This window comes from Sulfurospirillum barnesii SES-3, assembly GCF_000265295.1.
GTDB classification, from domain to species: Bacteria; Campylobacterota; Campylobacteria; order Campylobacterales; family Sulfurospirillaceae; genus Sulfurospirillum; species Sulfurospirillum barnesii.
Genome location: NC_018002.1, coordinates 1,670,478 through 1,785,820, shown reverse-complemented (window position 1 = coordinate 1,785,820; position 115,343 = coordinate 1,670,478). Strand labels below are relative to the sequence as shown.

The window sequence follows — 115,343 nt, the reverse complement described above, 5'->3', positions numbered from 1 at the left end:
ATATCTTTTTTATCCATCGCATACCATGCATAGGTGATATAGGCAAGGACAAAGGGAATGATAAGGGCAACATAACTCATGGCGGTGAGGGTGTAGTGACTCCCGCTTGAATTCTCGATAGTGAGTGAGCTTTGAAGTGCACTCAAAGAGGGGTAAAATGCTGTGTTGTTCAATCCTAAGAGCAAAAAGATACCCATCACCGCAAGGACAATTCCCACGCCCATTACTTTAATCCCATGAACATTGGCTCTAAAAATCCCTAGATAAAGCGCTACAAGCACCAACACCACGCCTAGCAGAATCATCACGGCGACTAAAGGCAAGGCGAGAAGGTTGCTTAGGTATTTGTAGGCTTCGATATGCACGACACCTGAGGCATCGTACGCAAAGCCATCTTTGAGAAAAATCCACGCCAAAAAGCCCAAAAAGAACGGCAAAAAGAGCAAGGTATTTTTCAAAAGCATCTTTTGAATTCTTACATGTAAAGAAGCGTGGTTGATGTTGCTGAGAAAATAAAGCCCAGCACTCAGACGTGCTAAAAAGAAAAGAGAGAAGGCTAAAAGGTAGTTTTGAGGGATAAAAAGCGCTTCAAGCCCTCGAAGATTTGTATCCCATTGCACAAAGAAATTTTCATCTAAATGAAAAGAAGCGCCACTAAAAAGCGTACTTAGCGCAACACCGAGTAAAATCACACCCAATGAGCCGTTAATGTACAAGAACATTTCATAGGTTTTTTGACCCAAAAAGTTGTTCTCTTTTTTGCGGTACTCATAACTCACCGCTTGAATGATAAAACAAAATAAAATGGCAAGCCATACCCAATAGGCTCCCCCAAAACTGGTCGCATAAAAAAGAGGAAATGCCGCAAAAAGCGCTCCACCAAAGAGCACAAGCGTGGTAAAGCCAAGCTCCCATTTGCGTCCTAAGGAGTTAATGAGCATACTTTTTTCTACTTCATTTTCAGGCAGACTAAAAAGCAGTGTTTGTCCGCCTTGAATGAACATTAAAAAGACAAAGAGACCTGCTAAAAGACTGACTATCATCCACCACAACTGTTGCAGTTGTAAAAAAGAGAGTAATTCAAACATCAATGACCTCCCTCAAAGCCTTTGGAAATTTGCCTGAGCATAATTTTTATCTCCGCAATGAGGAGCACGGTAAATAAAATGGCAAAGAGTGTAAATGAGAGGGCGACATTGCCTCCACCTAAATGGGTTGCGGCGATGTGTGTTGGCATCAAATCTTGAATCGCCCACGGTTGTCTGCCCACTTCTGCCACAATCCATCCTGCTTCTGCTGCAATGTAGCCTAAGGGAATGCTCCACAATGCCGCATAAAGGACTAAAGGATAGCGTGTAATATCACGTTTAAATATAAAAAAGAGAACCAGTGCAAAGAGAGCGATAAACCACATGCCCAAAGAGACCATGATATGAAAACTGTAAAAGGAAAGGGCAATGGGTGGGATAATTTGTTCAGGTTTTTCAAAATAACCATAGCCAAAATCTTTCATATGCGTTTGTAAAATCGCCTCATTTTCTTTCATCTTTGGGGCATCTCCCATTTTTTTTGCCTCTCTAAAATCACTGAGCGCTTGTAAGGCAATTTTTCCATTGGCGATGCGCTCACTAGCAGAGGGAATATTGTGTAAAGGATTGCCATAGACCAAATCTTCTAGTCCAGCCACAAAGGCATCGACATGACGGTGACCTAATAAGGAGAGCATATAAGGAATTTCAATGTCACCTAAAAACTCAGGTTCATTATCGCCGAGTTGTTTGTTAGGATTTAAAATACCAAAAGCAATGAGCCCTGCTCTGGATTCTCCTTTGTAGAGTCCTTCCATGGCAGCGAGTTTTGCGGGTTGGTGTTGGGTGACCTGATAGGCACTTTCATCGCCACTGAAGGCTAAGAAAAGTGAGGTGATAAGCCCAAAGGTTGCTCCTACCACCATACTGCGTTTGGCAAAAAGTAGCTCTTTCTTTTTGAGCAAAAACCATGCCGAAATACCCACCACAAATAAAGCTCCAATGACATAGCCACTGGCAACAGTGTGTAAAAATTTTATAACCGCTACAGGGGAGAGGGCAACATCAAAGAAATTTTCCATTTCGTTACGAGCTGTGGCGGGGTTGAAATGCATGCCTACAGGGTATTGCATCCAACCATTGGCGACTAAAATCCAAAAGGCGGAAAGGTTTGAGCCAATGGCAACCAACCACGTAGAGAGCAGGTGGAATTTGGGGCTGACCTTATTCCAGCCAAAGAACATGACCGCAAAAAAGGTGGATTCCATAAAAAAGGCTAAAATACCCTCAATGGCTAAAGGTGCGCCGAAAATATCGCCGACAAACCACGAATAATTTGCCCAGTTGGTTCCAAATTCAAACTCCATAATAAGCCCTGTTGCGACACCAATTGCAAAATTGATCGCAAAAAGGCTCATCCAAAATTGGGTGATTTTTTTCCAATGCTTATCGCCAGTTTTGAGATAAAGTGTCTCCATAATAGCAATGATAAAACTAAGTCCTAATGTTAGGGGTACAAATAAAAAATGGTAGATGGCAGTAAGCGCAAATTGGGCTCTGCTCCAATCGACCGAAGAGAGTTCACTCATGGTGTCTCCTTAATAAGATTGTCTAAAACGTAATTGCTACGAGCGGTGTCGTCTAAAAAGTGGGTATGAAGGGTCGTGCTAAAGAAGAAAAATTTAAACACGACCAACATAATAAGCAGTTTTAAAAGAACAATTTTCCACAAGGTTTTTCCCAACCTAAGGTTTGCAAATCCCTCTTTGTAGAGGATGAAAAACGTGCGGAAAAAATGCATTTTTTATTCCTTGATGCAGGCGTTTACAAGTGATTTTGCCCATGTTTCCATAAGCGCATGGAGCTCTTCTTTTGGGGCTTCTAAAAAGTCAATAACGAACTGATCTTTGGTTTCACATAAACCAATAGAACGAGGGCGAACGGCTAAAATTTTTGAGTTTGGAATGGCTGCGCCAAAACAGAAAACGATATTTTTTGCATCTAAAATTTCAGGGGCAATTTCGCCATTAATATTTTTAGTATGCGCATAATGGTCAAAAATAGCAATAAATTTTGCGATAGGATGTGCTTCAATTTTAGCGCATAAATCTTCTATGATGGCTTGCATTGTTGTATATTTACATTCACTTTTATCAATGGTAAGATTGAAAACAGGGTATTTATCCATTAAGATGGTTTTTTTCATGTGAGTCCTTTTTATAGTTAAAATTTATGTGAATGATAATTTATTTTAATTAATAAAACAAGACAAAAACTATCTAGTATGGAAAATTAAGAGTTAATTTATCCTTTATAGAGTGTTGAGAAAAGCTCGTTTTGCAAGAGTAATGGCGTAATATCAGTCAGGACAATGACATCAAATGGCTCTTCATCATTTTCAAGTGCAATACTAAATTTGGTTGGAATAAAAATTTTTTGTGTTTCTTGATGAGCATATACATAGTGTAAATGAAACGATTTTCCATGATTTAAAGAGCCAAAATGAGCCTCTTTTTGAAGGTTTTCAAATAAATCTTCAATATTCCATACGTGCATCATTTCAGGAATAGTGCGTTGTTTTATTTCAAAAAGTTCTATGATATTTTTATTGTAAAAGAGTATTTTTTCATTGGCATTGTAGGCAAAAATGGGGGAGGGAATCTCTTCAATAATTCTTCGAATGGTGTAGAATGCCAAACTTTGAATTTTTCGACGTTCTTTTAAGTCTTGAAAAATTTTGCTCTCTTTTTTGAGATAAATTTTATGCATCAAATCGTGCAATTCAAAATTTATAATTTTTGGGTTGAGGGGTTTGAAAAAATGGGATGTTACATCTGCTAATATAAAGCTATCGGTATCATTACATGTAAGCATATCGACGATTAAAGCAATGGATATATCATATACTTTCAAACGAAATTGATGTACCAGAGTTAACCAATGATAGCGACTAGCTTGGGTGTCAATAATCACCAAATCAATAGGATGTGTATCAAAAAGTTCCAGACTTTCTGCTTGAGTGCTTGCAATAAAAATATTGGAAAAAAGGTTTTCAAGTAAGGGCAAGAATGTTGAACCATCTTGCGCAACTAAAAGGACGAAAAAAGTATCTATTTTTTTAGTTTTTAAAAGGGCTTCACTTGTCTCAATCATTTTCATTTCCTAGCAGAAAAGTCACACTTCATTATACTCTCTTTTAGGGTTTCCTAGCGTATAATCGTGGAAGAATGTTCAAGCATGTATTAAAAAATTGTTAAAAAAAAGAGATTAAAATAGAAGGTATTCTAATGACAAAGGATAAAGAGTGATTCCAAAAAAGTATGAGTTTGTTTTGTTTGCATTTTTGATGTCTTTATTTATGACAACGTTAATGTCGTGTGTGATTACACTGATTAATGTTGGATGGGTGGAGAATTTTTTCACTCTATGGTTTCGTGCTTTTTGGAGGACTTACTTTATAGCATTTCCTACGATTTTAGTGGTTGTTCCTATGGTGCGTAAGCTGGTTCATAAGCTGGTTAAAACGCATTAATGGTTGAAAAATTCAATCAGCCCCATAACAATTTCAACACCAATTAAAATAATAATAATCCACTCGAGTACTTCGCTGTGTTTATGATTAAACAAATCCAGTGCCATTGCGATATTCTCTTTGAGATGGTTGAGCTTATGTTCAATAATCTCAAAACGGTCTTTAAGCTCAAGGGTAGAAGAGAGGGTATTGTAAATCTTTTCTGCCTCTTCATTGTCCCATAAAATATTGGGTTTGTCGAGTAAAAAAAGCTCACTGACCATGCCGTGTTGGATGGAGATGAGATTGCGTGTAAACTCAACCAATTTGGAGCGTTTGAAAAAGGTATAACTTTTGGTGAGATCAAGCAAGGCTTGACTTTTACCAAAATGCACTTCTAAATCTTGTTCGTATTTTTCTAAACCGACGCTTTGTGAGATAACTAATGCAATGATGATGAGATATAAGGGTAGGGCTTCTTTAAGAAGAATGTGTTCATTGCTGATCTTACATGTAAACTCTAAAGTGGGGTCAATAAGAATGGGATAGTCTTGATAAAGACAGTGTTGCTCAAAACTAGAGGCTTCTTTGATTCCTAGTTTTTCCAGCGCTTTGATGATGTCCGCTTTCTCCCAGTGAATAAAGCTTAGGACATTAAATTGGGTATACACAAGGTAGCGATTATGATCTTGTGTATAGAATGCTTTTTCAATTCCTTTTTTTAACACACACTCCAACCTTGTTTCTATCTCGTGACGTGCAAAAGGTTGCGGCAGTGAAATTGAAATAATAGAAAATGATAATGCCATAAAATATCCTTTACATGTAAAAGTGTTAAGAAGAGACGAATCTCTTCTTTATGCGTTGGAATGCGAAGGCTGAAACAAGGCTTTAATATCTTCTAACATAATATAAAGTGCGGGTACAAAAATCAAGGAAATGAGTGTTGAAAATAAAATACCATATCCTAGCGAAATTGCCATAGGAATCATAAATTTAGCTTGGATAGAGGTTTCATAAATCATCGGTGCAAGACCACCAAATGTGGTGGCGGTGGTGAGAAAAATAGGCCTAAAGCGTCTTGTAGCTGCAAGAATAATGGCTTCAAATGCTTTATGCCCCTCTTTTCTCATGGTATTAGCGTAATCAACCATGACCAAAGTATCATTAACGACCACACCACACAGCGCTACCACCCCTAAAATACTGACCATACTTAGGCTATATCCTAAGAGCATATGCCCTAAAAAAGCTCCGATAATTCCAAAGGGAATAGCAATCATAATAATTAAAGGCTGTGTGTAACTTGCAAAAGGAATGGCAAGCATAATGTAAAGAACGGCTAAGACCAACAGAAAACTTGAGATTAAACTTCGGCTACTCTCTTTGGTTTCTGCTTGACGTCCCTGATAGGAAATTTGAAGTTCGGGGTATTTTTGTTGAAGCTTTGGAATAAAATCAGTATCTAAAGAGCTAATAAGTTGAGGGGTATCACGTTCAGGCTCCACATTGGCGGTGACATTGATAATGCGTTTACCCTCACGTCTTGAAATTTTGGTATAAGCATTGCCTTCAATGCGCTTGGCAACATCACCTAGTCTTACAAAGCCACCGCTGGGTGTTTTGATTTTAATATCATCAATAATGGCTTCACTGTTACGTTCATTTTCTGTTTGACGTACCATGATTTTGACTTCATTGCGTCCTTGTTGTTCACGAATAGCCTCTTTGCCATAGGTCGTGTAGCGTACTTGACGTGCGATTTCATAAGCAGTAAGCCCTAGCTTTTGCCCCAGAGGTAAAAGTTCAAAGTCAATTTGGCGCTTTCCTGTAGAAATACCATCATCCACATCTTTGGTAATGGAAAAGCTTTTGAGTACATCGGCGAGTTCTTGTGCCGCCGCTTCTAAAAGAGCGGTATCTCGGTGACTTAGCTCAAGGGTCAACGCTGCTTTTCCCCCACCAGGTCCTCCAATATCTTTTTTAAAGACTAAAGATTCTATGCCCGCAATTTTTCCCAATGTTTTTCGCCACAAATCATTAAAATCACTGGTCGATATGTTTCGAATTTCTCCCTCCAGCAGATAAAAAGTCACTTGAATTTCGTTTTCGTTGATTTTACTTTTATAACCTTGATTGAGCCCTTCTTCATTAAGGGTCTCTATGGTTTTTAAGCCTGAGGCAATTATTTGTTGATTGACCATTTGCATAACACTTTGGGGTGTTCCAATGGGCATCGTGGCATAGACAACCGCACGGTTGGATTCAATGCGTGGCATCATCTCAAAGCCGAGTCTTCCACTTTTTGCATAGGCTAAAACAACGATTAAGATGGCAAATCCCATCACAAGCGTGGGGTAGCGATTGCGCATACAAAAGAGTAAAAAAGGCTGATACACCTTCTCTACAAAACGATCAAAAGAGCGTGCTACTTTTTGCTGTTGTATCTCAATGGTATGAAGAATGGAGCCTTTTTTTGTTGTTTGTTTAAACGCAAGGTGTGCTGGCAAAATGAGAATGGCCTCAATCCACGAAATAGCAAAAACGGTTGCGACAACAATAGCAATAGGAAAAAATGTTTTTCCAAAAATACCAGGAATAAACATCAGCGGTAGAAAAGCAACAATATTGGTTAAAATACTAAACGTGACAGGGATGGCAACATCTTTGGTTCCTTGAATAGCCGCTTCTATGTAGTTCATGCCCCGTTGTTTGTATTCGTAAATGTTTTCTCCGACAATAATCGCATCATCCACCACAATACCTAAGGCTAAAATAAACGCAAACATGGAAATCATATTGATGGAAACACCAAAATACTCTAAGAAAAGCAGTGAACCCAAAAAGGAAGTTGGAACACCCAGTGCTACCCAAAACGCAAGTTTAAACTCTAAAAAAGCACCCAAAATGAGTAGAACTAAAACCAGTCCAATCATGCCATTTTTCAGTAAGAGCTCAAGCCGTGCGTTGTATACCTCTGAGTTGTCATCATTGATTTGAAGTGCGTAAGCAGAGGGTAATTCTTGCGTTATCTCTTCTACGACCTTTTTGGTCGCTTGTGAGACGCTTTTAGGTGTTTCATCTCCTAAGCGGTAAACCTCAATTTCAATAGCAGGCTTGTTATTGTACGTAAAAAAGATAGAATCATCCACAAAGGTGTCTTTTATGGTCGCAATTTCACCTAAACGTACCGTTGCTCCTAGAGGTGTTGTTAAAATAGGGAGTGTCTCAAAATCAGCTGCTTTTATTTTTCGTGTTTTGACACGAAGGAGTATATCGCCTGCATTGCTTTTGATGTTGCCACCTGAGAGCTCAACAGACTCTTTGGCAATAATATCTGAAACATTTTGCATGGAAAGTCCATAGCGTTCCAGTACCACTCTATCCAGTGCTATTTCAACCTCATAATTACGAGCACCCACAAGCTCCACTTGTGAAATACCTGAGCTTTGAAGCAGACGTTCTCGCACGATTTCTGCAAGCTCTCGAAGCACCAATGGCTCACCCTCACCCATAATTGCCAAAGAAACCACCCGACGCTTACGAGAGCTCATGGAAATAACAGGCTTTTCGGCATCTTCAGGAAAGGTGGTAATGCTGTCGATGGCTTGTTGAATGTCTTGATAGGTTCTGTTTTTATTCCCTTTTTCGTGTAATTCTGCAATAACCGAAGCGACACCCTCTTTTGCCGTAGCCGTCACTTCTTTAACGCCCTCAATGCTTCGAATCTCTTCTTCAATGGAGAGCACAATGCCTTGTTCCACCTCTTCAGGACTGGCACCAGGATAAGCAACACTGATGGTGACCATGTCCAGATCAAATTCGGGGAAAACCTCTTTTTTAATATAAAGTGACATATACACGCCACCGACTAAAAAGATAAGCATTAAAATATTGGCAGTGACCTTATTTTTCACCAGCCAAGCAATGAATGAATTGGGCTCTTTTTGCATTATTTCCCTTTTTCCTTAAGCGCTGAAAGTTCAAGGAGTTTCATGCCTGCAACAGGTGCACTAAGATAGGTAGAAATAATGCGATCTTGTGCTTCAATCCCCTCAGAAATAAGCACTTCATTGGGATTTTTAAAGAGAACATTCACAGGTTTAATCTGTAAAGTATTATTTTTATCCATGACCCATACGGTATTGTTAGAGCGTAGCATCGAAGCGGGTAGGCTGATAATATTCTCATAGGCTTTGGCTTGAAGGGTTGCTTCAAGGGTAGCGCCTAAGAGCAGTGCACGTTTTTCTTTATTTTGAGTATGCAGTCCTAGGGGATCATCAATGGCAATGAGTAATTTGGCTTGTTTGGTGGTGCTATCCAGTTCTGGTAAAAGCTTCAAGATACGTGCTTTTACATGTAAAGGTTTTTTCTCTGCAAAGAGTGTGACTTTGGTGTTTAGGAGTGCTTCTGTGTTGTGGGTGTCAAAAAACTTTAAATAGGCTAAAGGAAGGGTTGTACTCATCCAAAACGTATCGGTAGAAACAAGCTCCACAATGCTGCTTTGTGCACTCACATAGGCTCCAAGTTCAGCAGATTTGCTCACAATAACCCCATCATAAGGTGCTTTAATGGTGGTTTCTTTAAGGTTATTAAGTGCGGTTATATAGGAGGCTTCTAATTGCGCAATGGAGGCTCTTACTTGTGCCAATTGTGGTTCTCGTAGCATTAAAGAGCGACTGAGTGCGGTGGGGCTTTCTCCTGAGAGTTCTAACTCTTTTTTAGCACTCTCTTGCTGTCCCATCTCTATGGTTTCACTCGCTTTGGCGGAGAGGAGCTGTGCTTTGATTTGATCGAGTGCGGCTTGATAATCGATGGGGTCAATTTGCGCTAAAAGTTCACCTTTTTTGACGATGCTTCCTAGCATAAAATTAGGATGCGTCTGAATAATCTTGCCAGAAACCTTACTGCTCAGTGTTGTTTTTTGAGCAGCCTCAAGGGTACCAATAAGCGGAATGCTCACCGCTTTAGATGTGGGTGTTAATTGCACGGTTTCAACGATAGTTCCCGTTTGAGGGCGGGCTTGTTTTTGTGCTTGTGGGGCAGAGTTTAAAAGGTATTTGGTGATAAGTACCCCTATGATAATAATCAGCACAGAAGCGCTGAGGTTAAGGATGGTTTTTTTAGCGATCATAATTTCTCCATTCGTTGATAACATCGTACTCCATCATGCCTCCTGCTAAAGAACGGTGCAGGGCAATGCGGTATTTGAGTAGGTCGAGTTGTTTTGAAAGGCGGGTTTGTTCTAATTCTTGTAAGCTCTCTTGCGCATTGAGTACGCTTAAGTATCCTACCATTCCAAAACGGTATTTGGCTTGTTGGCGTTCTAAAATAACCTTCGCTAAGGCAATGCGTTCATCTAAGTGGTGAAGGTAAATGGTTTGGGTTTTTTCATTTTCAAGGGCATCTTGCACCTCTTTAAACGCTTCAAGCAGAGTTTGTTTGTAAGAAAGTGAGGACTCTTTGGAGAGGAAAAGGGCTTTTTTGACCAAATCTTCTTTCGCTCCTGCATCAAACAGTGTGCCCCCAAGCGTTGCCGTTGCTGTGGCGATAATCGTATCTAAAAGGTTGGCAAAATGCGTGGCACTTGCAACCGTGTTGAGTGAGAGATTAAGGCTAGGGTATTGGTTTTTAATCGCTTCTGAGAGGGAATAGTTAGAGGATTCCAGTGTAAAAAAGGCTTGCCTTACATCGGGACGTGCCAGTAATTTGCTCGCAGGAATGCCCACATCAGGTTGCGGTGGAAGCGCAATGAGTTTTGCCTCTTTTGCGACGTCCAACGTATCAAGCGCGGAGCGTCCTAGCAAGAGGTTAATGGCACGTTTTTGCGTTTCAATATCACCCATGAGTGTGATTTTTTGTGCTTCTAAATTTTTAATGTATTGTTCTTGTTGCCAGACATCGGTGATGGAATTGGTTCCGTTTTGACGGCTCAGTTTTGTGAGCGTTAAAATGGTGTTTGCCACCTTAAATTGCTCTTCTAAAAGGGCTAGACTCTCTTGTTTGTACCCTAGCGTGTACCAGGCATTAGCCAGTTCTGCCACAAGGCTAATGCCCGTTACATGTAAAGCTTCTTGACTTGATCGAAACGAGGCATTTTGGGCTTCAATCGCATCGCTTCTTTTGCCAAACAAATCAACCTCATACGAAGCGCTGAGGGTTGCTGTGTAACTCTCTTTTTTGGATTCAACGCCTTTTAGTTCATCTTGATGCGCTTTTGCCCCTGAGAGTGAGGCGCTAGGAAAGTTACTGGCTTTTTTGTTTTCAAGGGTTGCATAGGCTTGAAGCACACGTTGTTGTGCCATTTGAAGGCTTAAATTTTCTGTGATAACCGTGTTTACAAGAGTGTTTAAATGGGTATCATTTAACTCTTGCCACCACGGGTCTAAGTGCGCCTCTAAGGGTTTTTGTGTCGGTGGCACGGGGGGCGTTGGAGCAATACAGCCTTGAAAAAGCAATGCCATACTACAACAGGCTAAGAGCTTACAGGGTAGGTTCATTCATTCTCCAAAAGATAAAGTGGTGTTAATTATACAACGCCCTTTATTAACAAAGTGTAACGCTACTTTGGTTATAATTTTTAAAAACAAGGATTATCTCATGAAATTACTTCTCATTGGTGCTGGCAATATGGGTGGAGCGATGCTTCAAGGCTTACATGTAAACGATATTACCGTTGTTGAAGCCTATCCCACACGAGCACACGAGCTTCAAACACTTTATCCTACGATTAAAATAGTAAGCGAGATTCCTCCTTTGGAGGGGTATTTGGTGATTTTAGCGATTAAACCTCAGTCTTTTGCTACCCTTAAAACCAAAGGAATAGCGGAGGGTGTGATTTCCATTATGGCAGGGGTGAGTTTGGAAAAACTCAAATCGGGTATTATGGCAAAGCACTACATTCGCTCTATGCCCAACATGGCAGCGCTTGTACGTAAATCAGCCACCTCTTTGTGCGGTGATATAGCATTAAAAGATGAAGCCATAGACGTTTTAAGCTCCATTGGACGATGTTTTTGGTTAGAGAGTGAAAAAGAGCTTGACATTGCCATGGGCATTGCCAGTTGCGCTCCTGCATGGATTGCTTTGGTGGCTGAAGCCCTAAGCGATGGTGCTGTCAATCTAGGAATGAAGCGAGAGATTACCTACCAATACATCGCAACACTCTTTGAAGGTGTGGGCGAAGTGCTCAAAAGTGAACATCCTGCCATCTTAAAAGATAAAGTGATGTCCCCTGCTGGTACAACAGCGGCAGGTTATGCCAAACTTGAAGAGGGCAAAGTGCGAGACAGCTTCATCAAAGCGATGGAAGCCTCGTATGAGAGAGCAAAAGGGATGAGTAAGTAAAGAGTAAAAGCGTGCTTGTTTGGGCAAGCACGCTTTTACATGTAAAGAGATTATTTGAATCTAATTTGTAGATTGAGTTTGAAAAAGTATCTTCCGTTTTCTTTATAAATATCAAACATACCATAATGGCTTGAACTTGGACTGTCTAGTTTAATATTATCAATCAAATATTTATCGACACAGTTTTTAAAATAGATTAAATCAAGCAAATAGACATCCCCTGTTTTGGTAACAAGGATTATGCCTCCATTGACTTCATTGGTACCATTCCATTTTTCACTTGCCCTCATACCAAATGTCACAGCATTTGCAAAATCACCCACTTTCTTTTCATAAAAGGAGTATTCATCTTGATTTTTTGAGATGAAATTTATTAGTTTTTTAATGTTTTTTTCATTTTTTAGATAGGATAAATAAAGCATTTCTGCTAAGAAGATTCCTAAATTAGAATCTACTAATTTCAAATTATAATCCAAAGTAGTACTTTCTACTTTTACAAAGTTAATCGTGACATTATTTTGATTTAAAAAGATGCATCTGTCTAATAATTTGTTGTGTGTATGAATGGCATTATTAGCATCCATAATATTATCATTAATATTGGTGAGTTCGTAGATGAAATTTGTATGGTTAGAAGCATTGAGCAGTGTTGCTGAAGCGCCTAAACTTGATTTGATATTATATTTCAAATTGACACATACATTGAGGCGATTATCTGCCACATTCGCTTCCAAATCTCCTTTGACATTGGAGGCTCCTTTTGGTTTTTTCCCATCAAAAAAATCATTGATAAAAGAGGAAATTTCATCAATTTCAAAAGAGCCATTTGCACTTTTATGGGCTACTATTTTTGATAGTAGGATTTTACTTTGCTTTGATAAATCACTAATAGTATAGTTTTTTCCTTCTCGATTGTTGCATAACTTTATTATTTGATTTGGTTGAATTTCATACTTTTTATCAGCTAAAATGATTTCTAATATCTTAAATAATTTATTATTTATAACTTGCAAGTTCTCATCAACTATAACTAAATTAGAATTTTCTAGTAAATACAAAAATGTATATAACTCTGACCATTCTCCTTTATTAAAGCCCACTTTTCACTTCCTCTAATGTGTGGTAAATATAGCGAGCTAATTCTTCAATCACAGGAATGGAAACACTGTTGCCTAGTTGCTTGTATTGCTGGGTTTCGCTTACTTCTTTTGGAAAGGAGAAAGTATCCATTCCATTTTTTATAAAAGCGTAATCTTTAAACCCTTGAAGCCTTGCCCATTCTGTGGGTGTCATAACTCTTATACCTTGATTATTGATGGGGGATTGTTTACTTCCAAACATTTGCCCGTAATATTCAGGCTTTTCTTGTACGACCAAATTTCTTTCTTTCCCACTACCCCCTGTTGCCAGAAGTGTATTTGCTATTGGGTTGTCTCCATTGTTAACAATTTTGAAACCAAAGCCATTTCCTTTTGATTTATGATTTTCTTTGTGTTTTTCAAGCGTCTTAATGTATTGTTCAGATAAATAATATTTAGCTGAGACATCTTTTTCTAATACGTCATAGAGGTTTTTAAAAATCACTTTTTTTGATTTTAGAGGCAAAGGTTGTAATTGATAGTTATGAGGAATAGTCTTATTAGAAAAGCCGACAATATACGTTCTAATTCTTTTTTGAGGTAAGCCAAAATCAATGGTTTTTCTCAAAAACGATTCAGAGTTATAGTTTAGTTCGCCATTATCAAGCTCATTGACTCCAACAAGTTTATAATTTAGCTCTTTAGCCAGAGTATCAATAATTATTTTAAATGTCTTGCCTTTGTCATGTCTATAAAGACCTTCTACATTTTCAAGTAAAAAGGCTTTGGGTTTTGTTTCTTTGATGATGTTTGCTACATGAAAAAAGAGTGTCCCTCTGGTTGTATCTTGAAATCCTTTTTTATCTCCAGCGATTGAAAAGGATTGGCAGGGGAAACCAGCTAATAAAATATCATAAGCAGATTGTTTTACTCTCTCTTTAAATGACTCACTTGTGACATCATTTTTTGGATTTTCACCGTACAAATGTTCATAAGTCTTGCAAGCATAGGGATCAATTTCAGCAGAAAGGATATTTTTAAAGCCATGAGCTAATTCAAACCCTTTTCTAATTCCACCAATCCCACAAAATAAATCAATGGTTTTATAGATGGATTGGCATTGCATGATACGTGTCATAAACACCCTTTGCTTATAGTATAAATTTTATTTTCTCTCATTATAACCAAAGAAAATTTTGATGTAAAAAATATTTCAATATGAAATTTGAGATCTGTTTTCTGTGGCAGCGTATCATAATGATCTACCCAGTCTCTTTTACATGTAAAGAGACTAAGCGTTTTGTGTTTTCTTTTTTTGTGTTTTTTTAGGGGCTTTTTGCTTAGGTGTTACAATTTTTTTTGTGGGTGCTACGGCTCTATTTTCTGTGATTTGAGGTAGGACGTCTTCAAAAATAGTGCGAATATCTTTCCATCGCTGTTCGGAGTTTAGCATAACGACTAAAACATCTTTGTTACCGTTTTTAGCTCTTGCTATTAAACAAGGACCTGCTTTTTGGGTATAGCCTGTTTTGATGCCAACAGCGTATTTGTAGTTATTAAGAAGTTTATTGTGTGTGTATGCGGCATAGGCACGTTTGGTGTTTATAGCAGTAAAATCGTGACGTTTGAGTTTCGCCATTTCATTAAATTGGTTATTTTTAATAGCATATTCACTCATTTTTAAAAGGTCTAGTGCGGTGGAGTAGTGGTTTCCAATGTCAAAGCCACAGGGATTGGTAAAATTAGTGTTTTTCATGCCCATGGCTTTGGCTTTTTTATTCATTTTTACAACAAAGTTTTCAACATTACCATCACCCAAATAGACACCAATGCTCATCGCTGCATCATTGGCTGACATGACCATCGCTGCTTTGACCAAATCTCTTAAGTAAAATTTTTCTCCAATTCTAAGGCCTGCTTTGGTAGGTTCTACTTGAATCATCTCTCGTGTGATAGTTACAATATCGTTCATCCTGCCACTTTCTATCGCCAATATAGCGGTCATAATTTTTGTAAGGCTAGCAGGTTGGTTTATTTTTTGCTCATCTTTGGAAAAAATTAATTCTTTGGTATTTAAATCTTTGGCAATAATAGCGTCGGTATTTTTGCGGATTCTATCGGCTGTCTCTTTATCAAGATAATTTGCGCTTAGGCTACTACTGATTAAGCATGCACCCCATAAGAGTGATAAAAATTTTTTAGGCATACGACTCTTTTGAAATAAATTTGGCTTATTTTAGTTAAATTCTCTTAAAATTTCCCTTTGAAAATGGCTAAAATAGCCACTTTGCCGTTTATGATGAAAAATGAAGCATAAAGCGATATAACACTTAAGGTAATAACGATATACTTTCAAAAAGCGTTGACGTCAATTTTCTAAACGCTAGCGTTATGTATCTTTACTATATAAGGAGTGTAGATGTTGAAAATTTTGATGGCGAGTGTGGTTTTGGTTGCAAGTTTGCTTGCAGGGGAAGTTAAGATAACGGCTGCGGCGAATTTGGTGTATGCGTTTAAAGAGATGCAAGCCTTATTTGAAAAAGAAAATCCAGGTGATAAAGTCTCCATTGCATTTGGTTCAACGGGTAAAGCTTACACGCAAATCGTGAATGGTGCGCCTTATAATCTCTATTTTGCTGCCGACATGGGCTATGTGCAAAAACTAGAAGCTCAAGGTTTAACCGCAACACAACCAAAACCTTACGCCTATGGTCGCATAGGACTTTGGGCTCGTAAAGATAGTGGTATTGATGTTAGTAAAGGGATGCAAGCACTTTTGGATGCTAAGGTTAAAAAAGTGGCAATAGCTGATCCTTCTCATGCCCCTTATGGCGTAGCAGCAGTCAATGCACTTAAATCTCAAGCGTATTACGATGCGTTCAAAGATAGGCTTGTTCTTGGCGAAAATGTTTCACAAGCGGCGCAATTTATCCATAGTGGTGCAGCGGAAATTGGTATTTTACCGCTTTCACTGGGTATTGCAGATGCGATGACCAAAGAGGGTAATTTTTATCTCATGCCTGGCAATTGGCATAATGACATCATTCAAGGTTATGCTCTACTTCACAAAGGTAAAGATAATCCTGTTGCACAAAAATTTGAAATATTTGTCGCAACACCTCAGGCACGCGCTATTTTTAAAAAATACGGTTTTGTATTGCCCAATGAATAGCATTGAAGCAACCATCCAATCCATTGAAAGCGTTGAGGGCATCGCTCGCATCGTTTTGGATAAAGAGGGAAAAAAGCTCACCGCCATTACGCTGGAGCTTCCCTCTTCTTTACATGTAGGAAGTGTCTGTCGAGTTTTATTTAAAGAGACAGAGGTAGGACTTGCTAAAAATCTTTGCGGAGCAATTAGTTTTTCCAACCGTTTCAAAGGGTGTGTAAAAGAGCTGAAAAAAGGGGCACTGCTTTCACGCATACTCGTAGGTGTGGAGAGTGATGTCATTGCCTCCATCGTTACCACACACGCCATAGCGCAATTAGCCCTTGAAGTAGGGGATGAGGTTGAAGTCCTCATTAAAGCCACGGAAGTTTCGCTGGAGGTTATTGCATGAGCATCGAAGCACTGTTAAGTCCCGTTTTTTGGGAACCCTTTATCTTGACCTTAAAGTTGGCATTTTTGACAACGGTGTGTCTGTTTCTTGTGGGTATTCCTGTTGCGTACGCACTGGTCTTTGCTAAAATGCGTTACAAACCCCTTTATGAGGCGGCTATCGCCATGCCTTTGGTGCTTCCGCCTTCCGTTTTAGGATTTTATTTTCTTTTGGCGTTTAGTAAAAATGGCTTTTTAGGTTCATTTTGGAACGATATTTTCGGGCATCAATTAGCCTTTCATTTTGATGGTTTGGTCATTGGCTCGATTATTTTTAGTTTTCCTTTTATGGTGCACCCTTTGATGAATGGTTTTAAAAACATAGACACCTTTCAAATCGAAGCGGCTTACACGATGGGAAAAAGTAAACTTCAAACGCTTTTTGCCGTGATGTTACCTGCTATGAAGCCCTCACTTATTACAGGTGGGATTATCTCTTTTGCCCATACAGTCGGTGAATTTGGGGTTGTTTTGATGATTGGGGGTAATATTGATGGGGAGACAAAAGTGGCTTCGATTGCCATTTACAATGAAGTTGAAGCGCTTAATTATTCGGCCGCTCACGCTTATTCGCTTATCTTATTTGCTTTTTCTTTTTTTGTATTGTGGCTGGTGTATCAAAAGTTAGGACAAGAGGTCAAAGGAAGTTTCAATGCTTGAAGTATCGGTGCAAAAAAAGCTTCAAGGCGCTTATGGTGTGATTGATTTTGATGTTACATGTAAAGTCTCAAAAGGGGAATTTTGGACGGTTTTTGGAGAATCAGGCATCGGTAAAACAACGCTTCTTCGCATGATTGCAGGGCTTGAAGTGCCAGATAGTGGTACGATTGTGATGGATGGAGAAACATGGTTTGATGCAAGTGCACACATCAATCTACCCCCTCAAAAACGCCGTGTTGGATTTGTGTTTCAAAACTATGCTTTGTTTGAGCATATGAGTGTTTTGGATAACCTTTTGTTTGCCCAAAGCTCTAAAGATAAAATCAAAGCACAGTCTATCTTGGAGGTGATGGGTATTTTAGTCCTTCAAGATAGAATGCCAAGTACGCTCTCAGGAGGGCAGCGGCAACGCATCGCATTGGCGCGTGCCATTGCACAAGAGCCTCGTGTTTTACTGCTCGATGAGCCTCTCTCTGCGCTTGATGCGCTCACCCGTTCACGCTTGCAAGATGAGCTTCGTAAAACCCATGAACTTTTCAACCTTGCTTCTTTGATGGTGTCGCATGACCGTAGTGAGGTGTTTAAGCTCTCCGATAAGGTGTTATGGATAAAAGAGGGAAAGAGTTTTGCGCAAGGTAGCCCTAAAGAGGTTTTTATGCCCCACAGTAGCTCGAGTAAATTCTCCTTTGAGGGCGAGATACTTTTGATTGAAAAACGCGATGTGATTTATGTAGCGACGATTGGGATTGGGCATAGCATCGTCGAAGTGGTGGTTGATGAGGATGAGGTAGAGGGCTTACATGTAGGCGATGTGATTAGTGTCAGCACCAAAGCGTTTGCGCCTATCATTAAAAAAGGTCGATAACATGCAAACGTACGCCCAAAAAAAATTATCACTTTCCTTTTTGGGAGGACTTTTGGTTGGAAGTTTAGGCGGGTTGATAGGGCTAGGCGGTGCTGAGTTTCGACTTCCTTTGTTGGTGGGTTTTTTTGGTTTTAGCACCGTTGTTGCCATTATTATCAATAAAATAACCTCTTTATCGGTTGTTCTAAGTTCGTTTATTGCACGCTCTAATGTGATAGGGCTAGAGAGTGTGGTGATGCATTATGATGTTATTATCAATGTTTTAGCAGGAAGTCTTGTGGGAGCCTATGCTGGGGCGCATTATGTATGCACTATCAACGACAAAGTGTTGCATCGAATTATTTTGGTTGTATTGGTGGCATTGGCTATGGGTATGCTGTTACTAGGTGGGGGCATGGAAGCTTGTCTCATCCCCCTCTTTTTGCTTCTTCTTTGGTATTGTATGTGAGTGGCAGTGTTGCAGGATTTTTTATAGGTGCGATTGCTGCCATTTTAGGTGTGGCAGGAGGGGAGTTTATCATTCCAACCATCATGATTTTGTATGGTTTGGACGCCAAAGTAGCAGGTAATCTCTCTTTGTGCATTAGCTTACCAACGATGCTTGTAGCCTTTTTCCGTTATTCCCAAAGTGATCAATTTAGGCAAATGTTAATGCATAAATCCTTTGTGATATGGATGATTTTGGGATCATTGGTAGGCTCCATTATGGGTGCAATTTTACTGAAATGGGTCAATTCTGAGGTGTTGGTGTTTCTCTTGGGTATCATTTTGAGCATTTCCGCATTTAAAGTTTTTTATCATACAAAGAGTGTTATGTAAGCATAAGGTTTGAGATTTTTTTTGGTGAAATTTGTATTAGGTTATACAAGAAGTTTAATATCTTAGGAGAAGAAAAAAATGAAAAGAGTGCTTTTTTTGCTTGTTTTTATAGCGTCAATGGTGATGGCAAATGAGGGAGAAAAAACAGATTTACGCTTTGCGGTAGAATATACCAGTCATGCTACTTCATACTATTACGGTGAGGCAAAAGGTTTATTTGAGGAAAATGGTATTCATATCACAGATGTCAAAGTTTATGTCAGTGGTGCTGGAGTTGCTACTGCTTTTGCCAAAGAGCATTTTGATGTGGCGTATATGTGTCTTGTTCCAGCCATCAGTACCTATGCGAATGGTGGCGTGCCAATAAAGATTATTGCAGGCACACATAAAGATGGTTACGGAGTGGTTGTCAATGCGTCTAAAATCAAAACACTTCAAGATCTTGAAAAGGACGGCGTAAAGATAGCCGTAGGTCCTAAGGGCACTGTAACAAGTTTTATTCAGGAAGTATTGATTGAAAAAGGGAATTTTGATAAAACAAAGGTGCAAAAAAACTTTGTAACCATGAATGCCTCTAAGCAAATAATGTCGCTCCAAGCAGGTCTTGTTGATGCCATCATTGTTCCAGAACACTTTGTCACGCTTGCGGCAAGTTTACCAGGGATGAAGATGCTGGTGAAGAGCCAAGAACTTTGGAAAGATCTTCAAGGAAGTGTTATCGTTGTTTCGGATAGCATGGTAAAGCAGTATCCTAAAACGATAGAAAAAATCAAAAAAATCAATCAACAAGCGATTGATGAAATCAATCAAGATAACAATGAAGCCTCAAAAATCGTAGCTAAAAATTTGAATGTGTATCAAGATAGAATCAAGGCAGAAACAAAGTCTCCAAGCATTGACTTGAGCGTCACTCCCCAAATCGCTAAAGGTTCTATAGAAAATTTGATTCTCACCTCCGATATTTCCGTCGAGGCAGTGCAGGAAGTGATTGATAAAATGGCGCAATATGGTTTTATTAGAGAATCATTTGACGCAAAAGAGATTCTCGTTTTAGACAAATAAATGATGAAAATAGCACACTATCTTTTACTAAAAAGTCCTATCGTTATTTGCATTATTATTTGGGAGATTGCAGGAAGATTGGCTCATTCTCCCATGCTTCCTTCCTTTTCTCAAGTGCTCATGGAAGCGTACCATCTTATTAAAGGTGGGATTTTGGTACCTAATCTTATGGATTCTTTCATGAGGGTTGTTGTGGGGTATTTTATCGGAGGGTTGTTGGGAATTATCGTAGGTTCTTTAATGGGGCTATATAAAACGATTGAAATTTCCCTAAAACCACTTATAAGTATGTTGCTTCCTATACCAACGCTAGGATGGTTGCCTTTGATGATGCTTTGGATTGGCATTAGTGAAATGCTACCCATAGTGCTCATTTTTATCTGTGCTTTTTTCCCCGTCGCTTATGCAACGCTACTGGGGATTAAAGAAACTCCACAAGCGTTCATTAATACTGCAAAATCCTTAGGCGCTTCAAAATTTTACATTTTTTTTAAAATCATTCTTCCTCTTGCATCTCCTTCTATTTTTACAGGATTGCGACTTGAGGCGGGTATGGTTTGGAAGACAGTTTTAGCGGCTGAAATGTTTGCAATACCAACAGGCATAGGCGCATTGATGATTAATGCTGAGAGTTTAATTCGGATTGATATTATCATGGTTGGATTAATAACATTGGCGATTATGAGTTTTGGTTTTGAGCGATTGATTTACAAGATAGAAGCGGTTACAACGGCACAGTGGAGATGAGTATGGGCTATGTACAATTAGAGAATGTTGAAACAGACTTTTGTTTAAAAGATGTGAACCTTAGCATTAAAAGAGGTGAATTTGTTGTCATCATGGGACATTCAGGGGCTGGGAAAAGTACAATCCTAAATGTTTTGGCTGGATTTATAGAACATCATGGCAAGCTCTACATTGATGGCAAGCTTTTTAATGGTGTGCCGACTCAAAAGAGGGAGATGGGTTACTTGCATCAAGACATTCATCTTTTCCCCAATTTGAATGTTTTTGAGAATATCGCTTTTGGATTAAGGGCAAAAAAGTATCGTAAGGAAAATATCCATAACGAAGTGAATCAAATGCTACAGATGCTTAAAATCTCTCATTTAGCAACACGGTATCCTAAAAACCTTAGTGGCGGAGAGAGACAAAGGGTTGGAATTGCTCGGGCAATTATTACAAAGCCAAAAGTATTGCTACTAGACGAGCCACTTTCCAGTTTGGATTCTAAGACAGCAGAAGAGATTAGGAATGAGCTAAAAATGTTGCATCAAAAGCTAGAGCTGACAATCGTTTATGTAACACATAACATAATGGATACCCAGATGTTGGCTCAAAAAGTTGTAGCAATTGAAAATGGTAGAATTATTGATAGTAAAATTTAGCGTTATAAGAGACTCTATGCAGAACTCTCCAAAGTAAATTGGGAGCACTTAGGGGCTAAAATAAATGAAAAACTTTTTATAGCCATTCCTTTCATCGCCATTAAAGTGTTATAATCTTGATTAAATTTTTTTAGTGAAGATAAAAGATATTTTTCTGTGTAAAGTTTATTGTATTTAATTGAGATGGGGTATTTTGAGTGCAAACGGTTCATCAGCTTTTTTTTACAACAATAGAGGAAAAAAAATCAACATTTCATGCTTTTTTGTGCCCTATAGATGCGATGGAATCTTTACATGTAACGCTTAAAAATGAGCACCCCAAAGCCGCACATATTGTCTGGGCAAAGCGCTATTTTAATGAGTTTCGCCAAATTGTTGAGAACAACTCCGATGATGGTGAACCCAAAGGCACTTCTGGTCCTCCTGTTTTAAATGTCATGCGTGGGGTTGAATTGGTTGAAGTGGGCTTATTGATTGTGCGTTATTTTGGGGGAATTAAATTAGGAACAGGTGGGTTGGTTAGAGCGTATGGAAGCAGTGCCAAAGAGGTGATTGCCGCTGCAACCCTGACTCCTTTTGTCTTTAAAGAAATCCTTACATGTAAAACAGCTTATCCTTTGGTTCCTCGTTTTGAGCATTATGCATTACAGCATACGTTACATGTAAAAGAGCGTTTGTTTGAAAGCGATGGAGTGGTGTGGAAACTTGAGATAAGCGAAGCCCAAAAAAAAGAGTTTTTGGATTTCGCTTCTTTGTTTGAAAGAGAGGGGTTTAGCGTTTTATAAAGCGATGGCTTCAATTTCTATGGAAAGGTTTACCATATCATCAACGGTAAGCCCACCACCTTCTAAAATTTTATTCCATGTAAGACCAAAATCTTTGCGATTTAGTTTGCCTTCTAAGCTAAAGCCGATTCTTTGGTTACCTTGAAAATCTTTTACAAGACCGTGGATTTGTGAGCTTAAGACAATATCTTTTGTGACACCGTGCATGGTCAACTTGCCATAGATTTTATTCTCTTTCATGGCTGTCATAACAAACTCAATGGTTTTAAATTTTTCAACATCAAAAAAGTCGGCACTTCGAAGATGCTCATCGCGTTTAGTAACCCCTGTATCAATGGAAGAAGCATCAATTTTGGCATTGAGTTTTGTAAAAACTTTTTTTTCTGCGTCAAACTCAATTTCACTGGTATAGGCGTTGAAATTCCCTTTGACATTTGAGATCATCATATGTTTGACAGAAAAGCCGACATGCGAATGGGTAACATCGGTAACAAACTCTTTAGCATGCGCAAAAGAGAGACTAAGGAAGAAGGCAAGCGTGAGCTTAAGAAAAGATTTCATCGGCGTATCCTTTTTTAATAAATCTAAGTTCTTCCGCATATTGACGAAAGAACTTTAATAAAAAAGTATAGTTTCTTATCACTTATGGCTTATCTGTGATAAAAAAGTAATTTTTTAATTTAAGAGAGCGTTTTGAGCGATACCCATAAGTTGAAAAACACCAGCACTACAAATTCCAGCAAGAACACCTGCTACCATATCATCTCCCATGACCCCAAGTCCCCCTTGAATATTACGATCAATTCTTCCAATAACCGAGGGTTTCCAAATATCAAAAAGACGAAAAAATATAAAACTTAGAGCAATTTGAATGGGTGTAGACGAGCTTAAAATCAGCGCAATCCACATTCCAACCACTTCATCAATTACAATGCGTTTGTCATCGTGATTGCCACTTTTTGCTTCATAAGTATTGATTTCTTTAATACCAACCAAACTAAAGAGAATCGTAAGTAAGACAAGGGTTTCCATGGAAATATAATTAATAATACCAACACCCATGCCCAAAGCCAGTAGAGAACCTGCTGTACCTGATGCTTTGGGAGAGAGTCCAGAGTAGAAAAAGGTTAAAAAAATATTTGGGCGCATACGGTTCCTATGTAAGTGATGTGGTTTGGTGCAAACGCATGAGCTCAAGGTAAAAATCTTTTTCATCATGGTTTTCAAGAAGTCCATTGTTAGGGAAAATGGCATCGTAAATTCTGCTGATATTGTCAAAACGGTGTTTAAACAATTCACTCAAAAGCATCGCCGAAATATCTTTTCGCATAAAAATAGCAGGAGGAAGCATGCCTAGTTTTAAAATTTCTAGCAAGGATTTTGAATGGTATTTAATGTGATGGTGTGCACCATGTGGGCAGGTATTTGTGCTGACCAAGGTTTTACACTCATCGCAATAGACAAATTCAGCAATAATTTCAATTTCAATGGCAAGGTCACTGTATTGATCCAACAAGGATTTCATCTCATTTTTGTCATAATAGGCGCCAATACCACTGTGGTGTTGTCCTAAAATCAGCTTATTGCATCCATAATTTGAAGCACAGATACTGTCTAAAATAGCATTTTTATAGCTTGAAAAGAGGTAGGTATTTTCAAAAGGAACAATCACTACTCTATTTTTTGGAAGATAATTTTCTACAAAATATTGTAATGTCCTAAGGCGTAAATCATAAGAGAGTATATCTTGTTTATAAGGTTTTAGTAAGAAAATAACCAATAAATCATACTTCTCAAGTGTCATACGAATAACCCTTTCGTGGGCACGGTGAAAGGGGTTGGCATTGATCATAATTGCAGCAACATTTTTAGCATCAAGCTCTTGTTTTGCTGCTTCAATTTTATTTTTTATTTGTTTAATATCATCAAACCATACTTCATATTCGCCGCATATGGCATAATCACCCAAGCGCTTAAGAAAGATTTGCGTTTCAGGGTTAGAGAGGTCATACGTTCCAAAAAGCTGTTCAATCCGTCGCTTCTTATCAATTTTAAACACTTCTTCTACAATGATAAAACCTCTGTTTTTACCATCAACAAATAAGTCTAAAGTTTCCCCTTTTTGAGCCTTTTCAAGGGTTTCTCTGTTTTTTTCACCCGCTGGTGCAATAATAAAAGGAAAAGGAAAGGGCTTACCTTTGTAATAGCCACTCTCTTCAACTTCCTGTGCTTCGGCTTGATTCATAAGCTTGTCTACAGGGTATAAAATACCCTCTTTGGCAAGGGCAAGTGTGGCTAAAAATTCATTATCAAGATAGAGTTGATTATTTTTTCTTGTTGATTCCATATTTTTTCCTTTTTTCCCATAAGCTTTTACGAGAAATTCCTAATTTTTTTGAGAGTTCTGTATCGGGAAATTTATTTTGAAAATGATAAATAACGTATTTGACATATTCATCAATACTTAACACATCACCTTGATCTAAAACTTTACTTTCAGTATTGATTTCAAGGACAGAAAATGTACTCTCTTCATTAGGGTCTGTACTGCAAATAATCGCACGTTTACCTTCTAATACAGTGTATGCTTTTATTTTTTCACTGCGTTTTAAGTTTTGTAAATCAATCACATATAAGAGTTCATCGTTGTTTGCACGTGTGATTTTTTCGAAGGCATTGCCTTGTGTAAGCGAAATAAAGGTAAAGGTTTCATTGCTCATTTGTGCGTAGTGAAAGACCAATGCATCGGCATGTTTTTGAAAATTTGTTTTAATTAAAAGAGGGAATTTTGTTTTTTTGTCAATGGGTTCTAATTGGGCACTGGCAAAGAGGTTTGTGACATACTCTTTATAGGTTTCATTCTCTTTTTTAAGATTTTTAAAATCATTGAGATGTCTTAGTTTGCGCATAAGCTCTTCAATCATAAAAGGCTTTTGAATGTAATCACACGCCCCTGCTTTAATAGGGTTTGTCACTGTGTCATTGCTAATGTAAGAAATCATTAAAATAATAATAGAGTTACGGTGCTTTTCAATGACAGGGTAAAAATTTTGACCTGAAATATTCGTCGAAAGAAGTACGGCATCGTATTTTTCATCTTTTAAGGCATCTTTAATACTGGTACTAATTTCACATAAATGTCCGATTTCCATTAGTTTGGAGGCAATACTTTGGGCAAGATAAATTTCATTTTCGACAATTAAAATCTTCATACATGTGTCCAATCATAATAATGTAATGTAGCAGTCGCACTGACGGCGACACCTTCTTTTCGACCGACAAAACCTAATTTTTCTGTCGTGGTTGCTTTAACATTGACATGAATCGGGGAGAGCTCCATAATGTCAGCAAGGCAAAAACGTATGGCATCCTTAAAAGGGCTAAGCCTTGGGAATTCCGCCATGATGGCAATATCACAATGGCTAATGTCAAAGCCTACTTTATGAATAAAGGCACACACCTCCTTGAGTAATGTTTTAGAATCAATATTTTTATAGCGTGGATCATTGTCTGGGAAAAGCTCACCAATATCGCCTGCTCCTGCTGCCCCTAAAAGCGCATCAATAAGTGCATGAATGGCAACATCACCATCGGAGTGTGCCTTAAAGCCAATTGTGTCATGGACGCAAATGCCTCCTAGCATCATGGCTTTGCCCTCTTCGTAGGCGTGAACATCAAATCCATAACCTACAAAAGCATGCGTGCTAGGTGCTTTAAGGCAAGCCATGTCGTGAAGATCTTCTTTACATGTAAGTTTTTTTGCTCGTTCACTGCCTAAGACATACGCAACCTTGCCCCCTAATGCTTTAATGGCACTGCTATCATCCGTGTATGTGATCTTTGTTTCTAGTGCTTTTCTTAAAGATTCTGTACGGGAGAGTTGAGGGGTTTGAATACGCTTTACAGCATCTCTATCAATGGTTGCCTCTTCAAAAACCACGGTGTCAACGACGGGGACATAAGGCACAACGATGTCAGCATTTTCCATTTCAGCTAAGAGGCGTACAAGCATCGCTTGATCGATACACGGACGTGCACTGTCGCTGACTAAGACGTAGGGTGTGTTTACATGTAAAAGGGCATTGTGTAAAGATTCTTGTCTACTTTTACCGCCTTCTACAAAGTGAATAGTATTACTAAATTTTTGTGCGTAAAAGGTTTCATCTGGGCTTGTTGTCACAATGACTTGAGTAAAAGGGAAAAGATGTTGAAGGTTTTGGGTTGCAAAAAGCCACAATGGCGTCTCTTCAATGCGTAACCACTGCTTTTTAACACGTTGGTTAAAGCGTGATGAACTTCCAGCTCCCAACACAATAAGGGTTAATTCGGGCAAACTTTGTCCTTTTTCTGAAGTGTTGCGATATTATACATTTTGAAAGCTTTTTTTTATCTTTTTTGTGTTAAATTCCGCCACTACTTAAAGCAAGTGAGGTTAAAAATGTTAAATAAAGAGAGAGTTCAAGAAGCGCTTTGTAGGGTCAAGTACCCAGGTTTTGAAAAAGATATTGTGACTTTTGGATTTGTAAAAGCCATTGAAGTATCAGAGAATAATGTTTATGTTGAGACCGAAATTGTCTCTTCAAGTAAAGAAGTGGCTGAGGAATTAAAAGCTTCGATTGAAAAAGCTATTAAAGATTTAGGGGCAGGGCGCATAGATGTTGTTGTCAAACAACCAAAACCTCCTGTTGAAAAAAGCAACTCACAATCGGGTAAAAATATGGCTCCACACATTAAAAATTTTGTGATGGTAAGCTCAGGAAAAGGAGGTGTTGGTAAAACCACCACCACCGTTAACTTAGCCATTGCGCTTGCAAGTCAGGGCAAAAAAGTAGGTTTATTGGATGCTGATATTTATGGACCTAATGTGCCTCGTATGATGGGCGTGGTTGATACACATCCTGAGATTGTGGGTCAAAAAGTAAAGCCAATTGTTGCATACGGGGTTGAGATGATGAGTATGGGCTCTTTAATGGAGGGTGGTCAGTCACTCATCTGGAGAGGAGCAATGATTATGAAAGCCATTGAGCAGCTCTTGCGTGATATTTTATGGAGCGATTTGGATGTTCTTTTTATCGATATGCCTCCAGGAACAGGTGATGCACAGCTGACTTTAGCACAAAGTGTGCCTGTTACAACGGGTATTTGTGTAACAACGCCTCAGCAAGTTGCGCTTGATGATACCGAGCGAAGCTTAGACATGTTCCAAAAATTACACATTCCTATTGCAGGAATCATGGAAAATATGAGTGGATTTATCTGCCCTGAGACGAATAAAGAGTATGATATCTTCGGTAAGGGAACCACAAAGCCTTTGGCGGAGAAGTTTAATACAATTGTTATAGGTGAAATTCCAATAGAGCCAGCCGTACGTGAGGGTGGTGATGCAGGAAAACCTGTGACGTTTTTCCATCCAAGCAGTGAAACCGCTAAGCGCTACCAAGAATCAGCACGTAAACTTTGGGAGTGCATTGAAAAAGTCAATGAAGAGGGTGGGGTAAGCAACGAGGCAATTCAGCCAACCATGGGTGTGAATGGTAGCCCCAGTGCGTGTTCAAGCAAATAAGTCATATGGTTTATAAATTGTCATTAAAGGAGGGGTCATGGCAGTACGTGTGAGTATTGATGAAGCTGATTTTGCAGCATTGGTAAGTGAAATTGAATCACAAGAGGGGTATAGAAGACCGATTGCATTTGGTATTGCACGGGTGGATAGAGGGCAACTAAACCCTGAAAAGATTCTTCAAGCCAGTTTTCCTGTTGTTAACTGGAATGAAAATTTTGGAAGTGCGGCTATTTTTATTGCAGCATTGCAAGCCAGCGGTGTGGATGTTGATTTTACGAGCAGTGAGTTTGTTTATGATGTGAAAAAAAAGTTTGTGAGAAATGCTATGAATGCCTTTACTCCCTACTTAAATCTTGCCTTTGGCGATGCGCATAAAAATGTTCAAGTGATTAAAACACTTGATTGGATTGCTCAGACTGAAAAATTGAAAAAAGAGTATCGCATTGTCTTTTTATTTGAAGATGATAAGCCTTTAAGTCCTGAGGCGGTCTATTTGAAACTCTATGCACTCTCTACAGGTAAGGCAGCGCTTCGAACAGTTGATTTAACGGGTGCGTTTGGTGTGTTGGAAAATGTGGCATGGTCTTTTGGTCAGCCTATTGAGCTTGCATGGCTTAGAGAGCATGAGATTGAGATGAAACTGATGGGTGAATATCCACTGATTGAGTCTGTTGATAAATTTCCACGCTTTTTATCGCATATTATTCCAGCGGATAATACACGTATTTTAGATACTAGCAAAGTAAGAATGGGTGCGCAGTTACATGCGGGTACTACCATTATGCCAGGTGCGAGTTACGTGAACTTCAATGCAGGCACCACAGGTGCTGTAATGGTTGAAGGACGTATTAGTTCTTCAGTTGTCGTAGGTCGGGGCAGTGATGTTGGTGGTGGTGCAAGTATTTTAGGCGTACTCAGTGGTACCAATGGCAATCCTGTGAGCATTGGTGAGAACACGCTTTTAGGTGCAAATTCAGTCACAGGTATTCCTTTAGGAGATGGCTGTATTGTGGATGCGGGTATTGCAATTTTAGAGGGAACAAAAATTGGCGTAAGTGCCAGTGAGCTTGCCAAAATTGTCGAAGCCAATCCAAAAGTAAAGCTTAAAAAAGCAGGCAAAGAAGAGATGGTGTTTTTTAAAGGCTTAGAACTTTCAGGTCTTCATGGCATTCATTTCCGCCAAAACAGTGTTAATGGGATGATTATTGCAACACGTAGCAAACGAGAAATAAAACTTAACAGTGAGTTGCACTGATTTATTTTGAAAGGAGTTTGTAAAAGCTCCTTTCACGTTTAGTTATGTGTCCAATAAAGATTGATTAAATTTTTCAGCCCATTTTGTTGAAATTTTAAGATAGGTTTGATTAGCAATAGCATGGTCTTTTAAAATCCAATTGCCACACGTAGCACAACGGGTTGCATACTCTTCTAATTCTTCTAAACTCATTTTGTCAACGTCACGTAAGCGTGCTTTACATTCCATAAGTGAGCATTTAAGTGAGTTCGTGTCCATGTGACGCTCCTTAGAAGACTTTTTTCGTCACATTGTAGCACAATTGAGAGTGTATTTGTGCATAAATTATGCACAAATTAGGCAGTTTCTTCCACTCTCCTTTGCTTTGTAAAGGGCTGCATCAGCTTCTTTAATACTATCATAAGGTGTCTTTCCTTTTTGAGAAAGTGCCACACCAATACTGACAGAAAGGCGCTCTTTTTTAAGCGGTGCTTGTTTTTGTCCTGTTTTTGGAGGTTTTAGAGGGCGATTTTTATCACGAATGACAAAGCCTCTGCGGAAGATGGCTTCTCGCACCTCTTCTAATGCCATAATACACTCTTCTTTTTTCTTCCCACTAAACAAAATAGTAAATTCTTCGCCACCATAACGAAAGGCTTTTCCTCCATTTTTAACGTGTGTTAACTCTTTTGCAACTAATTTTAAGACATCATCGCCAATATCATGTCCAAACGTATCGTTAAATTTTTTAAAAAAATCAATGTCAACCATAGCAATAAGATACGAAGAACCTAAACGTAAAAAACGCTCTTCTAAAGCTCTTCTTGAAGGAATTCCTGTGAGTGTGTCAATGTATGCCATGCGATACGCATCGTGAATCAGTGCGGTAATAGCAATGAGTGTACTAACAAGGGCGAAGAGTACAAAAGCATTACTGTCTTGTAAAAAAAGGTAGGGCATCATTTGTGCAAGGAGCATCCAAAAAGGAGCTTTTTGGCTTTGTGTTTCAAAAAGAAGGGAAATTAAAAAAATAAAAAGCAGAGCAATAAACGACATGATAAGAATAAAATCACTGGCTTTGCTTAATCCTTGAAGGCTTACATGTAAAATGGGCGTATCCAGTGCTTGTTCTAGTGAAGGTGAAAAAGCATTGAGCCCCATATAGCCAAGGATAAGCATGAAAACACCCACGCTTGTGCGAAGGGCTCCAAAACTGCTAAAAAGTCCACGCTCTTGCAAGGCATAAATCAGTAAATAGCCAAAGGCGCTTATTAGTGGAGCAATATGCCAAAAAGCAGAGACACTGAGTTTTGAAAATAAGGTATTGGGAAATGCCAAACAAAGTGTAAAAAAAAGAGGAAAAAGCAGTAAAACGAAAAGTTTACTCTTGTTAAAATAAAGACTCAATGCAAGGGAAATAAACAAAAAGAGAAAGGTGCTTTGCCAAACAAAGTAGTAGAGATAATTGGGCAAGAGATGAAAGTAGCTGATCAATACAGCCGCTAAAATCATCCCAAAGCAAAGTGTATGAAAGGTGAAAAAAGCCTCTTTAAATCGTTGCATGCACTTCCTCGTTTTTGTGCGATTATAGCGAAATTAGCTCATATTCCCATAAATCTCCCATCAAAGGGGCTTGTAAGTGAGGTTTCCCTAAGAGTAGTTTGATGACTTCAGTGCTTTGAATAGCAGCGGCAAAGCAAACAGTAAAGGAGGGATTGCCTGATTTTTTTTCAACACCATCTCCTTTCTCTTTGTAGAGATGATGAAGCGGCGTACAACTCGCAAACTGACTGTAATACCCTGCAATAGCTCCATGCACAAATGCTTTATGCTCTTCTTGAGTCAGGTCGGCAAGGGCGCATTTTAGATCTGGATTATCCAGTGCATCAACAACAACATCGGCATCTTTGAGTAAAACAGTATCGCTATGTGGATCAAAAAAACGGCTGATAGCCTTTACATGTAAGGCAGGATTAATGGCTTCAAGATTCTCTTTTACAACTTCTGCTTTAAAGCGTCCAAGTGTTTTTGTGGTTGAAAAATTTTGACGATTGAGATTATGCTCCTCAAAAACATCACCATCAATGAGGGTTAATCTTCCAATACCAATACGTGTGAGCATCTCACTCACAAATCCGCCTAAGCCGCCACAGCCAATAATTACCACATGCGATTGAAATAATGTGTATTGTTCTTGTGTGGAAATGGTCTTTTGGTTGCGTTTGTAGCGCAGGGGTAAAATACCTGCCTTAAGTGCTTCCTCTTCGATGTCACGAAAGTTACATGTAAAGCGTTTCATGGCTTCAAAACTTGTTTTTAAAGGTAAAAAACCTTCTTCTAAATGTGTACGTAAAAAATCTAAACGCTCCATAATGTTTCCTTTCTAAGCTATAATATGGACAAGACTTTATCTTGATAGTAGCGGAGAATGACGATGTATATTATACTCAATGCTTTTTCCTTTTTACGTGAAAAATTGGCACAAAAAGGGATCCCTTATTTGGATGCACAATGGATGATTGATGATAAAACACGCGTGGTTGATTTGATTGATTCATTGGGCTTGAAACAAAGTGATGTTGAAGCAGTCTTTTTAAACCATACGGTTAGTTCGAAAGAAACCCTTTTAAAGGAAGGGGATAGGGTAGCTCTTTTGCCTCCAGGAACGCCTGGTTCGTACAGACTTCTCTCAGGCTTAAAAGAAGAGCATTAACCTCCACCCACTTTTGGAAAGAGAGCGATTTCATCGCCCTCTTGTAGCACATACGATACATCAACATGTCTCCCATTTGCCATTAACACACCCAAAGGCGATACACTCTCAAGATCAAGTGTATCTATGACCGTTTGTGCGGTTGTACCTTCGGGATATTCTTTTTGCTCTGCTTTAAAGCGACCTTCTCGGTATTGAGCAAAAAGTTTAACAAAAACGTGCATCAAAAATTCCAGAACGCATCAATTTCTTCTCCTGTGAAGTCCCAAACCACATTGTGTGGAGGTAGTACTTCATATTTCATAAATTCAGGTAGTCTATCGTCCGCACTGTTAAGACCCGCTTTGATGTTAAATTCATGTTCAGTTTTAAGAATAGTTTTACCTAAATTGACCACATCATCGATTGTAAGAGTACATCCAAAGCGTGCATTGATCATATCAACTAAGGCAGGTAAACATTTTGGATCATCAAGGGCTGGGAAGGCAACAAAGATACACATACCTGTACTATCAACCGCTGCAGTTGCAATTTGAAGATTTCGTGCAAGATCAACTTGTCCTTCTTTTTTGAGTGGATCAACATGACCACCGCTGTTAAGGATGTTGGTGGCAACAGCGTACCCTGAAGTATGATCTGCGCCCATGGTTGAGGTCGCATAGGTGATACCTTGACCTTTTACCGCACGTGGCTCATACGCTGGAATACCTTGACCTTTAACGGTTGGAACACGCACTAAACCATAAATTTTTCCTAAAATATGGGTGCCACTACCAATAATACGACCCATTGCTGTACCATTTGGTAAATCTTTTGATAAAAGCTCATACGCTTTTTCGCCATCACCGTACGCTAAAATACCCGCATCCACTGCAAGTCCTAATGTGACGCTTGTTTCGATAGAATCTACACCCAAATCATCCATTAATCCATCCATTTTGGCGATTAAATCTAAATCTTTAATACCAAAGTTTGCACCAAGTGCCCAAATGGTCTCGTATTCAAAGCCTGATGTGAGGTAATTGCCATCTTTGTCGTTATAAACTTGTGAACATTGGATAACACAACCTGCGTGACAACCATGGGTTGTTTTTCCACCTCTTGCTTTAATATTTTCTGCCATGGTTTCACCACAAATATTCTCAGCAAATTCCCAATTTCCAGCTCTAAAGTTACGGGTTGGAAGACCACCTGCTTCGTTAAGGATGTTAACTAGAACGTTGGTACCAAATGCAGGTAACCCCTCTCCACTGATAGGATTTTCTTGAAGCGCTTTGGTGAAAACTTTACTGGCTTCTTTGAATTTTTCAGGATCAGCAATGGTGACTTCTTTATAGTTTTCAGCATCCACCGTGATACATTTAATTTTTTTAGAACCCATAACAGCACCCAGACCGCCACGGCCATGACTTCTGAGTTTTCCGCCAGGATCTTTAACAGAGATATTCGCAAGGTTCATACGCATTTCACCTACACGACCAATGGTCATAACGGCTACTTTTTTGTCATATTTTGCAGCGATTGCATCTAAAACAGCGTAGTTATCAAGCCCTACAAGCTCAGGCACTTCAATAAACTCAACTTTATTTTTGGTTACATGTAATTGATAAAAAACATTCTCATTTTTAGGCATACCCTCAATAATCAATGCTTTAACACCAAGTTTTGACATAATACCCGCACTCGTACCACCAACGTTTGATTCTTTAATACCACCTGTCAAAGGGCTTTTAGCGCCACAGGAGTTACGACCTGAATTAGATGCAGATGTTCCTGAAAGAAGTCCAGGGGCAAAAACAAGTTTATTATTGGGGCCTAGAGGATGACACTCTGGATCGACCTCTTGTGCAACAATAGTTGAGGTGAGCGCACGGCCACCAAGCCCTAACCACTGAGCAGGAACCTCTTCAATTTTAAAACTAAGATTGGTCATGTTGACACGATAAATTAGATCAGCCATATTAACTCCTTTGTTAAAGTTTTGTTTTATGTTGTAATAGTATTCTAAAAAAATAGCGCCAAAATAGCCTAACTATTCTGAGCGTTTTACCATATAACCTATTCCCCTTATGTTTACTATAAAATCTTCCTTTAATAGGTGTTTTAAACGGTTTATTTCAGCTCTAATCGTTGGAATATCCACATCTACATCATCCCATACATGTTCCATAAACATTTCATAACTACACACAAAACCTTTGTTGTGCGCTAAAAAATCAATAATTTTTAGTTGTCGTTTAGAGAGCACTTCAGGAGTATCATTAAAATAAAGCGCCATTGTCTCTGAATTATAGCTATAGCATTTTGAGAGTCTTTTGTGACAGAGCGTTATAGGTTTACTTTGTGCGATTTTATTGATTCTAAGTCCCAACTCTTTAAGATGAAAAGGTTTTTTTAAATAATCGAAACAACCCAGTTCAAAAGCTCTTGTAATATCTTCAATATCAATCAGTGTTGAAATAAAGATAACAGGAACCATTTTTTTCATAGCATGGAGTTTTTCAATAATGCTAAGCCCATCAATATTGGGAACATTAATGTCAAAGATTAAAAGGTCAAATGTTTTGGTTTGAAGTACATTTAAACAAACATTTCCATCACGTACCGATGTTATGGCATGTCCAATAGAGCTTAGATAATGTGTAATGGCAGTATTCAGTAATATATCATCTTCGAGTAGTAGCATTTTCATCGTAACCCATCTCACTTAGATTCATAAAATAATAGTTAGTTTCGTATGTTAAAGCACAAAGCTACATCTATTATAAGCTTACTCTCTAAGGGTGTCAAACAAAACGTGAAAAACAAAAATATGCTTTTTAGGCATATCTTTTTTTACACACTTGTGCTAAAAAGTGGTGGCAAAAGCCACTACTTTTTAGGTTTTAGGGATTGAAGTTCGATAATGCGTAGAACAATAGCAGAGTAATAAGGGATACTTTGAATTAAAAGCGTAAAGGAAAAAACATAAATTTCAGTAATGCGTGTATAGTTTGTAAAATAAAGAGCAAAAAAGGAGATAGTAAGCAGGGTTGCTAAAATCATCTCATGACGGATAGGATTGGTATTGGTTTTTTTTGTATTTCCACCTTTTTCGGTGCGTTTAAAAGGAAGACCATCTTTAACAAAACCATCGTACACCGCTTTAAAAATAACCAATTGCAGACTCATAGACGCAATAGCGCTTAATACCGTCTCTTTTATGCCCATTTTGACCCGCGTTCGATACAAAATAGAAGCGTGTAAAATATTGACCAAAAAGGCTACAACAATGGGCAGTGTTAATGGAAGGGTAGGAATGGTGACTCCTACAAAGATGATAAATGGAACCCAGAAAATATTTAAAAAAGCAGTCATCGCACCAAAGGCATCGGAAAGCCAAAAGAACCACCCCGCTACAAAATGGTATTTTTGGTAAGGCGTTAATGTTTTAGAAGAGGGTAGAAAACGTCTCCAATGATGTTTTAAAATTTGAATGGCACCATACGCCCATCGGTGGCGCTGCGTTCGAAAGGCTTCTACCGTATCAGGGAGTAATCCCCATCCATAACGTCTGTTGGTATAATGTGCGGTATAGCCTGCTTCAAAAAGGCGAAGTCCTAGTTCTGAATCTTCCACAATAGTATACGTTGTCCAATCCCCCACTTCATGCATGGCTGAAAGGCGTGCCATCAGCATCGTGCCATGTGCGACAATTGCATTTTCTTCATTTCTCTCAACCATACCAATGTCAAAGAATCCCGCATATTCTGCGTTCATTGCTTGTTTAATAAGCGATTCATTGCCATCACGGTGGTCTTGCGGTGCTTGAACAAGGGCTACTTTTGGGTCATCAAAAAGAGGAACTAAATCAATAAGCCAGTTTTCACCCACCACATAATCAGCATCAATAACTGCTAGAATCTCTGCTTTTTCATTGGTGTATTTAAGGGCTTCATTGAGTGCTCCTGCTTTAAATCCTTTACATGTAATGTTTAAAAAGACAAATTTTTCACCCAATTTGGCACAATGCTCTTCAATGGGTTTCCAATAAAACTCTTCTGTTGTGTTATTGATAACAACCAATACTTCATAGTTTGTGTACGTAAGTTTTGCAAGCGAATCAAGTGTTTCAATCAGTACATGGGGTTGTTCTTTGTAGGCAGGAACATGAATAGAAACAAATGGAACATGTTCGGATTTAAGATTAAGAGGAGCCAGACGTTTTGGTGCGATTCCTAAGGTGCATTTAAAAAGCTCATTAATTTTAGCTAGGGTGATAATCACCAATGGAATCATCAGAAAAATACCCATGGTCCACATGACCCACATACCAAAGTTCATGTAATAAATAAACGGATAGGTTGCTGCCATAGCTATACCAAAGCCCATAGCTTGTGCCGCAAAGCTATACGTAATGGCATGTGCAAAATTAACCCTTTGATTACGAAGACCAAAAAAAGTGAGGAGTAAACCAAAGAAGACAGCGCCTGCCATTTGATAACGCCAAAGAGGATTCAGAACAGTTTGCTTAATAAAATGAAATTTAGGTTGTTTGTTAATATCAAAAAGTCCCCAATAAGGTCCAACACTTCCCTCATGCACACCTTTCCATGGCTGATCGAACGCTTCAACAATGTTGTAGCTCCATTTCTCAGCATTTGCCATCTCTAAAAAGCCAGTGATGGCTGCAATTTGATTGGTCAGTGTGGCTTCTGCTTTTTCATTATTGTATCCACTGCTTGGCCATCCAAACTCTCCGATGGTAATAGGCTTTTTAGGATACATTGCTGCAATCGCATCGTATTTTTCTTTGGCAAAAGCTAAGGTCTGTTCGATAGGAATTTTTTCCCAATAGGGTAAGATATGGACATTAATGAAATCGACGTGACGTGCTAGCTCTTTGTTGGTGAGCCAAACATGTTGTACTTCTGCCGTTGTCACAGGAATACGGGTGCGTTTTGAAACACGGTCAATATAGGCTATGAGTTCTTCAGGGCTCAAGTCAGCACGAAGCAAAACCTCATTACCTACAATAATAGAAGCGATTTTAGGGTAATACAGTTTGGTTAGTTCAAATAAAGTTTCAATTTCATACTCATTGGCACCCTTATCGCCTGAGAGCCAAAGACCTATATCGACTTTGAGTTTGTTGTCTGCTAAATTACTTAAAACCCTTTTCGCATCATCAATGGCGTAGGTTCGCACTTTTCGTGCAGTTTGCTCGATAATTTTCATATCCTTAGCAATCTCTTCATCGCTTTTAGGTGCTTTTTCAAATCCTCGATAAGGCGTGTAGGAGAGGGATTCTATTTTATCACCAATTTGCGGTGACGTGACAATTTTATCACCACCTCTTGTCCATAAGAAAACGTGTACAAGGGATGTGATAACCATAGAAAGTAGGACATATTTGAAATATTTCAATCGATGCTCCGAAAAAAAAATGGTAGAGTTTAAGTATAAAACTGTTGTAAAAATGGTGACAATTTTACAACAAGTTTGTTTAAAAATGAGGTCTTATTCTTTACATGTAAAGGGGTGTTTTGAAAAAAAGTGAAAAAGCTCCTCTTTTGGGAGTGGCTTTGAAAAATAATACCCTTGAAAGCGATCACAGCCAAAGGTCGTAAGAATATCTTTTTGTTCTTTTGTCTCAACCCCTTCTGCTAAGAGATGCATATTAAGATTTTTACCAATCGTGATGATGTTTTGAATCATTTTTGCAGAGGCAACATCATGGGCAATGGTATCAACAAAACTTTTATCAATTTTAAGCTCATTAATCGGTAATTGACGTAGCATACTTAACGAAGAGTAGCCTGTGCCAAAATCGTCCATAGAAATCTCAATTCCCATATCTCGGATTTGATGCAACAAAGGCAAAATATAGTGCAAATCTTCAATAAAAAGATTCTCGGTTACCTCAAGGGTGATATTGAGATACTGTGTTTGTGTTTTCTTGAAAACATGAAGCATATGTTCTAAAAAATGAGGATCCATAAATTGGCGTACAGAGATATTAATCGAAACATGAAAAGGGTGTTGGAGTTTTTGATGCAATTCATTGACATCGTTGCAGACCATTTCAACGATAAGCCGACCAATTTTTAGCATAAGACCTGAAGCTTCTGCTAGAGGAATAAAATGATCGGGAGGAACATTTCCTAGCAGCGGGCTATTCCATCGAATAAGAGCTTCAGCTCCATAATAAAAACCCTCTGCGGTAATTTGCGGTTGATAAACCATAAAAAGTTCATGGTTGCTAATTGCTTTTCGTAATTCTTGTTCAATGGTAATGTTTTTTAAAAACCCCTCTTGCATTTCACTGGCAAAAATGTGCGCACTGTTCTTAATTTTTTTTGATTCATACATTGCAATATCAGAAGCTCGAAGGAGCATGTCAATCGTATGACCGTGCTCAGGATAACAAGCGATTCCCACGCTTGCACCAAGGTTAAAATGCAGTTGCGTAATGACGTATGGTTCAGAAAGTGTCTCAATAAGTTTTGAGGCAAAATGCATAAGTTCTTCATGTTTGGTAATCAAGACAAGCAGAACGAACTCATCACCGCCATAGCGAACAATAAGAGAGTGCGGTGGCATAATGGCATTTAGACGTTTAGCAATTTGTATCAGAACATAATCACCATAATGATGCCCAAAACTATCATTCACCGTTTTAAAATGATCCATATCAACATAAATCATGCTAAAAGCAGGGCCATCTTTATGAATCCATTGTTGAACACACTGTTTAAGGTAGTAGCGATTAGGCAGTAGGGTGAGCTGATCGTGAGTGGCTTGTTCAAAAAGCTCTTTTCTGCGCTCCTCTTCTGCTTTAGCGATGATACGAAAAAGGTAGAAGAAAATACTTCCTATCCCTAAAAAAATAAGTAAGTAAAGAGAAGATTTTTGGACAAACTCTTTGACTATAAGACTCAGGGGTGTTTGCGAAAGTATCCAAAGGTGATAGGTATTGTTATATTTTAAAGAAGCGAGGTAATAGCCTTTTTCACCTTGTTGATATAACGTAGAAACAAGCAGTTGATTGCTTTTTAGTTCCTTAGGTGTGATGCCATGGGTATCAAAAACAGTTGTAAAGAGTTTTTCCATGGTTTCTTTAGAAAAGGGAGCATTATAAACACGTTCGTAATCTTGATGACCATTTGAATGGTATTGGTAATAAAGGTCATGGTCTCGAATCACAGAGAGGTTGAGATAGTGACGATGCTTTAAGGCACTTAAAAGTGCATCAAAAGTACTGGTATGTTTGAGAACGGTGGTAATAACAAACTGTGCTTCACCTGCTTCATTGCGAATCGTTTTTCGAATAGGCATCCCCCATTTTTGTAAAGGAGGTGAAAAATAGACACGTCCAAAAACCATTCCATCAGAAGCCAGAGCTTGTAAAAAAGAGTCACGGGTTTGTGGAAGTTCAAGAAGATTGGGAATATTTGTTGGGTCTTTATCTGAAGTAGCATAAATAAATTTGCCTTTTGGGGTGGTAATACCAAGGGCAATCATTTCAGGATTATCAATAAGTGGTTGAACATGATTTTGAATGTTGTGTAAATTGTTTTCTAAAAGCCCAATACCCAAAATATCGGTAAGGCGTTCGTACGTGTTGAAGAGCGAATGCGTTGCATTTGCCATAAGTTCCACGATATTTTCTTGTGCAGTTTGATGTTTGAGGTAAGCATTATTCCATGTCGCATAACATACTGTAGCAAATAAGAGAGTAGCAATCAAAGATAAAACATAAAAGATAAACCAAATATTTTTCTTAATAATTGCCATACGTACAATTCCTTGCTTAGAAAAGATGGTTAAGGCATTGTAACATTTTTTAAAGAAAAAAGTGGGTATTTGTCTTTTATGCAAAGCCTTATGAAAGCACCAAAAAGGTATAATCTTAGAAAAAATTAAAGAGAGAATAATGGTAGAAGTTAACAACCTTACGATGCGTTTTTCGCATCAATTATTGTTTGAAAATATCAATTTAAAATTGGATAAAGGGAAGCGTTATGGTTTAATTGGTGCCAATGGCGCAGGTAAAACCACTTTTTTAAAAATTTTATCCCGTCAGATAGAGGCAACCAGCGGTAATATTTCGATTGAAAATGGTTTAAGAGTAGGGGTTTTGGGACAAAATCAGTATGCGTTTGAAGATTACACCTTAAAAGATGCCGTTATGTACGGTAATAAGCGTTTGTATGATGCGATTAAAGAGAAAGAGCATCTTTACGCTACGGGCGATTTTGATGATGATAAAGTCAATGACCGTTTGGCAGAACTTGAAATTATTTGTGCCGAAGAAGACCCAACGTATGAAGTGGATGTAAATATTGAAAAAATCCTTGCCTCTTTAGGTTTTCCCGTCTCCATGCATGAGAGTTTAATGAGTGAACTCACAGGTGGCGATAAGTTTAAAATTTTATTAGCACAAGTGCTTTACCCAAAACCCGATGTCCTCTTTTTGGATGAGCCTACGAACAACCTTGATTTGGAAGCCATTTCATGGTTAGAAGAGCAACTCATTCGCCATGAGGGAACCATGGTGGTTATCTCTCACGATAGACACTTTTTAAATGCGGTTGTTACCAACATCCTTGATGTGGATTTTAAAAAGATTCGTGAATTTACAGGTAACTACGATGAGTGGTATTTGGCGGCGAATTTAATCGCCAAACAACAAGAGATGGACAGAGACAAGAAGCTCAAAGAGAAAGAGGAGCTTGAAGCCTTTGTTCGCCGCTTTTCAGCCAATGCGTCTAAAGCAAAACAAGCAACGTCTCGTCAAAAACGTCTTGAAAAATTGGATATTGCTGATATTCAAACTTCTTCCAGACGAGATCCGAGTATTGTGTTTCGTGCGGGGCGTGATATTGGCAATGAAGTCTTAGAAGTCGAGGGGATTGAGAAGAGTTATGGGGATCAAAAGGTACTTCATAGCATTAGTTTTAAAGTTGAAAAAGGCGATAAAATTGCACTCATTGGTCATAATGGTGTGGGTAAAACAACACTGTGTAATATTATTATGGAACAATTGGAAAAAGATGCAGGTACCATAAAATGGGGTGCAACGATTATTCCGAGTTATTTTCCTCAAAACACCACCGATATGATTACGGGTGATTTACAACTTTTTGAATGGTTACAGCAGTATGATGCAAAAAAAGATTTAGATGAAATTCGAAAGTGTTTAGGGCGTATGCTTTTTTCTGGTGAAGAGCAGAAAAAAAGTGTGAGTCAGCTCAGCGGTGGTGAAAAACACCGTATTGGACTTTCAAAAATGATGCTAGAAAAAGGCAATTTTCTTGTTCTTGATGAGCCAAATAACCACCTTGATTTGGAAGCGATTATTGCTTTGGGTGAGGGATTATTTAAATTTTCAGGTAATGTTATTTGTGTGACACACGATAGAGAGCTGATTGATGCATTTGCTAATCGCATTATCGAGTTACATCCTGATGGCACAATGACAGATTTTAAAGGCGATTATGAAGCTTTTAGAGAGACGTATGGCCGTTAAAAACACCCCTTTTAGCCTAGGGAGCACTTTAGACAACGATAGCGCTTGGCAGTTTGAAGAGGTGAAAACCTCTTCAAGACCCGTAGTACTCAAAGAGCCTGCAAAGCATTTGTTAGTGCTTAAAATGGAAAAACGTCAAGGTAAACCTGTCTCTATTGTCGGACCTTTTTTTCTAGCAAAAGAGGCTTTGACGCAACTGTGTTCTTTGGTCAAAAAGAAATTAGGCAGTGGTGGTACATGTAAAGAAGAGTGGTTGGAATTTCAAGGCGAATGTCGTGAAAAACTCAAATCCATTTTACAAAATGAGGGATTTCGTTTTAAGGCTTAAAGAATGACATACGTATTGAATTCATTATTACCTATTTGTTTGATTGTTGCTATTGGGTACACCTTTAGACATATGAAATTTCCCTCCACCGATTTTTGGCCTCTTGCCGACCGCTTTACGTATTATGTCCTGATGCCTGCTCTTTTAGTGTATAAACTCTCTGTTGCCAAATTGGAATTAGCTTACACCGCTCCTCTTGTTTTAACCACGTTATTAAGCATTGTTGCGGTTTTAGTGCTACTGCTTTTTTTAAATACTCTTTTGCATTTTGAGGCTAAAGCATTTACTTCCATTGTGCAAGGAGGTATTCGTTTTAATTCCTATGTTTTATTAGCATTTGTGGATACGGCATATGGAGATGAGGGTTTGGTTTTAAGTGCAATTGTGATGGCATTTGCAATTCCTTTTATCAATGTTTTGTGTATTGGCGTATTTGCTTTTTATACCCGTAATGGGCGCTTCTCTTTACTCGCCTTTTTAAAAACGATCATTAAAAATCCCTTGATTGGTGCCTGTGCTCTGGGTGTGATGATTAATTTAAGCGGATGGGAATTGCCTCTTTTTACCCTTAAAACACTCTCTCTTTTAAGCAATGCTGCTCTTCCCATTGGTCTTTTATCGGTGGGTGTTGGTTTGGAACTTCGGTATCTTAAAGTGGCAAAAAAAGAGTTAGTGGTGTCAAGTGTTGCAAAATTATTGCTGTTTCCCTTATTGGCATATGGTATTGGTCTTTTGTGCGGATTGAGTGGGATACATCTTAGCATTGCTATTTTATTTGGCTCTATGCCAACGGCTATTTCATCGTATATTTTAGCAAGGGAGCTAGGTGGCGATGTTTCACTTATGGCTTCTATTATTACTTTACAAACCCTAGCATGTATGGGAACGCTCCTGTTTATTGCTCCTTTTTTATAGTTACATGTAAAGGTTATGCGTGTGCGGTTTCTTCGACAAACAGAAGGGCTTTGTGGCACGCTTCGTAGAGTTGTTCCATGGTAAAGCAAGGTTCTTGATTTCCTATCTTAAAGGATGCTTTACTGGTTATATTGTGGTTCATATGCGTTGCAATATTTAAAAGCTCACCCAAAAATCCTTCATGAAAAAGAAGTGCGGTTTTAATCTCATCATCTAATTGGGTGTAGTTTAAAAATTCTAGCATTGAAATATTCAAATATGCATCAATTAAAGAGAGACTGCCTGTTAGAAACGCCTTATTGGCAAGTTCTGGCTTTTTACATGTCAGCATCAATTCTTCCATTACTTTGGCACGAAATTTGGCATTATTAAAGAGTTCTTCGCTAAAAGGGCGTTCATGTGCTGCTCCATAAAGAAAAAGTCCTAGCCATGAAAGAATTTTATGTGAGCCTAGAAGGGTGATCATTTGTGTAATTGACGTAATTTTTTGCTTGAAATGGTATGCCCCTGAATTGACATGGCGTAAAAGGTTATAAACAAGATCAGGGCAGGTTGAAAATTTATTTGAAATAAAAGCAATATCATCATTTTCTTGCATGCAATTAATCAGGTTAATAGCGCTAATGGTATTAGGTTCTATCTTTTGACCACTTAAAATAATAGGTTTTTCGAAAAAGTAGCCTTGAAACAAGTGAAAATCATAATTTAAACATGCTGTAAACTCTTCTTGCGTTTCAATTTTTTCAGCCAGTAAGGCAATTTTATACGGGGCTAATTTTTCAAGAGAACTGTGTAGATTGTGAAGACCAACAGCTTGAATATCCACTTTAATAGTATCAATATAAGGGAAAATAGGTGTATAGGCTTCAAGCATTGCTTCGCTGCAATCAAAATCATCCAATGAAAAGGTGTATCCTTTGGCATGAAGTTCTGCTATACGTTCAATGAGCGGTTGTGTTATAGCAGTGTATTCTAAAATTTCAAAGCCAAACTGCTCTTTAGGTAATAAAAGCAGGGCATCACTAAAGAGCATGGATTCATCAAGATTAATGTAACCTTTTTTTGTACCAATAATGGAAGGAAAGCCTATTGTATGAATAAGATTGACAATAACGCGTGCTGTGGCTTTGGCATTGTCTGTAAATTTTGCGCTGTTATTGACTTCACACGAACGGTATAAAAGTTCATACGCAAGGCATTCGCCCTCTTTGTTAAAAATAGGCTGTCTTCCAATATAGGTTTGCATGGATTCCCTTCACGAAAAGGTTTATGGTTTAAATTGAATGTTTATCATACCGCAAAATTTTTTATCTTTATAAAAATGAACCATATAGGTACGCTCTTGTTTATCAATGGCATAGGATTTCATCAATGCACTTGGTTCTATTTCAATGCCATCTTCACTGATAACCCCCTCTTTAGAATACCCAATAACATTGATTCGATAGCCTTGAATGGGTGCTATTTCAAAACTTTTATGGGTATAAATAAGAGAGCCAATTTTGGCACGTGCTTTTTCCCCATCAAGGAGCAGGTTGATTTCATCTAAAGAGTCATCAAACTCCATCATGTCGGCTTTAAGCGTAGAAATAAGCTTGTTGCCATTCATAATTTTATACTCATCTTTTTCTTTTAGAACGGCTACAAGGGGATTATCACTTTTGTAGTGAAACGTTTCTTTATTTATGGGAAAAAAACGTATGTATGGTTTAAGGTTTGAGAGCTCAAGCATAATTTTTGTAGGAGGAATTTCTAAGCTTCCAACATCTGCTAAAAGGGTTTGAATATTTGCTTCGCTGAGTTCAAAAGAGCGTGAAAATTCAATATTCATTTCATGCATAAATTTTTCAATAGTTTTGAGCTGGTAAAACACTTTGTGTGAAAGTTCAGTAATGTTCTTACTGGTTTCAATCGCAAAAGCAGGTTTGTTGTTTTTAATTGAAAAATAGGTAAGGCTTTGTTGCATCGCCTTATCTTTGTCTTTGGTATTAGTATTTTTGACGTTAAATTCATGCACATCTTCAATTAAATCAATATTGGTTTCTTGATTGACCTTTTGAGCAATGTGAGCTAAATTACCATATTTTGCATTGGGAATGGTTTGCTGATCAATAATCGTGGCTTGACCCCATGCTTTAGGATTGAAATTTTTATCAATGGTTTTGGTTCTGTAAAAGCCATGCCCATCATGAAGGTTAAGGGTTAAATCAACACGTGGGTCAAGAATAAGTTTTTTAATATCCGTGACGATTTCAAAATCTTTGTCCTTAGCATCAATCGTGGCAAATTTTCGGTTCATATCACCATAAATACCTCGTTTGTTTTGAACAATACTGTCAAAATTTACGTTAGGGACAATCCACAAGTTACCCCGTACAATGGTGTAATATTTGGCTAAGAGCATGGGTGCAAAATAGCCACCTGGCTCGTCCCCATGAATTCCTCCAATAACCAACAAGGTGCTTTCCTCTTTTTGACCACTCTCTTTTTGAATTAAAGAGTAGTGTAAATTGGCACCAAAGGCATAGGTTGAAAGCAGGAAAGACAAGGCGAGATAGCATTTTTTCATTCACACTCTTTTTAATTTAATTTTAAGGCTAAAGCTTAGCAAAAGGGAGATTAAATTTTACCAAAACTCCTAAGGCTTCGAAAGTTTTTTACATAAAAGTGTCACGAAATCTTCAAAGGGAGGAAGCCACAGTCTTCCTTCTCGTTGTTTGACTCCCCACATCGATTCTGGAAAATGTGAGTCATCTTCAAAGCGAGCCATAATGTGAATATGAAGATGAGGTACGTAATTTCCAAACAGAGCGATATTGATTTTTTTAGGACTATAATATGTTTTCATAACCTCTTCAACGCAGAGCATCGCATGAAGAAGGGCTTGTTGTGTTATAGGGTCACAGTCACTGAGTTCTTTATAGGCTTTGTGTGGAAAAATTTTGACCCATGGAATAGTAGCCTCTTCTTTCTCAATATAAAAAATCTCATTTTCGTAAAGTTTATTTGCCATCTACTGCTCCTTAAAACGGTTTTTGTAAGTACATTTTTGACACAAAATCTCAACAGCTTTATCCTCTTTAAATCCTTCGATGATGGCTCGTGTTCGAGGAGCATTTAAAATAGAATGCAATGAATGTTCCTGTAAATTTCCCAAAGAGATACACGCATCTTTATCCAAACAGCACGGTACAACACTGCCATTGGCAAGAATTCCAAAGTGTGAAGAAAGCCCTAAACAACGTCCCTGAGAAGCGTGGTCTGAAGATAAACTAGGCCATTCAAAGTAGTCATCAAAGTGCAAGCGTATTTTTTCTGCAAGTCTGATGGAGCGCATATTTTTTTCATACAGGGTGTTTACATGTAACGTACATTTAAAGTGCGTTTCAAGGTAAGCAAAAAGCTGTGTATTAAACGCTTCTTCACTGTGTGCTTCGTCTATATTCCATAAACGAAGGTTAATAAAAAGTTCTTTATTCCTTGCTATTTTAGCATCACAGAGGTTTACAACTGCGTCCATATAGGCATCAAAGGAGAGTGGCATTGTATTTTTATTAAAGCTATTGAGTGAAATATTTATTTGTTTAATTGCAGGATGCAATAAGGTTTCTAAAGAGTGGTTGTTTAAATAGTAGCCACTGGTTGTCAGCATCACTTTAAATCCATAATCATAGCTTTTATCCAAATACTTTTTCAGATGCGATAACGTCAGTGGGTCGCCCACAATATGATAAGCAATCTCTTTGGTATAAGGTTTTAGCTCGGTTAAAATATGTTCAAAAAATGCAAGCGACATGGTGTGCGTTGGTAAAGTTTTCGGTGGGCAAAAGCTGCATTTTAGCCCACAGATATTAGTGAGTTCAATATACACACGGTAAAATTTCATGCTCTTAGTAGTCGCTTTTCATCTCTTTGCCCTCAAGCATTGTTTCATCAAAAATCTTTACACAATTACGCCCTTGCTCTTTGGCGTTGTAAAGCGCAATATCTGCAAATTTAATGCATTTCCAGATAGAGTCTGAATGGTTTGGGAAAATAGATACACCTACGCTGAGCGTTTTATAAAAACTATTGCCATTGTTGGCTTGAATGGGAGTTTTCTCAAATTTTATGCGTATCTTATGCGCAATACTTTCAATCATACTCTTTTCACATTGATACAAAAGAACCAAAAACTCTTCTCCTCCAAAACGAAATGCCGTGTCCGCTTCTCGAATGCTCTCTTGTAAAATTTTAGAGAGTGCTTTAATGGCTTTATCGCCAACATCATGTCCGTAGGTGTCATTGACCATTTTAAAGTAGTCAATATCAATCATTAAAACCCCATAAACAATCCCATTGCGTTTGGCTTGAGCAAGCGCTTTTTCGATGTATTCGTCCAAATATTTACGGTTATAAAGACCTGTAAGTGCATCGGTAGTTGAGGAAATTTTTAAAATTTGCATCAAATCTTTACTTACCAACTCAGGGCGTGCCCCATCAATGTAGTTTTGAATTAAAGGCAGTTTTTCTTTAATACGCTCTAGCTCTTCTTTTGAAGAAGCCGTAGCACTTAAGAGCAGTTCAAATTCATCACTGATTACATAAGGAATGCAGACATAATGAGGGGCAACGTGTGCACAGGTTTCGCAAATGTGTTTAAACTGATCCGAATAGACTGATTGTTTGGTACGCAAAGCTCTGCATGTGGCATGGGGGCTTTTTTGGGTTTGCATGGCATCAAAAACAATGCGTGGGCTAATCGCGTGTTTGCCTGATTCAATCAGTGCAAAATCTTTGAGCTCAAAGGTATCCATTAAAATGGTTCCCATGCGATTGTAAACATCTTCTTTGGATTCATCAAATTCGATGGTGCGTTTAAATTGATAAATATCCGAGAGTTCATGCACAATCGTTTGTGCCTCAAGAAGCGGGTCGTGTTGATGCGAAGGGGCAACAAACAAAAATTTTCTAATCGTTGTTTCAATATCCATCAAAGAAGATTCAAGTTTTGCCAATAAAGAGTTGATCCAAAGCGCTACATTTTCACAATCTTTGTTCTTCCCCTCCACCCGAACCCTTCGGGTATAGTCTCCCATTTGTGCTTTATTCATAACGTAATTGATAGAATCAAAGAGCGCCATTAATGGTTTCATAGAGTGGTTAATACTCATAAACACAAAGAGCATAATGATGAGGGAAAATCCTAACACCACCAAAGAAGTAATAATACCATCAGTGCGTATCTCAGCAATATCAAACACCATACTCACAAGCCCTAAGACTTCACCCTCTTTGGCATTGTGACATGCCATACAGTTTGGCGTAGCATGCTCTTTGGCGACATAAGGCGCACTGACTCTTAGCTTTGCGCTTTGGGAAGACTCGATCACTTTTTTGTAAGAAGTACTTGTTTTTAACACCTCATGATCAATTTCATCACGAGGGGTTTCATTATTAAAGCCTTTACCAAACTGTTCAATGACAGAGGGGCTTCGCACAATCCATAAGGAGTCAATTCCTTTTGCTGAAGCAATTTTGTTTAAAAAAAACTCCCGCTGATCCATCGTTCCACTAAGCATATGCGCACTAAGACCATCTTGAACCAACTCTGCAATGACAGCAGCCTTTTCTTCAGCACCCTTAATCCAAAAGCTACGCATGGAGAGAATGTAAATAACCAATAAAAGCATAAATGAGATAAAAATCGTTCCAACAATAACCCATGAAAGCCTTTTTTGCATGCGCACATCCTTACATGTAAAAGATTTTAGATTACTCTACCGTCACGCTTTTGGCAAGATTGCGTGGCATATCGACATCGTTACCTAAACGAATGGAAATTTCAAGTGCTAGTAATTGGGTCATAAGCATCATCTCAAAAAATTCACCCATCATATGTGAATGCGCTTGTGTCTTAATAAAATCATCGGCTAATTCAAAAGGCTCTGGACTAATCACTAAGAGTGTTGAATCTCTAGCCCCTAGCTCCTCAACATTGCTTTTCATTTTGTCATATAAAAGATTTTTTGGCATGAGCGCAATAGTGAAAAGTTCGCTATCAGCAAGGGCAATGGGACCGTGTTTCATCTCTCCTGCAGGGTAGCCCTCTGCGTGTAAATAGCTAATCTCTTTAAGCTTCAATGCTCCTTCAAGGGCAAGAGGATAAAAAACATCACGGCCAATAAAGAAGAAACCATGCCCATGTAAATAGCGTTTGGAGAGGCGGCGAATTTTTTCATGTTTGGCTTCATTTACTTTTAAAACCAAAGGAATATGTAAAAGGGCTCGAATTTCACTTTTAAGAATCTCTTCATCAAGGGTGTTTTTAGCTGTTCCTACAAAAAGGCTTAAAAGCCACAAGGTGACCACTTGTGTGGCAAACGCTTTCGTACTTGCCACCCCTTTTTCAATGCCTGCACGTGTTAAAATGGTTGCATCAGCGGTTCGTACGATAGAAGAGTTATCGACGTTGCAAATCGCAAGGGTTGGCATACCGCTTTTTTTTGCCATTTTTAAGGCTTCAAGGGTATCGGCGGTTTCACCACTTTGTGAGATAACAATAAAAAGGGTTTTTGGATCTAACAAAGGCTCTTTGTAGCGAAATTCACTGGCAATTTCAACATTACAGCGAATTTTTGAGAGGCGTTCAAACATATAAGATGCACTCAAAGCGGCATGGTAGCTGGTACCACACGCACAAATTTTAATCGCATCGATTCTGCTAAAATCAAAACCACACAGTTCATCCAAAATAACTCTATTTTCTTTAATGCGCCCCATTAAAGTTTCACCAACCACCACGGACTGCTCGTAAATCTCTTTTTCCATAAAATAACGGTACCCATCTTTTTGGGCTGAGAGTTTATCGTGGATAAGGGGTTTGAAATCAAGCTGTTGTTGAACATGCTCTTTTAAAAGGGTGATGTCTTGATTCTTTGCCCAACCGTACTGAGCATCTTCTAGGTAAACCACCTCTTTTGCTAAACCAATAAGGGGTGCGTCTGAAGAGCTAAAATAGACCTCACCCTCACTGCTCTTTCCAAGCAGTAAAGGAACGGCATTTTTTGCAAAGAAGATAACATCGGGCTCTTTTTTGGTAATCAGTAAAATGGCATATGCCCCATGCAAGGAGGCAATGGTTTTTTCAAACGCTTTAAAACAATCTCCCAATTCTCTTACATTTTTTTCAAAAAGATGCACGGCAACTTCGGTATCGGTTTGGCTTAAAAATGTGATGCCATCTTTGAGAAGTTCGTCTTTAATCTCTTTGTAATTTTCAATAATTCCGTTGTGAATAATATAAGAAAATTGCCCCCAATGTGGATGCGCATTTGCTTCTGTGGGTTTACCGTGTGTTGCCCACCGTGTGTGCCCAATGCCAACACCAAAACCTGTAGAGCTAAAATTTTCAACCTTGTGGTCTAAATTGGAGAGCTTACCTGTGGCTTTAAAAGAGGTGATTTCGCCATCTTTTAGTACAGCAATACCTGCTGAGTCATACCCTCGATATTCAAGCTCTTTAAGCCCATCAATGAGAAAATCACGTTTTTCTTTTTTCCCGATATAGCCAACAATTCCACACATACCACTTGCCTTTTAATAAAAATAATCTAAAATACTGTCTTTATTGTTACATAAGCCCACTGTTTTTTCGATTAAAAGAAGGTTACGAGTTCTGTTTTTAATGGTCTGAATCTTTGCCATCGCAATATCAATGTTATATTCATCAAAAATACTCATCATGTAGGCCATCAATCCTTGCTGATTTTTCGTTTTAAGTTGCATTAAGGCATAAGATTTTGAGTGTTCAAAGTCTAGGGTGATTTCTCCTTTTAAAATGGTAGGTTTTTTGAGTGTGGCTCGTTTACTCATATCAAAGGAGTTTTCTAGCAGTTCTGTAATATAAGCAATGTCACTCTCTTGCACCTTTTCATTAAAGTCAATTTGGAAGTATTTTTTGTTGTCAAAAAGTTTATAAATATCCATTTGAACAAGGTCTAAGTAAGAGAGCTTTCCTAGAAGGTAGCCAATATTAAACGCTTTAGCACGAATCACTTGAATGCTTAAATGGTCTTCATTGTTGATGATATAGCGGTATGAATCGCTTAATGTCTCATCGGCTTCTTTGGCAATAAAAAGAATCTCAGGAAGTTTGAGCTTGAGAAAGAAAAAATTAGACTGAATGGAGAGAATTTTTTTCTGCAAACCTTTTGAAAGTGCTAAAAATTCGGGACTTTTTTTAAGACTATTCTCTTTGCGTAAGCGTTTGGTTGTCTCATCAATGAGCTCTTCTTTTTCAAACATCTCCATACTGTAGTGGTAAAATTCTCGCAATAATTTAGCAATAAAACCCGAATAAATATTGTCATTGACCGCACTCATATCCGCATAGGTGAGAATGTAGAGCAGTTTGAGCGCTTGAGGATTTTGCAATTTTGAGATAAAGGAGAGGACCACTTTTTCACTGTAAATATCTTCACGATAGGCTGTATTGCTCATAAGCGTATGGTACTTAATCAGTAAAACGCCCATTTCAATGGCTTTTTCAGAGAAATGCAATTTGGTAGCGTAGGCTTTAAAAATCTTTGCGCCTATTTCACTGTGGTCATCTTTTCTGCCTTTCCCACTGTCATGCAAGAAGGCAACCAGTTTTAGCATGGCACGTCCTTCTGGGCAGAGGTCATCAAAAAGCGCTTTAATAAAAGGCTCTTGTATATTTTCCAAATGGTAGAGGGTATGTAAAGAGTGAATATCCACAGGCAATTTATGGTAGCCATCAAATTGAGCGAGGTCTAAAATATGGCGAAAAGGCTTAATGAGTTGTGGTAAAAGAGAGGCCTCATAAAGCAGGCTAAAGAGGGTGTAGACATTGGGTTGAAAGAGAAGAGAGCGTATTTGTTTATAGGTTTTTGGGGTATTGTGCACTGGATAGATAGCATTTTTGATGTAATGCACATAGCTAATATCAAAACGCACCGCAGCATCATCAAAGTTCTGAAGTTGCTCTAATACCAGTGAAAGTTTAGGGTTGGGTTTTTTCAAAGACGCATATACAATATTATTGACACGGTAGAGACCTTTTTCAATACGCCCTTTTTTAAGCGCATTGAGACAAGGTGGATATAAAAACAGTGAGGCGGTAAGTTTGCGCATAAAAATTTTACATGTAACATCCACGGTGTGCATGGAGGCAAACGTACGAGAGGAGAGTTGCATATGGGCATTTTTCAATATTTTATCTTCAAAGCCTAGTTTTTTTGCGACATCAGGGATGTATTCGAGGTTTAAAATATCTTGTTTCTTCTTCGCACTTAAATGCAATGCAGAGCGTACACGGTAAAGAAATTCTAATGCACTGCGAAACTCTTTATACTCCTCTTCATTGATAATTTCAGGTACACGGTCTTTAATGCGGATGCTTCCAAATAGAATCTTACACATCCAAAAGAGCGTATGCGCATCTCTAAGCCCTCCTACGCCTTCTTTAATATTGGGCTCCATACTCATAGGATGTTTTGCTCTGCGTGCTTCATGCGCCGCAATAATTTGCCTGATAATCTCTTTTTTATCCCCTTTGTCGCCTTTTTGAATTTTCAGTAACTCACGCTCTGTTTCCATCCATAAAAGCTTTGAACCGCATAAAAAGCGAGACTCTAACATGGCAGTTTTAATGGTAAGGTCTTGATTGCTAGCACTTAGCAGTTCTTCAAGTTTATGGGTGCGATGCCCCAGTTTCATCCCTGCATCCCACGCCAAATAGAGCATGGATTGGATGAGGGGTTCTATGTTGTAGCCAGGAAGTGCTTTGTAAACGACCATAAGGTCAATGTCGGAGTAGACGCATAACTCCTCACGTCCATAGCTTCCCATGCCGACTAAAACCACAGGAATGGCATTGGCAAAGGGCATATAGTTACCAAAGTATTTGCGTAGGGTGTATTTGTAAATAATCATAATAAATTGGTCAATTTTTTTAGCATGTTTGACTAAGAAATCTTTGCCTTGATTTTCCACAAAAATCTCATTTAAAGAGCTTAAATAGGCTTTGATATGCTCTTTGATGACTTTAGATATTTCAAAATCACTGGCATTTTTTTCGATTAAATCTTCAATAATTTCTTCGATTTCCATCATTTTTCCTATTTTAATTGGAGTGCGTTATAATACACCAAAAGTGCTTTTGCCTTGCCCCTTTGTGTGATGAAGTTGTAAGCAGAAGTACAAAACATCTTTTACATGTAAAAAGGATATTTATGGTTCAAAAACCCTATTTAAGAGCATTTCCCAATAGTAAAGGCTATTTTGGAAAGTTTGGTGGAGCGTTCTTGCCACCCGAACTAGAAGAACAATTTAAAAAGATTGAAGAGGCGTATTTGACGATTGGTAATTCGCACAATTTTATCCGTGAACTGCGTGATATCCGCAAACACTATCAAGGCAGACCCACGCCTGTGTATTATGCCAAGCGTTTGAGTGAGTATGTGGGAGGTGCACGCATTTATCTTAAACGTGAAGATTTAAACCACACAGGAGCGCACAAGCTTAACCACTGTATGGGTGAAGCGCTTTTAGCCAAATATTTGGGTAAGAAAAAACTCATCGCTGAAACAGGAGCAGGGCAACACGGCGTGGCATTGGCAACGGCTGCGGCGTATTTTGGGCTAGAGTGTGAGATTCATATGGGTGAAGTGGACATCGCCAAAGAGCACCCCAATGTGGTGCGAATGAGAGTTTTGGGTGCGAAAGTCGTGCCTGTTAGTTTTGGAGCACGTACACTTAAAGAAGCAGTAGACTCAGCGTTTGAAGCGTATTTGAAAGACCCAGAAAATTCTATTTATTGTATCGGCTCCGTTGTAGGCCCTCATCCGTTTCCCAAAATGGTCAGGGATTTTCAAAGTGTTGTGGGCATTGAAGCCAGAGAGCAATTTTTGGAGATGACGGGTAACTTACCTGATAATCTCGTGGCATGTGTGGGTGGAGGAAGCAATGCAATGGGACTTTTCTCCGCTTTCATCGAAGATTCCTGCGAAATGTACGGCGTGGAACCTGGAGGTACTGGCACAAAACTAGGCGAACATGCGGCGAGCTTGACCTATGGAAGCGAGGGCATTTTGCATGGGTTTAACTCCATTATGCTCAAAAACGAAGCGGGTGAACCAGCCGCCGTTCACTCCATCGCCAGTGGACTAGACTACCCCTCTGTTGGGCCAGAACACGCTTATTTGAGTACTTCAGGACGCACGAAAGTTGGCATCGCCAATGATAAAGAGACCATTCAAGCCTTTTACGATTTGAGCCATTATGAGGGCATCATCCCAGCCTTAGAGAGTGCCCATGCAGTGGCATTTGCGATGAAGCTAGCCAAAGAAAAACCATACGAGTCTATTTTGGTGAATTTGAGCGGACGAGGCGATAAAGATATTGATTTTGTGGTGGAAAATTATAAGCCTGAGGATTATTTATAAAAATTACAAAGGGATTTGAAACTCAAATCCCTTTGTACATGTAAAGCTTAATAACTCATCGAACCTGCGTTTAAAAGTCCAATAGCACTAGAGATAAATGCCATCAAAATCCCCACTGAAATGTCACCATTGTCCATATGCTTTTCCACGGAAAATCTTCCACCTAAGCGTGTCATAATGAGTGCAAAAAGGAGTTGAACAAACATGGCAATGCCTGCCCATATAACAAAATCACCGTAAGAAATGGAATTGACCAATGCGCTATACAAAGGGATACATAAACCTACAATGGCTCCACCAAATCCTAACGCAGAAGCGGTGTTGTTTTGGGTGAAAATCATCTCATAATCATCATAGGGTGTGACTTTGGCATACAAGAAGAGAAACAGGATAAGAACACCTAAAGCGGTTACAAAAAAGAGGGTAAAAGAGAAAAATGCGCCGATAAACATGGTGTAGCCTTTTTGCATATTATAGCTAAGAACATTTAAGATGAGTAGCATTTTACTTTAACCTCTCTTTATAAAAAAAATGGCTAAAATCTTTCTTTATTTCTTATTGAAAGCACAGCATGACACTGATTGAAAAACTAGAAAACAATGAAAGACTGAGCCTTGAAGATGGCATTGCGCTGTATGATTTAGACCTTTTTACACTGGGTCAGTACGCCAATAAAAGAAGACGTGCGCTTCATGGCAACAAAGTCTTTTTTAATGTCAATCGACATATTAACCCCACCAATATCTGCAAAGACGTCTGTAAATTTTGCGCCTTTTCTGCCAATCGAAAAAATCCCAATCCTTACACTATGAGCCACGAAGAGATTTTAAGTGCGCTGGAAAACTCACTCAAACACAGTGCTATTACCGAGGTACACATCGTCTCAGCACACAACCCTGCAACAGGTTTAGAGTGGTATTTGGAAGTTTTCTCAAAAATTAAAGAGCGTTTTCCCTTTTTACATGTAAAGGCACTGACCGCTGCGGAGATTAACTTTTTAGCAACAGAGTATGGGCTGAGTTTTGATGAGGTCATTGAGAAGATGATAGAACACGGTGTGGATTCGATGCCAGGAGGCGGTGCGGAGATTTTTGATGAAGCGGTGCGTGAGTATATCTGTAAGGGCAAAGTGAGCTCAGAAGAGTGGTTGCACATACATGAATTGTGGCATAAAAGAGGCAAAGAGTCGAATGCTACCATGCTTTTTGGACATGTGGAAAAACGTGAACATCGTATCGACCATATGCTCAGGCTTCGTGATTTGCAAGATAAAACGGGTGGTTTTAATGCATTTATTCCATTGGTGTATCAACGAGACAATAACTATTTACATGTAAAAGATTTTTTAAGTTCCACGGAGATTTTAAAAACGTTTGCAATTAGCCGTTTGATGTTGGATAATATCGACCATATTAAAGCATATTGGGCGACATCAACCATCAATTTAGCCCTTGTCGCCATGGAGTATGGTGCGGATGATTTGGATGGAACCATTGAAGTTGAATCCATCCAATCCGCAGCAGGAGCTAAGAGTGCAAAAGGGCTTGGGTTACAGAGTATTTTGGAGCTCATTCAAACCAGTGGTTTTACCCCTGTAGAGCGTGATAGCCTCTACAATGAACGCAAAATATATTAACTTTTAAAAGGATAAGGCTTGGACTTTTTTAAACTGAAAGAACACGGTACCAACGTGAAAACGGAAGTAACCGCTGGGTTTACCATCTTCTTAACGATGATGTACATTGTGCCTGTAAATGCGATTATTATGAGCAAAACAGGCATGCCTATGGATGCGCTCATTACTGCAACGGCGCTCATTACAATTTTATCAACGGTTTTAAACGGGCTTTGGGCAAACACGCCTATTGCTATGAGTGTGGGCATGGGGCTTAATGCTTACTTTACCTTTGGATTGGTTTTGGGAATGAAAGTGCCATGGCAGACTGCTTTGGGTGTTGTTTTTCTCTCAGGTCTTTTGTTTGTCATTCTCTCTTTTACACAATTTCGTGTGTGGATTATGAAAAGTGTTCCCCAAGATTTAAGACGAGCGATTAGTGCGGGTATTGGAACATTTATTGCCTTTATTGGATTAAAAAGTATGGGAATGATTGTAGCAAATCCTGCTGTATTAGTTGGGGTGGGAAATTTTAAAGATCCTAATGTTTTATTAGGTGTTTTAGGACTTATTTTGGTTTTCGCTTTGTACTCATGGAAGCTTAAAGGAGCGTTTATTTTAGCGGTATTTTTCACCTCTATTGTGGGATGGGTTTTTGGTATCGGGGCGTATCCAACAGAATTTTTCTCAATGCCTTCCTCTATCTCACCTATTTTTATGCAACTTGATATTGTCTCTGCTTTTTCATTAGCGCTTTTACCTGTGATTATCACCTTCTTAATTACCGATTTGTTTGATTCCATTGGTACACTAGCAGGCGTTGGGTATCGTGCGGGTATTTTTAAAGACGATGGTAAAGAACTGCAAAAAACCTTAGAAGTCGATGCTGCTGCAACAGTCGCTGGTACTCTTTTTGGACTTTCAACAACGACAGCTTTTGTTGAAAGTGCGAGCGGTGTAGAAGAGGGTGGGCGTACTGGTTTAACGGCTGTGGCAACAGGACTCTTTTTTATCTTAACGCTGTTTATGATGCCTCTGTTTAAAGCCATTCCTGAAAATGCTATTTATCCTGTATTGGTTATGGTAGGGGTTTTGATGTTTAGTGAACTTTCCCATGTTAATTTTAAAGATACAGCGATTGCCGTTTCGACCTTTTTAATTGTGGTGATGATGCCCTTAACATTTTCGATTACGAATGGTTTAGCCTTTGGGCTTATCTCCTATTTGGTGATAAAATTGATTAAGAAAGAGTACAAAGATATTAATATTGGTATTGTATTTTTAGCAGCGATTAGTTTAATCGTATTTATCGTACAGGAAGGACATTAATTTGCGTTATTACAGTTATGAAGAATTTAAAGTTGATGTAAATCATTTAGCCAAGGAAATCAAGCCTTATGCGCCTGATGTTATTTTAGCGGTAGCCCGTGGAGGTATGACTTTAGGGCATTTCCTCTCAGAAGCGTTGGAGATGAGAGCTCTTTATTCTATCAACTCCATTCATTATGAAGAGACGCATAAGCTTGATACGATTAATATTTTTAATATTCCTGATCTTAGTAAAGCTAAACGTGTGGTAATTGTGGATGATATTATTGACAGTGGTGAAACGATGATTGAGATTAAACGTGTGTTGGGCGAAAAATACCCTGATGTTGAGCTCAAAGTTGCTTCGGTTTTTTATAAAGAAAAAGCACTTGTACGTCCTGATTTTGCTGCTCGTGAGGCAACAGAGTGGATTGAGTTTTTCTGGGATTTCCAGATTGATAAGTACAAATAACTTTCACGCTTTTTTTCTGAAACAACAGCGTCTCATTGTGTACGTTTGCACGATGCTGACGCTGTGCTCTTTATATGCTGCCCAACCCATTCAACCCCTTTTTGAAAATGAATTTAGTCTAAGCCGTTTTGAAGCAGTTATGTTTACAACGGTAATCATGTTGCCACTAGGCTTTGCACCTGTTTTTTACGGTTATATTTTGGAGACATTTTCGACAAAGCGCTTTTTGAGAAATGCTGTTTTACTTTTGGGACTTTTAGAGCTTTTATTTGGATGGAGCAATACATATCCTCTTTTGGTAGGAATTCGAGCCTTGCAAGGGCTTTTGATTCCTGCGATTTTAACCTCCCTTATGAGCTACATTGGTTTTATGGCACCTAAAGATAGGGTTCAGCAATCCATGGGATATTATATTGGAGCGACGATTTTAGGGGGATTTTTTGGGCGCTTATTTTCAGGGGCGATGAGTGATGTTTTTGGTTGGCGACCCTTTTTTATTGTTTTGGGGTTAGCACTTATTGTGATGTATGGGGCTTTGAGCTTTTTAAGCGAGGAGATAAAGGTTGATTTTGTAAAGCCAAAATTAGCACAAGTCATTGATGTGTGCAAAAATAAAACCTTTTTAACCATTTTTGTTTTAATGTTTTTTATCTTTTTTGTTTTTCAAGCGTTGTTAAATTTTCTCCCTTTTCAGTTACGCACATTTAGTTCTGATGTCAGTTATGGAAAAGTTGGTATGATGTATGCAGGGTATATTGTAGGCTTTATCATTTCTATTCGTATTTTGTCGATTATTCGTTTTTTTGGTAATGAAGTGAAAACAATTGGGATTGGTTTATTGATTTATCTTTTAGGTTTGCAACTGTTTCATATGAACAACTATACGATTATGTTTGCAGGAATGTTTGTCGTGTGTGCTGGATTTTTTATTATTCATTCGGTTGCTTCAGGACTTATTAGTAAACTAGCACAGGAAAAACGTGCTATTTCCAGTGGCCTTTATCTTTCCTTTTATTATTTAGGAGGAACCATTGGTACTTTTGCCCCTGGCGTCTTTTTTGAATATTTGGGGTGGAATAGCTTTGTTATTTTGCTTTCACTCTTTGCTGGTGCTATGTTTTTTCTACTTTTTAACTTGCACAAGTCATTGTCATAGTAAGGCTTTATTGGTTTACATGTAAAGCGGTATGTAGCGCACGAATCATTAAAATATAGCGTTCTATCGTACTAGCCATTTCTTGAAGTAGCTCAGAATTATGTGTTAGAGGATGCTCTAAACACTCTGCGTATTGTGCTAAAGTACAAAGGTCTTCCATCCCCAGTGTGGCACTCATCCCTTTTAAGGTATGGCACATACGTTTGATAGCAATGGTATCTTTTGCTAAAACTAAAGCTTCGTACTCTTGTTTAAAATAGGTATATTCAGTCGCAAAAATATTTAAGAGTTCATGGTAAAAGGAGCGTTTACCTCCTAGTGCTTCAAGTGCATAGTGTGTATGAATACCCTCTGCTTCAAAAATTTCATACGCCATATTTTCTTTAACAGTGTTATCTTGAATGGTTTTTAAAACAGCTAATTGATGTAAAACTGTGGAAGCTGTTTTGGGAAGGGATTTTTCAATAAAAGAGTATTCACTAAGTTCTAGTAGCGTTTCTAAAAGAATAGAGGAAGTAATAGGTTTTGAGAGAATTTTATAAGGTTTACGTGTTCCTAATTTTGAGAGCAATGCTTCCTTGTCATGCGTATGTGTCAGTAAAATGGAAGGAATTTTATTCCAAAATCGATGTTTAATGGTATGAAATAGATTTAAAGTCTCTGGTGTTTCACTGGAATAGCTCATAATAACCGCATTGACATGAAAGTGACTCTCTAAAAGGGTTAACGCCTCTTTGACATTTTTACATGTAATGCTAAGAACACCTAAGTCACTTAAAATTTGAGCAAGAATCTCAAGCGCTGTTTCATTGGTATCAACCAGTAAGATCCGCAAAGAAGAGAGTTTGGCTGATGGTTTTGGTAGAGTGATAGAGTGATCAAAAGGCAGGGGAATTTCAAACCAAAACGTACTTCCTTTTCCATAAACGCTTTCACACTGAATACTCCCACCCATCATTAACACCAACCCTTGTGCAATACTAAGCCCCAGCCCCACGCCCTCGTAATGACGTGTTGTGGACATATCCGCTTGCGAAAAGGCATTAAAAAGGTTCATTGCCTGATCACTTTGAATGCCTATGCCTGTATCTTTAATCTCAAAACGTACAATTTGTTTGCCATCTTCTTTTTGTAAAGCCTTGGCTTTTAAAAGAATTTCGCCTTTATTGGTAAATTTAACGGCATTGGAGAGAAGGTTAAATAGAACTTGTTTCAGTCGTTTGGGGTCGCCTCTATAGCGTTGTGCATGGGTATTGCTAAGGTCAATTAAAAAGTCTAGACCTTTTTGTTGCGCACGTAAACGAAAAAATTCACTGATGGAAAGTACCAACTTTTCTAATTGGAAAGGAACAGATTTTAGCTCCATACTGTTTGCTTCAATTTTAGAAAAATCAAGAATATCGTTAATAATATTCATTAAATGGTGTGCAGACTCGACCATTTTGGTAAGACAACGATGCTCTTTTTCAGGTAGTTTTTTGTGCACCAAAAGCTCCCCCATACCAATAATGGTGTTCATGGGTGTTTTCAACTCATGGCTCATATTGGCTAGAAATTGACTTTTGATTTGGTGGGCATCGGCTGTTTTTTGAATGGCAGTATTAAGCTCTTCCATTGTCCTTTGGAGTCGCTCATGTGAGCGTTTTGCTTTTTTTTCACCCAGTGTTCGTTTACGAAGTGCTCGTTTTAAGCGATAAAAAACAAAACCACATACCAAGACAAAGATTAAAAAAATCAAGCTCAATTTATTTTCATAGCTTCCATAGAACAGTGCAGCATGTATTTGTATTGGCATCATACAACCCAAGGTTGCAAAAAGCAGAAAGGCAAGGAGAAAAACCGATGTAAGCCATTTGCGCATAGTGTTCAAACCTTAAAAAAAGGTATCATGAGTTTATTAGGAACTCTCGTTAAAAAAAAGTATATCTCTATTTTCTTTAATGGGTTTTAAATGGTGTATTTTCACATAAGACTCTGTGAAGACTTAATTAAAAAACAACGCAAAAATTGCTACAATCATCCTTTACATGTAAAAGTAGCGTGCAAGGATAAGCATTATGGTTTTAATGATAGACAATTATGACAGTTTCACCTATAACATCGTGCAATATTGCCTGGAACTTGGTGCAGATTTAAAAGTCATTCGCAATGATGAACTGAGTGTTGAAGAGATAGAAGCGTTACACCCAGAAAAAATTATTATCTCTCCAGGTCCTGCGACGCCTAATGAAGCAGGGGTGAGTTTGGAAGTGATTAAACATTTTGGCGGGAAAATTCCTATTTTGGGTATTTGCTTAGGTCATCAAGCTATCGCTCAGGCCTATGGTGGAAAAGTTGTACGGGCACAACGTATGATGCATGGGAAAACCTCTACAACCAAACAGCTTCAAAACAGTTGCCTTTTTAATGGATTACCTGAATCCTTTACCACCACACGGTATCATTCACTTATTGTTGAGCAAGATAATCTTCCAGCATGTGTTATCCCTACAGCATATAGTACCGATGACCACGAAATTATGGCACTTCAAATCAAAGATCAACCCATTTATGGTGTGCAGTTTCACCCAGAATCCATTTTGAGTGAACACGGTCATGCTATTTTAAATAATTTTTTAAAACTATGAAAGAGAGACTTTATTTACTCTTTTTGCTACTTTTTAGTAGCACGCTTTTAGTCTATGAGACGCAAGTACTTTCCATTAGTTACGATGAAGCACAGATTTTTTTTAACGGTGACTCTTTGGTTCACTATGTGGCAGTTTTATCGACCAAACTCTTAGGGCAAAATGATTTGGCATTGCGCTTACCCTTTATTTTGTTTTATTTAGCCTCAATGCTCTTGCTCTATAAAATCAGTAAGCTCTTTTTAAAACAAAGAATTGACAGGTTTTTGAGTCTGAGTATTTATGCTCTTTTGCCAGGAGTCAACAGTATTGCTTTATTGGTTAATAGTAGTATCATTGTGGTATTTTTGAGTTTATTGTTCACCTACCTTTATCTTCAAGAACACAAAGTTCTTTCGCACCTTCTGTTGGTAGGAACACTTTTTATTGATAACTCTTTTGCAATTTTTTATGTAGCACTTTTTTGTTATGCACTCTTTAAGCAAAAAACGGACTTGCTTATTTTGACATTGGTCTTATTTGGAGCTTCGATGTATCTGTATGGATTTGATACTGGTGGAAAACCAAAAGGCTATTTTGTGGATACATTAGGTGTTTATGCAGCGATTTTCTCGCCATTTCTATTCATTTATTTTGTTTATTCTATGTATCGTATTTTGATCAAGGAAGAAAAAAATCTTTTATGGTATATCTCATTTTTTTCATTGGTAGTCTCTTTACTCCTTTCTTTGAGGCAACGCTTATTGCTAGAAGATTTTGCACCTTTTGTTGTCTTATCTATTCCTTTAATGGTCAAAGTCTTTTTTAACAGTTATCGTGTACGATTGCCAGAATTTCGTAAGTTACATACCGTGGTTTTTACATTTGTAATGTGTTCTCTTTTTATCAATACTATGGCAAGCTTTTTTCATAAACCACTTTATCTTCTTATGGATGATCCATCTAAACATTTTGCGGTGAATTATCATATTGCAAAAGAGTTGGCAGAAGAGCTTAAAAATAGGGGTATTAATAACGTTATCCTTCGTGATGATAAACTGGCGTTACGTTTGGAATTTTATGCCATCAAAAAAGGTGGAGATTATAAATTAACAAGTAAAAAAGAGATAGACGAAGGGTTTGAACAGATTGATATTGCCTATTATGGTAAAACTGTCAAAACATTCTATCTTTACCCTGTAGGATAAAAAAGAGGTGAGCGTGAAAAAAGCATTTACGATGATTGAGCTTGTATTCGTGATTGTTATCGTAGGCATTCTTTCTTATATGGTAGCCTCAAGCTTTGTACGCAATCCCCTTCGAGAAGCTGCCGACCAAGTGGTGAGTCACATAAGGTATACGCAACATTTAGCGATGCAGGATAATCATTTCAATAGTAATGATGCCAATTGGTTTCAAGGACGTTGGCAAATAAGATTTTTTCAAAATCTCTCATTCACAAATGTATTACCACCCATAAAAAATTATGATAATGAATGGGCTTATTCTATTTATTCGGACAGACCAAATTATACACATCTTCCTAACTTAACAGAATTAGCACGAAACCCTCTTAATCAAAATCAATATCTTAGTGGAGGATATAATAATACTTTACATGTAGAAGATGAACAATCTATGAAAGAAATGCGTTTAAAAACTCAATTTGGCATTCAAACTATCACATTTGCAGGCGGTTGTCGAGGTGGAATAACACATATTCAATTTGATGAAATAGGAAGACCATACAATAGTTATATCACAAATAACAATCCAGCTGGAGAGATTAATGTGGGATTCCCTCGTTTAATCATAAATCAATGCCGTATCACTTTGTCAGATGGGACTTTAAATATTGTCATTGCAATTGAACCAGAAACAGGTTATACACACATTTTATAGCCCCCACATTTTTTAATCTTCTTTTAAGGGACATGGGTATATAATTTCGTCCTCGTTTGAGAGAACGGGGTTAAAGAGAAGTACCCAAAGTAGGGGATTTGCTTCAAGTTCATTACCATTTTAACAATGTCAAATTCAATCTTTGAAATCTAAATAAGCGACCTTAGTCAGTGACGCGAAAAAAGAGATTATCAACTCTTTGAAAAAAAAGAGATACTTTAAGTCATTGAAGAAAACACTTCATATGTCAAGGACATTAAAGTTTACGACGCTTTGCGTTGTGCTTTAGGTTTGGTTCTTTAAGATAGCTTTGCTATCTGTTGAAAGAACAACATTTATGGAGAGTTTGATCCTGGCTCAGAGTGAACGCTGGCGGCGTGCTTAACACATGCAAGTCGAACGGATAAAATAAGCTTGCTTATTTTGTTAGTGGCGCACGGGTGAGTAATGTATAGCTAACCTGCCCTTTAGTGGGGGACAACAGTTGGAAACGACTGCTAATACCCCATACTCCTTCTTACTATAAGGTAAGTTGGGAAAGATTTATCGCTAAAGGATGGGGCTTTATTGTATCAGCTAGTTGGTGGGGTAATGGCCTACCAAGGCTATGACGCATACCTGGTCTGAGAGGATGATCAGGCACACTGGAACTGAGACACGGTCCAGACTCCTACGGGAGGCAGCAGTGGGGAATATTGCACAATGGAGGAAACTCTGATGCAGCAACGCCGCGTGGAGGATGACGCATTTCGGTGTGTAAACTCCTTTTATAAGGGAAGATAATGACGGTACCTTATGAATAAGCACCGGCTAACTCCGTGCCAGCAGCCGCGGTAATACGGAGGGTGCAAGCGTTACTCGGAATCACTGGGCGTAAAGGATGCGTAGGCTGTAATATAAGTCAGGAGTGAAATCCAACGGCTCAACCGTTGAACTGCTCTTGAAACTGTTTTACTAGAATATGGGAGAGGTAGATGGAATTAGTGGTGTAGGGGTAAAATCCGTAGATATCACTAGGAATACCGATTGCGAAGGCGATCTACTGGAACATTATTGACGCTGAGGCATGAAAGCGTGGGGAGCAAACAGGATTAGATACCCTGGTAGTCCACGCCCTAAACGATGCACACTAGTTGTTGCGATGCTAGTCATTGCAGTAATGCACTTAACAGATTAAGTGTGCCGCCTGGGGAGTACGGTCGCAAGATTAAAACTCAAAGGAATAGACGGGGACCCGCACAAGCGGTGGAGCATGTGGTTTAATTCGAAGATACACGAAGAACCTTACCTGGCCTTGATATCCTAAGAATCCTGTAGAGATATGGGAGTGCTAGTTTACTAGAACTTAGAGACAGGTGCTGCACGGCTGTCGTCAGCTCGTGTCGTGAGATGTTGGGTTAAGTCCCGCAACGAGCGCAACCCTCGTGTTTAGTTGCTAACAGTTTGGCTGAGCACTCTAAACAGACTGCCTTCGTAAGGAGGAGGAAGGTGAGGACGACGTCAAGTCATCATGGCCCTTATGGCCAGGGCTACACACGTGCTACAATGGCTAGGACAAAGAGACGCGATACTGCGAAGTGGAGCAAATCTTAAAACCTAGTCTCAGTTCGGATTGAAGTCTGCAACTCGACTTCATGAAGCTGGAATCGCTAGTAATCGTAGATCAGATATGCTACGGTGAATACGTTCCCGGGTCTTGTACTCACCGCCCGTCACACCATGGGAGTTGAATTCACCCGAAGCCGGAATACTAAACTAGTTACCGACCACGGTGGGTTCAGCGACTGGGGTGAAGTCGTAACAAGGTAACCGTAGGAGAACCTGCGGTTGGATCACCTCCTTTCTAGAGTATAGGGGCACTATCTCACAATGGTGCTCCGGCGAGCACTTGTCTAGGGAAGCTTATTTAGTTTTGAGAGATTGAATGAAAAAGGGGCTTATAGCTCAGGTGGTTAGAGCGTACCCCTGATAAGGGTAAGGTCAGAGGTTCGAGTCCTCTTAAGCCCACCATGGGGAATTAGCTCAGCTGGGAGAGCGCCTGCTTTGCACGCAGGAGGTCAGCGGTTCGATCCCGCTATTCTCCACCATTTTTTAGAGAGATGGTGAAAGATTGCTAAGAGACATTGTTAGTGAAAATGAGGACACAACGTCTAATATAAGAACAATTTTAGTTGTTTTTATATTAGACTTTTTAGTCTAAGTTTATGTTCTACAATTTAGAATACGATGCTTTGCGTTGTACTTTAGGTTTGGTTCTTTAAGATAGCTTTGCTATCTGGTGAAAGAACATAAAGATGTTATTTAATTTATTATTGTCAAAGTCAACAAAACGCAAAAAAAACAATTTACAACTTGTTAGATGGTTTACATTTAATAAGGGAGTGAAATGTGCATTAGAATACGAATAGGTAAGCTATTAAGAGCGAATGGTGGATGCCTAGGCTGTAAGAGGCGATGAAGGACGTACTAGACTGCGAAAAGTTGCGGGGAGCTGTCAAGAAGCTTTGATCCGCAAATATCCGAATGGGGCAACCCAACTGATAGTAATATCAGTTACCCTGCGGGGAGCGAACCTGGTGAAGTGAAACATCTCAGTAGCCAGAGGAGAAGAAATCAAATAGAGATTCCGATAGTAGCGGCGAGCGAACTTGGAAGAGGGCAAACCTGTTGCTTGCAACAGGGGTTGTAGGACTGCGTTGTAGAATGATGCTAGATAGTAGAGTAACCTGGAAAGGTTAACCATAGCGGGTGATAGTCCCATATACGAAATCTTAAATCATCTTAGCAGTATCCTGAGTAGGGCGGAACACGTGATATTCTGTCTGAAGCCGGGAGGACCACCTCCCAACCCTAAATACTACTTACAGACCGATAGTGAACCAGTACCGTGAGGGAAAGGTGAAAAGAACCCCAGTGAGGGGAGTGAAATAGAACCTGAAACCATTTGCTTACAATCATTCAGAGCCCTATGTTTTATACAGGGTGATGGACTGCCTTTTGCATAATGAGCCTGCGAGTTGTGGTATCTGGCGAGGTTAAGAAAACTCGGAGCCGTAGCGAAAGCGAGTCTTAATAGGGCGAATTAGTCAGATGCTGCAGACCCGAAGCGAAGTGATCTATCCATGAGCAGGTTGAAGCTGGTGTAAGAGCTAGTGGAGGACCGAACTCATTGACGTTGAAAAGTCTCGGGATGACTTGTGGATAGGGGTGAAAGGCCAATCAAACTTCGTGATAGCTGGTTCTCTCCGAAATATATTTAGGTATAGCGTCATGTTGTAGTATACGGGGGTAGAGCACTGATTGGGCTAGGGCCTATACCAAGGTACCAAACCCTGTCAAACTCCGAATACCGTATATGTAATCATGGCAGTCAGGCGGCGGGTGATAAAATGCGTCGTCAAGAGGGGAACAACCCAGACTACCAGCTAAGGTCCCAAAGTGATAACTCAGTGGAAAACGATGTGGAGTTGCTCAAACAACCAGGAGGTTGGCTTAGAAGCAGCCATCCTTTAAAGATAGCGTAACAGCTCACTGGTCTAGCGATTCTGCGCGGAAAATATAACGGGGCTAAAGTTATCCACCGAAGCTGTAGATTCTATTTTTAATAGAGTGGTAGGAGAGCGTTCTAGTCAGCATTGAAGGTGTACCGGTAAGGAGCGCTGGAGCGGCTAGAAGTGAGTATGCAGGCATGAGTAGCGATAAAACGGGTGAGAATCCCGTTCGCCGAAAACCCAAGGTTTCCTACGCGATGTTCGTCATCGTAGGGTTAGTCGGGACCTAAGTCGAGTCCGAAAGGGGTAGACGATGGAAAGTTGGTTAATATTCCAACACCAATTATAGAGCGCGATGGAAGGACGCTTAGGGCTAAACGAGGCAACTGATGGAATAGTTGTTCGAAGGGAGTAGATTAGATGACAGGCAAATCCGTCATCTTTTATTCGAGACCTGACAGGCACTTGATGCTCTTCGGAGTGGATGGTGAATCGTTGATGCCGTCGAGCCAAGAAAAGTTTCTAAGTATATCTGTAATTGCTCGTACCGTAAACCGACACAGGTGGGTGAGATGAGTATTCTAAGGCGCGTGGAAGAATTCTGGTTAAGGAACTCTGCAAAATAGCACCGTATCTTCGGTATAAGGTGTGCCTCCTTCTGTATATGGACTTGCTCCAAAAAGCGGAAAAGGTTGCAACAAAGAGTCCCTCCCGACTGTTTACCAAAAACACAGCACTCTGCTAACTCGTAAGAGGATGTATAGGGTGTGACGCCTGCCCGGTGCTGGAAGGTTAATTGATGGTGTTAGCGCAAGCGAAGCTCTTGATCGAAGCCCCAGTAAACGGCGGCCGTAACTATAACGGTCCTAAGGTAGCGAAATTCCTTGTCGATTAAATATCGACCTGCATGAATGGCGTAACGAGATGGGAGCTGTCTCGACCAGAAATCCAGTGAAATTGTAGTGGAGGTGAAAATTCCTCCTACCCGCGGCAAGACGGAAAGACCCCGTGGACCTTTACTATAGCTTGACACTGCTGTTGGGATAAAGATGTGCAGGATAGGTGGGAGGCTTTGAGGGTGTGACGCCAGTTGCACCTGAGCCATTGTTGAGATACCACTCTTCTTTATTCTGATAGCTAACTGGGACATATTATCTATGTTCAGGACAATGTCTGGTGGGTAGTTTGACTGGGGCGGTCGCCTCCTAAAAAGTAACGGAGGCTTACAAAGGTTGGCTCAGAACGGTTGGAAATCGTTCGTAGAGTATAATGGTACAAGCCAGCTTGACTGTGAGACATACACGTCGAGCAGAGACGAAAGTCGGTCATAGTGATCCGGTGGTTCTGTGTGGAAGGGCCATCGCTCAAAGGATAAAAGGTACCCCGGGGATAACAGGCTGATCTCCCCCAAGAGCTCACATCGACGGGGAGGTTTGGCACCTCGATGTCGGCTCATCGCATCCTGGGGCTGGAGCAGGTCCCAAGGGTATGGCTGTTCGCCATTTAAAGCGGTACGCGAGCTGGGTTCAGAACGTCGTGAGACAGTTCGGTCCCTATCTGCCGTGGGCGTAGGAAAGTTGAGGAGAGTTGACCCTAGTACGAGAGGACCGGGTTGAACGAACCACTGGTGTACGGGTTGTTCTGCCAAGAGCATCGCCCGGTAGCTATGTTCGGATGTGATAACCGCTGAAAGCATCTAAGCGGGAAGCCAACTCCAAGATGAACTTTCCCTGAAGACCTCATGAAGACTACATGTTTGATAGGCTGGGTGTGTAATGGGTGAGAGCCCTTTAGCTGACCAGTACTAATAGGTCGTTTGGCTTACATATTATTACGTATGATAATGCTATTTCACTTCCTTATTAAGTGTAAAGCGTGATGTTGACTAGACAATACTAAAATCACCAAAAGAATGGTGAATTAAGCCTATTTCGTTATAATATGACATAGATTTAATTCACGATTCTGGTGGCTATAGAGAAGAGGAAACGCCCTGTCCCATTTCGAACCAGGAAGCTAAGCTCTTCATCGCCGATAATACTCTCCCTTACTGGGATGGAAACGTAGGTCGCTGCCAGTTCCGTGATTCTTTTTACTTTACTCCTTCATTTCGTCTTATACAAAGGCGGTCTTTCTTGGAAAAAAATCAATCAAAAGCTTATTTATTTGCTATTTCTGCTGTTTTACTTTGGTCAACCGTTGCGAGTGCTTTTAAACTGACATTAGCCCATTTTGATGCGTTACAACTTTTACTGTATGCTTCATTTTTTTCATTATGCGTCTTTTTTATGGCTATGGTGTATCAAAAAAAGTTTTATACGCTTTTGACCTATTCAAAAAAAACCTATTTCTACCTTGCTTTGTTGGGTTTAATCAATCCATTTATCTATTATTTAATCCTTTTTCGAGCCTATGAGCTATTGCCTGCCCAAGAGGCACAGCCTATTAATTACACGTGGGCGTTGACATTGACGTATCTATCTGTGTTTATCTTAAAGCAGAAATTGAGTCTCTATGATTTTCTAGCAGGGCTTATGTGTTACTGCGGCGTTTTAGTGATTTCAACGCACGGTGATCTTTGGAATTTCTCTTTCTCAAGCCTCACAGGTGTTTTTCTAGCGCTTTTTTCGACCGTATTGTGGTCGCTTTATTGGATTTACAATACCAAATTACATGTAGACCCTTTGATTGGGCTTTTTATCAATTTTCTCTTTGGTGTTCCTGCTATTTTACTGTACGCCCTTGTGACATCGCATCCGCTAACCTTTAACATCTATGGTTTTTTTGGCTCACTGTATATTGGGGTTTTTGAAATGGGTATTACGTTTATCCTGTGGCTGCAAGCGATGAAGTTAAGTACCAATACCGCAAAAATTGCTAATCTTATTTTTATCTCACCTTTTTTATCTTTAGTGTTTATCGCCTTCTTTGTAGGTGAAACCATTCTTTTTTCTACCTTTATTGGGTTGATTTTTATTATAATGGGCTTAGTGATTCAACAAAAAAAGAGAGTGATTCGTCAATGAAAAAATGGGTTCAAATCGTAATGATGGTTATGCTAAGTGTGTTTTCTTTACAAGCTGGATTTTTAGAAATGGAGCGCCAAAAAGCGTTGAAGGAAAATAAACTGATTCTTTTAACGCTTGAAAAAGAGGGGTGTCCCTATTGCATTAAGATGCAAAAAGATGTTTTTGGTGTACCAAAATTTAATCAACATATTGCTAAAAACTATTTACATGTAAGCATTAATGGAGAAGATCCAACATTGCCGCAAGCGTTACATGTAAAGTATTTTCCTACGAATTTGATTTTATCACCCCGTGATCTTAGCATTGTAGATGAATTTGCAGGCTATAGTGATCCTCTAAATTTTATAGAGCTGTTAGATATTGTATACACGCAAGAGTTTAAGTAGCTTTAGAATACCGTACGATAAGAGTTGCAATCAAAGTTGCAAACAGTAAGCGTAATCCTACGATAAGCCATGGATTTGCCCCAAAAATGACAAAAAGAAGTGTATCCTCAATAATCGCATGCGCGATCATCAAATACGTCCCAATGAAAAGAATTTCCTTCTTTTTTAAAATCCCTTTTTCATACTCGGAAATTAAAATACCAGCACCATAAGTAATGCCCAAAATTACACCCACGGTAATTGAAAAACCACTGTTCACTTTTTGTGAATGCTTTTCAATGATGGTAAGTGATTTGATAAAGTCAAGAAAAAAGATAAGCAGTGTTACGAGTGCAATAACTTTGAGTGATAGCGAAAGGGATTCGTACAGCGAGTTTTGCACGAGATCAAAGAGCGATTGATACACAGGATGTTCAGGGGTTACCGCCTCTTGGAGAATCTTGCTTGAAAACCAACTCTGCGGAAGCTTTGAAGTAAGTCCGCCAACGAGTAAACCCACACTCAGTCGTAAAAGAATAGAGTAGATTCTTGAAAGTCCTAGACGTTTCATAATCTCCGTTTCAACAATAAGTGCATGGGCTATGCCTAAAAAGACGGCTAAAATCGTCCACTCTTTAGCGTCCAGTCCCAGTGGTGCTGCAAATGCAATGGCCGCATAAAGATTGAGAAAGAGACCACTAACAATGGCAAGGGCTGCCTCTTGAGGGAGTCCCAAGAGTGAAACAAGTGGTTTAAAAATGAAAGTAATGTGTGAGAGAAGATTGTAATAAAAGAGAACATCCGCCAAAATGTAAATAGGAACAATGAGTTTTAGAATCGTCCAAGAACTTTTTAACGATGTTCTAAGTGATTTTTGTACGCTAAATGACATTTTGACTCTTTTTTTAATACTTAATTTATATTAGCTAAGCTATAATACCGACCTCAAACAAATATGTGCGCTCGTAGCTCAGCTGGATAGAGCATCGGTTTGCGGTACCGGAGGTCAGGGATTCGAATTCCTTCGAGCGCACCACTTCATTTAAAACATCTCTTCAAAGAGCCTGTAGGGTGTTTTTTGTAATCCTAAATCTTCATATTTTTTGTGTGTTTCTTTGTCATCTTTATGGACATAAAGTCTAATACCACAGACATCATAGTGTTCCTTAGCTAAACTTTTTGCTTTTGTTAGCAATGCATCATGAATTTCTTTTTCATGGGCATGGTCAGTTACAAAGATACTTTGTATACAGTAAAATGCTCCATTATTCCAATCACTCCATTCACGAGTAATCATTGTCATTCCCACAATAGTATTTTCGAGTGACGCTAATAAATAGAAACCATTATGAAATTTCGCAAAAACTTGATGGACACCCTCTGTCGTTAATGCCAACGAAATGTTTTTATTAATGGTTTCCTTAGCAAAAAGGACATTGAATTGTGCGATGCTGGTTGCATCATCTCTTGTGGCGATACGTACAATAAGATCTTTTAACATGTAGATTCCTTTAAAATATGGTTAACAATTTCCTTACTACCATTGACACGTATCAGTGTTGATAGTTCGTGTGACATTTTCTTCAAATCCAGATACTTGATTTTTTCAAAAAGTATTTTTTCATCTATTGTATTTTGTTGCAGTAGTAGTGCTAAGCCTTTTTCTTCAAGTGTTTTAGCATTATAATACTGATGGTTTGCCGCAGCATGAGGATAGGGGATAAATAAGGCAGGAAGCGCTGTAGCGCAAAGTTCCCACAAGGTACTTGCCCCTGAGCGACTGATAGCAAAATCGGCTTCTTTTAATTTTTGAGCCATATTCGTTGTGAATGCAAAAACATCTGCTGGGATTTTTTCTGTTTCATAAAATTTTTGAATAGCCTCAAACTCTTTATTTCCTGTTTGATGCATAATGGCTATGTTATTTTCATGAAGTATTTTTGCCATTTTAAGCGCTAATTGATTAATAAAGGTAGCCCCTTGACTTCCCCCTAAAAAAATAATTGTTTTTAAATGGGTACGTTCTCTTTTGTACTTAAAAAAGCTTTCGCTCACAGGATAGCTTGTGAGGGTGGCAGATGTATCGTATGCGCTAAAAAAAGCTTTTGAAAAGGGTCGCAAAAGGGTGTTGAGTTTTCCTTGAATCGCATTTTGTTCATGAATATAAAGAGGCAATCTTGACAATAGAGCACCCAGAGAAGCAGGAGCAGCAGAATATCCTCCTACTGAAAATACAGCGTGAATGTTATGTTTTTTAAAAAGCGCTTTACATGTAAAGGAAGAACGCACAATCGTCATAAGTGATAAAAGTTTTTGTATTCCCTTTTTATTGACGACACCTCTGCTCTCTAGGAAGTACTTCTGCTCAAAACCTTCATCGTGTTCAAACCATGCTTTATCTTGACCTGAGTTTGAGCCAATGTAAATGGCTTTAATCCCTCGTTGATTGAGCTCTTCTTTAATTGCCTTTGCAATCACCAAGTGCCCACCTGTTCCTCCGCCTGTAATTGCAATCATAATTTAACCTTTTTACTGATCATGAGTACCATACCAATGCCTACGGAAAGTGCTAAAATAGAGCTTCCTCCATAGCTAATAAATGGCACAGAGATACCTTTGATGGGAGTGATAGATGTAATACCATAGGCATTCATTAAAAATGAAAAAACAATTAAAAGACCAATCCCTAGGGAAAAAAGATAATAGACTTTATTAGAGCTTCGAGAGGCAATTTTAAAAATGCGGTAGATGATGGTAATAATAATAAGTGTTAATCCAAGCACACCTAATGCTCCAATTTCTTCTGCAATACCAGCAAGAACAAAATCGGTATGCACTTCACTTAAGTAGCCTAGTTTTAGCATCCCATTACCAATACCTTCTCCAAAAATTCCACCGTGCTTAATTGCATTAAGTGAGTGGGAAATTTGGTAGGGTTCAGGAGCATCTTCAACCCTTAAGACCGAAGCAATACTTTCAGGGAAAAGTGAAAGTACCATATTTTGTATGGTTGCCCACCATGTTTTAATACGAATAATTCGGTGTGCTGAGCTAAAAATAGCAATTAAAAAGACAAATAAAGAGCCTAAAATTGCAAGCATGAAGAGTTGTAAACTTGTTCCCGCAAAAAATGCCATCACAGCAAGGGTTAGCGCTAGAACAACAACTTGCCCTAAGTCATTTTGCATGACCGCAATAAGATAAATTACTAAGATAAAGAGTGCGAGGTACGGTAAAATAAGCTTAAATTCTTCTTTGAGTGTTTTTTTGTCATTGTTCAGTTTGCGTGCAAAACTCCATGCCAGAAAATAGACAAAACCAATTTTAAAAAATTCAACAGGAGCGAGCGAAAAACCTGGAAGTCTAATCCATCGTTTAGCACCACCTGCTGATGTGACTAAAGACTCTGGTAAGTAGTGCATAACGCCCATCAATAAAAGGCAACTAAGGAAAATACTAAATCCAATCGCACTGAGAAATTTATCAGGATCAAGTTGTGAAAGTGCCCACATAACCGTGACACACACCATACCTACTGCGAATTGGCGAATAAAAAAGTGGTATTCTGAATAATCAAAAAAAAGGGTCGTAAAGACAGGCAAAGAGAGTGAAAAGACAATCCCTACAAAAATGGCAAAGGCACAAAGTGAAAAAAGTATTTTATCTGTTTGCATGGCTTCTTAAATCGTGATGGTATAATTTCTAAGATTTTACATTAAAATAGATTAAACCTTATTATGGCATGATTTGGAATAAAATTTGCTTGTATAAATTATCATTTAAAAAGGGTATACCGATGGGTTTTATAACATCAAAATCAAATCAACTCTTAGAAGCAGGTCTTAATGCAAGAGCGATGCGACAAGATTTGATTTCAAGTAACATCGCAAATATTGATACACCTTTTTACAAAGCACGGGATGTTGATTTTGAGAGTGCCTTGATTGAAAAGAAAAAAGAGATATATGCACAAGAGAGTGCTTCATTAAAATTAGAAATGGCACAAACCAATGCGTCTCATCTCAATGGCATCACAGATTTTGATGATAAAAAAGCAACACTTTACCTTCGGGATGGACATATGGCTCGAAATGATGGTAATACAGTTGATTTAGATGTTGAGACATCAGAATTAGGAAAAAATGCCATGATGTTTGATGCCTTGAGCTCAGGGTTACGTAAAAATGGCTTGATTTTTAAAAGCGTTTTAGAAGCGTCTGAAAAACTATAAGGATAAACAATGGCCTATTTAAGCAGTTTTGATATTAGCAGTTATGGTCTTTCTGCACAACGGTTTCGTATGGATATTATTAGCTCTAATATTGCTAACGCAAATACCACACGTACCAGTGAAGGCGGACCGTATCAGCGAAAAGATGTCGTGTTTAAGGCCGTTGATTTTAGTAAAACGTTGAATGAAAAAATTGCAGAAAATAATAATATGCTTGCCTATGAAAATCCATTGGATGACTCTTTTTTGCAAGAAAATGCCAATCCTGCTATAATGAGTGTTATTGTAGATAAAGTGGTGCGTGATGAGAGTGAATTTACGTATAAGTATGAACCATCTCACCCCGATGCCAATGAAGAAGGATATGTCGCTTATCCCAATATCAACCCAGTGATTGAAATGGCAAATTTAATTGAGGCAACAAGGGCTTATCAAGCCAATGTCTCAGCGTTTCAAAGTGCAAAAGCAATTGCGCAAAGCGCCATTGATATTTTAAAATAGAAAATTTAGGAGATACGTCATGTACAATACTATTGATAAACTTTCATCCTTGACCAATACCTCCAATGCGACACCTGTTTCTAAGACAGCCGATGCAGGGGGAGATTTTTCGAAAATATTGCAAGAGTCTATTGATGAAGTGAATGACAGACAAGTTAAAGGAGATCGTGCTATGGCCGATCTTGCAACAGGTGAAGTGAAAGATTTACATCAAGCAGCCATTGCCATCAATAAAGCTGAGACAAGTATGAAGTTGATGTTGGAAATTCGTAATAAAGCACTGAGCGCATACAAAGAGATTTCGAAAACTCAGATTTAATTTTTGGCTTCCATGGAACACTCTGACACAAAAAAAATCAAAATTCTTTTTTTATTTGTTGTTGTACTTTTAGGTTTTATCATTTTTTTAGGTACCCTTTTTTATTGGGCAACAATAGATAGAAGGCTTCCTAGGCTTGATCATAAAGAGGTCAATTATGCACTCAGAGGTAATATTGTTAGTGCGGATGGTTTTAAACTTGCTACAAGTCAAAAACTCTATAAAGCTTTAGTGGACACTCGAAATATTGATCCTAAAAAATTTGAACTTTTTGTAAAACTCTATAGTCTTTACAGCGGTGATGACCCAAAGGCAGTTGCTGCAACATTAAAAAGTAATTCTGGAAGTACCGTACTCTCGTACCGTATTGATTCAAAAACAGCAAAATACCTTCAAGAACTTTCACGAAAACTTTATAAACTAGGTGTTTTTAAAAGCTATGATGATCCTAAAACGGGTGTGTCATTTTTACATGGGCTTAGTGTCATTGAAAGTGGTGAAGATAGGCTTTATCCTTCAATGGATTCGGTCACACCCGTTTTAGGCTATGTGAAAAAGATCGAGCATAAAAATATTACAAAAACAGCTGGAGTTAAAGGAATTGAGCGATATTATGAAGACAAACTTTCTGCGGCTCAAGATTCTTTGTTGGTTGGGGCAAGGGATATTTCCAATGCTATTATTTTGGATGGAAATAGCATTTCTTCAAGAAGGTTTGATGGGTACGATGTCCATCTGACCCTTTCGCTTAAAATGCAAAAAATTATCGAAAATGTTTTGGATAAACACTCTAAAACATTAGAGTCTAAAGAGGTGATTGTAGGGGTTATGAACAGTGAGACAGGTGAATTACTCATTTTGGCTACGAGTAATCGTTTCAATCCTGATCTCATTGAAAAAAAGGATTATGGTGCTTTAAATATTGCAGCTGTTGAGTACCTTTATGAACCTGGTTCTGTTTTAAAACCTATTGCCTTCGCACTGCTTCTTAAAGCCAATAAAGTCAATCCTTATGATATTGTAAACGTGTACGGAGGAAGTTACAAAATAGGCAACAAGGTTATTACCGATACGCATAAAGCCGATAAATTAACAGCAGAAGACGTGATTGTTGAATCAAGCAACGTGGGTACTGCAATTTTAGCTCAAAAACTTGATGCAGTTGAATTTTATCAAGGTTTGAAAGATTTTGGGTTTTCTGTAAGAAGTGGGGTAGATTTACCCTTTGAAAATCCTGGGATTATTCCTGCAATGAACCGTTTTAACTCACCCATTTATAAAGCAACTGTTTCGTATGGGTATGGTATGAATGCTACCTTTATGCAAGTACTAAAAGCGTATAGTGTTTTTAACAATAATGGGCGTATCTCAACGCCTCGTTTGGTTAAAAAGATTGTCTCACCCTCTGGACAGGATCTTTATCCTGAAAAAGCAGCTGAAAATCAAATTTTACCTGTATCGGTTGCAAAACGGGTGCAAAAAATTCTCATTAAGGTTGTGCAGGAGGGTACGGCAAAGGGTACACGAATGGAAGGCTTGGAAATTGGCGGAAAAACAGGTACTGCACATATTGCTGAGGGTGGAGAATACGTGCGCAGTTACAATGGCTCTTTTTTTGGCTTTGCTAATGACAAAAACAATCGTTTTACTATTGGGATTTTGGTACGAGAAGCGAAAAAAAGACATGCTTATTTTGCAGCCCAAAGTGCCGTGCCTATTTTTAAAGAGGTGGTCGAAAAATTGGTAGAAAACGGCTATTTAACGCCGTCTTCTGAGCTTCAAGTAAGTCCTGTTAAGAGCAAAGTTCCTTAATACACGCCACAAACGCATCATCATCATTGGGGCATTTAGCCACCAAATAGCGCTCAAAGCCTAAGTGGTGGGCTACTTCTGCATACTCCATACTCAGCTCAAATTCTGTTTCAGAATTATCAATGGTAAAAGAGAGGGGTACAATGAGGGCATTTTTATTTTGAAGGGATGAGAGCTTTTGCTCTAAAGAGGGTTCTAGCCATTTGAGAGGTCCTAATTTAGACTGATACGCAAGATGAATCGCTTTAAAATGAAGCCCTTGCTTTTCCAAAAGTTCACTCAAAATCTTTACATGTAATTCAATCTCTTTTTGGTAAGGATCACCCTTGTCGACGATTTTTTGAGGCAGAGAGTGTGCTGAAAAGATAAGCTCTACATGATGCGCTTCATTGTCTTTTAATGCTTCTTTGATTTTATGAACGATGAGGTTATTGTAAGAAGCATTCTCGTAGAAACGCTCAATCACACGGATCTTTCCTTGATAGCCAAGTGTGTGTGCAACGTCCATAAAATCTTCAACAGAGGATTTTGTTGTTGTTGTTGAATAGTGTGGATAAAGTGGCAATAAAAGCACTTCGTTTATTTCTTTTGCGATTAATTCACGAATGACACCCTCACAAAAAGGAGGTGTGTAGCGCATGGCAAAGCTTACATGTAAAGAAGGGAGTTTTTTTTGCACTTTAGCGACGAGCTTTTGCGTGTATCCTACAAGAGGCGATTTACCTCCAAGTTTGGCATAATTGGCTTGTGCTTTTTTGGTGCGTGAAGCAGTGATCATAAAAGCAATAAAGCGTCTTAGAAGGGTACTTTTTGTGGTGATGATATTTTTATCATTGAACATATTGCTGAGGAAAAGTTCTACCTCTTGCAGATTATTAGGCCCTCCCATATTGAGGAGGATGAGTGCTTTTTGTGCCATTTTTATTTCTTCTCCTTTTTCGTTTTAAGTGCTATACCATGGCACAAATAGTCTTCATCGTTTGCAACACGAGCACATTTTTCACAAATAAACGTCGGTTTTGAGACGATTTTAATAAGTTTTTTCATCATGCTTTTTACGTCATCTTTTTTGAGTGCACAGAGTGGTTTACATTTTGCCATTGTTGATTCCTTTTACATGTAAAAGTCTAGCATAGAAAAGAAAACAACGGTTACATGTAAAGGCTTTAAACTCCTTTTTTGTATAATTGCCTCATTTTATATTGGGAGCATTTTGTATGACGCATGCCTTTAAAATCGTTCTTTTCTACCTCACAATGTTTTTATCTTTAGGTCTGTTTTGGTTTTGGATGGCAAAGCCTTCTAGTGATCTGATAACCTTACCTGATGATGTGAAATTACAATGCCTCTCTTATGCCCCTTTTGGTAAAGATGACTCACCTTTTGATATTCCAAAGGGTTTTCGTCCCTCCAAAGAGCAGATGGAGAATGATTTAGCAAAACTTTCAACCCTCACCAAATGCATTCGTACCTATTCGAGTGTTGGTTTGGAAGAGCTACCTGCAATAGCTCGTAAAAATGGTTTAAAACTGTGGCTAGGGGCATGGGTCAGCAGTGATGCAAGCCTCACGCAAAAAGAGATTGATACGGTCATTGCGTTGGCTAAAGAGTATCAAGAAGATGTTGAAACGATTATTGTTGGTAATGAGGCACTTTTACGTCGGGATGTGAGTGCTTCGCAGCTGGTAGATTATATTGAACGTGTGAAAGAAGCGTTGCCTGATATGGTGGTAACGTATGCGGATGTTTGGGAATTTTGGAATAAACACCCTGAGATTGCTCCCTCGGTAGATCGTGTGACGATTCACATTTTGCCCTATTGGGAAGACAAGCCAATTAGCGTTGATAAAGCACTTTTACATGTAAAGAATATTTACAACGAAATGAGTCAAAAAATATCCAATAAAGAGATTGTCATTGGAGAGACGGGATGGCCAAGCGAGGGGCGAATGCGAGAGGGAGCCTATCCAAGTGCTGTCAATCAAGCGATTTTTACGAGAGGTTTTGTAAAAATGGCTGAGGAAAATGGCTGGAAATATAATTTTATTGAGGCCTTTGATCAGCCGTGGAAACGCATCAGTGAAGGTGCTGTGGGTGGATATTGGGGTCTCTTTGATGCAGAGCGTATGGATAAGCATATTTTGCATGGATTTGTTTCTAATTTCCCCAATGCCCTTTGGCTGTTTGCGGGAAGCTTTATGCTTTCACTGGTTGGATTGATTTGGTTATGGGGAATTCCTACGTGTACATGTAAAAAAGCACCTGTATGGTTTGCAAGCTTGTTTGGAGGCGCTGTAGCACTCATATGGCAAGCCAATATGTATTGGATTGTCTCTCGCAATACCTTAGAGTATGTTTGGGCGATTATCTGTTTGAGTGTGGCGTTTATTTTATGGCTTAAATTGGTTCAATTTCTTATCACCGAAGAGATAAGCCTTCGTGGTTCTATGGCACGTTTTATGAATGTTATTACGCTAGGAGAGCCTAAAGCAGAGACGTTTTGGGAAGATGCTTTGCATCTTTTAAGTGTCAGTATCGTCCTAATAATGGCGCTTTCCTTGGCATTTGACGGACGGTATTTAAATTTTGAATTAGGTACATTAGCCATTATTGCCATTACGTATGCCGTTGCATATGTGAGTACAGAGCGTTTGGAATTAAATGGATTGATGGAAAAAGTCAGTGGCTTGGCACTGTTTGTCGCTGCTTTGGCTGTTTTATTGCAAGAGAGTGCCCGTAATGGATTTGCGCTGAATTGGGTGATTTTAGTGGTGATGTTTGGCTCAACATTATGGCTTTCTAAAACACGGTTATGTGGAATTACGAAAAGCTTTTTAGTATTGATTGCTAGTGCTCTTTTATTTGTTTTAATCAAAGAGGGTGTTTATGTCAAAGAATCTCTCATTGGAATCTGTGCCGCAGATGCTATGCTTCCCATCTGTCAATTTAGAGCGATGTTGGGGAAGGTGATTTATCTCAATTATATAGGGCTTTTTGGGAGTTTGGTTGCCATCTTTAGTGTGCTTTCTGGAAGTTATATTTTAGGGATGCTTGCTATGATAATGGGGCTTTTTTGCCTTTTAACCTTTAATGGTTTTTTAGGGGCGATTATTCTTGTGCTAGGATGGTGGGCTGTTGGATACCGTTTGAACGAGACGTGTACACTGTAGAGCGTTTAATGATAGCCTTTAGGTTTTTTGGCTAAAATAGATGAATTTTTGATAATAAAATAGGACGAAAATATGGATGTTAGAGCTGAGTTTTTAAAGTTTTTTGAACAAAAAGGTCATAAGGTGATTGAGAGTTCTCCTTTGGTACCAGATGATGCAACCTTGTTATTTACCAACGCAGGCATGGTTCCTTTTAAGAGTGTTTTTACAGGCGAAGTGCCTCGTCCCAACCCTCCACGTGCGACAACGTGTCAGACATGTATCAGGGCTGGTGGTAAACACAATGATCTTGACAATGTCGGCTACACAGCGCGCCATCACACCTTTTTTGAAATGCTTGGAAACTTCTCTTTTGGTGATTATTTTAAAGAAGATGCCATCTCTCATGCGTGGGAATTTGTGACCGAAGTGCTTAAACTTCCTAAAGAAAAACTTTGGGTAACCGTTCATGAGAGCGATGATGAGGCTGAGGCGATTTGGAAAAAACACATCGATGCGAGTCGCATTATGCGTTTTGGCGATAAAGACAACTTCTGGCAAATGGGCGATACGGGACCATGTGGTCCGTGCAGCGAAATCTTCATCGATCAGGGAGCTGAGAACTTTAATACGCCTGAGGATTACATGGGAGGAGACGGAGACCGTTTCTTAGAGATTTGGAACCTTGTTTTTATGCAGTACGAGCGAGATGCTTCTGGTGTGCTTCATCCTCTTCCAAAACCTTCCATTGACACAGGTATGGGATTAGAACGTGTAACAGCGGTGAAAGAGGGCGTTTTTAGTAACTATGACTCTTCACTCTTTATTCCTTTAACAAACAAAGTGGCAGAGTTGTGCAGAAAGCCGTATGCGTATGCAACGGGTGCGAGTTACCGTGTGATCGCCGATCATATTCGTGCGGTTTCATTTTTGGTCGCACAAGGAACCACCTTTGGTCGCGTGGGTCGTGGGTATGTACTTCGAAGAATTTTACGCCGAGCGGTTCGACATGGTTATTTGCTAGGACTTCGTGAGCCGTTTATGTACAAGCTCTTAGATACTTTATGTGATCTTATGGGCAAACAGTACCCGTACCTTGTCGCTAAAAAAGAGGTGATTGCAGAGCAGATCAAAAATGAAGAAGAGAGCTTCTTTACGACCATCGCTTCAGGACTTGAACTCTTTGAAAAAGAACTCCCCAATACCAAAACGATGTTTAGCGGCGAAGTGGCGTTTAAACTTTACGATACCTATGGTTTCCCTCTTGATCTCACAGCGGATATGCTCAGAGAAAAAGGTTTAAGCGTCAACGAAGCGGAGTTTGAAGCTTTGATGGCGGAGCAAAAAGCACGTTCCAAAGCCTCATGGAAAGGCAGTGGCGATAAGGCAACCCAAGGTGAGTTTAAACCCCTTCTTGAAAAATTTGGCGTAAACACCTTTGTGGGTTACACACAAAAAGAAGCGAAAACAAAAGTCTTAGCACTGCTTGATGAGAACTTCAAAGAGGTTCAAAGCTTAGACGAAAATGGTTGGGTGATGTTTGAAACCACTCCTTTTTATGCGATGAGCGGTGGACAAAGTGGCGATGAGGGTGAGATAAAAGGATATGGTAAAGTCATTGATACGAAGAAATTTTTTGACCTCAATCTCTCTTTGGTAGAACTTGAAAAACCTTTACATGTAAACGATGAGGTTCATCTTGTGGTTGATGTGTCTCGTTTGGAAATTGAAAAGCATCACAGTGCGACACACCTTCTTCACAGTGCGCTTCGCACCGTTTTAGGTGAGCATGTCTCACAAGCGGGAAGTTTGGTAGAGAAAGAGCGCCTTCGCTTTGACTTTTCGCATCCAAAAGCACTTAGCAGTGAAGAAATAACTGCTATTGAAGCGTTTGTAAACCGTGTGATTGCCAGTGGTGTTGCAGGTGAAACCAAATTGATGAATATTGAAGAGGCTAAAACAAGTGGAGCGATGGCTCTTTTTGGTGAAAAATATGGCTCTGAAGTACGTGTGGTGAGTTTTGGGGATGCCAGCATTGAGCTATGTGGTGGAACACATGTGGAAAATGTGGCGAACATTGGAAGTTTTTTTATTTTAAAAGAGAGCGGTGTCAGTGCAGGTGTGCGTCGTATTGAAGCCATTTGTGGAAGTGCAGCATTGGCATATGCACAAAATTTACGCTCTGAACTTGAAATGATTAAAGAGAGTGTCAAACACAAAGAGCCTTTGATTGGTATTAACCGCCTTAAAGAAGAAATTAAAACCCTTAAAGTTGAAGTAGAATCACTGAATTCTCAAGCAGGTAAAGCTGTTGAGTCTTTACATGTAAACGGTGTTGAACTTATTGTTGATGTGTTGGGTGCTGGCGATATTAAAGCACGTATTGATGATTTGAAAAATGAAAAAAGCTCTGTTGCTGTGCTCTTATTGCAAGTAAAAGATGACAAAGTCTTGATCGCAGCAGGCGTTAAAAATGCGCCAATTAAAGCAGGGGCGTGGATTAAAGAGATTGCTCCAATTGTCGGCGGTGGCGGTGGAGGAAGAGATGATTTTGCACAAGCTGGTGGAAAAGATGCTTCACGGATTGAAGAAGCTAAAAATGCTGCATTAGCCTATGCTAAAGCACTTCTTTAAGGTCTAAAATGAGAGATTTTTTTATTGAAAGTTTTAGTGATTACAGCAGGGTCATTATTTTTTTTCATGTCATAAGTTCAGCATTGCTTATTGGTAGCATGTTTATGATTCGTTTTGTGGTGCATCCTGTACAAAAAAAGATCTCTGATATTAAAATGCGATTTGAAACATGCATGAAAATTATACGTAGTTATATGTTTTTTTCTGTACCTATCATGCTCGTCATTATTTTTACTTCAGTCTTTATGCATATAGGCTTAGGTTTTCGAGGGGGCAATCCCATTACCAATGTGATGGTTCACACCAAAGAGGCATTGTGGACATTTATTGCGTTTAATATGATTTATATGTATTTAAAATACCGAAGAGCAAAAAAAGGTTTAGTGGAAGAAAATTATATCGAAGTAGAAGAAGATGTGGTTTTAATTGTTCGTTACCTTATCCCTCTCAATCTTCTTTTAGCAGCCATTTCTGCTTATTTTGGCGTTATTTTACGAGGGTTTTAAGCATGCAACATATTGTTTTAGGCTCTAGTTCACCCACCCGTGCTGAAATATTAAAAGCGCATGGGATTGCTTTTATTCAAAGGGAGTGTGGTTTTGATGAAGAACAACTTTGTATCTCAGAGCCTGCCCATTTTGTTTATCATGCGACGAAGGGAAAGATGCAAAGTTACTTGGAACATTATGATTTAGAGCTTCCTGTATTATGTGCCGATACCGTTGTCACTGCAAATAGAGAAATTTTACGAAAAGCCAAAAATGTAGAGGATGCTAGACGTATTTTAACGCTTCAAAGTGGTAATACCGTGAGTATTTTAACCTGCATGATGTATAAATCCAAAACCTTTGAACTTATAGATCTTAGTGCAACACATTACCTTTTTAGACCGTTTGATAAAGCATCCCTTGAAGCTTATTTGCAAGGGGAAGAATGGAAAGGAAAAGCAGGGGCATGTATGGTTGAAGGATTTTGCAAATCGTATATTAAAGAGGTCGTAGGATTGCAAAGTACTGCTATGGGGCTTAGCATTGAAAAGCTCATACCTTTTTTATCCCATTCATGATGTATCAAAATGAATTAAGCGCACTTGCTAAGTCCAATCGTATACGAACACGCCATCTATACGATGAATCTTTGGCGGATTTTAGCTCCAATGATTATTTAGGATTGGCAGAGAATAAAAAACTTTTTGAGCGTGCGGTAACACAGGTTAGCATGTATAAAAGCCATGCGCCTAAAGCGTCTATGGTTGTCAATGGGTATCATCCGATTCATCAAACATTTGAAGAGTTTGTAGCACGCACCAATGGCTTTGAAGCGGCTATGGTGTGTGGGAGTGGCTTTTTAGCCAATTTTTCACTCATTGAAGCATTGCCTCGTAAAAAAGACCTATTGATTTTAGATGAAGAGTATCATGCCAGTGGTATGGTTGCTTCAAAAACAATTGATGCGCAAGTGTTACTTTTTACTCACAATGACGCAAACCATTTGGAACATCTCATTAATACCCATACGCATAATCGCATTATTATTGCGGTTGAGGGTATTTATTCTATGAGTGGGGACCTACTCAATCGTGAAATTTTTGAGGTGGCGAACCGTTACAATGCGCTCTTAATTGTGGATGAAGCGCACAGTGTAGGTGTTTTGGGTGAGAATTTACGAGGTGTCTTTGATCTGTTTAACATCACTCCAGAGGCAAATCACATCAAAATGGGAACGCTTGGAAAAGCACTTGGCAGTTATGGGGCGTATATTTTATGTTCTAATCACATTGCAGAATTTCTGCAAAACCGTGCCAAAGCGATGATTTATACAACCGCTCCCTCTTTGTTTGATATTGCGCTTGGGTATCAAGGATTTTTATACCTTTTGAGACATAAAGAGTCTATCAAAAAAGAGATTGCTAAACGTCAAAGGATTATTGCTGAGGGTTTAGGTATAAACATGCAAGGGCTCATTTGTGCTTATACACTTGATGCGGGGTGTGATGCTCTTGCGGTGCAAGAGAGATTCATTCAGAAAGGTTTTTTGGTCGGTGCCATTCGCCCGCCTACGGTTTTAAAGCCTATATTGCGCTTGATTCCTAGATTGGGTGAATCAGCAGAAGCATTGGAATCTCTTTGTAATGTGATTCAAAAGGAAAAATGTTGAGCTTTACATGTAAAGAGCTTTTAATTAAAAGCAAAGAGAAAGTTTTACTCAATGTGAGCTTCTCCTTTGAACGCTCATTTGCTTTCATTGGCGAGAGTGGTAGTGGCAAAAGTTTAACCCTAAAAGCACTCTTAGGGATGCTTCCTCGTGAATTAAGTGTTAGCTTAGACTATCATGCCTCCTATACATTACAACGAGGGGAGAGTATAGCCTTTGTTCCTCAAAATCCTTTTACGGCACTCTCTCCTTTAAGTAAGATTGAAAGACAATTTATGGCATCACGTAAGGCGGCGTGTGGCTATTTGGAAATGGTAGGTTTAGAGGAGCACTTTTTAGATCGCTTTCCATCAGAGCTAAGTGGGGGGCAGTTGCAACGTATTATTATCGCAATGGCGCTTAGTCTTTCGCCACGTTTGCTTTTATTGGATGAGCCGACTACTGCCTTGGATGAAGAGAGTAAAACCGTTGTGCTTGCTTTGATTAAACAATTGCAAGAACGCTGCGGATTTGATCTTTTGTTTGTCACGCATGATGTCGCAACCATAGAAAATCTGTGTGAAGAAATAGGTATTATCCAGCAAGGGCGTATGGTGGAATACGGTATGACGCATGAGGTCTTAAATGATCCAAAAGCGAGTTATACCCAACAACTTTTAAGCTCAGGATTTAGACAAAGGAGTTTTCGAACGTGAAATATATAATGAGCATTTTAATGATGGTTCTATTTGCAGTGGTTTTAGCAATAATTTTTTTATATGCACAAATTCGTTTTGATGCACACAAGATTATTGAATACAATCCAAAATTAACCACACAAATTTACGATAGAAATGGGGAGCTTATTGCCAATTTATTTGAGGAAGAGCATCGTTTGTATGTCCCATATGAGGAGATTCCAGCCCGTGTGATTGAGGCATTGGTTGCGACAGAAGACACCTCCTTTTTTGAACACGGTGGGATTAATATTGAAGCCATTTTTAGAGCTTTAATCAAAGATATTAAAGCCATGAAATTGGTGGAGGGGGCAAGTACTATCACGCAACAGTTGGTAAAAAATACGGTTTTAACACGCCAAAAAACCCTGACTCGAAAAATCAATGAAGCCGTTCTTGCGTATACTATCGAAGCAGAATTGAGTAAAGAAGAGATTTTGGAGCGCTATTTTAATCATGTCTATTTTGGTCATGGTTATTATGGGATTAAAACAGCAGCCCTTGGCTATTTTAATAAATCACTGGATAGATTGAGCCTTAAAGAAATTGCGATGCTTGTAGGTCTTCCTAAGGCACCCAGTTCGTATGACCCTACCCGTCATATGGATTTGTCTTTAAGCAGAGCCAATCAAGTTGTCAATCGTATGTATACCATTGGATGGATTAGTGAGAGCGAGTACACCAAAGCAACGTTAGAGCATCCTGTGGTCTACGATGAAACCCTGACACGCAATAAAGCACCCTATGTGGTGGATGAGGTGATTAAATCCTTGTTGCCAGAGTATGAAGATATTAAGCGTGGTGGGTATCAAATTTATACCAGTATTGATTTAAAACTTCAACACTTAGCCCACGAATCACTCAATGTTGGCTATCAAGGCATGGTATCACGGGCTGGGAAAAATGCAAATCTTTCAGAACTCAATGGTGCGATGGTGGTTGTTGAAAATACTACAGGCAATGTGTTAGCACTTGTAGGAGGGATTGATTATGCTAAGAGTAGTTTTAATCGTGCCACCCAGAGTAAACGTCAACCAGGCTCTAGTTTTAAACCCTTTTTGTATCAAAAAGCATTGGATTGGGGGTATTCTCCTTTAAGCGAAATTCCTGATATTTCACGCACGTATGTTAACAGTGAGACCGATGAAACATGGACACCTAAAAATTACGAAAATAACTTTGAAGGGCTTATCACTTTAAAAGAGGCAATTGTACATTCTCGCAACCTTGCAACCATTAATCTTCTCTCTCTTTTAGGTATGGATAGTGTACATAAAGAGCTTAAAAAAGATGGTTTTAAAAATATTGCAATGGATTTAACCCTTGCTTTAGGAAGCTTTGGTATTTCACCCCTTGAGTACAGTGGTTTTTATTCGATGTTCCCCAACTATGGTGTGAAAGTAGAACCTATTTTGGTCAAATCAGTAATAACCCGTACGGGAGAAGAAAAGGTATATCTTCCTAAAACACAGACTATCACGTCTGCTAAACAGAGTTTTTTGATGATTGATATGCTAAAAGAGGTTGTCAAGCGTGGAACAGGCCGTAATGCGCAGGTTTCTGGCATTGAAATTGCAGGAAAAACTGGCACAACCAATAGCAATGTGGATGTTTGGTTTTGTGGATTTTCTCCTGATATTGAAGTGTTGACATGGTATGGCAATGATAATAATACACCTATGCACAAAGGCGAAACAGGTGGTCGTGCAGCAGCCCCTGCATTTAAACATTTTATGGGTAAATACCTGGAATTACATCCTGAAACGACCCGTACATTTAAAATACCTGAGGGCGTTAATGCTCGAAAAGTAGATGGCACAACAGAATATTTTACAGATGTATCGCCTTTACCAAAGTCAAGTGTGAGAGAGTTGAAAGAAGAGGGTGGATTGATTTTTTAGTTTGTTTGTAGTTTACATGTAAAGGGGATTTCTCCCCTTTAGTGTCTTAGCAAGAGAACATTGTTTTAAATTCAAACGCCGTAGGTCTTGCTTCATCTGGCCAAACTTGAGTTTCAAATTTGTAGTGTTGATACGTATCAATAAACTCTTTGGTCATGACAGGTTTTAAGTACTCATTGTCACGGATTAATGCTTCAAGAGAACCTCTTAAGGTATGAGGCATTTGGTTAATCCCTTTCTCTCTAATTTCATCCAGTGTTAATTCAAACAAGTCTTCATCCATTGGTCCAATAGGCTCTGTTTTGGTGTTAATACCATCAATTCCTGCCAATAACATCGCAGAGAATGCTAAGTATGGGCATGAAGTTGAATCAGGAAAGCGCATCTCAACACGAACCGATTTTTCACCTGCACCATAAGGAATACGGCAAGATGCAGAACGATTTTGCATAGAGTATGTCAAAATTGAAGGTGCTTCAAATCCTGGAATTAAACGCTTATAAGAGTTGGTTGATGGATTTGTAAATGCTGCAACACTGCGTGCATGTTTTAAAATACCACCAATATACCAACGAGCCATATCGCTTAGATTTGCGTATTCGCCTGCTTTGTAGAACAAGTTTTTGCCATCTTTCCAAATAGATTGGTGAACGTGCATACCACTACCATTGTCACCATACAGTGGTTTTGGCATAAAGGTTGCTGTTTTCCCATTAAGGTGCGCTACCATTTTGACAACGTATTTATATTTTTGAACGTTGTCGGCTGCTTCAATAAGTGTTCCAAATTTAACACCAATTTCACCTTGAGCTTGTGCTACTTCGTGGTGAACCACGAAAACTTCAAGACCAATTTGTTTTAAAATTTGTACCATCTCTGCACGTAAATCAACCATTGAGTCAATTGGAGGAACAGGGAAGTAACCACCTTTTGTACCTGGACGGTGACCTGTGTTGTAACCATCTTTATACTCTTTTGCACTGTTCCAGCCACCCTCTTCAGAGTCAACCTCATAGTAAGAACAGTTAATGTCATCTCTGATTTTGACATCATCAAACACAAAAAATTCATTTTCTGGACCAAAATAAGCCACATCACCTAAACCTGTTTTTTCCAAATGGGCTAATGTTTTTTTGGCAATACTACGTGGACATTTTTCGTACAATTCGTTTTTGTAAATATCATAAACGTCACAAAAAACCACCACGGTCGGATCAGCTGTAAATGGATCTAGAAACGCTGTTTGAGCTTCTGGTTTAAGGAGCATGTCTGATTTATTGATTGGTTGCCAAGCATCAATGGATGAACCATCAAAAGGAATACCGCTATGGAAAGAGTCCGCACTAATAGCCTCAATGGTATAGGTGACATGATGCCATGTTCCTTTCATATCGGTAAAACGAAAATCAACAAATTCAACTTCATTATCGGTGCAGTATTTGAAAAATTCTTCAACACTGTTAACGAACTTACCCATGTCTAACTCCTACAATTTTAAATTTAAGTAATTTTATCAGATAGAGCTGAAAATAATACGAGAGCGACTGCTTAAAAATTAACCATTTTCCGTTCTCTTTGTTGAAACATTGCACATTTTTTATACCCATAGTGTGTTGCAATGCTTTTTATTTCATCATAACAAAACCCAATATGCTCTAACGCATGGGCATCTGAACCAAAGGTAATGGGAATATCATGTTCTGCAATCAGTTCCATGAGTGAACCACTGGGGTATTGTTCTTGAATAGGTTTACGAAATCCTGCTGCGTTAAGTTCGATGCACATATTGGCTTTTTTAATCGCTTTGATTGCAGGTGTTGCAATAGTACGAATCTCTTTTTTAGGAAGAAAATTAAAAATTTTAATTAAGTCCAAATGTCCAACAATATCAAAAAGATTTTGTTTTGCCATTGCTTCAATGGCTTCAAAATAGCCTTCCCATATTTCATCAATATTTTTGTTTTGGTACTCACCGATAAACGTTGGATTATCAAAGCCCCATTCGTCTAAAAAATGAACCGAACCGATGAAATAATCAACACGACGTGATAAGACTCTTTCATCTATATATCCCTTTAAAAAATCCACTTCATAGGCTAAGAGAACATCAATCGTATCGTGGTATTTTTCTTTTACATGTAAGACCTCTTGTTCATACGCATCCATTTGCAAAAAGCTCATACGGTAAGCTTCATCAAAGTGCATAGGAGCATGATCTGAAAAGCCAAAAACATCTATTTTTTTCTCAATGGCTTTTTGAACATACATCTCAATGCTACCATGCGCATGGTTACACAAAGGCGTATGGTTGTGTAAATCAATGACCATTCTTCTCTCCTTTTGCTTTAGAGTTTTAAAGTTAAATTATATATAAAGTTCACTATAATAGACCATAATTTGTCTTTTTAGGAGAACGCTTATGACGCAAGAAGAACTTGATGCCTTGATGGCAGGTGAGTTAGATGATATGCCAACGAATACCACGGATGATGCGTTACTGATGGATGCAGATGATGAGACGATGGAAGAGTCATTGATTGACAGTGATGCATTGGATATTGAAAAAGATAAAGCAACAAGCCAGTTGATGCATGAATATCGCCCCTCTTCAACCATGTCATGGCCACCACCCCCTCCAACAGACGATCACAAAATGGTGCATCAATTAGACGATGTTACCAAAGATTCTGAATTAAAAGCAACAGAGGTCTTTGATAAACTAGAAACAATCAATACGTTTATGATGAGTGCAGAAGATGACACAAAAATGGTTGCTAAGCAAGTTGCATCTAATATTGCATTGTTTGAAACGTTGGTTGCGAAATTTCCGAAAATTGAGCAATTTCAAAAAGCGTTAGATGACAATCAAATGATGAAAAACCATGTTGAAAATATTTTAATGAATACGCAAATGACGCAAGATGAAGTTATGATGATTATGGACGTTATGCAATATCAAGACATTCATCGTCAAAAAATTGAACGTGTTATTAATGTTATGCGAGCCCTTTCAAAATATATGAATGCCCTTTTTGAAGGTAAAAAAGACGATGATAAACGTGTGGGTTCTGCGGTGCATATTCATGGAGATACGTCTACAGAAGATGTTGTTAGCAGTGAAGATATTGAAGCATTAATTGCTAGTTTAGGAAAAAAATAGTTGGAACACGTTGAGCTTCTCTCCCCCGCTGGAAATTTTGAAAAATTAAAAATCGCCCTTGCGTACGGTGCGGACGCAGTGTATGCTGGGGTCAGTCACTTCTCGCTTCGTATTCGTTCAGGCAAAGAGTTTACCTATGAGAGTTTTGAAGAGGCGATTGCTTATACGCATGCAAAAGGAAAGCATTTGCATGCAACCATTAATGGATTTCCTTTTAATGCGCAAATTCCTCTCTTAGAAAAGCACATTGAGCGTGTGGCGGCAATGAATCCTGATGCCTTTATTGTTGCAGCCCCTGGTGTGATTAAATTGGCACGCAAAATTGCACCACATATTCCCATTCATCTCTCAACACAAGCCAATGTTTTAAGTTATTTGGACGCGGAAGTCTACTCAGATATGGGCGTAAAACGTATTATTGCTGCACGAGAAGTGAGTCTGAAAGATTTAGAGCAGATTAAAAAGCATTTACCGCATTTAGAGTTAGAAGTCTTTGTGCATGGCTCCATGTGTTTTGCCTACAGTGGTCGCTGTCTCATTAGTTCTGTACAAAGTGGTAGGGTTTCTAATCGTGGAAGTTGTGCCAATGATTGCCGTTTTCCCTACACGCTTTATGCGCATAATGAAGAGAGTGGAACGCTGTTTCGTATCGAAGAGAGCGAAGAGGGCACGCACATTATGAATGCAAAAGACCTTAATTTAAGTGCCCATGTCAAAGAAATTTTAGACTCAGGTGTGATTGATTCTTTAAAAATTGAAGGACGCACGAAAAGCTCCTACTATGTAGGGATTACCACCAAAACCTATCGCCAAGCCATTGAAGACTATTATGCCAATCAATTTGATGCTGATAAATATACCAAAGAGCTTGATTCAACAAAAAATAGAGGCTTTAGTGATGGTTATTTGGTGAATCGTCCTTTTGAAAAAAATGATACACAAAATTTAGCCCATTCCATTAGTGAAGGCACCCATCAAGTCGTTGCGCAGGTCAGTGAAGATGGAAAAAGTTGCTTGTGCAAAGATGTTTTGAAGTTACATGTAAGCTATGAATTAGTCATGCCATCTTCTGCAAAAATTCTGCCCATGGAAAATGAGATTGGGGCTATTTTTGAAGAGAATGGTTTATGGAAACTCTCTTTTAAAAAACTTCAAACTGCCAGTGGTAAGGAATTTGATGAAATTCATAGTGGCAATATTCATGCCATTGTGCTTCCTGCGCCTGTGGCAGGATTTAGTTTTTTACGATTACAAACAAAGGATAAAGAATGAAGTTCGTTTCTATTCTCATGGGAAGCAAAAGTGATTATTCCGTGATGGAGGAGTGTGCAAAAACCCTTGAAAAATTTGGTGTTTTACATGAAGTTGTCGTTTCTTCAGCACATAGAAGTCCAGAGAGAACCCATCAATATGTCAAAAATGCAGAAGCCAAAGGCGCTAAAGTCTTTATTGCAGCAGCAGGTATGGCAGCACATTTAGCGGGTGTTGTTGCATCACTTACGACTAAACCTGTTATTGGCGTGCCGATGAAAGGTGGTGTGATGGAAGGAATGGACGCTCTTTTAAGCACAGCGCAAATGCCAGGAGGTATGCCTGTTGGAACGGTGGCTATTGGCTCTGCAGGAGCAGTAAATAGTGCGTATTTAGCCATGCAAATTTTAGCCATTGAAGATGAAGAACTTGCCGCCAAACTAAAAGAAGACCGTATTTTAAAAGCTAAAAAAGTGGAAACGGACTCAATGGGAATTGAAATTATTCTTTAAAAGGAGTGAAGATGAACAGTTGGATGAAAATTGAAGAGTTTTGTGCTTTAGTCAATTTAGACATATTGGCTGTTCATGCGTTAATTGATGAGGGTAAACTTCTTTCAAAAGAGGCAAATGGGGAGTGTTTTGTAGAGGTAAGTCGTAGTGCTCACGCTTTGATCCCTGCTACTAAAGGCATTGTCGTGGATGAGGCGTACGAGGGAGCATCGGTTAGCATGAGTTCAGAGTTTGTTGAAAAAACGGTGGGTGCCATTTTAAATTTGCACGAAAAAGTTTTGGATGCAAAAGAAGAGACGCTAGATGCTCTTAAAGGGGAAAACCGTTTTTTAAAAGAGGCGCTTTTTTCCATGCAAGAGCTTTACGATGAAGATAGAAAAACCATCGAAACACTGACAAAGCAACTTGAATTACTGCAAGATGAACTTGAATTTACCAAACGAAAATATAAAATGATGTGGAATAAGGCGGTGGAAAGTTATACGCCATCTGCTGAATAATCTTTACATGTAAAAAGGAAAGAGTGTGTTAACATTTAGTCAAATGCTTTTAAATCTTCAAACATTTTGGCAAGAACAAGGCTGTACCATTGTTCAGCCTTACGATATGCCTTCAGGCGCAGGAACCTTTCATAATGCAACATTTTTAAGAAGCCTAAGTTCTAAACCATGGGCAACAGCGTATGTGGCGCCAAGTCGCAGACCCACCGATGGACGTTATGGTGAAAACCCAAACCGTTTGGGGAGCTACTATCAATTTCAGGTTTTAATTAAACCCAGCCCTGATAATATTCAAGAGCTTTATCTAAAAAGCCTTGAGATGTTGGGACTTGATATTAAAAAACATGATATTCGTTTTGTGGAAGATAACTGGGAATCACCAACACTGGGTGCATGGGGACTTGGTTGGGAAGTGTGGTTGGATGGTATGGAAGTAACCCAGTTTACGTACTTTCAACAAGTAGGCGGTATTCCTTGCAATCCTGTATCGGTTGAAATTACCTATGGTGTGGAACGTCTTGCGATGTATTTACAAGAAAAAGAGTCAGTCTTTGATTTGGTCTGGAATGAAAACAAATTTGGCGTCATAACGTACGGGGATGTACACAAACAAAGTGAATACGAGTTTAGCCGTTATAACTTTGAAGTCGCCGATGTTGCAATGCTTTTTGCTCAATTTGAAAATGCAAGTCTTGAGTGCAAGCGTTGTTTGGATGAAAATTTGCCTTTGCCTGCGTATGATTATTGTCTCATGGCATCGCATACCTTTAATGTTTTGGACGCACGAAAAGCCATTTCGGTGACACAACGTCAAAATTACATCTTAAAAATCAGAGAACTTGCCAAAGGGTGTGCGTTAAAATATAAGGAAATCGTAGGTTAATGCGTTTAGGTGAAATTTATGACTATTTAGATTTACTCAGCCCTTTTGAAACCCAAGCATCGTGGGATAACAGTGGCCTTTTAATAGGCAGCAGAAACGATGAGGTTGAACGTATTTATCTAAGCCTTGATGTGGATAGCCCCCTTTTGGAAGAAGTAGGTGAAAATGCGCTTATTATTACCCATCATCCGCTTATTTTTAGTGGATTAAAACAGCTTGACTTTACAAAGTATCCTGCCCATCTTATTCAGAAGATGATTCAAAAGAAGATTTCACTAATTGCGATGCATACGAACTTTGACCTCTCTCATCTGAATCATTATGTGGCATCTAAATTGGGTTTTAAGGTGTTAAGGAGTGAGGGGTATGTGATTTATTGTGAAGTGAATCAAGCGTTTAATGACTTTGCTTTACATGTAAAAGAGGTTTTAAATCTTGAGCATATACGGGTGACTCAATCAGGCACATGGATTAAAACCTGCGCAATCACGACAGGTTCAGGAGGCGATTTAATCTCCAAAATTGAAGCGGATTGTTTTTTAAGCGGAGATTTTAAATACCATCAAGCTTTAGAGGCAAAAGAAAATAAGCTCTCATTAATTGACATAGGGCACTTTGAATCAGAGTGCTATTTCCCAGAGTGTTTGGCGCTTTATTTGAAAAATTTTCCATTACAAGCTATAATGTCAAATTCGAAAAATCCGTTTGAGTATAGGTAGAGGACAAAAAAGATATGAATAAGTATTTAGAACAGTTAATTGCGCTTTCCAAGTTAGATAAAGAGATTGATGATTTTGCACCCCGCATTGCCAAAGTTGAGAAAATGTTAAAACTTTCTTTGGATAAAGAAAGAGAGTTAAAGCTTCAAGTTGAGACCTTTGCTGCAGATATTGCTGATGCAAAGCTTAAAAAAGGCAAAAATGAGGCACATCTTGCTGAATTATCTGCGAAACTTAAAGATATTAGTAAAAAAAGTGCGTTAGTTAAGACTGCCAAAGAGATTAAAGCGCTTCAACTTGAAGAGGAAATTTCGAAAGAGCAATGTGATTTTGCCAACGATGAGATTAACCGTTTAGACAAAATTATTGGATTAAAACAGACTAACATCACAACACTTGAAGAAAAAATTGCAGAAGCCAGTAGCGAATCTGAATCTATTAAAACATCCATTGATTCACAAATTCAAGCCATTGAAGAAGAGCGTAAGGGTGTCTATCAGGCTAAAGAAGAATTACTTTCAGATATGAGTCAAAAAATCTTAACTTTTTATGAGAAAATTAGAAAATGGGCAGGAAATTCAACCGTCGTTCCTGTGAAAAAACAGGCGTGTTATGGTTGTTTTATGCGTATTAATGACAAAACCTATGCAGGTGTTATGAAGCAAGATGATATTGTAACGTGCCCGCATTGTGGACGTATTCTATACAAAGAGATTGAGGAAGCTAAGGCGTAAGCTTGCATTTTTTTTATTATAGTGTGGCAACGCTGTTGTATCTTTTGGCGTTGCCTCTTTTACTCTACCTTCGCTTTAAAACAAAGTATCAAAAATCTATTCCCGCTCGTTTTTTTCTGAAAGATAATGTACCGTTTTGCGAAAAAGAAGGCATTTGGTTTCATGCATGTTCTTTTGGAGAAGTCCGTTCGTTAAGCCCTTTTATCCAAAAAGTTGCTAATCCCTCAGATGTTCGCATTAGTGTGATTACACAAACAGGTTTTGAAGAGGCACAAAAGTACACGCATGCACAAGTACGTTATTTACCTTTTGAGATTTTTCTTTCTTTTTGGATAAAAAAGCAAAAAACGCTTATTGTTATGGAAGCAGAGTTGTGGCCAATGCTCTTTTGTGTCGCTAAGGCGAAGGGAATGAAAACAGTTTTACTCAATGCGCGTATTTCTGATCACTCTTACGCATCGTATCAGCGTTTTGCGTGGGTGTATCGTTGGATATTTTCTTATATAGATGTGGTGCTTGCGCAAAGCGATGTGGATGGCAAACGTTTAACCTCATTAGGCGCTAAAGAGGTTTATGTTTCAGGCAATATTAAAACATTTCAAGATTATCGACCAACCAAGCACTATTCTAAAATGAATACAAGGCGTATCGTTATTTTGGCAAGCACGCATGAGGGTGAAGAAGAGCTGATTTTGTTGCACATTAAACTACAGCCTGATGACCAGCTTATTGTTGTCCCAAGGCATCCTGAACGTTTTGAACGTGTTGATACGCTGTTGAATACTTTTGCTTTTAAAGAGGGTAAACGTTATACAAGATTATCATTAGATACTTCTATGGAAAAAGACATTCTCTTGTGTGATAAAATGGGAGAGTTAGTTAATCTTTATGCCATTGCGGATGTGGTGATTTTAGGAGGCTCTTTTAGAGATGGCATTGGTGGTCATAACCCACTAGAACCTGCTTATTTTGGTGTTAAACTCATCAGTGGAGAGTTTATTTTTAATCAAAAAGTATTGTTTGAATCTGTAGAAAATGCCATTACATGTAAAGTGGAAGATTTAGGAAATGTTTTTGATCGTATTGAGGAGTCTCCCAACAGTGCGATTACTCATCGTGGTGACATAGCGCCACTTGTGGATAAATTATTAGGAAATGAAAATGGAAAAAGCGTATAAATTATTGGCATTGCAAGAGGGAATTTCAAACCGTGCTGCTAAAGAGTTGATTGATAGAGGTGTTGTCTATGCTGCTGGGAAAAAAGTAAGCGTAGCCCGTGGAGAGCTTCTGCCAAGTACAAAGTTTAAAGTAGAAAAAATTGCACCTATTAAGGTTTTATTTGAAGATGAGTATATTATGGCGGTGGATAAACCTGCTTTTATGACATCAGAAGAAGTAGCAGAGATTAAAAAATTGCCACTTTTACACCGATTGGATAGAGAAACCAGTGGTGTATTGCTTTTAACTAAAGATGATGCCTTTCGTGAAAAAGCAGTCAATGCATTTAAAAAGCGTGAGGTTCAAAAAGAGTACATAGCGATTGTTGAGGGAAAAGTGGTTGAAGCTGTTGAGGTTAATGCACCTATTTTAACGATTAAAAAAGGTAATTCTGCTTACAGTAAAATTAGTTCTGATGGGAAAGAAGCTATTAGTCATATAGAGCCTTTGATGATTGAGGGCAAACGTTCTAAAGTAAAAGTAAAAATTGAAACAGGGCGAACACACCAAATTAGAGTACACCTTAAAAGCATTGGCGCTTCTATCTTAGGAGATACAGAATATGGCGGTAGACCGTTTAAGCGTTTAATGCTTCATGCTTCCAAAATTATGCTGTTAGGTTATATTTTTCAGAGTAAAGAACCTGAAGATTTTATTAAATTTAGTGAATAGAATTCACGGATAGAAATCTTGTTTAGAGCCTATATTATCGATGTTGTATCGCATATAATGGCTTCAAAAAGTTGAAGTGTTTTTAAGGTTTTATTTAGTTTAAAGCATTGCTTTTATATAATGCGTCGCTTTAAAAAAGAATCATGAAGAAATTTTAAGAAGGATAACTTGTGTTTGAGGTTTTAACCGATTCATTTCGATCTGCTATTAATAAAATTCGTTTCAGTGATGATGAAAAATCTTTAAAAAGTGCCTTAGAAAACCTAAAAAAAGCCCTTCTTAAAGCAGATGTTCACCATAAAATTGTACGAGATTTATTGCGTCAAGTAGAAATAGAAACCAAAGCAAAAGGCATTGGACAAGCCAATTTTTTACGCTCTTTAAAGACACAATTAACAGAAATTTTAACGGTTCCTGGTAAGCAAGGCTTTGTTTTTGCTTCAAAACCACCTACAACGGTGTTGATGGTAGGTTTACAAGGAAGTGGTAAAACAACCACAACGGTTAAGTTAGCTAATTATTTAACACTAAAACAAAAAAAAGTGCTTGTTGTTGCCTGTGATCTTCAGCGTTTGGCAGCGGTAGAACAATTAAAACAGCTGTGTCAAGCAAACGAAATTGATTTGTATTTTGAAGATAATAGTACCCATCCTCTAGGTATTGCTAAAAATGCAATGAAAAAAGCCAAAGAAGGGCTTTATGATGTTGTATTAATTGATACGGCTGGTCGTTTAGCTATTGATACAGAATTGATGGAGCAGCTAGCGTCTATAAAAAAAGAAGTCACACCTGATGAGATTTTTTATGTAGCAGACGCTATGACGGGTCAAGATGCGGTTAAGAGTGCGGTAACCTTTCATGAAAAAATCACCTTAAGTGGTGTTATTTTAAGCAAATTTGATGGCGATGGTAAGGGTGGTGTTGCTCTTGGTATTGCAGAGCAAACAAGTGTTCCACTTCGATTTATCGGTGTGGGTGAAAAAGTTGCGGATTTAGAGCATTTTATCCCTGAGCGTATTGTCAATCGTTTGATGGGTGAGGGTGACCTTGAGACTTTGGCTGAAAAGACCAGTGGTATCATTAGTGAAAAACAAGCCAAAGCGATGACCCAAAAGATTAAAAAGGGTCAGTTTAACTTTAATGACTTTTTAGAACAAATGGAGCAGATGAAAAAGCTTGGAAGTATGAAATCACTCATTGGGATGATCCCAGGATTGTCTCAAATGGCGGGAAAGCTTCAAGACGTTGATATGGAAAATTCGGTTGAAATGAAGCGAATCCGTGCGATGATAGGTTCCATGACTAAAAAAGAGAGAGAAGATCCAGAGCTTTTAAATAACAGTCGAAAAAGAAGAATTGCTGAGGGTTCAGGACTTTCACAAGTGGAAGTCAATCGCTTTTTAAAACAATTTGGAAATGCCGCAAAAATGGCAAAAAAATTCTCAGGCAAAAAGGGAATGCAAGATTTGCAAAACATGCTTTCTCAAAATAAACACGCACACCTTCGTTAATGTGTGACGATTTATATTTACATGTAAGCTTACATGTAAATATAAGTTGTAAAAAACGAAACATAAACATTAGGAGACCATAAGAATGGCAACAGTTGTAAGATTAACACGTATGGGTAGAAATAAAGCACCGTTTTACAGAATTGTCGTAACAGACAGCAGAAAAAAACGTGATGGTGGATCAATTGAGACAATTGGTTATTACAATCCCCTAAGCAATCCTCAAACCATCAAATTTGATGCGGAAAGACTTGCGTATTGGAAAAGTGTTGGCGCAAAGCTAAGTGACAGGGTTGCAAAAATCACTGGTAAATAATCATGATTGAAAAATTTCTCGAAGAGTTTGCCAAACTTTTGGTGGACAATCCAGCAGGTGTAAGAGTCGAGAGAAGCGATGTTGATGGAACATTTTGTGAAGTGGTTATTTACGCCGATAAAATTGATACGGGTAAATTAATTGGAAAAGACGGCAAAATGATTAATTCGCTTAAAACGCTTATTTCTGGATGTAAGGCAAAAGATGGCATCTCGTATCGAGTGACCGTTAAAGCCAACGATGAATAATCAATCTTCCCTGATAGAAGTCGCCAAAATTGGGCGACTTGTGGGTTTAAAAGGTGAGCTCAAGCTCTACTTGGAATGTGATTTTCCTGAACAATTTAAAAAAGGTAAGACATTCACCACTCAAAAAGGTGAAGTTCTTGAGGTTTTTTCATACAATCATGCCCGTGGGCTTATCTCTTTTGTAGGCTTTCAAGAAAGAGAAGTGGCCGCAAAACTTGTCAATTCCATTTTGTACACATCGCAAGAGAATTCCATGAAAGAGTGCGCTCTCAAAGAAGGCGAATTTTTCTGGTTTGATTTAATCGGCGCATCTGTGATAGATGAGGATTTGGTATGTTTGGGTGTTGTAGATGAAATTGAACGCATTGGGGTTACGGATTATCTTGTGGTAAAAACGGAAGCTGCTTTACTGGAAAAAGGTTTGGCAAAACTCTTTTATGTACCCTATATTGAGCGGTATGTTATTTCGTTTGATAAAGAAAATAAACGTGTGTATGTGAAAGATGGTTTGGGTATTTTGGAGAACTCTTAATGCGGTTTTCGTATGTTACCCTTTTTGAGGGGCTTATTGCTTCTTATTTTGAAGACTCTATTTTAAAACGTGCCATTGCAAAAGGGCTTTTAGAGGTTTCTTTTGTAAATCCTAGGATGTATACGAAAAATAAACATGGTAAGGTAGATGACTATCAAGCCAGCGGTGGTGCAGGACTTGTTCTTTTTGCACAACCTTTATTTGATGCCCTTAGGCATATTAAAAAAGAATCTCCGCAGGCATACATTATTTTCCCAACGCCAGCAGGAAAGCTTTTTACACAAAATGATGCTAAAAGGCTTTCACATAAAGAGCATTTAGTCTTTGTGAGTGGGCGGTATGAAGGAATTGATGAACGTGTTATTGAGACGTTTGCCGATGAGCTTTTTTGCATTGGTGATTATGTTTTAACGGGAGGGGAGCTTCCGAGTCTGGTGATGAGTGATGCGATTAGTCGTAACATTAAAGGTGTTTTGGGAAATGAAGACTCTTTAGCAGTAGAGAGTTTTGAAAGTCCTCTTTTAGAGGCACCGTGTTTTTCAAAACCGCCGATTTATGAAAATAAATCTGTGCCCTCAGAGTTTTTAAAGGGAAATCACGCTAAAATTACAGGCTTAAAAAATCAAATGTCTGAATCAAAAACAAAATATTTCAGACCCGATCTGTTTTCACGCTTTTGCGTGAAGCATTAGAATTTAGATATGATCAAAGGATAATAGATGAGAAATAAATATATTGACGCTTTTGAAGCAGGACAAATTGCACAAAAAAATGTTCCAGCTTTTAGAGCAGGTGATACGCTTAGAGTGGCTGTAAAAATTGTTGAAGGCGATAAACAACGTGTTCAAAATTTTGAGGGTGTTTGTATTGCTAGACGAGGAACTGGTACTGGCGAGACATTTATGGTCAGAAAAATTGGTGCGAACAGTGTTGGTGTAGAGAGAATCTTCCCAATTTATTCTGATAGCATTGATGAGATTGTTGTTCTTAGACGTGGTGTTGTAAGACGTGCAAAACTCTTCTATCTTAGAGACAGACGTGGTAAAGCTGCAAAAATTAGAGAACTTAGAAAATAATACTTTTTTGAGGAGTAACGAAAAACATGTTACTCCTTTCTTCTTCATTCCCCTTTCCTTATCCTATTTTTAGAAGTTTTTTATGAAAATTGAAGAGCGCTGTTTGTCATGTATTTATGATCAAAGTAAGCGAGTGTGTGAACTTTTACATGTAAACATTGAAAAAGCACATGCGATTGATCTGCTAGCAAAAGAGATGATTGAACACTTTGATATGCACCAAACGCCCCCATACAATGCTGCTCCTCTTTACGAAGCGATGGCAGACGTTTTGGGTGTAGAGGATTTGTATCAAGTGTTTAAAAAAGACTCTTCTCAAAAAGCAAAAGCGTTTATTCCACTTTGTCTTTCTCACCTTGAAAAAGCAGAGGATACTTTTCTTATTGCTACAAAAACTGCTGTAGCTGGCAATGTCATTGATTTAGCTGCTGTCATGCTGTATGATTTAGAAGAAGAGTTAGAAAAGATTTATCACACCCCTTTTGCCATTGATGATGTAGCGACATTGAAGCAAAGGCTCGCTTCTGCACAAACATTAGTTTATTTAGCCGATAACGCAGGAGAAGAAATTTTTGATAAGCTTTATATTGAGACGATTAAGAAGCTTTATCCTGATATAGTGGTCTACTATTTTGTAAGAGGTCGGCCTATTATTAATGATCTCACGTATCAAGATGCTAAAGATTCTGGTATGGATGATGTTGCAATACTCGTAGACAGTGGTGTTCCAACTCCTGGGCTTGTTTTGGAGCTTATGCACGATGAAGCAAGGGCTATTTTTGATAATGCTGGGTGTATTATTGCTAAAGGCATGGGAAACTATGAATGTTTGGGAGAGACAAAAGGCTTTCCTTTGTTTTTTTTATTTAAAGTGAAATGTTCTGTTGTAGCTAATGCAGTGGGCGCTACATTGGGTGATATTGTGTGTAAAGCATCACATGCTTGAGAGCAAAGGATAGGGCCAATGAGGAAACTGTTTAAACACCGTACATCTTCAAGTCGGTTTGATAGTTTGATTCAAAAATATAATATTTCTCGTGAATATCTTTTAATCAACCGAAGAATGGTGACACGTGCACTTTTTATTGGTATTTTTATTGGGCTTATTCCTATGCCTTTTCAAATGGTCGCTGTTATGGGGATGATGTTTTTTTTAAAATTTAATGTCCCCATTGCGCTCTCTATGGTTTGGCTCAGTAACCCTTTAACCATGCCGTTTATGTATTATGTTGAGTACGTCACAGGGAGCTATATTTTAGGCATTGAGCATGAACCTGTGGAGCTTAGCCTTGCGTGGTTTGAGAACCATTTTTCCTCTATTTTTTTACCCTTATATGTTGGAACCCTTTTTTATGCTTCTACCTTAGCCCCTTTGGTCTATTTTTGTGTGGATTGGCTATGGATTCATTCGGTACGAAAAGAGCGAAAAAAAAGTGAAGAAAAGCGCTCTTCTTAAGCGCCTTGTATTTCACGATAAGCCGTATAAAGCGCTTTTACACCCTCTTCAATCTGTTCTAAGCTTGAGTTGGTGTAGTTGAGTCTTCCATAAGTGCTGATACGTTTATCGGCAAAGAAAACACTTCCAGGGACAAATGCAACGCCTTTGTTGATAGCTACATCAAACAGCTTCATACTATCGGCACACTTTTTAAAATTCACCCAAATAAACATACCCCCCTCAGGGACTACAAATTCAATGCTATCGCCAAAATATTTATGCAGTGCGTCTACCATCGCATCACGTTTAGGGCGGTAGTATTCGATCAATATTTTGGTATGTTCTTCTAACTCGCCACTTTGCATCATTTTGGCGCAGATGTGTTGGAAAAACTTTGAGTTTTGAAGATCCGTGCTCTCTTTGCACAGCGTTAAGGCACTGATGATCTCTTGAGGAGCCTTCATCCAACCGATGCGAAAATCAGGGGCGAGTGTTTTTGAAAACGTTCCAAGTGCAATGGTAAGTTCTGGGAGCAAATCTGCAAAGGCAGTGGTTTGAATGCCATCGTAACGAAGTGCCTCGTACGGGCTGTCTTCAAGTAAAATGACGTTGTACTTTTGAGCCAAACGTGCCACTTCGTGACGATTCTCTAACGTATAGGAATAACCTGTTGGGTTTTGAAAAATAGGAATTGTATAGAAAAATTTGGGTGAATGTTCTTTAAATAAAACTTCCAAAACTTCCGTATCAACGCCTTTTGAGCTTAGAGGTGCTGCTTTGATGGTTACATTGTACATATGAAACAGACCAAGGGCGGCTAGGTAACTTGGGTCTTCAACGACGATGCAATCTTTTTCATCCAAAAAGGTTTTACAGACCAAATCCAGCCCTTGTTGAGAGCCGTTGGTAAGCATAATCTGTGCGGAAGTGGTATGAAGGTATTTCTTAGCGATCTCCACTTTAAGGGCTTCAACGCCTGAGGCATTGCTGTATTGAAAGAGGCGATTGTCTTGTGTTTCAAAGAGGGTTTTTGCATGCGATTCTATAGCATCTCTAGGAAATAAGGCAGCATCAGGAAGTCCACCTGCAAACGAGATAATTTTATTTTGGGCAGTTAAATCGAGAATGGTTCGTGTAAACGAGCGTGATGCGGTGGTAACACGTTTTGCAAATTTGGTTTGCATAATAAACCTTTGTAAAAATATAGCCTCATTATAGCAATGCACCTTTTGTTAAACCACATAAAATGAGGGATTTGTTTTGTCCATTTGTGCTATAATTTGCGGATGAAACACAGACAAAGTACGCAAAACGATCACCTTGAACGTATCAATGAGGTGCTTTTTTATATTCACAAAGATTTGCAAAAGAACTATGGAGTGGAAGAACTGGCGTCATTGGTTGCGATGTCTCCTTTTCATTTCAATCGTGTCTTTAAAGAGCGAGTTGGCGAGAGTGTGCATGGGTATATTAAACGGGTAAAGTTAGAGCATGCCGCCAATTTACTCCTTTTTAATCCCCATTCTACCATTAGCCATAGCATGCAAGAGGTTGGATTTAGCTCGAATGCTTCTTTCACACAAGCCTTTAAAGAGAATTTTGGTGTGACTCCTACAAAGTGGCGAGAAGTGGATAAGGCAAATGAAAAAAAAGATATGAGTTTTTTGGAAAAACCTTTACATGTAAAGATTCAAACAATGCCTTCCTTTTACGTGGCATACGTAAGGCATAAGGGGTACGATAGAAGTATCAAAAGGGCATGGCTTAAATTGCAAGATTGGGCACTCAGGCAAGGCGTTGCGTTTTCACAACAAACCATGATAGCGTTACACCACAGCAACCCTCGTTTTGTCGAATCGTCACAGTGTCATTATGTTGCGTGTTTGCAGCTTCCTTCTTCGGGTCGTTTTTATCGAAATGGGGATGTTGGGGTTATGCATATTCCTCCAACACTGTGTGCGGTTTTTTCGCTTCAAGGGGTGTATGGTGATTTAAAAAAGTATATGGATGTGATTTATCATGAATGGTTATGTGCAAGCGAGTATGAAAAAGTAGCCCTTCCTTCGTTTGCTATTTATAGAGAAAATCATTTTATTAACGCTGATGAACGTTTTGATTTGGACTTTTGTGTGCCAGTGCGTTTTAAATAGGTATAATTTTTAAAAAATAAAAGGCTTAGAATGAAATATTCTCCTATTTTTATTACAGCGACCAATACCAATGTGGGAAAGACCTATACGACGCTAAAACTTCTCGAAGCACTGAGTGCAAAAGGTTTAAAAGTGGGGGTAATGAAACCCATTGAAACAGGGGTGATGGATGCGCCTTTGGATGCCGTGATGTTGTTTGAGATGGCAAAGCGTTACCATCCTGATTTGGAAAAACTCTCTTTAAAAGAGATTGTTCCTTACTGTTTTGAACTTCCTGCGGCTCCATTTGTGGCAAAAGGACGTAAGAAAATTAATGTAGACGTGTTGCAACATGCTTATGAAAAAATAGCATCTTTATGTGATATTGTCCTTATTGAAGGAGCTGGTGGTTTATTAGTCCCCATTGAAGAAGACCTTTACATGTACGATTTTATTCGTCTTTTTGAAGCGAAAACTTTATTGGTTGGGCATGACCAATTGGGCTGCATTAATGACATTTTGCTTAATTTACATCTTTTAGATAGTTTGGGCGTTGAGGATTATGAGTGGTGTATTAATTTTAAAGCAGAACGAACACATTTTGATACTATTAGCTTGCCATTTTTGAAAAAAACTTTTGGCAGAGTGCTCTCCGTTCAAGAGGATATGCCGAATATTTTACGAAGTTTGGGTGTGTGATTGAACGCTCAAACGTGTGAACGCTTGAATGCATTTGGAAGAAGAAGAGAGCCTTTTTTCTTTGTGATTGATTATGCGCAAAAGAATGTATATGCTAAAGCGCTCTCTTTGTTGGATGAGGATGTTTTGTATGCGTTTGAAACACCTCTTTGTTCTTCAAAAAAGCTTACATGTAAAGCAGTTACATGTAAAAAAACGTATCCATCTCCAGAGGTATATTTTCAAAAATTTGATGCAGTGATGGAAGAGATTAAAGCAGGTAACACCTATATGCTAAATCTTACAGCCCAAACAAAAGTGGAAGTGTCCTTTGATTTGAAGTCACTTTTTTACGCAGCACACGCACCGTTTAAACTCTATTTTAAAGACCAATTTGTTGCTTTTTCTCCTGAGCGATTTGTTAAAATACAAGCCAATCAGATTCATACGTACCCCATGAAAGGGACGATTGATGCGAGTGTTCCTAATGCTGAAGCGGTTATATTGGGCGATGAAAAAGAAAAAGCAGAGCATGTTATGGTGGTTGATTTGTTACGCAATGATCTCAGCATGGTTGCCAAAGAAGTGCGTGTGGAAAAATTTCGTTATATTGAAAAAGTGCATACATCGGATAAAACATTGTTGCAAGTGAGTTCTCATATTCAAGGAACATTGGACGAGCAGTGGCATGAACGCATTGGTGATATTCTCTCCACCCTTTTACCAGCAGGTTCCATCAGCGGAACACCCAAGCGAAGCAGCGTGGAGATTATTGAGCGTATTGAGGGATACGATAGAGGCTTTTACACAGGTATTTTTGGAATTTACGATGGCACAATGCTTGATAGTGCCGTGTTGATTCGTTTTTTAGAGAAAACGGATGAGGGGTATGTCTTTAAAAGTGGTGGAGGAATTACCGTGCTTAGTGAGGCAAAAAAGGAGTACGATGAGGTGTGCGATAAAGTCTATTTCCCCGTGTTTTGAAACGATTAAAGTGCAAGATGGATATTTATACCATCTTGCGTTTCATCAAGCACGGTTTGATAAAACACGCCATGCACTCTATGGTGCGAAGGAGAGCATACGCTTAAGTGAGCATCTTACGCCTCCAAAAGAGGGTCTTTATCGGGTGCGTGTCGAGTATACGTCAGGTATTGAAAAGGTGGAGTATTTTCCCTATGTGCCTCGTTTGTTTGAGCGTTTTTTAGTGATGGAACGTGATGAGCTATCGTATGCGTATAAATATTGTGATAGAACACTCTTAGCAACTGACCTTCAAGGGAAATTTGATGATGTAATCTTTACATGTAAAGATGTTTTAAAAGATACCAGCATTGCAAACATTGCTTTATTAATCGATGGACAATGGTACACCCCAACACATCCCCTTTTAGAGGGAACAACACGTGCTCGGTTGCTTCTAAGTGGATTCTTAAAAGAAGCACCGCTAAGACGCCAAAGCCTTCAAAAAGCGCAGAAATTTGCTATAATGAATGCACTTATTGGATTTAAAATCCTTCACAACGTACTTATTAAGGAATGAAATTTGAATTGGGAACTTAGCGCATTATATGAAAATGAAGCCTCTTTGGAGAGTGATTTAAAGGATGCCAATAGCCGTGCTAAAAGCTTAGAAACGATGTGCAAAGGGAAACTAAAAGCGTTACATGTCAATGAATTTTTAGAAGCTATTCGTGAATACGAAGCAATTAACGAAAAACTAGGACGCATTATGACGTATGCGTTTTTACGCTTTGCTACGAACAGTGAAGAGGGTGGATTTTATGCAAAATATCAACAAGAATACAGCAAGATCGCTGAGAATCTTCTCTTCTTTGAATTAGAATTTAACAAACTTTCAAAACCTAAACAAGAAGAGTTAATAGCCTCTGCGCCCATGTACAAGTTTTATTTGGAATCGTTGATAGAGGAAAAACCTTACCAGCTTTCACAAAAAGAAGAGCGCATTTTGCTCAAAAAAGAGATGACTTCTGCGTCTGCTTTTAGCAGGCTTTTTGATGAGCATTTTAGCCGTTTAAAATTTAGTTATGAGGGAGAAAAACTTTCAGAAGAAGAGATTTTAAGTAAGCTGCAAGATGCCAACCGTGAGGTACGAAGAAAAGCAGCGAGCGTTTTTACAAAAGGCATTAAAGAGCATCAGCCGTTATTGGCGTATATTTTCAATATGATTAAAGCCGATCTTGCCAATGAATGTGAATTGCGTGGGTATAAAAGTGCAGAACACCCTCGCCATATTGATAATAAAATTACACAAAAAAGTGTCGATGCTTTGGTGAAGAGTGCTGAAAATAGTTTTCATTTGGTGCAAGCGTATTACACACAAAAAGCAAAACTTTTAGGGCTTGAAGAATTATTTGAGTACGACCGTTACGCTCCACTTGAGACATCCAATGCACGATACGATTTTGATACCTCTAAAGAGATTGTCCTTAAAGCTTTTGAAAAGTTTAATCCAAAATTTTATGAAATTGCATCTATGGCATTTGAAAATGGTTGGATTGATGTTTTTCCAAAAGATAAAAAACGAGGAGGGGCGTTTTCGCACCCTGCAACTCCCTCAACCCATCCTTATGTGCTTTTAAATCACACCAATACCAGGCGTGATTTGTTTACTTTAGCCCATGAATTAGGACATGCGATTCATCAGTATCTTTCTCGTGGTGTGGGCTATTTGGGGAGTGATACACCCTTAACAACTTCTGAGACAGCCTCTGTTTTTGCGGAAATGTTGGTGTTTGATGCGATCAAAGACGATTTAAGCAAAGCGGAGAAACGCTCTTTATATGCAAGTAAAATTGAGGATATTTTCTCAACGTTTTACCGTCAAATTAACTTTACAACTTTTGAGCGAAAAGTCCATGCGCATGAGGGTGAGTTAGACCTTGCGACGTTGAATGCTTATTGGATGGAAGAGAGCCAAAAAATGTTTGGCACAAGTATTACCCTCTCTAAAAATTATGCATTGTGGTGGAGCTACATTCCTCATTTTATTCATTCGCCTTTTTACTGCTATGCGTACAGTTATGGGCAGTTGTTGGTTTTGGCATTATATGGTTTATATAAAAAGAGCGATAAAGCCCACTTTGTGCAAACCTATACCGCATTTTTAAGTGCAGGGGGAAGTCAAAGTCCCAAAGAGCTCATTAAAAAATTTGGGTTTGACATTGAAGATGAAAATTTTTGGAAATTGGGTATTGGCGAAATTGAAATCCTCTTAGCGGAGTTTAAAGGATTGTGCGATGATTGAAACAGTGCTAGGCGATGATGCTTTTCATGCTTTAATGCAAAAGCATACCAAAGAGATTATTGACTTACTGCTTAAACAAGGGGTCTCTTTTTCGATTTTAACCAATATTTCTGATGTTGGATTTAATCCTGAATTGCCTGAGAGTATTACTCATAATTTTAAACCTATTACGATGTTTTTTCTAGCAGGGTACACGTTTGAGAGTGCGCAAATTTACAATGATATACTCAGTTTTGAGGCAGGATTTGGGAATGATAATTTTGGCTCTTTGGTAAGTGTTCCATTGGATGCTATTTTGCAAATTGTTATTGAAGAGGTGCCCGTGTTTATCAATCTAAGCACACCTTCTAAGGTACTGAAAAAAGCGCCAAAGGATAATGGCATCAAACGCTCAATGGAAGCGTTGATGGCCAATCCTGAAAATCAAAAGTTGATTAAAAAGTAGGAACGATTGCTTTATTAGGGTGTTTACTCATAAGATAGTTAATGACACTGTCAATCAGCGCATCGTGTTTGCGATCTTTTAAGTAGCATAAGTAGAGCATTCGTGTGAGCTTCAAGCCTTTCATCTTAGCAGTAAAAAGTTCGCCTCTTTCGATTTCATCAGCAATAATATATTTTGAGAGGATGGAAACGGTGGGTGTACCTTCTTGAATATTTGATTTTAAGAGAGTTTGTTTCACCGCCGTTGAACTAGTGAGTATGCTCTTAACCTTAAAGCTTTTGCAATCCACATCGATTTTTTCAAATGTGTCATGAATGATTTTTCGTGTATGCGACTCTTCTTCTCTGCAAATCCAATTGAAGCTCAGTAAATCTTCTTTAGTGAGGTTTTTTGGTAGAGGGGATTTACTGGTAATGACCAATTCATCTTCCATCCATTCTCTGTAAATAATACCTTCTTGAAAGTAGGGCGCTTCCACAAGGGCAAGGTCCACTTTTTTATCTAAAAGCTTTTCGGTAATGTCTGCTGTATTTTCAACTTTAAGCATAACATTGTTTTTAATGGCATCTTGAATGTCATTGAGAAAATCGGGCAGAATGTAATTTCCAATCACCGCAGAAGCCCCTAGTACAAAAATAACCTCTTTATTGACAAGTCTTAGCATTTCACGTTCTGCTGCTAAAATTTGTTTTTCAAGTTTGATCGCAACTTTATAGAGCTCTTCTCCAGCAGTGGTTAGCTTAATACCATTTTTTTTACGATCAACAATCTGCACATCCAAATACTCTTCTAAAAGTTTGATTTGTTGTGTGACAGCGGGTTGACTGATACCTAGCTTTTTAGAGGCTTTTGAAAAGCTTTTTTCTTTAATAACGGTTAAAAATGTCTCTATCTTAGAAAAATCTTTAAGCATGTGAACGATCCTTATGGAAATAAACGTATGATAAGCATTATAACTAAAATTAATAAATTTAGGCAGAGTGAAACGCTACGTTTGGCTTAAACTTTTTTTGCTATAATAAAGACTATATCAACAAAAGTAGAAAAGCGATGCAAGATTTAGCGACGTTAAATGAATCACAACAAGATGCAATCAAATGTGTGGATGGCCCTGTGCTTATTTTAGCAGGCGCAGGCAGTGGTAAAACTAAAACCATTACCACAAGGCTTTCGTATTTGCTTTCTTTAGGCATTCCAGCAGCCAATACGCTTACGCTAACCTTTACGAATAAGGCTGCTAGCGAGATGCGAGAACGTGCTATGGCAATGATAAATTCACACTCGTATCCCCCACTGTTGTGTACCTTTCATAAATTTGGTCTTTTGTTTTTAAAATTTCACATGGATAAATTAGGGCGTAAGAACAGTTTTGTGGTCATTGACACCGATGATAAAAAACGTATTTTAAAAAATTTAAATACATCCAGTGAACTTCCAACAGGAATGATTGCTAGTGAAATTTCACGGTATAAAACTTCTTTGCTGGACCCCAAAGTCGCATGGGAAAAGGCAGAACAGCAAAATTATCAAATTATTGCAAAATTATATGAACAGTATGAAGATTATCTGCTTTCCAATAATTTAGTTGATTTTGACGACCTCTTGGTGCTTCCTTATAAAATTTTAGAGAGCGATGAGACTTTATGTGAAGAGACCAGTAGACGCTATCAATACATTATGGTCGATGAGTATCAAGATACAAATGAACTGCAGTATAAACTGCTTCGTAAGCTTTGCCATACACACAGCAATTTGTGCGTGGTGGGCGATGATGATCAAAGTATTTATGGCTGGCGTGGAGCAAATATTAAAAATATTTTGGAATTTCATGAATCCTTTGAAAATGTAAAAATTGTTAAACTTGAAAAAAATTATCGCTCGACCACGCAGATTCTTAAAGCGGCAAATGATTTAATCGACCACAATCGTGGACGCATCGGTAAAGTCTTAGAGAGTACAAAAGGGGAGGGCAAAGCCATTGAAGTCCTCGAATCACATGATGAAAATCAAGAAGCGTTAAGCATTGCTCGAAAAATTCGAAAGCTTATTGAAAGCGGTGTAAATCCTAGGGATATTGCGGTGTTGTACCGCATTAATGCGCTGAGTCGTTCTTTAGAAGAGGGACTTAACAAAGAGAAAATTCCTTACAACATGGTAGGGGGTGTAAAGTTTTATGAGCGTGCTGAGGTCAAAGATGTCATCAGTTATCTCCGTGTCATTGCCAATCCTCATGATGATTTTTCCATCAAGCGCATTATCAATCGTCCTAAACGGGGTCTTGGAAAAGTGACGATGGAACGCATTTTTAAAGCAGCGTACGAGAACACGCAATCCATTTATGAGTACATTACATGTAATGAGGAAGGGATTGAAAAAGAGGCGAGTAAAAAAGCAGCGCTAGCACTCAAAGAGTTTGTTCACAATATTGCTCGTATGCAAACCATTCAAGCCCATTCCACCTACGATATGATTGATGCAATTGAAGAGGCGTTTGCCATTAAAGAGTATTATAACAATCAACCAGACTCGCTAGAGCGTCTCTCCAACATTGATGAATTTTATGGACTTTTTCGAGATTATGTGAAACAAAATCCGCAGATGGGCGTGGATGATTTTTTAAATGAATTGGCATTGCAGAGCGATCAAGATCAGATCGATAGTGAGAATATCTCCATTATGAGTATTCATGCGAGTAAAGGTTTAGAGTTTGAATACCTGTTTGTGATTGGTCTGGAAGAGGGATTTTTCCCATTGGTTGGCGATGGAAGCGATATAGAAGAAGAGCGTCGTTTGGGGTATGTCGCCATTACTAGAGCAAAAAAAGAGCTGACCCTTAGTTTTTCAGGAAGTCGTTTTTACAAAGGAAGACGAACGGAACTTTCAAAAAGCCGTTTTTTAAAAGAAGCAGGGGTGTGTGAGGGAAGTTTGATTTTAGAGAGAACCACATCGTTTAAAAAAGGGGATTTGGTCAAACACAAAATCTTTGGAATTGGTCGTGTCACTGAAGTGAGTAAGGTGGGTAGGGAGTTTAAATTACAAATTAATTTTAGTGGAACCAAACGTGATATTTTGGCTTCCTTTGTCGAGAAAATTTAGTGCAAAACCGTCTTTTTGTGGCATATAAGCCAGCGAACATGGTGTGTAACCATTTTTTAAGTCGTATCAAAAGGCGTTATGGTGTAAAAAAAGCAGGGTTCTCAGGCACGCTTGACCCCTTTGCTCAGGGCGTTTTAATTGTGGCATTTGGTCAGTTTACCAAACTGTTCCGTTTTTTAAAAAAAGCGCCTAAAACCTACCGTGCTACGTTATGGATTGGCGCTTCAAGTCCTACGTTAGATAGTGAGAAAATTGAGCATGTTGAAGAGATGATGCCTTTTCATCCTGATTCCATTACCATTATGCTTCAAAGTATGCTAGGGGATATAAGCTATTTACCGCCTAAATATTCGGCTAAAAAAATAGAGGGTAAACGGGCGTACGATTTAGCACGCAGTGAACAAGATTTTGAGATGAAAACTATCACGAGTCATGTGTATGATTGTCGTTTGGTGCATTATGCGCATCCTTTTTTAACCTTTGATATTACGATTTCAGAGGGTGGGTATGTGCGAAGTATGGGTGCTTTGATGGCTCAAAAATTGGGATTTAGTGGTTCTTTAAGTGCCTTACATCGCTTAAATGAGGGTGCATTCATTTATGTGCATGAAAAAGCGCTCAATCCCTTAGACTATCTTGATTTGCCTATCAATTGTTATCGTGGTGATGCAAGTGATGTGTTGCTTGGGCGAAAATTGCAGGTTGAAAATTTTGAAAAACAAGAAGAAGGTGTCTATTATTTGCTCAACGATGATGTCTTGAGCATTGTGCAAATCAGTGCAGATGGAGTAGAATACCTTTTAAATTCATTATCGCTAAAGGCATAAGATGTTGATATTAACACGAAAAGTGGGCGAAGGTGTTGTTTTAAACGAAACGATTACGGTGAGGGTGATTGATATATCCAAAGGGCTTGTTAAACTTGGATTTGATGCTCCTAAAGAGATGATGATCTTGCGTGAAGAACTTGCTCAAGCCATTAAAGAGACCAATATAGAAGCCAGTAAAAGTGTTCGCCCTGACGTACTTTTAGATTTAAGTAAGAAGCTTAAATAATGCAGTATGAAGCACATGCTAAAGTCAATATTTTTTTGAAAATTGTAGGAATTCGTGGCAATTACCACGAATTGTTTTCACGCTTTATGCTTGTTTCTCATCTGTTTGATACGTTGAGTTTTGTACCGAAATCATCTCGTATGCCTTTTGAGTTGGTGGGGGATTTTAACTGTGCTTTAGAGCAGAACACTGTGTATAAGATTTTTCAGACTTTGCAAAAACACGGTTTTGATACAGAGATACAAAATGTCATGCACCATGAGGCGTTACATGTAAACAAAAGAATCCCCTCAGGTGCAGGGCTTGGAGGTGGCAGTAGTGATGCTGCCACATTTTTAAAAATGCTCAATGATCGGGCAGATTTAAAATTGAGTGCTGAGGATATGATGGCATTGGGTGCTGAGGTGGGTGCGGATGTAGCATTTTTTGCCTCAGGGTATACGAGTGCCAATGTCAGGGGTATTGGTGAAAAGGTAGAAGCTTATGATGAAGCGCCATTGGATTTGGATGTTTTTACGCCACCACTTGCGTGTGATACTGCTCGTGTGTATCGTACGTACAGGGAATATTTTTTGCAATTCATCAATCCTTCTTTGGCCGCATCTATGGTGGATATGAGCAGTGAGGCTTTGCTGCAAAGTTTTGGCAAAGAAGAACTGAATGATTTGTACCCTGCTTGTTTACAGGCGTATCCTGAGCTTAGGTCATATGAAAAAGAGGGATGGTTTTTTAGTGGGAGTGGTAGCAGTTTTTTTAGAATGAAAGAGAAATAGAAGGTAAAGAGATATGGGTGAATCCGTTGCACGTAATAAAAAAGCATTTCATGATTATGAAATTTTAGAGAAATTAGAAGCAGGTATTGTGCTTCAAGGCAGTGAAGTAAAAGCGATTCGTCAAGGCAGGGTCAATTTAAAAGACTCATTTGTGAAGATTATTAAAGGGGAGGCGTTTTTGCTCAATGCGCATATTTCGCATCTCTCAACCGCAAATTTAAATTTTGCCCCCAATGAAAGAGCGCCTCGAAAACTCCTTTTACATGTAAAGCAAATACGTAAATGGGAGATGAAAGTGGCAAAAGATGGCTTAACCATTGTCCCCTTAGCTATCTATTTTAATGCCAAAAATCTTGCTAAAGTAGAGATTGCTTTGGCTAGAGGGAAGAATGAGCATGATAAACGAGAGAGTTTAAAAGAGAAAGATGCCCAACGTGAGGCTAAAACAGCCATGAAAAATCATCTTTATAAAGAGTAGTTTACAGATTATTTATCTAAAAAAAGTAGAATAAACCAAAAAATATGGGGCACACCATGAAATATTATCTTGCACGTCTGCTTATCTTGCTACCACTTTTATTAATTGGGTGTGGTTCTGAACCCAAAAGTGAAGCAACAATGGCGGTTAAAGAGACCTACAAAGCGGGTGAAAAAGTTGAGCTTAAAAGCGTTACAGGGGCAAAAGTGACTTTGTTACGCAAAAACAATGGTTTTGTCATTGAAGAAGATGAGGGAAAACTCATTTTGATTGATATTTTTGGTACATTTTGTCCTCCGTGTCAAGAAGAAGCGCCTGCGTTGATGGATTTTCAACTTCAAAATAGTGATGATGTGATGCTCATAGGGCTTAATTTCCTTGAAGAAGTGAGTGATGAATATGTCATTGAGAATTTTGCGGCAAAGTACAATGCCTATTATTTTATTAGCAATTCACCTAAAAATAAAAAATTGGTTGAAACCATTTTGCAAGATATTGCTTATAAACAGGCGCTTCAAATTCCTTTTAAAGTGCTTTTAAAAGAGGGTGTTTATCAAAAGGTGAGCGATATTTATGAGAAGAACCCAGAGAACAAATTTTACATTGGTAAAGTTGGCTTGGATGTGATTCAAAAAGATATTGATTTGCTTATTGAAAAGTAGAGGATTATGATGCATCAGCCTATGCATGGGTTTGAAAATGAACTCTTAGATGAAATTGAAATAAAAGAGCCAAAGCGTTACAGTGTTTTTTTATTAAATGATGATTACAGTAGTATGGAATTTGTTATTAAAGTGTTAATGCAGGTTTTTCATCATGGTTTAGAAAAAGCGACAGAAATCACACTGGCTGTGCATGAAAAAGGTAAAGGGCTTTGCGGTGTTTATACCTATGAAATTGCAGAAACGAAAGTAGCCACGGTTCGTAAAATGGCAAAAGAGGAACGATTCCCTCTGCGTGCTATTATGGAATCAGAATAAGGAGGGAACTATGGTTAGTCAAGAACTTAATTTTGTCTTTAATGATGCCATTGCGTTTGTTAGAAAGCACCGTTTTGAGTATATAACGGTGGATCATCTCTTTTTTGCACTTTTAAGTAATGACCATATTGTTCATTTGCTTCAAGAGTGTGGGCTAAGTATTGGCTTTTTAAAACGCTCTATGGAAAAATATTTTACCGCACACCCTCAAGTTGTTCCCAATGATACCGCCTATGAACCAGCAGAAACGGTGGCGCTTTCTCGTGTAATTGAATCGATGATGTTACATGTAAAGAGTGCAGGAAAAACAGAAGCCAGTGTGTATGACCTTTTAATTTCTATGATGGATGAACAAAATGCCTTTTGTGTCTCGTTGCTCATGCAACACGGTGTTGATAAATTGTTGATTATTGAAGAGGTAACCTTGCACAGCTCACCCGAGGAAAAAGGGGCGAT

General features: G+C 38.7%; 114 protein-coding genes, 3 tRNA genes and 3 rRNA genes (2 of these 120 cut by a window edge). 76 read left to right on the top strand and 44 right to left on the bottom strand.

Going from position 1 to position 115,343, the window contains the following annotated elements; genetic code table 11:
* From cydB to SULBA_RS08950, 5 genes are all read right to left on the bottom strand, one after another.
* A protein-coding gene (gene cydB / locus SULBA_RS08970; RefSeq protein WP_014769969.1) for a cytochrome d ubiquinol oxidase subunit II crosses the window boundary here: on the bottom strand, positions 1-1,088 show its 5' portion. Its footprint begins 43 nt before the window's first position; 1,088 of the gene's 1,131 nt are visible here — the first part of the coding sequence; it begins with the start codon at positions 1,086-1,088; its stop codon lies beyond the left edge, outside the window.
* A complete protein-coding gene (locus SULBA_RS08965) occupies positions 1,088-2,617 on the bottom strand; it encodes a cytochrome ubiquinol oxidase subunit I (RefSeq protein ID WP_014769968.1) in 1,530 nt (509 codons plus the stop codon). The genes cydB and SULBA_RS08965 overlap by 1 nt, the downstream gene beginning before the upstream one ends.
* The gene (locus tag SULBA_RS08960; protein ID WP_014769967.1) at positions 2,614-2,829 is read right to left on the bottom strand and encodes a DUF4492 domain-containing protein; all 216 of its coding nucleotides are present in this window, start codon (positions 2,827-2,829) and stop codon (positions 2,614-2,616) included. The genes SULBA_RS08965 and SULBA_RS08960 overlap by 4 nt, the downstream gene beginning before the upstream one ends.
* 3 nt (positions 2,830-2,832) lie before the next feature.
* Positions 2,833-3,234: a DUF6858 family protein gene (locus tag SULBA_RS08955; protein WP_014769966.1), complete on the bottom strand. Its 402-nt coding sequence runs from the start codon at positions 3,232-3,234 to the stop codon at positions 2,833-2,835.
* 98 nt (positions 3,235-3,332) lie between these two features.
* Entirely contained in the window at positions 3,333-4,181 is an 849-nt protein-coding gene (locus SULBA_RS08950) for a response regulator (RefSeq protein ID WP_014769965.1), read from the bottom strand.
* A 151-nt stretch (positions 4,182-4,332) separates the two neighbouring features.
* Here SULBA_RS08950 and SULBA_RS08945 point away from each other — a divergent pair, with 151 nt between their 5' ends.
* On the top strand, positions 4,333-4,560 hold the full coding sequence (locus SULBA_RS08945; protein WP_014769964.1) for a DUF2798 domain-containing protein: 228 nt from the start codon (positions 4,333-4,335) through the stop codon (positions 4,558-4,560).
* On the opposite strand, the gene SULBA_RS08940 is transcribed toward SULBA_RS08945, so the two are convergent.
* The 4 genes from SULBA_RS08940 to SULBA_RS08925 are packed head-to-tail and all read right to left on the bottom strand — an operon-like array spanning position 4,557 to position 11,039.
* Positions 4,557-5,348, bottom strand: a complete 792-nt coding sequence (locus tag SULBA_RS08940) for an RMD1 family protein (protein ID WP_014769963.1) — start codon at positions 5,346-5,348, stop codon at positions 4,557-4,559. The two genes, SULBA_RS08945 and SULBA_RS08940, sit on opposite strands and share 4 nt — an antisense overlap.
* A 48-nt stretch (positions 5,349-5,396) precedes the next feature.
* Complete coding sequence (locus tag SULBA_RS08935) at positions 5,397-8,492, bottom strand: efflux RND transporter permease subunit (protein ID WP_014769962.1); 3,096 nt, start codon at positions 8,490-8,492, stop codon at positions 5,397-5,399.
* The gene (locus tag SULBA_RS08930) at positions 8,492-9,697 is read right to left on the bottom strand and encodes an efflux RND transporter periplasmic adaptor subunit (RefSeq protein WP_083834400.1); all 1,206 of its coding nucleotides are present in this window, start codon (positions 9,695-9,697) and stop codon (positions 8,492-8,494) included. Before SULBA_RS08930 ends, SULBA_RS08935 begins: the two co-directional genes overlap by 1 nt.
* Complete coding sequence (locus SULBA_RS08925) at positions 9,663-11,039, bottom strand: efflux transporter outer membrane subunit (protein ID WP_014769960.1); 1,377 nt, start codon at positions 11,037-11,039, stop codon at positions 9,663-9,665. Before SULBA_RS08925 ends, SULBA_RS08930 begins: the two co-directional genes overlap by 35 nt.
* A 100-nt stretch (positions 11,040-11,139) precedes the next feature.
* Between SULBA_RS08925 and SULBA_RS08920 the strand changes: the two genes are divergently transcribed.
* Positions 11,140-11,886: a pyrroline-5-carboxylate reductase gene (locus SULBA_RS08920; RefSeq protein ID WP_014769959.1), complete on the top strand. Its 747-nt coding sequence runs from the start codon at positions 11,140-11,142 to the stop codon at positions 11,884-11,886.
* Positions 11,887-11,936: 50 nt separating this feature from the next.
* On the opposite strand, the gene SULBA_RS08915 is transcribed toward SULBA_RS08920, so the two are convergent.
* From SULBA_RS08915 to SULBA_RS08905, 3 genes are all read right to left on the bottom strand, one after another.
* Positions 11,937-12,986, bottom strand: a complete 1,050-nt coding sequence (locus SULBA_RS08915) for an HpaII family restriction endonuclease (protein WP_014769958.1) — start codon at positions 12,984-12,986, stop codon at positions 11,937-11,939.
* Entirely contained in the window at positions 12,976-14,103 is a 1,128-nt protein-coding gene (gene dcm / locus SULBA_RS08910; protein WP_014769957.1) for a DNA (cytosine-5-)-methyltransferase, read from the bottom strand. The genes SULBA_RS08915 and dcm overlap by 11 nt, the downstream gene beginning before the upstream one ends.
* Positions 14,104-14,256: 153 nt before the next feature.
* On the bottom strand, positions 14,257-15,171 hold the full coding sequence (locus SULBA_RS08905) for a D-alanyl-D-alanine carboxypeptidase family protein (protein ID WP_014769956.1): 915 nt from the start codon (positions 15,169-15,171) through the stop codon (positions 14,257-14,259).
* Between the two features lie 213 nt (positions 15,172-15,384).
* On the opposite strand from SULBA_RS08905, the gene modA reads away from it, so the two are divergent.
* From modA to SULBA_RS08855, 10 genes are all read left to right on the top strand, one after another.
* Positions 15,385-16,137 carry a molybdate ABC transporter substrate-binding protein gene (gene modA / locus SULBA_RS08900; protein ID WP_014769955.1) on the top strand — a complete coding sequence of 251 codons (753 nt, stop codon included), beginning with the start codon at positions 15,385-15,387 and terminating at the stop codon, positions 16,135-16,137.
* Positions 16,130-16,525: a TOBE domain-containing protein gene (locus SULBA_RS12790; RefSeq protein ID WP_014769954.1), complete on the top strand. Its 396-nt coding sequence runs from the start codon at positions 16,130-16,132 to the stop codon at positions 16,523-16,525. The genes modA and SULBA_RS12790 overlap by 8 nt, the downstream gene beginning before the upstream one ends.
* Entirely contained in the window at positions 16,522-17,223 is a 702-nt protein-coding gene (modB, locus tag SULBA_RS08890; protein WP_014769953.1) for a molybdate ABC transporter permease subunit, read from the top strand. Before SULBA_RS12790 ends, modB begins: the two co-directional genes overlap by 4 nt.
* A complete protein-coding gene (locus tag SULBA_RS08885) occupies positions 17,216-18,088 on the top strand; it encodes a sulfate/molybdate ABC transporter ATP-binding protein (RefSeq protein ID WP_014769952.1) in 873 nt (290 codons plus the stop codon). Before modB ends, SULBA_RS08885 begins: the two co-directional genes overlap by 8 nt.
* A gap of 1 nt (position 18,089) precedes the next feature.
* Positions 18,090-18,536 (top strand): TSUP family transporter, encoded by a 447-nt coding sequence (locus tag SULBA_RS12785; RefSeq protein WP_050985285.1) that lies wholly within the window; start codon positions 18,090-18,092, stop codon positions 18,534-18,536.
* Positions 18,491-18,907: a sulfite exporter TauE/SafE family protein gene (locus tag SULBA_RS12780; RefSeq protein WP_172634076.1), complete on the top strand. Its 417-nt coding sequence runs from the start codon at positions 18,491-18,493 to the stop codon at positions 18,905-18,907. The genes SULBA_RS12785 and SULBA_RS12780 overlap by 46 nt, the downstream gene beginning before the upstream one ends.
* Before the next feature lie 78 nt (positions 18,908-18,985).
* Complete coding sequence (locus SULBA_RS08875) at positions 18,986-19,969, top strand: ABC transporter substrate-binding protein (RefSeq protein WP_014769951.1); 984 nt, start codon at positions 18,986-18,988, stop codon at positions 19,967-19,969.
* A complete protein-coding gene (locus SULBA_RS08870) occupies positions 19,970-20,716 on the top strand; it encodes an ABC transporter permease (RefSeq protein WP_014769950.1) in 747 nt (248 codons plus the stop codon). It abuts the gene before it with no gap.
* 2 nt (positions 20,717-20,718) lie between these two features.
* Positions 20,719-21,357, top strand: coding sequence for an ABC transporter ATP-binding protein (locus SULBA_RS08865; protein ID WP_014769949.1), 639 nt, complete (start codon positions 20,719-20,721; stop codon positions 21,355-21,357).
* 197 nt (positions 21,358-21,554) lie between these two features.
* Complete coding sequence (locus SULBA_RS08855; protein WP_014769948.1) at positions 21,555-22,142, top strand: IMPACT family protein; 588 nt, start codon at positions 21,555-21,557, stop codon at positions 22,140-22,142.
* On the opposite strand, the gene SULBA_RS08850 is transcribed toward SULBA_RS08855, so the two are convergent.
* The 5 genes from SULBA_RS08850 to SULBA_RS08830 form a co-directional block, all read right to left on the bottom strand.
* Complete coding sequence (locus SULBA_RS08850; protein WP_014769947.1) at positions 22,137-22,703, bottom strand: YceI family protein; 567 nt, start codon at positions 22,701-22,703, stop codon at positions 22,137-22,139. The two genes, SULBA_RS08855 and SULBA_RS08850, sit on opposite strands and share 6 nt — an antisense overlap.
* Positions 22,704-22,817: 114 nt before the next feature.
* The gene (locus SULBA_RS08845; protein ID WP_014769946.1) at positions 22,818-23,291 is read right to left on the bottom strand and encodes a phosphatidylglycerophosphatase A family protein; all 474 of its coding nucleotides are present in this window, start codon (positions 23,289-23,291) and stop codon (positions 22,818-22,820) included.
* Positions 23,292-23,298: 7 nt separating this feature from the next.
* Complete coding sequence (locus SULBA_RS08840) at positions 23,299-24,489, bottom strand: sulfate adenylyltransferase (RefSeq protein WP_014769945.1); 1,191 nt, start codon at positions 24,487-24,489, stop codon at positions 23,299-23,301.
* A complete protein-coding gene (locus SULBA_RS08835; protein WP_014769944.1) occupies positions 24,467-25,354 on the bottom strand; it encodes a response regulator in 888 nt (295 codons plus the stop codon). The genes SULBA_RS08840 and SULBA_RS08835 overlap by 23 nt, the downstream gene beginning before the upstream one ends.
* The gene (locus tag SULBA_RS08830; protein WP_014769943.1) at positions 25,351-26,475 is read right to left on the bottom strand and encodes a bifunctional 2-C-methyl-D-erythritol 4-phosphate cytidylyltransferase/2-C-methyl-D-erythritol 2,4-cyclodiphosphate synthase; all 1,125 of its coding nucleotides are present in this window, start codon (positions 26,473-26,475) and stop codon (positions 25,351-25,353) included. Before SULBA_RS08830 ends, SULBA_RS08835 begins: the two co-directional genes overlap by 4 nt.
* A gap of 105 nt (positions 26,476-26,580) precedes the next feature.
* On the opposite strand from SULBA_RS08830, the gene SULBA_RS08825 reads away from it, so the two are divergent.
* Complete coding sequence (locus SULBA_RS08825; protein ID WP_014769942.1) at positions 26,581-27,705, top strand: Mrp/NBP35 family ATP-binding protein; 1,125 nt, start codon at positions 26,581-26,583, stop codon at positions 27,703-27,705.
* Between the two features lie 37 nt (positions 27,706-27,742).
* On the top strand, positions 27,743-28,960 hold the full coding sequence (locus SULBA_RS08820; RefSeq protein ID WP_014769941.1) for a tetrahydrodipicolinate N-succinyltransferase N-terminal domain-containing protein: 1,218 nt from the start codon (positions 27,743-27,745) through the stop codon (positions 28,958-28,960).
* A 42-nt stretch (positions 28,961-29,002) separates the two neighbouring features.
* On the opposite strand, the gene SULBA_RS08815 is transcribed toward SULBA_RS08820, so the two are convergent.
* From SULBA_RS08815 to SULBA_RS08805, 3 genes are all read right to left on the bottom strand, one after another.
* Positions 29,003-29,218, bottom strand: coding sequence for a hypothetical protein (locus SULBA_RS08815; RefSeq protein WP_014769940.1), 216 nt, complete (start codon positions 29,216-29,218; stop codon positions 29,003-29,005).
* A 66-nt stretch (positions 29,219-29,284) separates the two neighbouring features.
* A complete protein-coding gene (locus SULBA_RS08810) occupies positions 29,285-30,502 on the bottom strand; it encodes a GGDEF domain-containing protein (RefSeq protein ID WP_014769939.1) in 1,218 nt (405 codons plus the stop codon).
* A 22-nt stretch (positions 30,503-30,524) separates the two neighbouring features.
* Complete coding sequence (locus tag SULBA_RS08805; protein ID WP_014769938.1) at positions 30,525-31,310, bottom strand: HesA/MoeB/ThiF family protein; 786 nt, start codon at positions 31,308-31,310, stop codon at positions 30,525-30,527.
* A gap of 63 nt (positions 31,311-31,373) precedes the next feature.
* Here SULBA_RS08805 and SULBA_RS08800 point away from each other — a divergent pair, with 63 nt between their 5' ends.
* A complete protein-coding gene (locus SULBA_RS08800) occupies positions 31,374-31,652 on the top strand; it encodes a MoaD/ThiS family protein (protein ID WP_014769937.1) in 279 nt (92 codons plus the stop codon).
* Here SULBA_RS08800 and SULBA_RS08795 read toward each other — a convergent pair.
* The 5 genes from SULBA_RS08795 to SULBA_RS08775 form a co-directional block, all read right to left on the bottom strand.
* Positions 31,649-31,876 (bottom strand): MoaD/ThiS family protein, encoded by a 228-nt coding sequence (locus SULBA_RS08795; protein ID WP_014769936.1) that lies wholly within the window; start codon positions 31,874-31,876, stop codon positions 31,649-31,651. The genes SULBA_RS08800 and SULBA_RS08795 overlap by 4 nt on opposite strands.
* Positions 31,876-33,612, bottom strand: a complete 1,737-nt coding sequence (locus SULBA_RS08790) for an aldehyde ferredoxin oxidoreductase C-terminal domain-containing protein (RefSeq protein WP_014769935.1) — start codon at positions 33,610-33,612, stop codon at positions 31,876-31,878. Before SULBA_RS08790 ends, SULBA_RS08795 begins: the two co-directional genes overlap by 1 nt.
* A gap of 72 nt (positions 33,613-33,684) precedes the next feature.
* The gene (locus SULBA_RS08785; RefSeq protein ID WP_014769934.1) at positions 33,685-34,344 is read right to left on the bottom strand and encodes a response regulator transcription factor; all 660 of its coding nucleotides are present in this window, start codon (positions 34,342-34,344) and stop codon (positions 33,685-33,687) included.
* Between the two features lie 179 nt (positions 34,345-34,523).
* Positions 34,524-37,058, bottom strand: coding sequence for a glycosyltransferase family 2 protein (locus SULBA_RS08780; RefSeq protein ID WP_014769933.1), 2,535 nt, complete (start codon positions 37,056-37,058; stop codon positions 34,524-34,526).
* 93 nt (positions 37,059-37,151) lie between these two features.
* Complete coding sequence (locus SULBA_RS08775; RefSeq protein ID WP_014769932.1) at positions 37,152-39,428, bottom strand: bifunctional diguanylate cyclase/phosphodiesterase; 2,277 nt, start codon at positions 39,426-39,428, stop codon at positions 37,152-37,154.
* Between the two features lie 139 nt (positions 39,429-39,567).
* Here SULBA_RS08775 and SULBA_RS08770 point away from each other — a divergent pair, with 139 nt between their 5' ends.
* Genes SULBA_RS08770 through SULBA_RS08760 form a run of 3 tightly spaced genes read left to right on the top strand, consistent with a single transcriptional unit; the run spans position 39,568 to position 42,406 of the window.
* A complete protein-coding gene (locus SULBA_RS08770) occupies positions 39,568-41,163 on the top strand; it encodes an ABC-F family ATP-binding cassette domain-containing protein (RefSeq protein ID WP_014769931.1) in 1,596 nt (531 codons plus the stop codon).
* Complete coding sequence (locus SULBA_RS08765) at positions 41,132-41,491, top strand: translation initiation factor (RefSeq protein WP_014769930.1); 360 nt, start codon at positions 41,132-41,134, stop codon at positions 41,489-41,491. The genes SULBA_RS08770 and SULBA_RS08765 overlap by 32 nt, the downstream gene beginning before the upstream one ends.
* Positions 41,492-41,494: 3 nt before the next feature.
* Entirely contained in the window at positions 41,495-42,406 is a 912-nt protein-coding gene (locus SULBA_RS08760) for an AEC family transporter (RefSeq protein WP_014769929.1), read from the top strand.
* Positions 42,407-42,419: 13 nt separating this feature from the next.
* Here SULBA_RS08760 and SULBA_RS08755 read toward each other — a convergent pair whose 3' ends face one another.
* From SULBA_RS08755 to SULBA_RS08725, 7 genes are all read right to left on the bottom strand, one after another.
* On the bottom strand, positions 42,420-43,652 hold the full coding sequence (locus tag SULBA_RS08755; RefSeq protein WP_014769928.1) for an EAL and HDOD domain-containing protein: 1,233 nt from the start codon (positions 43,650-43,652) through the stop codon (positions 42,420-42,422).
* A gap of 21 nt (positions 43,653-43,673) precedes the next feature.
* Positions 43,674-44,975: a M99 family carboxypeptidase catalytic domain-containing protein gene (locus SULBA_RS08750; protein ID WP_014769927.1), complete on the bottom strand. Its 1,302-nt coding sequence runs from the start codon at positions 44,973-44,975 to the stop codon at positions 43,674-43,676.
* Between the two features lie 69 nt (positions 44,976-45,044).
* Positions 45,045-45,419 carry an HIT family protein gene (locus SULBA_RS08745; protein ID WP_014769926.1) on the bottom strand — a complete coding sequence of 125 codons (375 nt, stop codon included), beginning with the start codon at positions 45,417-45,419 and terminating at the stop codon, positions 45,045-45,047.
* On the bottom strand, positions 45,420-46,292 hold the full coding sequence (locus SULBA_RS08740) for a radical SAM/SPASM domain-containing protein (protein ID WP_014769925.1): 873 nt from the start codon (positions 46,290-46,292) through the stop codon (positions 45,420-45,422).
* Between the two features lie 4 nt (positions 46,293-46,296).
* A complete protein-coding gene (locus tag SULBA_RS08735) occupies positions 46,297-48,129 on the bottom strand; it encodes a GGDEF domain-containing protein (RefSeq protein WP_014769924.1) in 1,833 nt (610 codons plus the stop codon).
* A gap of 31 nt (positions 48,130-48,160) precedes the next feature.
* Positions 48,161-49,972, bottom strand: coding sequence for a glutamine--fructose-6-phosphate transaminase (isomerizing) (glmS, locus tag SULBA_RS08730; protein WP_014769923.1), 1,812 nt, complete (start codon positions 49,970-49,972; stop codon positions 48,161-48,163).
* 12 nt (positions 49,973-49,984) lie between these two features.
* Positions 49,985-52,519, bottom strand: a complete 2,535-nt coding sequence (locus tag SULBA_RS08725; RefSeq protein ID WP_014769922.1) for a [protein-PII] uridylyltransferase family protein — start codon at positions 52,517-52,519, stop codon at positions 49,985-49,987.
* A 122-nt stretch (positions 52,520-52,641) separates the two neighbouring features.
* Here SULBA_RS08725 and trpB point away from each other — a divergent pair, with 122 nt between their 5' ends.
* Complete coding sequence (gene trpB / locus SULBA_RS08720) at positions 52,642-53,853, top strand: tryptophan synthase subunit beta (protein WP_014769921.1); 1,212 nt, start codon at positions 52,642-52,644, stop codon at positions 53,851-53,853.
* Between the two features lie 47 nt (positions 53,854-53,900).
* Here the strand turns inward: trpB and SULBA_RS08715 are convergent, their stop codons facing one another.
* Positions 53,901-54,356, bottom strand: coding sequence for a DUF350 domain-containing protein (locus SULBA_RS08715; protein WP_014769920.1), 456 nt, complete (start codon positions 54,354-54,356; stop codon positions 53,901-53,903).
* A 68-nt stretch (positions 54,357-54,424) separates the two neighbouring features.
* Between SULBA_RS08715 and mqnE the strand changes: the two genes are divergently transcribed.
* From mqnE to SULBA_RS08695, 4 genes are read left to right on the top strand one after another with little or no spacing between them, the layout of a single operon-like run.
* Positions 54,425-55,489, top strand: coding sequence for an aminofutalosine synthase MqnE (mqnE, locus tag SULBA_RS08710; protein ID WP_014769919.1), 1,065 nt, complete (start codon positions 54,425-54,427; stop codon positions 55,487-55,489).
* Between the two features lie 18 nt (positions 55,490-55,507).
* Positions 55,508-56,797: an NCS2 family permease gene (locus SULBA_RS08705; protein WP_014769918.1), complete on the top strand. Its 1,290-nt coding sequence runs from the start codon at positions 55,508-55,510 to the stop codon at positions 56,795-56,797.
* Between the two features lies 1 nt (position 56,798).
* The gene (locus SULBA_RS08700) at positions 56,799-57,248 is read left to right on the top strand and encodes a phosphoribosyltransferase (RefSeq protein ID WP_014769917.1); all 450 of its coding nucleotides are present in this window, start codon (positions 56,799-56,801) and stop codon (positions 57,246-57,248) included.
* 52 nt (positions 57,249-57,300) lie between these two features.
* Entirely contained in the window at positions 57,301-58,404 is a 1,104-nt protein-coding gene (locus SULBA_RS08695; protein ID WP_245391403.1) for an MFS transporter, read from the top strand.
* 7 nt (positions 58,405-58,411) lie between these two features.
* Here the strand turns inward: SULBA_RS08695 and SULBA_RS08690 are convergent, their stop codons facing one another.
* The gene (locus SULBA_RS08690; RefSeq protein WP_014769915.1) at positions 58,412-60,265 is read right to left on the bottom strand and encodes an ATP-binding protein; all 1,854 of its coding nucleotides are present in this window, start codon (positions 60,263-60,265) and stop codon (positions 58,412-58,414) included.
* A gap of 196 nt (positions 60,266-60,461) precedes the next feature.
* Between SULBA_RS08690 and SULBA_RS08685 the strand changes: the two genes are divergently transcribed.
* From SULBA_RS08685 to SULBA_RS08640, 10 genes are all read left to right on the top strand, one after another.
* Positions 60,462-61,031: an aminodeoxychorismate/anthranilate synthase component II gene (locus SULBA_RS08685; RefSeq protein WP_014769914.1), complete on the top strand. Its 570-nt coding sequence runs from the start codon at positions 60,462-60,464 to the stop codon at positions 61,029-61,031.
* Positions 61,028-62,218, top strand: a complete 1,191-nt coding sequence (locus tag SULBA_RS08680; protein ID WP_014769913.1) for a glycosyltransferase family 39 protein — start codon at positions 61,028-61,030, stop codon at positions 62,216-62,218. The genes SULBA_RS08685 and SULBA_RS08680 overlap by 4 nt, the downstream gene beginning before the upstream one ends.
* Positions 62,219-62,231: 13 nt before the next feature.
* On the top strand, positions 62,232-62,912 hold the full coding sequence (locus SULBA_RS08675) for a pilus assembly FimT family protein (protein ID WP_041671838.1): 681 nt from the start codon (positions 62,232-62,234) through the stop codon (positions 62,910-62,912).
* 334 nt (positions 62,913-63,246) lie between these two features.
* Positions 63,247-64,755 (top strand): 16S ribosomal RNA (locus tag SULBA_RS08670).
* A 90-nt stretch (positions 64,756-64,845) separates the two neighbouring features.
* Positions 64,846-64,922: transfer RNA gene (locus tag SULBA_RS08665), tRNA-Ile, on the top strand.
* Between the two features lies 1 nt (position 64,923).
* A tRNA-Ala gene (locus tag SULBA_RS08660) sits at positions 64,924-64,999 on the top strand.
* A gap of 319 nt (positions 65,000-65,318) precedes the next feature.
* A 23S ribosomal RNA gene (locus tag SULBA_RS08655) occupies positions 65,319-68,232 on the top strand.
* Positions 68,233-68,367: 135 nt separating this feature from the next.
* Positions 68,368-68,483 (top strand): 5S ribosomal RNA (gene rrf / locus SULBA_RS08650).
* The 16S, 23S and 5S rRNA genes sit together here with 2 tRNA genes alongside, the layout of an rRNA operon.
* 55 nt (positions 68,484-68,538) lie before the next feature.
* Positions 68,539-69,429: a DMT family transporter gene (locus SULBA_RS08645; RefSeq protein WP_014769911.1), complete on the top strand. Its 891-nt coding sequence runs from the start codon at positions 68,539-68,541 to the stop codon at positions 69,427-69,429.
* A complete protein-coding gene (locus SULBA_RS08640; RefSeq protein WP_014769910.1) occupies positions 69,426-69,818 on the top strand; it encodes a thioredoxin fold domain-containing protein in 393 nt (130 codons plus the stop codon). The genes SULBA_RS08645 and SULBA_RS08640 overlap by 4 nt, the downstream gene beginning before the upstream one ends.
* Here the strand turns inward: SULBA_RS08640 and SULBA_RS08635 are convergent.
* Positions 69,811-70,689 (bottom strand): nucleoside recognition protein, encoded by an 879-nt coding sequence (locus tag SULBA_RS08635; protein ID WP_014769909.1) that lies wholly within the window; start codon positions 70,687-70,689, stop codon positions 69,811-69,813. The genes SULBA_RS08640 and SULBA_RS08635 overlap by 8 nt on opposite strands.
* Before the next feature lie 67 nt (positions 70,690-70,756).
* Between SULBA_RS08635 and SULBA_RS08630 the strand changes: the two genes are divergently transcribed.
* Positions 70,757-70,833 (top strand) — tRNA-Arg (locus tag SULBA_RS08630).
* 6 nt (positions 70,834-70,839) lie between these two features.
* Here SULBA_RS08630 and SULBA_RS08625 read toward each other — a convergent pair.
* The 3 genes from SULBA_RS08625 to SULBA_RS08615 are packed head-to-tail and all read right to left on the bottom strand — an operon-like array spanning position 70,840 to position 73,471.
* Positions 70,840-71,298 carry a GNAT family N-acetyltransferase gene (locus SULBA_RS08625; protein WP_014769908.1) on the bottom strand — a complete coding sequence of 153 codons (459 nt, stop codon included), beginning with the start codon at positions 71,296-71,298 and terminating at the stop codon, positions 70,840-70,842.
* On the bottom strand, positions 71,292-72,314 hold the full coding sequence (gene murG, locus SULBA_RS08620; protein ID WP_014769907.1) for an undecaprenyldiphospho-muramoylpentapeptide beta-N-acetylglucosaminyltransferase: 1,023 nt from the start codon (positions 72,312-72,314) through the stop codon (positions 71,292-71,294). Before murG ends, SULBA_RS08625 begins: the two co-directional genes overlap by 7 nt.
* Positions 72,311-73,471 (bottom strand): FtsW/RodA/SpoVE family cell cycle protein, encoded by a 1,161-nt coding sequence (locus SULBA_RS08615; RefSeq protein WP_014769906.1) that lies wholly within the window; start codon positions 73,469-73,471, stop codon positions 72,311-72,313. Before SULBA_RS08615 ends, murG begins: the two co-directional genes overlap by 4 nt.
* 122 nt (positions 73,472-73,593) lie before the next feature.
* Between SULBA_RS08615 and flgB the strand changes: the two genes are divergently transcribed.
* Genes flgB through SULBA_RS08595 form a run of 4 tightly spaced genes read left to right on the top strand, consistent with a single transcriptional unit; the run spans position 73,594 to position 76,660 of the window.
* Positions 73,594-74,028, top strand: coding sequence for a flagellar basal body rod protein FlgB (flgB, locus tag SULBA_RS08610; RefSeq protein WP_014769905.1), 435 nt, complete (start codon positions 73,594-73,596; stop codon positions 74,026-74,028).
* A gap of 9 nt (positions 74,029-74,037) precedes the next feature.
* On the top strand, positions 74,038-74,529 hold the full coding sequence (gene flgC / locus SULBA_RS08605) for a flagellar basal body rod protein FlgC (RefSeq protein WP_014769904.1): 492 nt from the start codon (positions 74,038-74,040) through the stop codon (positions 74,527-74,529).
* Between the two features lie 19 nt (positions 74,530-74,548).
* On the top strand, positions 74,549-74,848 hold the full coding sequence (gene fliE, locus SULBA_RS08600; protein ID WP_014769903.1) for a flagellar hook-basal body complex protein FliE: 300 nt from the start codon (positions 74,549-74,551) through the stop codon (positions 74,846-74,848).
* 12 nt (positions 74,849-74,860) lie between these two features.
* The gene (locus SULBA_RS08595) at positions 74,861-76,660 is read left to right on the top strand and encodes a peptidoglycan D,D-transpeptidase FtsI family protein (RefSeq protein ID WP_014769902.1); all 1,800 of its coding nucleotides are present in this window, start codon (positions 74,861-74,863) and stop codon (positions 76,658-76,660) included.
* Here SULBA_RS08595 and hemH read toward each other — a convergent pair.
* Together hemH and SULBA_RS08585 are read right to left on the bottom strand one after the other, a co-directional pair.
* Complete coding sequence (gene hemH / locus SULBA_RS08590; protein ID WP_014769901.1) at positions 76,641-77,579, bottom strand: ferrochelatase; 939 nt, start codon at positions 77,577-77,579, stop codon at positions 76,641-76,643. The genes SULBA_RS08595 and hemH overlap by 20 nt on opposite strands.
* 2 nt (positions 77,580-77,581) lie before the next feature.
* On the bottom strand, positions 77,582-77,761 hold the full coding sequence (locus SULBA_RS08585) for a hypothetical protein (RefSeq protein WP_014769900.1): 180 nt from the start codon (positions 77,759-77,761) through the stop codon (positions 77,582-77,584).
* 116 nt (positions 77,762-77,877) lie between these two features.
* On the opposite strand from SULBA_RS08585, the gene SULBA_RS08580 reads away from it, so the two are divergent.
* The 7 genes from SULBA_RS08580 to SULBA_RS08550 all read left to right on the top strand — a co-directional run bounded on the left by SULBA_RS08580 (position 77,878) and on the right by SULBA_RS08550 (position 87,214).
* Complete coding sequence (locus tag SULBA_RS08580) at positions 77,878-79,830, top strand: glycoside hydrolase family 17 protein (protein ID WP_014769899.1); 1,953 nt, start codon at positions 77,878-77,880, stop codon at positions 79,828-79,830.
* 72 nt (positions 79,831-79,902) lie between these two features.
* The gene (gene alaS, locus SULBA_RS08575; protein WP_014769898.1) at positions 79,903-82,443 is read left to right on the top strand and encodes an alanine--tRNA ligase; all 2,541 of its coding nucleotides are present in this window, start codon (positions 79,903-79,905) and stop codon (positions 82,441-82,443) included.
* A gap of 8 nt (positions 82,444-82,451) precedes the next feature.
* A complete protein-coding gene (locus SULBA_RS08570) occupies positions 82,452-82,949 on the top strand; it encodes a hypothetical protein (RefSeq protein ID WP_014769897.1) in 498 nt (165 codons plus the stop codon).
* A gap of 2 nt (positions 82,950-82,951) precedes the next feature.
* Positions 82,952-83,509, top strand: a complete 558-nt coding sequence (gene maf / locus SULBA_RS08565; RefSeq protein ID WP_014769896.1) for a septum formation inhibitor Maf — start codon at positions 82,952-82,954, stop codon at positions 83,507-83,509.
* Positions 83,506-84,600, top strand: coding sequence for an aminotransferase class I/II-fold pyridoxal phosphate-dependent enzyme (locus tag SULBA_RS08560; RefSeq protein ID WP_014769895.1), 1,095 nt, complete (start codon positions 83,506-83,508; stop codon positions 84,598-84,600). The genes maf and SULBA_RS08560 overlap by 4 nt, the downstream gene beginning before the upstream one ends.
* Complete coding sequence (locus SULBA_RS08555; RefSeq protein WP_041671836.1) at positions 84,594-85,292, top strand: ATP-binding cassette domain-containing protein; 699 nt, start codon at positions 84,594-84,596, stop codon at positions 85,290-85,292. The genes SULBA_RS08560 and SULBA_RS08555 overlap by 7 nt, the downstream gene beginning before the upstream one ends.
* 8 nt (positions 85,293-85,300) lie before the next feature.
* Positions 85,301-87,214: a penicillin-binding protein 1A gene (locus SULBA_RS08550; protein ID WP_156790570.1), complete on the top strand. Its 1,914-nt coding sequence runs from the start codon at positions 85,301-85,303 to the stop codon at positions 87,212-87,214.
* A gap of 46 nt (positions 87,215-87,260) precedes the next feature.
* On the opposite strand, the gene glnA is transcribed toward SULBA_RS08550, so the two are convergent.
* Together glnA and SULBA_RS08540 are read right to left on the bottom strand one after the other, a co-directional pair.
* A complete protein-coding gene (glnA, locus tag SULBA_RS08545; RefSeq protein WP_014769892.1) occupies positions 87,261-88,691 on the bottom strand; it encodes a type I glutamate--ammonia ligase in 1,431 nt (476 codons plus the stop codon).
* Between the two features lie 71 nt (positions 88,692-88,762).
* Positions 88,763-89,542 carry a histidinol-phosphatase gene (locus SULBA_RS08540; protein ID WP_014769891.1) on the bottom strand — a complete coding sequence of 260 codons (780 nt, stop codon included), beginning with the start codon at positions 89,540-89,542 and terminating at the stop codon, positions 88,763-88,765.
* Positions 89,543-89,633: 91 nt separating this feature from the next.
* Here SULBA_RS08540 and SULBA_RS08535 point away from each other — a divergent pair, with 91 nt between their 5' ends.
* The 17 genes from SULBA_RS08535 to SULBA_RS08455 all read left to right on the top strand — a co-directional run bounded on the left by SULBA_RS08535 (position 89,634) and on the right by SULBA_RS08455 (position 102,002).
* Positions 89,634-90,374, top strand: coding sequence for a chemotaxis protein (locus SULBA_RS08535; RefSeq protein WP_014769890.1), 741 nt, complete (start codon positions 89,634-89,636; stop codon positions 90,372-90,374).
* The gene (locus SULBA_RS08530; RefSeq protein ID WP_014769889.1) at positions 90,375-91,646 is read left to right on the top strand and encodes a peptidase U32 family protein; all 1,272 of its coding nucleotides are present in this window, start codon (positions 90,375-90,377) and stop codon (positions 91,644-91,646) included.
* Positions 91,643-92,137 (top strand): 5-(carboxyamino)imidazole ribonucleotide mutase, encoded by a 495-nt coding sequence (gene purE, locus SULBA_RS08525; protein WP_014769888.1) that lies wholly within the window; start codon positions 91,643-91,645, stop codon positions 92,135-92,137. The genes SULBA_RS08530 and purE overlap by 4 nt, the downstream gene beginning before the upstream one ends.
* An 11-nt stretch (positions 92,138-92,148) precedes the next feature.
* Positions 92,149-92,637: a DUF3972 domain-containing protein gene (locus tag SULBA_RS08520; RefSeq protein ID WP_014769887.1), complete on the top strand. Its 489-nt coding sequence runs from the start codon at positions 92,149-92,151 to the stop codon at positions 92,635-92,637.
* Positions 92,638-92,662: 25 nt separating this feature from the next.
* Positions 92,663-93,520: a glycine--tRNA ligase subunit alpha gene (gene glyQ, locus SULBA_RS08515; RefSeq protein ID WP_014769886.1), complete on the top strand. Its 858-nt coding sequence runs from the start codon at positions 92,663-92,665 to the stop codon at positions 93,518-93,520.
* The gene (locus SULBA_RS08510) at positions 93,520-94,239 is read left to right on the top strand and encodes a Nif3-like dinuclear metal center hexameric protein (RefSeq protein WP_014769885.1); all 720 of its coding nucleotides are present in this window, start codon (positions 93,520-93,522) and stop codon (positions 94,237-94,239) included. The genes glyQ and SULBA_RS08510 overlap by 1 nt, the downstream gene beginning before the upstream one ends.
* 14 nt (positions 94,240-94,253) lie before the next feature.
* The gene (locus tag SULBA_RS08505) at positions 94,254-94,973 is read left to right on the top strand and encodes a zinc ribbon domain-containing protein (protein ID WP_014769884.1); all 720 of its coding nucleotides are present in this window, start codon (positions 94,254-94,256) and stop codon (positions 94,971-94,973) included.
* A 2-nt stretch (positions 94,974-94,975) separates the two neighbouring features.
* Positions 94,976-96,151, top strand: coding sequence for a lipid IV(A) 3-deoxy-D-manno-octulosonic acid transferase (waaA, locus tag SULBA_RS08500; RefSeq protein ID WP_014769883.1), 1,176 nt, complete (start codon positions 94,976-94,978; stop codon positions 96,149-96,151).
* Positions 96,129-96,863, top strand: a complete 735-nt coding sequence (locus SULBA_RS08495) for an RluA family pseudouridine synthase (RefSeq protein WP_041671835.1) — start codon at positions 96,129-96,131, stop codon at positions 96,861-96,863. The genes waaA and SULBA_RS08495 overlap by 23 nt, the downstream gene beginning before the upstream one ends.
* A gap of 170 nt (positions 96,864-97,033) precedes the next feature.
* Positions 97,034-98,374, top strand: a complete 1,341-nt coding sequence (gene ffh / locus SULBA_RS08490; RefSeq protein ID WP_014769881.1) for a signal recognition particle protein — start codon at positions 97,034-97,036, stop codon at positions 98,372-98,374.
* An 85-nt stretch (positions 98,375-98,459) separates the two neighbouring features.
* Positions 98,460-98,690, top strand: coding sequence for a 30S ribosomal protein S16 (gene rpsP, locus SULBA_RS08485; protein ID WP_014769880.1), 231 nt, complete (start codon positions 98,460-98,462; stop codon positions 98,688-98,690).
* Between the two features lie 2 nt (positions 98,691-98,692).
* Complete coding sequence (locus SULBA_RS08480; RefSeq protein ID WP_014769879.1) at positions 98,693-98,938, top strand: KH domain-containing protein; 246 nt, start codon at positions 98,693-98,695, stop codon at positions 98,936-98,938.
* A complete protein-coding gene (gene rimM, locus SULBA_RS08475; protein WP_014769878.1) occupies positions 98,931-99,470 on the top strand; it encodes a ribosome maturation factor RimM in 540 nt (179 codons plus the stop codon). Before SULBA_RS08480 ends, rimM begins: the two co-directional genes overlap by 8 nt.
* Positions 99,470-100,162 (top strand): tRNA (guanosine(37)-N1)-methyltransferase TrmD, encoded by a 693-nt coding sequence (gene trmD / locus SULBA_RS08470; protein ID WP_014769877.1) that lies wholly within the window; start codon positions 99,470-99,472, stop codon positions 100,160-100,162. The genes rimM and trmD overlap by 1 nt, the downstream gene beginning before the upstream one ends.
* 27 nt (positions 100,163-100,189) lie before the next feature.
* Positions 100,190-100,546, top strand: coding sequence for a 50S ribosomal protein L19 (rplS, locus tag SULBA_RS08465; RefSeq protein WP_014769876.1), 357 nt, complete (start codon positions 100,190-100,192; stop codon positions 100,544-100,546).
* An 82-nt stretch (positions 100,547-100,628) separates the two neighbouring features.
* On the top strand, positions 100,629-101,492 hold the full coding sequence (locus SULBA_RS08460; RefSeq protein ID WP_014769875.1) for a damage-control phosphatase ARMT1 family protein: 864 nt from the start codon (positions 100,629-100,631) through the stop codon (positions 101,490-101,492).
* Between the two features lie 18 nt (positions 101,493-101,510).
* Entirely contained in the window at positions 101,511-102,002 is a 492-nt protein-coding gene (locus SULBA_RS08455; RefSeq protein ID WP_014769874.1) for a DUF2062 domain-containing protein, read from the top strand.
* Here the strand turns inward: SULBA_RS08455 and SULBA_RS08450 are convergent.
* Entirely contained in the window at positions 101,999-103,168 is a 1,170-nt protein-coding gene (locus tag SULBA_RS08450) for an aminotransferase-like domain-containing protein (protein WP_014769873.1), read from the bottom strand. The genes SULBA_RS08455 and SULBA_RS08450 overlap by 4 nt on opposite strands.
* Before the next feature lie 84 nt (positions 103,169-103,252).
* Here SULBA_RS08450 and SULBA_RS08445 point away from each other — a divergent pair, with 84 nt between their 5' ends.
* The 6 genes from SULBA_RS08445 to SULBA_RS08420 all read left to right on the top strand — a co-directional run bounded on the left by SULBA_RS08445 (position 103,253) and on the right by SULBA_RS08420 (position 108,504).
* A complete protein-coding gene (locus SULBA_RS08445; protein ID WP_245391402.1) occupies positions 103,253-104,134 on the top strand; it encodes an AraC family transcriptional regulator in 882 nt (293 codons plus the stop codon).
* A 30-nt stretch (positions 104,135-104,164) separates the two neighbouring features.
* Positions 104,165-104,812 carry a dethiobiotin synthase gene (bioD, locus tag SULBA_RS08440; RefSeq protein ID WP_014769871.1) on the top strand — a complete coding sequence of 216 codons (648 nt, stop codon included), beginning with the start codon at positions 104,165-104,167 and terminating at the stop codon, positions 104,810-104,812.
* Positions 104,813-104,875: 63 nt separating this feature from the next.
* On the top strand, positions 104,876-105,775 hold the full coding sequence (locus SULBA_RS08435) for an aminodeoxychorismate synthase component I (RefSeq protein WP_014769870.1): 900 nt from the start codon (positions 104,876-104,878) through the stop codon (positions 105,773-105,775).
* The gene (locus tag SULBA_RS08430; protein ID WP_014769869.1) at positions 105,738-106,334 is read left to right on the top strand and encodes an aminotransferase class IV; all 597 of its coding nucleotides are present in this window, start codon (positions 105,738-105,740) and stop codon (positions 106,332-106,334) included. Before SULBA_RS08435 ends, SULBA_RS08430 begins: the two co-directional genes overlap by 38 nt.
* Before the next feature lie 3 nt (positions 106,335-106,337).
* The gene (locus SULBA_RS08425; RefSeq protein ID WP_014769868.1) at positions 106,338-108,059 is read left to right on the top strand and encodes a M3 family oligoendopeptidase; all 1,722 of its coding nucleotides are present in this window, start codon (positions 106,338-106,340) and stop codon (positions 108,057-108,059) included.
* Positions 108,052-108,504: a hypothetical protein gene (locus SULBA_RS08420; protein ID WP_014769867.1), complete on the top strand. Its 453-nt coding sequence runs from the start codon at positions 108,052-108,054 to the stop codon at positions 108,502-108,504. The genes SULBA_RS08425 and SULBA_RS08420 overlap by 8 nt, the downstream gene beginning before the upstream one ends.
* On the opposite strand, the gene SULBA_RS08415 is transcribed toward SULBA_RS08420, so the two are convergent.
* A complete protein-coding gene (locus SULBA_RS08415; protein ID WP_014769866.1) occupies positions 108,494-109,417 on the bottom strand; it encodes a LysR family transcriptional regulator in 924 nt (307 codons plus the stop codon). The genes SULBA_RS08420 and SULBA_RS08415 overlap by 11 nt on opposite strands.
* Before the next feature lie 137 nt (positions 109,418-109,554).
* On the opposite strand from SULBA_RS08415, the gene SULBA_RS08410 reads away from it, so the two are divergent.
* The 8 genes in view from SULBA_RS08410 to clpA are tightly spaced (at most 56 nt apart) and all read left to right on the top strand, a layout consistent with a single transcriptional unit that may run on beyond the window.
* Positions 109,555-111,600, top strand: coding sequence for an ATP-dependent helicase (locus SULBA_RS08410; protein WP_014769865.1), 2,046 nt, complete (start codon positions 109,555-109,557; stop codon positions 111,598-111,600).
* 38 nt (positions 111,601-111,638) lie between these two features.
* Positions 111,639-112,427: a pseudouridine synthase family protein gene (locus SULBA_RS08405; RefSeq protein ID WP_050985306.1), complete on the top strand. Its 789-nt coding sequence runs from the start codon at positions 111,639-111,641 to the stop codon at positions 112,425-112,427.
* Position 112,428: 1 nt separating this feature from the next.
* Positions 112,429-112,656, top strand: coding sequence for a carbon storage regulator CsrA (gene csrA, locus SULBA_RS08400; protein WP_014769863.1), 228 nt, complete (start codon positions 112,429-112,431; stop codon positions 112,654-112,656).
* Entirely contained in the window at positions 112,656-113,429 is a 774-nt protein-coding gene (locus SULBA_RS08395) for a 4-(cytidine 5'-diphospho)-2-C-methyl-D-erythritol kinase (RefSeq protein ID WP_014769862.1), read from the top strand. Before csrA ends, SULBA_RS08395 begins: the two co-directional genes overlap by 1 nt.
* Positions 113,430-113,442: 13 nt before the next feature.
* A complete protein-coding gene (smpB, locus tag SULBA_RS08390; RefSeq protein ID WP_014769861.1) occupies positions 113,443-113,907 on the top strand; it encodes an SsrA-binding protein SmpB in 465 nt (154 codons plus the stop codon).
* A 56-nt stretch (positions 113,908-113,963) separates the two neighbouring features.
* Positions 113,964-114,569: a TlpA disulfide reductase family protein gene (locus SULBA_RS08385; protein ID WP_041671833.1), complete on the top strand. Its 606-nt coding sequence runs from the start codon at positions 113,964-113,966 to the stop codon at positions 114,567-114,569.
* 9 nt (positions 114,570-114,578) lie between these two features.
* Positions 114,579-114,887 (top strand): ATP-dependent Clp protease adaptor ClpS, encoded by a 309-nt coding sequence (locus SULBA_RS08380; RefSeq protein ID WP_014769859.1) that lies wholly within the window; start codon positions 114,579-114,581, stop codon positions 114,885-114,887.
* Between the two features lie 10 nt (positions 114,888-114,897).
* Positions 114,898-115,343, top strand: the beginning of a protein-coding gene (gene clpA / locus SULBA_RS08375; protein WP_014769858.1) for an ATP-dependent Clp protease ATP-binding subunit ClpA. 1,750 nt of this gene lie beyond the right edge of the window; the window shows 446 of its 2,196 coding nt (coding positions 1-446); its start codon is at positions 114,898-114,900; its stop codon lies off the right edge, out of view.

Excerpts from the sequence above, each read along its gene's own strand:
- SULBA_RS08955 (WP_014769966.1), bottom strand. The coding sequence starts at position 3,234 with ATGAAAAAAACCATCTTAATGGATAAATACCCTGTTTTCAATCTTACC.
- SULBA_RS08430 (WP_014769869.1), top strand. The coding sequence starts at position 105,738 with ATGAGGTGTGCGATAAAGTCTATTTCCCCGTGTTTTGAAACGATTAAA.
- SULBA_RS08680 (WP_014769913.1), top strand. The coding sequence starts at position 61,028 with ATGAAAGAGAGACTTTATTTACTCTTTTTGCTACTTTTTAGTAGCACG.
- modB (WP_014769953.1), top strand. The coding sequence starts at position 16,522 with ATGAGCATCGAAGCACTGTTAAGTCCCGTTTTTTGGGAACCCTTTATC.
- SULBA_RS08740 (WP_014769925.1), bottom strand. The coding sequence starts at position 46,292 with ATGAAATTTTACCGTGTGTATATTGAACTCACTAATATCTGTGGGCTA.
- SULBA_RS08875 (WP_014769951.1), top strand. The coding sequence starts at position 18,986 with ATGAAAAGAGTGCTTTTTTTGCTTGTTTTTATAGCGTCAATGGTGATG.
- SULBA_RS12790 (WP_014769954.1), top strand. The coding sequence starts at position 16,130 with ATGAATAGCATTGAAGCAACCATCCAATCCATTGAAAGCGTTGAGGGC.
- rplS (WP_014769876.1), top strand. The coding sequence starts at position 100,190 with ATGAGAAATAAATATATTGACGCTTTTGAAGCAGGACAAATTGCACAA.
- SULBA_RS08770 (WP_014769931.1), top strand. The coding sequence starts at position 39,568 with ATGGTAGAAGTTAACAACCTTACGATGCGTTTTTCGCATCAATTATTG.
- trmD (WP_014769877.1), top strand. The coding sequence starts at position 99,470 with ATGCGGTTTTCGTATGTTACCCTTTTTGAGGGGCTTATTGCTTCTTAT.
- SULBA_RS08785 (WP_014769934.1), bottom strand. The coding sequence starts at position 34,344 with ATGAAAATGCTACTACTCGAAGATGATATATTACTGAATACTGCCATT.
- SULBA_RS08835 (WP_014769944.1), bottom strand. The coding sequence starts at position 25,354 with ATGAAGATTTTAATTGTCGAAAATGAAATTTATCTTGCCCAAAGTATT.
- SULBA_RS08755 (WP_014769928.1), bottom strand. The coding sequence starts at position 43,652 with ATGCAAACCTATATTGGAAGACAGCCTATTTTTAACAAAGAGGGCGAA.
- SULBA_RS08930 (WP_083834400.1), bottom strand. The coding sequence starts at position 9,697 with ATGTTATCAACGAATGGAGAAATTATGATCGCTAAAAAAACCATCCTT.
- SULBA_RS08965 (WP_014769968.1), bottom strand. The coding sequence starts at position 2,617 with ATGAGTGAACTCTCTTCGGTCGATTGGAGCAGAGCCCAATTTGCGCTT.
- SULBA_RS08765 (WP_014769930.1), top strand. The coding sequence starts at position 41,132 with ATGAAGCTTTTAGAGAGACGTATGGCCGTTAAAAACACCCCTTTTAGC.
- SULBA_RS08805 (WP_014769938.1), bottom strand. The coding sequence starts at position 31,310 with ATGGAGCGTTTAGATTTTTTACGTACACATTTAGAAGAAGGTTTTTTA.
- SULBA_RS08380 (WP_014769859.1), top strand. The coding sequence starts at position 114,579 with ATGCATCAGCCTATGCATGGGTTTGAAAATGAACTCTTAGATGAAATT.
- SULBA_RS08550 (WP_156790570.1), top strand. The coding sequence starts at position 85,301 with ATGAGCATTTTAATGATGGTTCTATTTGCAGTGGTTTTAGCAATAATT.
- SULBA_RS08715 (WP_014769920.1), bottom strand. The coding sequence starts at position 54,356 with ATGCTACTCATCTTAAATGTTCTTAGCTATAATATGCAAAAAGGCTAC.
- trpB (WP_014769921.1), top strand. The coding sequence starts at position 52,642 with ATGGTTCAAAAACCCTATTTAAGAGCATTTCCCAATAGTAAAGGCTAT.
- SULBA_RS08495 (WP_041671835.1), top strand. The coding sequence starts at position 96,129 with ATGAAAATGGAAAAAGCGTATAAATTATTGGCATTGCAAGAGGGAATT.
- SULBA_RS08585 (WP_014769900.1), bottom strand. The coding sequence starts at position 77,761 with ATGGCAAAATGTAAACCACTCTGTGCACTCAAAAAAGATGACGTAAAA.
- SULBA_RS08950 (WP_014769965.1), bottom strand. The coding sequence starts at position 4,181 with ATGATTGAGACAAGTGAAGCCCTTTTAAAAACTAAAAAAATAGATACT.
- SULBA_RS08505 (WP_014769884.1), top strand. The coding sequence starts at position 94,254 with ATGAATAAGTATTTAGAACAGTTAATTGCGCTTTCCAAGTTAGATAAA.
- SULBA_RS08865 (WP_014769949.1), top strand. The coding sequence starts at position 20,719 with ATGGGCTATGTACAATTAGAGAATGTTGAAACAGACTTTTGTTTAAAA.
- SULBA_RS08520 (WP_014769887.1), top strand. The coding sequence starts at position 92,149 with ATGAACAGTTGGATGAAAATTGAAGAGTTTTGTGCTTTAGTCAATTTA.
- SULBA_RS08385 (WP_041671833.1), top strand. The coding sequence starts at position 113,964 with ATGAAATATTATCTTGCACGTCTGCTTATCTTGCTACCACTTTTATTA.
- glnA (WP_014769892.1), bottom strand. The coding sequence starts at position 88,691 with ATGGGTAAGTTCGTTAACAGTGTTGAAGAATTTTTCAAATACTGCACC.
- SULBA_RS08800 (WP_014769937.1), top strand. The coding sequence starts at position 31,374 with ATGTATATTATACTCAATGCTTTTTCCTTTTTACGTGAAAAATTGGCA.
- murG (WP_014769907.1), bottom strand. The coding sequence starts at position 72,314 with ATGATTGCAATTACAGGCGGAGGAACAGGTGGGCACTTGGTGATTGCA.
- purE (WP_014769888.1), top strand. The coding sequence starts at position 91,643 with ATGAAGTTCGTTTCTATTCTCATGGGAAGCAAAAGTGATTATTCCGTG.
- flgB (WP_014769905.1), top strand. The coding sequence starts at position 73,594 with ATGGGTTTTATAACATCAAAATCAAATCAACTCTTAGAAGCAGGTCTT.
- bioD (WP_014769871.1), top strand. The coding sequence starts at position 104,165 with ATGAAATATTCTCCTATTTTTATTACAGCGACCAATACCAATGTGGGA.
- SULBA_RS08415 (WP_014769866.1), bottom strand. The coding sequence starts at position 109,417 with ATGCTTAAAGATTTTTCTAAGATAGAGACATTTTTAACCGTTATTAAA.
- SULBA_RS08685 (WP_014769914.1), top strand. The coding sequence starts at position 60,462 with ATGGTTTTAATGATAGACAATTATGACAGTTTCACCTATAACATCGTG.
- SULBA_RS08540 (WP_014769891.1), bottom strand. The coding sequence starts at position 89,542 with ATGGTCATTGATTTACACAACCATACGCCTTTGTGTAACCATGCGCAT.
- SULBA_RS08410 (WP_014769865.1), top strand. The coding sequence starts at position 109,555 with ATGCAAGATTTAGCGACGTTAAATGAATCACAACAAGATGCAATCAAA.
- SULBA_RS08480 (WP_014769879.1), top strand. The coding sequence starts at position 98,693 with ATGATTGAAAAATTTCTCGAAGAGTTTGCCAAACTTTTGGTGGACAAT.
- SULBA_RS08420 (WP_014769867.1), top strand. The coding sequence starts at position 108,052 with ATGATTGAAACAGTGCTAGGCGATGATGCTTTTCATGCTTTAATGCAA.
- SULBA_RS08745 (WP_014769926.1), bottom strand. The coding sequence starts at position 45,419 with ATGGCAAATAAACTTTACGAAAATGAGATTTTTTATATTGAGAAAGAA.
- maf (WP_014769896.1), top strand. The coding sequence starts at position 82,952 with ATGCAACATATTGTTTTAGGCTCTAGTTCACCCACCCGTGCTGAAATA.
- SULBA_RS08460 (WP_014769875.1), top strand. The coding sequence starts at position 100,629 with ATGAAAATTGAAGAGCGCTGTTTGTCATGTATTTATGATCAAAGTAAG.
- SULBA_RS08825 (WP_014769942.1), top strand. The coding sequence starts at position 26,581 with ATGTTAAATAAAGAGAGAGTTCAAGAAGCGCTTTGTAGGGTCAAGTAC.
- SULBA_RS08845 (WP_014769946.1), bottom strand. The coding sequence starts at position 23,291 with ATGCGCCCAAATATTTTTTTAACCTTTTTCTACTCTGGACTCTCTCCC.
- SULBA_RS08870 (WP_014769950.1), top strand. The coding sequence starts at position 19,970 with ATGATGAAAATAGCACACTATCTTTTACTAAAAAGTCCTATCGTTATT.
- SULBA_RS08560 (WP_014769895.1), top strand. The coding sequence starts at position 83,506 with ATGATGTATCAAAATGAATTAAGCGCACTTGCTAAGTCCAATCGTATA.
- glmS (WP_014769923.1), bottom strand. The coding sequence starts at position 49,972 with ATGTGTGGAATTGTTGGCTATATCGGGAAAAAAGAAAAACGTGATTTT.
- smpB (WP_014769861.1), top strand. The coding sequence starts at position 113,443 with ATGGGTGAATCCGTTGCACGTAATAAAAAAGCATTTCATGATTATGAA.
- SULBA_RS08905 (WP_014769956.1), bottom strand. The coding sequence starts at position 15,171 with ATGCCTAAAAAATTTTTATCACTCTTATGGGGTGCATGCTTAATCAGT.
- SULBA_RS08885 (WP_014769952.1), top strand. The coding sequence starts at position 17,216 with ATGCTTGAAGTATCGGTGCAAAAAAAGCTTCAAGGCGCTTATGGTGTG.
- SULBA_RS08925 (WP_014769960.1), bottom strand. The coding sequence starts at position 11,039 with ATGAACCTACCCTGTAAGCTCTTAGCCTGTTGTAGTATGGCATTGCTT.
- SULBA_RS08775 (WP_014769932.1), bottom strand. The coding sequence starts at position 39,428 with ATGGCAATTATTAAGAAAAATATTTGGTTTATCTTTTATGTTTTATCT.
- alaS (WP_014769898.1), top strand. The coding sequence starts at position 79,903 with ATGGATGTTAGAGCTGAGTTTTTAAAGTTTTTTGAACAAAAAGGTCAT.
- fliE (WP_014769903.1), top strand. The coding sequence starts at position 74,549 with ATGTACAATACTATTGATAAACTTTCATCCTTGACCAATACCTCCAAT.
- SULBA_RS08725 (WP_014769922.1), bottom strand. The coding sequence starts at position 52,519 with ATGGAAATCGAAGAAATTATTGAAGATTTAATCGAAAAAAATGCCAGT.
- dcm (WP_014769957.1), bottom strand. The coding sequence starts at position 14,103 with ATGACACGTATCATGCAATGCCAATCCATCTATAAAACCATTGATTTA.
- SULBA_RS08810 (WP_014769939.1), bottom strand. The coding sequence starts at position 30,502 with ATGCAACGATTTAAAGAGGCTTTTTTCACCTTTCATACACTTTGCTTT.
- SULBA_RS08615 (WP_014769906.1), bottom strand. The coding sequence starts at position 73,471 with ATGCAAACAGATAAAATACTTTTTTCACTTTGTGCCTTTGCCATTTTT.
- SULBA_RS08580 (WP_014769899.1), top strand. The coding sequence starts at position 77,878 with ATGACGCATGCCTTTAAAATCGTTCTTTTCTACCTCACAATGTTTTTA.
- SULBA_RS08795 (WP_014769936.1), bottom strand. The coding sequence starts at position 31,876 with ATGCACGTTTTTGTTAAACTTTTTGCTCAATACCGAGAAGGTCGCTTT.
- SULBA_RS08595 (WP_014769902.1), top strand. The coding sequence starts at position 74,861 with ATGGAACACTCTGACACAAAAAAAATCAAAATTCTTTTTTTATTTGTT.
- SULBA_RS08555 (WP_041671836.1), top strand. The coding sequence starts at position 84,594 with ATGTTGAGCTTTACATGTAAAGAGCTTTTAATTAAAAGCAAAGAGAAA.
- SULBA_RS08850 (WP_014769947.1), bottom strand. The coding sequence starts at position 22,703 with ATGAAATCTTTTCTTAAGCTCACGCTTGCCTTCTTCCTTAGTCTCTCT.
- SULBA_RS08820 (WP_014769941.1), top strand. The coding sequence starts at position 27,743 with ATGGCAGTACGTGTGAGTATTGATGAAGCTGATTTTGCAGCATTGGTA.
- SULBA_RS12785 (WP_050985285.1), top strand. The coding sequence starts at position 18,090 with ATGCAAACGTACGCCCAAAAAAAATTATCACTTTCCTTTTTGGGAGGA.
- mqnE (WP_014769919.1), top strand. The coding sequence starts at position 54,425 with ATGACACTGATTGAAAAACTAGAAAACAATGAAAGACTGAGCCTTGAA.
- SULBA_RS08760 (WP_014769929.1), top strand. The coding sequence starts at position 41,495 with ATGACATACGTATTGAATTCATTATTACCTATTTGTTTGATTGTTGCT.
- SULBA_RS08510 (WP_014769885.1), top strand. The coding sequence starts at position 93,520 with ATGCGTTTAGGTGAAATTTATGACTATTTAGATTTACTCAGCCCTTTT.
- SULBA_RS08640 (WP_014769910.1), top strand. The coding sequence starts at position 69,426 with ATGAAAAAATGGGTTCAAATCGTAATGATGGTTATGCTAAGTGTGTTT.
- SULBA_RS08455 (WP_014769874.1), top strand. The coding sequence starts at position 101,511 with ATGAGGAAACTGTTTAAACACCGTACATCTTCAAGTCGGTTTGATAGT.
- SULBA_RS08790 (WP_014769935.1), bottom strand. The coding sequence starts at position 33,612 with ATGGCTGATCTAATTTATCGTGTCAACATGACCAATCTTAGTTTTAAA.
- SULBA_RS08625 (WP_014769908.1), bottom strand. The coding sequence starts at position 71,298 with ATGTTAAAAGATCTTATTGTACGTATCGCCACAAGAGATGATGCAACC.
- flgC (WP_014769904.1), top strand. The coding sequence starts at position 74,038 with ATGGCCTATTTAAGCAGTTTTGATATTAGCAGTTATGGTCTTTCTGCA.
- SULBA_RS08450 (WP_014769873.1), bottom strand. The coding sequence starts at position 103,168 with ATGCAAACCAAATTTGCAAAACGTGTTACCACCGCATCACGCTCGTTT.
- SULBA_RS08840 (WP_014769945.1), bottom strand. The coding sequence starts at position 24,489 with ATGGAATCAACAAGAAAAAATAATCAACTCTATCTTGATAATGAATTT.
- SULBA_RS08750 (WP_014769927.1), bottom strand. The coding sequence starts at position 44,975 with ATGAAAAAATGCTATCTCGCCTTGTCTTTCCTGCTTTCAACCTATGCC.
- SULBA_RS08405 (WP_050985306.1), top strand. The coding sequence starts at position 111,639 with ATGGTGTGTAACCATTTTTTAAGTCGTATCAAAAGGCGTTATGGTGTA.
- SULBA_RS08570 (WP_014769897.1), top strand. The coding sequence starts at position 82,452 with ATGAGAGATTTTTTTATTGAAAGTTTTAGTGATTACAGCAGGGTCATT.
- csrA (WP_014769863.1), top strand. The coding sequence starts at position 112,429 with ATGTTGATATTAACACGAAAAGTGGGCGAAGGTGTTGTTTTAAACGAA.
- modA (WP_014769955.1), top strand. The coding sequence starts at position 15,385 with ATGTTGAAAATTTTGATGGCGAGTGTGGTTTTGGTTGCAAGTTTGCTT.
- rpsP (WP_014769880.1), top strand. The coding sequence starts at position 98,460 with ATGGCAACAGTTGTAAGATTAACACGTATGGGTAGAAATAAAGCACCG.
- rimM (WP_014769878.1), top strand. The coding sequence starts at position 98,931 with ATGAATAATCAATCTTCCCTGATAGAAGTCGCCAAAATTGGGCGACTT.
- SULBA_RS08735 (WP_014769924.1), bottom strand. The coding sequence starts at position 48,129 with ATGCAAAAAAGGCTTTCATGGGTTATTGTTGGAACGATTTTTATCTCA.
- SULBA_RS08695 (WP_245391403.1), top strand. The coding sequence starts at position 57,301 with ATGCTGACGCTGTGCTCTTTATATGCTGCCCAACCCATTCAACCCCTT.
- hemH (WP_014769901.1), bottom strand. The coding sequence starts at position 77,579 with ATGGCACAAAAAGCACTCATCCTCCTCAATATGGGAGGGCCTAATAAT.
- SULBA_RS08920 (WP_014769959.1), top strand. The coding sequence starts at position 11,140 with ATGAAATTACTTCTCATTGGTGCTGGCAATATGGGTGGAGCGATGCTT.
- SULBA_RS08935 (WP_014769962.1), bottom strand. The coding sequence starts at position 8,492 with ATGCAAAAAGAGCCCAATTCATTCATTGCTTGGCTGGTGAAAAATAAG.
- SULBA_RS08635 (WP_014769909.1), bottom strand. The coding sequence starts at position 70,689 with ATGTCATTTAGCGTACAAAAATCACTTAGAACATCGTTAAAAAGTTCT.
- SULBA_RS08690 (WP_014769915.1), bottom strand. The coding sequence starts at position 60,265 with ATGCGCAAATGGCTTACATCGGTTTTTCTCCTTGCCTTTCTGCTTTTT.
- SULBA_RS08395 (WP_014769862.1), top strand. The coding sequence starts at position 112,656 with ATGCAGTATGAAGCACATGCTAAAGTCAATATTTTTTTGAAAATTGTA.
- SULBA_RS08815 (WP_014769940.1), bottom strand. The coding sequence starts at position 29,218 with ATGGACACGAACTCACTTAAATGCTCACTTATGGAATGTAAAGCACGC.
- SULBA_RS08960 (WP_014769967.1), bottom strand. The coding sequence starts at position 2,829 with ATGCATTTTTTCCGCACGTTTTTCATCCTCTACAAAGAGGGATTTGCA.
- SULBA_RS08535 (WP_014769890.1), top strand. The coding sequence starts at position 89,634 with ATGACGCAAGAAGAACTTGATGCCTTGATGGCAGGTGAGTTAGATGAT.
- SULBA_RS08940 (WP_014769963.1), bottom strand. The coding sequence starts at position 5,348 with ATGGCATTATCATTTTCTATTATTTCAATTTCACTGCCGCAACCTTTT.